Source organism: Sphaerisporangium rhizosphaerae (genome assembly GCF_042665155.1).
Taxonomy (GTDB): Bacteria; Actinomycetota; Actinomycetes; order Streptosporangiales; family Streptosporangiaceae; genus Sphaerisporangium; species Sphaerisporangium rhizosphaerae.
In genome coordinates this window covers 456,292-570,528 of record NZ_JBHTCG010000001.1, presented here as the reverse complement: position 1 = coordinate 570,528, position 114,237 = coordinate 456,292, and the positions used below count along the sequence as shown (strand labels likewise).

General features: G+C 72.4%; 101 protein-coding genes (2 of these 101 cut by a window edge). 57 read left to right on the top strand and 44 right to left on the bottom strand.

From position 1 onward, the window contains the following. A protein-coding gene (locus tag ACFQSB_RS02490; RefSeq protein ID WP_380824007.1) for an NUDIX hydrolase family protein crosses the window boundary here: on the top strand, positions 1-53 show its final stretch. Its footprint begins 484 nt before the window's first position; only the last 53 of its 537 coding nucleotides appear in the window; the start codon falls outside the window, past its left edge; its stop codon occupies positions 51-53. On the opposite strand, the gene ACFQSB_RS02485 is transcribed toward ACFQSB_RS02490, so the two are convergent. Then, the gene (locus tag ACFQSB_RS02485; RefSeq protein WP_380824006.1) at positions 16-735 is read right to left on the bottom strand and encodes a hypothetical protein; all 720 of its coding nucleotides are present in this window, start codon (positions 733-735) and stop codon (positions 16-18) included. The genes ACFQSB_RS02490 and ACFQSB_RS02485 overlap by 38 nt on opposite strands. A gap of 268 nt (positions 736-1,003) precedes the next feature. Next, positions 1,004-1,756, bottom strand: a complete 753-nt coding sequence (locus tag ACFQSB_RS02480; protein WP_380824005.1) for a CHAP domain-containing protein — start codon at positions 1,754-1,756, stop codon at positions 1,004-1,006. 396 nt (positions 1,757-2,152) lie between these two features. Here ACFQSB_RS02480 and ACFQSB_RS02475 point away from each other — a divergent pair, with 396 nt between their 5' ends. Continuing rightward, positions 2,153-2,794 (top strand): PaaI family thioesterase, encoded by a 642-nt coding sequence (locus tag ACFQSB_RS02475; RefSeq protein WP_380824004.1) that lies wholly within the window; start codon positions 2,153-2,155, stop codon positions 2,792-2,794. A 9-nt stretch (positions 2,795-2,803) separates the two neighbouring features. Here ACFQSB_RS02475 and ACFQSB_RS02470 read toward each other — a convergent pair whose 3' ends face one another. After that, complete coding sequence (locus tag ACFQSB_RS02470; protein WP_354915699.1) at positions 2,804-3,982, bottom strand: alpha/beta hydrolase; 1,179 nt, start codon at positions 3,980-3,982, stop codon at positions 2,804-2,806. A gap of 176 nt (positions 3,983-4,158) precedes the next feature. Here ACFQSB_RS02470 and ACFQSB_RS02465 point away from each other — a divergent pair, with 176 nt between their 5' ends. Both ACFQSB_RS02465 and mptB read left to right on the top strand, forming a co-directional pair. Beyond that, positions 4,159-5,940: a phosphatidylglycerol lysyltransferase domain-containing protein gene (locus ACFQSB_RS02465; protein WP_380824053.1), complete on the top strand. Its 1,782-nt coding sequence runs from the start codon at positions 4,159-4,161 to the stop codon at positions 5,938-5,940. Between the two features lie 644 nt (positions 5,941-6,584). Beyond that, positions 6,585-8,075 (top strand): polyprenol phosphomannose-dependent alpha 1,6 mannosyltransferase MptB, encoded by a 1,491-nt coding sequence (mptB, locus tag ACFQSB_RS02460; RefSeq protein WP_380824003.1) that lies wholly within the window; start codon positions 6,585-6,587, stop codon positions 8,073-8,075. Here mptB and ACFQSB_RS02455 read toward each other — a convergent pair. Beyond that, positions 8,065-9,660: a hypothetical protein gene (locus ACFQSB_RS02455; protein WP_380824002.1), complete on the bottom strand. Its 1,596-nt coding sequence runs from the start codon at positions 9,658-9,660 to the stop codon at positions 8,065-8,067. The genes mptB and ACFQSB_RS02455 overlap by 11 nt on opposite strands. A gap of 296 nt (positions 9,661-9,956) precedes the next feature. On the opposite strand from ACFQSB_RS02455, the gene ACFQSB_RS02450 reads away from it, so the two are divergent. After that, positions 9,957-10,379 (top strand): ATP-binding protein, encoded by a 423-nt coding sequence (locus ACFQSB_RS02450; protein WP_380824001.1) that lies wholly within the window; start codon positions 9,957-9,959, stop codon positions 10,377-10,379. Here ACFQSB_RS02450 and ACFQSB_RS02445 read toward each other — a convergent pair. From ACFQSB_RS02445 to ACFQSB_RS02435, 3 genes are all read right to left on the bottom strand, one after another. Next, positions 10,364-10,717: a VOC family protein gene (locus ACFQSB_RS02445; protein ID WP_380824000.1), complete on the bottom strand. Its 354-nt coding sequence runs from the start codon at positions 10,715-10,717 to the stop codon at positions 10,364-10,366. The two genes, ACFQSB_RS02450 and ACFQSB_RS02445, sit on opposite strands and share 16 nt — an antisense overlap. 193 nt (positions 10,718-10,910) lie before the next feature. After that, complete coding sequence (locus ACFQSB_RS02440; RefSeq protein ID WP_380823999.1) at positions 10,911-13,427, bottom strand: serine/threonine-protein kinase; 2,517 nt, start codon at positions 13,425-13,427, stop codon at positions 10,911-10,913. 234 nt (positions 13,428-13,661) lie between these two features. Further along, entirely contained in the window at positions 13,662-14,879 is a 1,218-nt protein-coding gene (locus ACFQSB_RS02435; protein WP_380823998.1) for a serine hydrolase domain-containing protein, read from the bottom strand. Positions 14,880-15,094: 215 nt separating this feature from the next. On the opposite strand from ACFQSB_RS02435, the gene ACFQSB_RS02430 reads away from it, so the two are divergent. Continuing rightward, positions 15,095-15,748, top strand: a complete 654-nt coding sequence (locus ACFQSB_RS02430) for a ThuA domain-containing protein (protein WP_380823997.1) — start codon at positions 15,095-15,097, stop codon at positions 15,746-15,748. Positions 15,749-15,772: 24 nt separating this feature from the next. On the opposite strand, the gene ACFQSB_RS02425 is transcribed toward ACFQSB_RS02430, so the two are convergent. The 4 genes from ACFQSB_RS02425 to ACFQSB_RS02410 all read right to left on the bottom strand — a co-directional run bounded on the left by ACFQSB_RS02425 (position 15,773) and on the right by ACFQSB_RS02410 (position 18,873). Continuing rightward, positions 15,773-16,453 carry a MerR family transcriptional regulator gene (locus ACFQSB_RS02425; RefSeq protein ID WP_380823996.1) on the bottom strand — a complete coding sequence of 227 codons (681 nt, stop codon included), beginning with the start codon at positions 16,451-16,453 and terminating at the stop codon, positions 15,773-15,775. 31 nt (positions 16,454-16,484) lie between these two features. Next, entirely contained in the window at positions 16,485-17,306 is an 822-nt protein-coding gene (locus ACFQSB_RS02420) for an SAM-dependent methyltransferase (protein ID WP_380823995.1), read from the bottom strand. A 155-nt stretch (positions 17,307-17,461) separates the two neighbouring features. Then, the gene (locus ACFQSB_RS02415) at positions 17,462-18,145 is read right to left on the bottom strand and encodes a DNA alkylation repair protein (protein ID WP_380823994.1); all 684 of its coding nucleotides are present in this window, start codon (positions 18,143-18,145) and stop codon (positions 17,462-17,464) included. Next, on the bottom strand, positions 18,142-18,873 hold the full coding sequence (locus tag ACFQSB_RS02410; protein ID WP_380823993.1) for a TetR/AcrR family transcriptional regulator: 732 nt from the start codon (positions 18,871-18,873) through the stop codon (positions 18,142-18,144). The genes ACFQSB_RS02415 and ACFQSB_RS02410 overlap by 4 nt, the downstream gene beginning before the upstream one ends. A gap of 287 nt (positions 18,874-19,160) precedes the next feature. Here ACFQSB_RS02410 and ACFQSB_RS02405 point away from each other — a divergent pair, with 287 nt between their 5' ends. Next, the gene (locus ACFQSB_RS02405) at positions 19,161-20,075 is read left to right on the top strand and encodes an SDR family oxidoreductase (protein WP_380823992.1); all 915 of its coding nucleotides are present in this window, start codon (positions 19,161-19,163) and stop codon (positions 20,073-20,075) included. 193 nt (positions 20,076-20,268) lie between these two features. Here the strand turns inward: ACFQSB_RS02405 and ACFQSB_RS02400 are convergent, their stop codons facing one another. After that, the gene (locus ACFQSB_RS02400; protein ID WP_354835313.1) at positions 20,269-20,628 is read right to left on the bottom strand and encodes a hypothetical protein; all 360 of its coding nucleotides are present in this window, start codon (positions 20,626-20,628) and stop codon (positions 20,269-20,271) included. A gap of 126 nt (positions 20,629-20,754) precedes the next feature. Then, a complete protein-coding gene (locus tag ACFQSB_RS02395; protein WP_380823991.1) occupies positions 20,755-22,110 on the bottom strand; it encodes a xylan 1,4-beta-xylosidase in 1,356 nt (451 codons plus the stop codon). Between the two features lie 333 nt (positions 22,111-22,443). Here ACFQSB_RS02395 and ACFQSB_RS02390 point away from each other — a divergent pair, with 333 nt between their 5' ends. Beyond that, a complete protein-coding gene (locus ACFQSB_RS02390; protein WP_380823990.1) occupies positions 22,444-23,178 on the top strand; it encodes a hypothetical protein in 735 nt (244 codons plus the stop codon). A gap of 6 nt (positions 23,179-23,184) precedes the next feature. On the opposite strand, the gene ACFQSB_RS02385 is transcribed toward ACFQSB_RS02390, so the two are convergent. The 3 genes from ACFQSB_RS02385 to ACFQSB_RS02375 are packed head-to-tail and all read right to left on the bottom strand — an operon-like array spanning position 23,185 to position 27,124. After that, positions 23,185-23,670: a (2Fe-2S)-binding protein gene (locus ACFQSB_RS02385; protein WP_380823989.1), complete on the bottom strand. Its 486-nt coding sequence runs from the start codon at positions 23,668-23,670 to the stop codon at positions 23,185-23,187. Further along, positions 23,667-24,677: an FAD binding domain-containing protein gene (locus tag ACFQSB_RS02380; RefSeq protein WP_380823988.1), complete on the bottom strand. Its 1,011-nt coding sequence runs from the start codon at positions 24,675-24,677 to the stop codon at positions 23,667-23,669. The genes ACFQSB_RS02385 and ACFQSB_RS02380 overlap by 4 nt, the downstream gene beginning before the upstream one ends. Continuing rightward, positions 24,674-27,124: a xanthine dehydrogenase family protein molybdopterin-binding subunit gene (locus tag ACFQSB_RS02375; protein WP_380823987.1), complete on the bottom strand. Its 2,451-nt coding sequence runs from the start codon at positions 27,122-27,124 to the stop codon at positions 24,674-24,676. Before ACFQSB_RS02375 ends, ACFQSB_RS02380 begins: the two co-directional genes overlap by 4 nt. A gap of 119 nt (positions 27,125-27,243) precedes the next feature. On the opposite strand from ACFQSB_RS02375, the gene ACFQSB_RS02370 reads away from it, so the two are divergent. Further along, the gene (locus ACFQSB_RS02370) at positions 27,244-28,056 is read left to right on the top strand and encodes an ATP-grasp domain-containing protein (RefSeq protein WP_380823986.1); all 813 of its coding nucleotides are present in this window, start codon (positions 27,244-27,246) and stop codon (positions 28,054-28,056) included. A 146-nt stretch (positions 28,057-28,202) separates the two neighbouring features. On the opposite strand, the gene ACFQSB_RS02365 is transcribed toward ACFQSB_RS02370, so the two are convergent. Both ACFQSB_RS02365 and ACFQSB_RS02360 read right to left on the bottom strand, forming a co-directional pair. Further along, positions 28,203-28,394, bottom strand: coding sequence for a DUF397 domain-containing protein (locus ACFQSB_RS02365; protein ID WP_380823985.1), 192 nt, complete (start codon positions 28,392-28,394; stop codon positions 28,203-28,205). Continuing rightward, positions 28,385-29,206, bottom strand: coding sequence for a helix-turn-helix domain-containing protein (locus ACFQSB_RS02360; RefSeq protein ID WP_380823984.1), 822 nt, complete (start codon positions 29,204-29,206; stop codon positions 28,385-28,387). The genes ACFQSB_RS02365 and ACFQSB_RS02360 overlap by 10 nt, the downstream gene beginning before the upstream one ends. A 259-nt stretch (positions 29,207-29,465) precedes the next feature. Between ACFQSB_RS02360 and ACFQSB_RS02355 the strand changes: the two genes are divergently transcribed. Next, the gene (locus ACFQSB_RS02355; RefSeq protein WP_380823983.1) at positions 29,466-29,864 is read left to right on the top strand and encodes an ATP-binding protein; all 399 of its coding nucleotides are present in this window, start codon (positions 29,466-29,468) and stop codon (positions 29,862-29,864) included. Between the two features lie 92 nt (positions 29,865-29,956). On the opposite strand, the gene ACFQSB_RS02350 is transcribed toward ACFQSB_RS02355, so the two are convergent. Both ACFQSB_RS02350 and ACFQSB_RS02345 read right to left on the bottom strand, forming a co-directional pair. Then, positions 29,957-32,626 (bottom strand): M14 family zinc carboxypeptidase, encoded by a 2,670-nt coding sequence (locus tag ACFQSB_RS02350; protein WP_380823982.1) that lies wholly within the window; start codon positions 32,624-32,626, stop codon positions 29,957-29,959. Positions 32,627-32,748: 122 nt separating this feature from the next. Beyond that, entirely contained in the window at positions 32,749-33,654 is a 906-nt protein-coding gene (locus ACFQSB_RS02345) for an alpha/beta fold hydrolase (RefSeq protein ID WP_380823981.1), read from the bottom strand. A gap of 156 nt (positions 33,655-33,810) precedes the next feature. On the opposite strand from ACFQSB_RS02345, the gene ACFQSB_RS02340 reads away from it, so the two are divergent. Further along, complete coding sequence (locus ACFQSB_RS02340; RefSeq protein WP_380823980.1) at positions 33,811-34,980, top strand: sensor histidine kinase; 1,170 nt, start codon at positions 33,811-33,813, stop codon at positions 34,978-34,980. Beyond that, positions 34,977-35,645, top strand: a complete 669-nt coding sequence (locus tag ACFQSB_RS02335; RefSeq protein ID WP_380823979.1) for a response regulator — start codon at positions 34,977-34,979, stop codon at positions 35,643-35,645. The genes ACFQSB_RS02340 and ACFQSB_RS02335 overlap by 4 nt, the downstream gene beginning before the upstream one ends. A 68-nt stretch (positions 35,646-35,713) precedes the next feature. Here the strand turns inward: ACFQSB_RS02335 and ACFQSB_RS02330 are convergent, their stop codons facing one another. From ACFQSB_RS02330 to ACFQSB_RS02320, 3 genes are all read right to left on the bottom strand, one after another. Next, complete coding sequence (locus ACFQSB_RS02330; RefSeq protein ID WP_354835285.1) at positions 35,714-36,472, bottom strand: SDR family oxidoreductase; 759 nt, start codon at positions 36,470-36,472, stop codon at positions 35,714-35,716. Positions 36,473-36,576: 104 nt separating this feature from the next. Further along, complete coding sequence (locus ACFQSB_RS02325; protein WP_354835283.1) at positions 36,577-37,029, bottom strand: flavin reductase family protein; 453 nt, start codon at positions 37,027-37,029, stop codon at positions 36,577-36,579. Between the two features lie 698 nt (positions 37,030-37,727). Further along, positions 37,728-38,072 (bottom strand): hypothetical protein, encoded by a 345-nt coding sequence (locus ACFQSB_RS02320; RefSeq protein WP_380823978.1) that lies wholly within the window; start codon positions 38,070-38,072, stop codon positions 37,728-37,730. A gap of 148 nt (positions 38,073-38,220) precedes the next feature. Here ACFQSB_RS02320 and ACFQSB_RS02315 point away from each other — a divergent pair, with 148 nt between their 5' ends. From ACFQSB_RS02315 to ACFQSB_RS02300, 4 genes are all read left to right on the top strand, one after another. Continuing rightward, entirely contained in the window at positions 38,221-38,970 is a 750-nt protein-coding gene (locus ACFQSB_RS02315) for a GntR family transcriptional regulator (protein ID WP_354835279.1), read from the top strand. Positions 38,971-39,169: 199 nt separating this feature from the next. Then, positions 39,170-39,781, top strand: coding sequence for a GNAT family N-acetyltransferase (locus ACFQSB_RS02310; RefSeq protein ID WP_354915628.1), 612 nt, complete (start codon positions 39,170-39,172; stop codon positions 39,779-39,781). A 152-nt stretch (positions 39,782-39,933) separates the two neighbouring features. Further along, complete coding sequence (locus tag ACFQSB_RS02305) at positions 39,934-40,614, top strand: copper homeostasis protein CutC (RefSeq protein ID WP_354835275.1); 681 nt, start codon at positions 39,934-39,936, stop codon at positions 40,612-40,614. 1 nt (position 40,615) lies between these two features. Beyond that, complete coding sequence (locus tag ACFQSB_RS02300) at positions 40,616-41,866, top strand: DUF6986 family protein (RefSeq protein WP_380823977.1); 1,251 nt, start codon at positions 40,616-40,618, stop codon at positions 41,864-41,866. On the opposite strand, the gene ACFQSB_RS02295 is transcribed toward ACFQSB_RS02300, so the two are convergent. After that, positions 41,810-43,132 carry an FAD-dependent oxidoreductase gene (locus ACFQSB_RS02295; protein ID WP_380823976.1) on the bottom strand — a complete coding sequence of 441 codons (1,323 nt, stop codon included), beginning with the start codon at positions 43,130-43,132 and terminating at the stop codon, positions 41,810-41,812. The genes ACFQSB_RS02300 and ACFQSB_RS02295 overlap by 57 nt on opposite strands. 236 nt (positions 43,133-43,368) lie before the next feature. On the opposite strand from ACFQSB_RS02295, the gene ACFQSB_RS02290 reads away from it, so the two are divergent. Beyond that, a complete protein-coding gene (locus ACFQSB_RS02290; RefSeq protein ID WP_380824052.1) occupies positions 43,369-45,123 on the top strand; it encodes a proline--tRNA ligase in 1,755 nt (584 codons plus the stop codon). A 198-nt stretch (positions 45,124-45,321) separates the two neighbouring features. Here the strand turns inward: ACFQSB_RS02290 and ACFQSB_RS02285 are convergent, their stop codons facing one another. The 3 genes from ACFQSB_RS02285 to ACFQSB_RS02275 form a co-directional block, all read right to left on the bottom strand. Continuing rightward, positions 45,322-45,513, bottom strand: coding sequence for a DUF4236 domain-containing protein (locus ACFQSB_RS02285; protein ID WP_354835267.1), 192 nt, complete (start codon positions 45,511-45,513; stop codon positions 45,322-45,324). A 79-nt stretch (positions 45,514-45,592) separates the two neighbouring features. Further along, positions 45,593-46,069: a ferritin-like domain-containing protein gene (locus ACFQSB_RS02280; RefSeq protein WP_380823975.1), complete on the bottom strand. Its 477-nt coding sequence runs from the start codon at positions 46,067-46,069 to the stop codon at positions 45,593-45,595. Continuing rightward, a complete protein-coding gene (locus ACFQSB_RS02275) occupies positions 46,066-46,581 on the bottom strand; it encodes a hypothetical protein (RefSeq protein ID WP_380823974.1) in 516 nt (171 codons plus the stop codon). The genes ACFQSB_RS02280 and ACFQSB_RS02275 overlap by 4 nt, the downstream gene beginning before the upstream one ends. A 186-nt stretch (positions 46,582-46,767) precedes the next feature. On the opposite strand from ACFQSB_RS02275, the gene rimP reads away from it, so the two are divergent. From rimP to dapB, 14 genes are all read left to right on the top strand, one after another. After that, positions 46,768-47,283: a ribosome maturation factor RimP gene (gene rimP / locus ACFQSB_RS02270; protein ID WP_354835261.1), complete on the top strand. Its 516-nt coding sequence runs from the start codon at positions 46,768-46,770 to the stop codon at positions 47,281-47,283. A 23-nt stretch (positions 47,284-47,306) separates the two neighbouring features. Continuing rightward, positions 47,307-48,308 carry a transcription termination factor NusA gene (gene nusA, locus ACFQSB_RS02265; protein ID WP_380823973.1) on the top strand — a complete coding sequence of 334 codons (1,002 nt, stop codon included), beginning with the start codon at positions 47,307-47,309 and terminating at the stop codon, positions 48,306-48,308. Further along, positions 48,274-48,585 (top strand): YlxR family protein, encoded by a 312-nt coding sequence (locus tag ACFQSB_RS02260; protein ID WP_380823972.1) that lies wholly within the window; start codon positions 48,274-48,276, stop codon positions 48,583-48,585. The genes nusA and ACFQSB_RS02260 overlap by 35 nt, the downstream gene beginning before the upstream one ends. Before the next feature lie 151 nt (positions 48,586-48,736). Beyond that, a complete protein-coding gene (gene infB, locus ACFQSB_RS02255) occupies positions 48,737-51,973 on the top strand; it encodes a translation initiation factor IF-2 (RefSeq protein ID WP_380823971.1) in 3,237 nt (1,078 codons plus the stop codon). Between the two features lie 90 nt (positions 51,974-52,063). Next, positions 52,064-52,363, top strand: a complete 300-nt coding sequence (locus tag ACFQSB_RS02250) for a DUF503 domain-containing protein (RefSeq protein ID WP_354835253.1) — start codon at positions 52,064-52,066, stop codon at positions 52,361-52,363. A gap of 68 nt (positions 52,364-52,431) precedes the next feature. Next, positions 52,432-52,932, top strand: a complete 501-nt coding sequence (rbfA, locus tag ACFQSB_RS02245; protein WP_354835449.1) for a 30S ribosome-binding factor RbfA — start codon at positions 52,432-52,434, stop codon at positions 52,930-52,932. Further along, positions 52,932-53,954 (top strand): DHH family phosphoesterase, encoded by a 1,023-nt coding sequence (locus ACFQSB_RS02240; protein WP_380823970.1) that lies wholly within the window; start codon positions 52,932-52,934, stop codon positions 53,952-53,954. Before rbfA ends, ACFQSB_RS02240 begins: the two co-directional genes overlap by 1 nt. A gap of 54 nt (positions 53,955-54,008) precedes the next feature. Next, positions 54,009-54,992 (top strand): tRNA pseudouridine(55) synthase TruB, encoded by a 984-nt coding sequence (gene truB, locus ACFQSB_RS02235; RefSeq protein WP_380823969.1) that lies wholly within the window; start codon positions 54,009-54,011, stop codon positions 54,990-54,992. A gap of 8 nt (positions 54,993-55,000) precedes the next feature. Continuing rightward, positions 55,001-56,110, top strand: coding sequence for a pyridoxal-phosphate dependent enzyme (locus ACFQSB_RS02230; protein WP_380823968.1), 1,110 nt, complete (start codon positions 55,001-55,003; stop codon positions 56,108-56,110). Positions 56,111-56,335: 225 nt separating this feature from the next. Next, complete coding sequence (locus tag ACFQSB_RS02225; protein WP_354835245.1) at positions 56,336-57,289, top strand: bifunctional riboflavin kinase/FAD synthetase; 954 nt, start codon at positions 56,336-56,338, stop codon at positions 57,287-57,289. A gap of 239 nt (positions 57,290-57,528) precedes the next feature. Then, positions 57,529-57,798, top strand: coding sequence for a 30S ribosomal protein S15 (gene rpsO, locus ACFQSB_RS02220; RefSeq protein WP_354835243.1), 270 nt, complete (start codon positions 57,529-57,531; stop codon positions 57,796-57,798). A gap of 404 nt (positions 57,799-58,202) precedes the next feature. After that, entirely contained in the window at positions 58,203-60,539 is a 2,337-nt protein-coding gene (locus tag ACFQSB_RS02215; protein ID WP_380823967.1) for a polyribonucleotide nucleotidyltransferase, read from the top strand. Continuing rightward, positions 60,536-61,846, top strand: coding sequence for a M16 family metallopeptidase (locus tag ACFQSB_RS02210; RefSeq protein ID WP_380823966.1), 1,311 nt, complete (start codon positions 60,536-60,538; stop codon positions 61,844-61,846). Before ACFQSB_RS02215 ends, ACFQSB_RS02210 begins: the two co-directional genes overlap by 4 nt. 121 nt (positions 61,847-61,967) lie before the next feature. Further along, a complete protein-coding gene (gene dapB, locus ACFQSB_RS02205; protein WP_380823965.1) occupies positions 61,968-62,705 on the top strand; it encodes a 4-hydroxy-tetrahydrodipicolinate reductase in 738 nt (245 codons plus the stop codon). Positions 62,706-62,850: 145 nt separating this feature from the next. On the opposite strand, the gene ACFQSB_RS02200 is transcribed toward dapB, so the two are convergent. From ACFQSB_RS02200 to ACFQSB_RS02185, 4 genes are all read right to left on the bottom strand, one after another. After that, the gene (locus tag ACFQSB_RS02200) at positions 62,851-63,720 is read right to left on the bottom strand and encodes a 1,4-dihydroxy-2-naphthoate polyprenyltransferase (protein WP_354835235.1); all 870 of its coding nucleotides are present in this window, start codon (positions 63,718-63,720) and stop codon (positions 62,851-62,853) included. A 245-nt stretch (positions 63,721-63,965) separates the two neighbouring features. Continuing rightward, a complete protein-coding gene (locus ACFQSB_RS02195) occupies positions 63,966-64,550 on the bottom strand; it encodes a GNAT family N-acetyltransferase (RefSeq protein ID WP_354915580.1) in 585 nt (194 codons plus the stop codon). A 153-nt stretch (positions 64,551-64,703) separates the two neighbouring features. Further along, a complete protein-coding gene (locus tag ACFQSB_RS02190) occupies positions 64,704-65,630 on the bottom strand; it encodes a CGNR zinc finger domain-containing protein (protein ID WP_380823964.1) in 927 nt (308 codons plus the stop codon). Between the two features lie 46 nt (positions 65,631-65,676). Further along, positions 65,677-67,095, bottom strand: a complete 1,419-nt coding sequence (locus ACFQSB_RS02185; protein ID WP_380823963.1) for an aminotransferase-like domain-containing protein — start codon at positions 67,093-67,095, stop codon at positions 65,677-65,679. 166 nt (positions 67,096-67,261) lie between these two features. Between ACFQSB_RS02185 and ACFQSB_RS02180 the strand changes: the two genes are divergently transcribed. Continuing rightward, positions 67,262-68,257 (top strand): DMT family transporter, encoded by a 996-nt coding sequence (locus ACFQSB_RS02180; protein WP_380823962.1) that lies wholly within the window; start codon positions 67,262-67,264, stop codon positions 68,255-68,257. A gap of 389 nt (positions 68,258-68,646) precedes the next feature. Here ACFQSB_RS02180 and ACFQSB_RS02175 read toward each other — a convergent pair whose 3' ends face one another. Beyond that, entirely contained in the window at positions 68,647-69,387 is a 741-nt protein-coding gene (locus ACFQSB_RS02175; protein ID WP_380823961.1) for a GntR family transcriptional regulator, read from the bottom strand. A gap of 479 nt (positions 69,388-69,866) precedes the next feature. Between ACFQSB_RS02175 and dapA the strand changes: the two genes are divergently transcribed. Further along, positions 69,867-70,781: a 4-hydroxy-tetrahydrodipicolinate synthase gene (gene dapA / locus ACFQSB_RS02170; protein ID WP_380823960.1), complete on the top strand. Its 915-nt coding sequence runs from the start codon at positions 69,867-69,869 to the stop codon at positions 70,779-70,781. Positions 70,782-71,028: 247 nt separating this feature from the next. After that, entirely contained in the window at positions 71,029-72,714 is a 1,686-nt protein-coding gene (locus tag ACFQSB_RS02165) for a ribonuclease J (RefSeq protein WP_380823959.1), read from the top strand. A gap of 150 nt (positions 72,715-72,864) precedes the next feature. Here the strand turns inward: ACFQSB_RS02165 and ACFQSB_RS02160 are convergent, their stop codons facing one another. Next, positions 72,865-74,184: a pectate lyase family protein gene (locus ACFQSB_RS02160; protein WP_380823958.1), complete on the bottom strand. Its 1,320-nt coding sequence runs from the start codon at positions 74,182-74,184 to the stop codon at positions 72,865-72,867. Between the two features lie 124 nt (positions 74,185-74,308). Beyond that, complete coding sequence (locus ACFQSB_RS02155; RefSeq protein WP_354835217.1) at positions 74,309-75,229, bottom strand: 5-dehydro-4-deoxyglucarate dehydratase; 921 nt, start codon at positions 75,227-75,229, stop codon at positions 74,309-74,311. A gap of 250 nt (positions 75,230-75,479) precedes the next feature. On the opposite strand from ACFQSB_RS02155, the gene ACFQSB_RS02150 reads away from it, so the two are divergent. The 9 genes from ACFQSB_RS02150 to ACFQSB_RS02110 all read left to right on the top strand — a co-directional run bounded on the left by ACFQSB_RS02150 (position 75,480) and on the right by ACFQSB_RS02110 (position 84,083). After that, positions 75,480-76,382 carry a carbohydrate ABC transporter permease gene (locus ACFQSB_RS02150; protein WP_380823957.1) on the top strand — a complete coding sequence of 301 codons (903 nt, stop codon included), beginning with the start codon at positions 75,480-75,482 and terminating at the stop codon, positions 76,380-76,382. A gap of 11 nt (positions 76,383-76,393) precedes the next feature. Further along, on the top strand, positions 76,394-77,275 hold the full coding sequence (locus ACFQSB_RS02145) for a carbohydrate ABC transporter permease (RefSeq protein WP_380823956.1): 882 nt from the start codon (positions 76,394-76,396) through the stop codon (positions 77,273-77,275). Between the two features lie 27 nt (positions 77,276-77,302). Further along, on the top strand, positions 77,303-78,619 hold the full coding sequence (locus tag ACFQSB_RS02140; RefSeq protein ID WP_380823955.1) for an ABC transporter substrate-binding protein: 1,317 nt from the start codon (positions 77,303-77,305) through the stop codon (positions 78,617-78,619). A 105-nt stretch (positions 78,620-78,724) separates the two neighbouring features. Next, positions 78,725-79,876, top strand: a complete 1,152-nt coding sequence (locus tag ACFQSB_RS02135; RefSeq protein ID WP_354835209.1) for an enolase C-terminal domain-like protein — start codon at positions 78,725-78,727, stop codon at positions 79,874-79,876. A 74-nt stretch (positions 79,877-79,950) separates the two neighbouring features. Continuing rightward, on the top strand, positions 79,951-80,700 hold the full coding sequence (locus tag ACFQSB_RS02130) for an NAD-dependent epimerase/dehydratase family protein (protein ID WP_380823954.1): 750 nt from the start codon (positions 79,951-79,953) through the stop codon (positions 80,698-80,700). 41 nt (positions 80,701-80,741) lie between these two features. Continuing rightward, complete coding sequence (locus ACFQSB_RS02125) at positions 80,742-81,545, top strand: IclR family transcriptional regulator (protein ID WP_354835205.1); 804 nt, start codon at positions 80,742-80,744, stop codon at positions 81,543-81,545. A gap of 111 nt (positions 81,546-81,656) precedes the next feature. Next, the gene (kduI, locus tag ACFQSB_RS02120; protein ID WP_380823953.1) at positions 81,657-82,469 is read left to right on the top strand and encodes a 5-dehydro-4-deoxy-D-glucuronate isomerase; all 813 of its coding nucleotides are present in this window, start codon (positions 81,657-81,659) and stop codon (positions 82,467-82,469) included. After that, positions 82,469-83,215 carry an SDR family oxidoreductase gene (locus ACFQSB_RS02115; RefSeq protein ID WP_380823952.1) on the top strand — a complete coding sequence of 249 codons (747 nt, stop codon included), beginning with the start codon at positions 82,469-82,471 and terminating at the stop codon, positions 83,213-83,215. The genes kduI and ACFQSB_RS02115 overlap by 1 nt, the downstream gene beginning before the upstream one ends. Before the next feature lie 103 nt (positions 83,216-83,318). Then, complete coding sequence (locus ACFQSB_RS02110; protein WP_380823951.1) at positions 83,319-84,083, top strand: IclR family transcriptional regulator; 765 nt, start codon at positions 83,319-83,321, stop codon at positions 84,081-84,083. A gap of 103 nt (positions 84,084-84,186) precedes the next feature. Here the strand turns inward: ACFQSB_RS02110 and ACFQSB_RS02105 are convergent, their stop codons facing one another. Continuing rightward, on the bottom strand, positions 84,187-85,155 hold the full coding sequence (locus ACFQSB_RS02105) for a sugar kinase (protein WP_380823950.1): 969 nt from the start codon (positions 85,153-85,155) through the stop codon (positions 84,187-84,189). 76 nt (positions 85,156-85,231) lie between these two features. On the opposite strand from ACFQSB_RS02105, the gene ACFQSB_RS02100 reads away from it, so the two are divergent. After that, positions 85,232-85,417, top strand: coding sequence for a tautomerase family protein (locus tag ACFQSB_RS02100; RefSeq protein WP_354915542.1), 186 nt, complete (start codon positions 85,232-85,234; stop codon positions 85,415-85,417). A gap of 68 nt (positions 85,418-85,485) precedes the next feature. On the opposite strand, the gene ACFQSB_RS02095 is transcribed toward ACFQSB_RS02100, so the two are convergent. Further along, positions 85,486-86,994, bottom strand: coding sequence for a sodium:solute symporter family protein (locus ACFQSB_RS02095; RefSeq protein ID WP_380823949.1), 1,509 nt, complete (start codon positions 86,992-86,994; stop codon positions 85,486-85,488). Between the two features lie 164 nt (positions 86,995-87,158). On the opposite strand from ACFQSB_RS02095, the gene ACFQSB_RS02090 reads away from it, so the two are divergent. From ACFQSB_RS02090 to ACFQSB_RS02065, 6 genes are all read left to right on the top strand, one after another. Further along, on the top strand, positions 87,159-89,714 hold the full coding sequence (locus ACFQSB_RS02090) for an FtsK/SpoIIIE family DNA translocase (protein WP_380823948.1): 2,556 nt from the start codon (positions 87,159-87,161) through the stop codon (positions 89,712-89,714). Between the two features lie 99 nt (positions 89,715-89,813). Further along, positions 89,814-90,557 carry a helix-turn-helix domain-containing protein gene (locus ACFQSB_RS02085; protein WP_380823947.1) on the top strand — a complete coding sequence of 248 codons (744 nt, stop codon included), beginning with the start codon at positions 89,814-89,816 and terminating at the stop codon, positions 90,555-90,557. A 126-nt stretch (positions 90,558-90,683) separates the two neighbouring features. After that, complete coding sequence (gene rimO, locus ACFQSB_RS02080; protein WP_354835186.1) at positions 90,684-92,096, top strand: 30S ribosomal protein S12 methylthiotransferase RimO; 1,413 nt, start codon at positions 90,684-90,686, stop codon at positions 92,094-92,096. After that, complete coding sequence (pgsA, locus tag ACFQSB_RS02075) at positions 92,093-92,698, top strand: CDP-diacylglycerol--glycerol-3-phosphate 3-phosphatidyltransferase (protein ID WP_354915529.1); 606 nt, start codon at positions 92,093-92,095, stop codon at positions 92,696-92,698. Before rimO ends, pgsA begins: the two co-directional genes overlap by 4 nt. After that, the gene (locus tag ACFQSB_RS02070; RefSeq protein ID WP_380823946.1) at positions 92,695-93,192 is read left to right on the top strand and encodes a CinA family protein; all 498 of its coding nucleotides are present in this window, start codon (positions 92,695-92,697) and stop codon (positions 93,190-93,192) included. Before pgsA ends, ACFQSB_RS02070 begins: the two co-directional genes overlap by 4 nt. Positions 93,193-93,445: 253 nt before the next feature. Beyond that, positions 93,446-93,811, top strand: a complete 366-nt coding sequence (locus ACFQSB_RS02065; protein WP_354835180.1) for a helix-turn-helix domain-containing protein — start codon at positions 93,446-93,448, stop codon at positions 93,809-93,811. Positions 93,812-93,902: 91 nt separating this feature from the next. On the opposite strand, the gene ACFQSB_RS02060 is transcribed toward ACFQSB_RS02065, so the two are convergent. The 3 genes from ACFQSB_RS02060 to ACFQSB_RS02050 are packed head-to-tail and all read right to left on the bottom strand — an operon-like array spanning position 93,903 to position 97,051. Further along, positions 93,903-94,694, bottom strand: a complete 792-nt coding sequence (locus ACFQSB_RS02060; RefSeq protein WP_380823945.1) for a DNA-formamidopyrimidine glycosylase family protein — start codon at positions 94,692-94,694, stop codon at positions 93,903-93,905. A gap of 3 nt (positions 94,695-94,697) precedes the next feature. After that, positions 94,698-95,147 (bottom strand): RrF2 family transcriptional regulator, encoded by a 450-nt coding sequence (locus ACFQSB_RS02055; RefSeq protein ID WP_354835176.1) that lies wholly within the window; start codon positions 95,145-95,147, stop codon positions 94,698-94,700. Between the two features lie 20 nt (positions 95,148-95,167). Beyond that, the gene (locus tag ACFQSB_RS02050; RefSeq protein WP_380823944.1) at positions 95,168-97,051 is read right to left on the bottom strand and encodes an endonuclease/exonuclease/phosphatase family protein; all 1,884 of its coding nucleotides are present in this window, start codon (positions 97,049-97,051) and stop codon (positions 95,168-95,170) included. Between the two features lie 246 nt (positions 97,052-97,297). Between ACFQSB_RS02050 and ACFQSB_RS02045 the strand changes: the two genes are divergently transcribed. Continuing rightward, positions 97,298-98,476, top strand: a complete 1,179-nt coding sequence (locus tag ACFQSB_RS02045; RefSeq protein ID WP_380823943.1) for an ROK family transcriptional regulator — start codon at positions 97,298-97,300, stop codon at positions 98,474-98,476. A gap of 117 nt (positions 98,477-98,593) precedes the next feature. Beyond that, positions 98,594-100,279, top strand: coding sequence for a PstS family phosphate ABC transporter substrate-binding protein (locus ACFQSB_RS02040; RefSeq protein WP_380823942.1), 1,686 nt, complete (start codon positions 98,594-98,596; stop codon positions 100,277-100,279). A 130-nt stretch (positions 100,280-100,409) separates the two neighbouring features. Here ACFQSB_RS02040 and ACFQSB_RS02035 read toward each other — a convergent pair whose 3' ends face one another. From ACFQSB_RS02035 to ACFQSB_RS02020, 4 genes are read right to left on the bottom strand one after another with little or no spacing between them, the layout of a single operon-like run. Next, positions 100,410-101,891, bottom strand: coding sequence for a glycoside hydrolase family 3 protein (locus tag ACFQSB_RS02035; protein ID WP_380823941.1), 1,482 nt, complete (start codon positions 101,889-101,891; stop codon positions 100,410-100,412). 47 nt (positions 101,892-101,938) lie between these two features. Then, a complete protein-coding gene (locus tag ACFQSB_RS02030; protein WP_354835166.1) occupies positions 101,939-102,790 on the bottom strand; it encodes a carbohydrate ABC transporter permease in 852 nt (283 codons plus the stop codon). After that, positions 102,787-103,803, bottom strand: coding sequence for a carbohydrate ABC transporter permease (locus ACFQSB_RS02025; RefSeq protein WP_380823940.1), 1,017 nt, complete (start codon positions 103,801-103,803; stop codon positions 102,787-102,789). Before ACFQSB_RS02025 ends, ACFQSB_RS02030 begins: the two co-directional genes overlap by 4 nt. A gap of 2 nt (positions 103,804-103,805) precedes the next feature. Then, positions 103,806-105,146: an extracellular solute-binding protein gene (locus ACFQSB_RS02020; RefSeq protein WP_380823939.1), complete on the bottom strand. Its 1,341-nt coding sequence runs from the start codon at positions 105,144-105,146 to the stop codon at positions 103,806-103,808. Positions 105,147-105,367: 221 nt separating this feature from the next. Here ACFQSB_RS02020 and ACFQSB_RS02015 point away from each other — a divergent pair, with 221 nt between their 5' ends. Further along, positions 105,368-106,564 carry an ROK family transcriptional regulator gene (locus ACFQSB_RS02015; protein ID WP_380823938.1) on the top strand — a complete coding sequence of 399 codons (1,197 nt, stop codon included), beginning with the start codon at positions 105,368-105,370 and terminating at the stop codon, positions 106,562-106,564. A 236-nt stretch (positions 106,565-106,800) separates the two neighbouring features. Continuing rightward, complete coding sequence (locus tag ACFQSB_RS02010) at positions 106,801-107,466, top strand: M15 family metallopeptidase (RefSeq protein WP_380823937.1); 666 nt, start codon at positions 106,801-106,803, stop codon at positions 107,464-107,466. Between the two features lie 11 nt (positions 107,467-107,477). Here the strand turns inward: ACFQSB_RS02010 and ACFQSB_RS02005 are convergent, their stop codons facing one another. After that, positions 107,478-112,223 carry an ATP-dependent helicase gene (locus ACFQSB_RS02005; RefSeq protein WP_380824051.1) on the bottom strand — a complete coding sequence of 1,582 codons (4,746 nt, stop codon included), beginning with the start codon at positions 112,221-112,223 and terminating at the stop codon, positions 107,478-107,480. A gap of 186 nt (positions 112,224-112,409) precedes the next feature. On the opposite strand from ACFQSB_RS02005, the gene ACFQSB_RS02000 reads away from it, so the two are divergent. The 3 genes from ACFQSB_RS02000 to recA form a co-directional block, all read left to right on the top strand. Next, positions 112,410-112,898, top strand: coding sequence for a VOC family protein (locus ACFQSB_RS02000; RefSeq protein WP_380823936.1), 489 nt, complete (start codon positions 112,410-112,412; stop codon positions 112,896-112,898). A 213-nt stretch (positions 112,899-113,111) separates the two neighbouring features. Beyond that, entirely contained in the window at positions 113,112-113,306 is a 195-nt protein-coding gene (locus tag ACFQSB_RS01995) for a DUF3046 domain-containing protein (RefSeq protein ID WP_354835151.1), read from the top strand. A gap of 379 nt (positions 113,307-113,685) precedes the next feature. Next, positions 113,686-114,237 carry the 5' portion of a recombinase RecA gene (gene recA, locus ACFQSB_RS01990; RefSeq protein WP_380823935.1) on the top strand. The gene runs 540 nt beyond the window's last position, so only the first 552 of its 1,092 coding nucleotides appear in the window; the start codon lies at positions 113,686-113,688; its stop codon lies off the right edge, out of view.

Sequence of the window (114,237 nt, the reverse complement as noted above, 5' to 3'; positions counted from 1 at the left end):
GCCAGGGTGTGCTGCTCAAACAGGCCCTCGCCCACGTCGGCCGGATCTCCTGACACCCCGGCTCCACGCCGGCGGGTGAGGGCGGCGTTGCCAGAGCAGGAGGGCGACGCCGAGGGCCGCCAGTGCCGCGAAGGCGACGGCGGCGACGAGCAACGCCGGGACGCGTGAGTTCGTCTCGGCCATGACGGGCGCGGCGGTGCCGCCCGGCAGGGGGAAGGTGACGGTGGCCCGGGCCGTCCGCTCGGTCGGGCCGCTCCGCAAGGTGACGCGGGCCACCCAGGGGCCGTCGGGCACCCGTCTGTTCAGCGTCACCGTGATGGCGCCGGAATCCCCGGGCGCCAGGATGGTGCCGCCCTTGACCGGGAACGGGCCGGCGGTCATGGCGTTCGCCACGCTGGTGAGCTTGAGCGTGCCGCTGAGGTCCAGCGCCCGGCCGCCGGTGTTGTGCACCTGGGCGTACAGGGCGGGCTCGCCGGTGATCGACCGCTGCGCGGTGATGGTGTCGATGGTGAAGTCCGAGGGCGGCGGGTCACCCTGCCCGACCGGCCGGTGGGCGGCGGGCGGCCCGTCCTCCCGGCGGATCCGTACGCGCCCGGGGCCCGGGCGGGCGGGGTCGCGGCGGATGGCGGCGGGGGACGGCAGGGGGGCGGCCGACCAGGCCGTGGACGGCGGCAGGGCGGTCAGGGCGAGCACCCCGACCACCAGTGGTCCCAGGATGAGGAGACGGCGCGGCACGGTTCGGGTGGTCCGCCGTCAGGCCGCCGACCGGCCGACGGCGCCGGTGCGGGCGCCGGCCCCGGTGGTCGGGCCGGTGCCGGGCGCGAGGACGAACGGTGTTCTGCGCAACGAGATCTCCCAACGCGAAACCGGGGCGGTGGCCGGGAGGAGTGGCGAGCCCGTCGCTTCACGATCAAGGCTCACGCGCACGGTAACACGGGTACGCGCGATCGATCGCGGAGCGTGGTCAACCGGCGCTAAAGACCGTCAAAGAGGATGGCACCCGCTACTCCCGGGGGTCGGCGGCGGAGGGGGAGGGGGAGGCCGACCGGCGCGCGGAGGCGGCGAGGCGGACGGCCGCCCGCCGTGTCTTCAGGCACACGATCAGGGCCAGGACGGCGATGAGCACGGGGAGCACCAGGGCGCCGGCGCCGGCGGCGGGCTGCCCGGCGGCGCCGCCCGCCGCGCCGGGCACGCCCACCATGGCGGCCGGCATCGGGAACTCCGCCGCGGTGTTCTTCAGGGCGGGGGTGGCGACCGGGGAGGGCTTGCCGGCCGGCACCCGCGCGTCCTGCTGGGCCTTGACCTTGTCGGGGTAGCCGTAGCCGGCGACGTAGGTCTGGTCCCTGACCTTGGCCTTGGCGTACTGCCCGTCGATGTTGCCCTCGATGGTGTGGATGGTGTCGCCGTCCACCGAGGTGACGATGCCGACGTGGTCGATGTTGTCGATGACGTGCGAGCCGCCCCAGTCGAAGAACACGACCGCGCCGGGCTTGGGTGTGGTGCCCCACGCCCCCTGGTCGGCGAACCATTCGGCGTGGGCGGGGGTGTAGGCGAACTGGCCGAACCACTTCTCGTAGCCGAGCCGGTGCGCCGCCCACGACAGGAACATGTCGCACCAGGGCTGCGCGGAGTAGTCGGAGTCGAACTCGACGTTCTTGCCGTACCAGTCTCCGTACTTGGTGTATCCGCCCGCTTGTTCGCTGTAGCCGAGCTGGGTCTGGAGCAGGTCGATGAGCTTCTGCAGTTCAGGCGACATAGGAAGTGGGAGCCCTTCCGCTTTGGTGCGACCGGCGCTGGGGACGCCGGTGTCGAACAGGTGGTGGACCGGCGCTGGGGACGCCGGTTTCGGTCGAGTGCGGGGCCGGCGCTGGGGACGCCGGTTTCGGTCGGGTGCGGGGCCGGCGCGGGGGGCGCCGGTCATGTCCGTGTGGCAGGACGTTAGCCAGGAAAAGCGCAGGTCAAAAGGGGGTCAACAGCGCCCGGGGTGGCGGCGCGCGAGGCGGTCGGCGCACCGGAAACCCCGTGCCCGCCGGGCTTCGCGACCGCGGCCGGGTTCGCGGCGGATCATTCCTCGAACGGGATTTCTTTCCCCAAACTTGACTAAAACGGTCAGAACCGAACGCCGTTTTGGTCCCCGGCTTACAATCGGCGCATGATGCCCGAGCTCGCCACGTCCCAGGAGTCCGACGGCGAGGCCCGCCTCGCGGCTCTCGCCGTGCTCGCCCAGCAGGTCCGCGACCTCGCCGACGCCGTCACGCTGACCGAGGTGCCGCAGGCCGAGCTGACCGCCGTGACCGCCGAGCTGGTGGCGCTGACCGAACGGCTCGGCACGGCGCGGCGCGAGACCCCGCTGCCGCCCGAGTTCGGGCCCGGCGGCCGGTACCGCCACCTCGGCAACGCCGTCGTCGGCGACTGCAACCCGCACGCGCTCCCGCTGGTCGTCGAGCCGGACGCGGGCGGGGGCGTCCGGGCCGGCCTCGCCTTCCGCCCCTCCCACGAGGGCCCGCCCGGCTTCGTGCACGGCGGCGTGAGCGCCATGGTGCTGGACCACCTGCTCGGATCGGCCGTCGCCGCCGCCGGCAAGGCGGCCATGACCGGCACCCTCAGCCTGAGGTACCGCCGCCCGGTGCCCTACGGCGCGCCGCTGGTGGCCACCGCGGCCGTCTCGCGCGGCGAGGGCCGCAAGACCTGGGCCGAGGGCCTGATCGCCCTGCCGGACGGCACGGCGCTGGTGGAGGCCACCGGCCTGTTCATCACGCCCTCCCAGTGGGTGGGCGTCGAGACCCGCTCCTGAGCGGCCCGCTCAGGAGCGGGGTGTCGGGGTGGCGCCGCCGTGGCCTTCGGCCGGATGGTGCAGCTGCTGGGCCAGCCAGGGGAGCGCCTGCGGCAGTTCGCGGTTCCAGGTGTTGAAGTTGTGCCCGCCGCTCGGCAGGATCAGCGAGGAGGCCCGCATCGGCGGGCGGACGGCCGCGAGGAAGTCCAGCGTCGGCCGGTAGTTCGACTCGCCCAGCTCGCTGGTGGTCACCAGCGCGGTGATCGGCGGAGGCGGCAGGTTGGCCAGGCGCCACATCAGGTCGTTCTCGTTCTGCAGCCTGCGGTCGCCGCCGAACAGGTCGCCCGTCGTGGCGTCGGTCGGCGCCCGGAAATAGCCCGACAGGGACGCCACGGCGGAGTACGCCTCGGGATGGCGCATGCTGATCTTCAGCGCGCAGAATCCGCCGGTGGAGGTGCCCATGATGCCCCAGCTCGCGGCGTCGGTGCCCACGCGGAACGCGCCGGCCATGGACTCGCGCACGTCCTGGGCGAAGTACGTCTCGACCTTCGGCCCGCCGGGCACGTCCATGCACTCGGTGTCGCGGGGCGGCGCGACCGTCGGCCGCATGAGCACCAGCACGGTGGGCGCCATCTCGTGCCGCTCGATGGCCATGGCCGCGACGGCGGGCATGTTCATGCGGGTGAGCAGGTTGCGCGCGTCCCCCGGGTAGCCGGTCAGGGCCACGATCACCGGGAAGCGGGTGTGGACGTGCTTCTTCTCGAAGTACTGCGGCGGAAGGTAGACGTACGCGGGGGCGCTCAGGCCGGAGGCGCCGCCGGAGATCACGACCTGCTCCAGGCGCCCGCCGGGGTGGCCCTTGTGCCCCTCGATGGGCGGCACCCGCGCGGTGCGCACGACCTGCACGCCGCCGATCTGGCGCCCGGCCTGCCCGGGATCGCCCGCGTCGCTGACGATGGGCGCGGCGACGCCGTCGTCCGCGCCGAGCAGGTCGCTCCAACTGCCGTAGAAGCCGAAGTAGTTGTTCAGGGCGAGCGCGAGGGCGACGAGGATGAGGACCTGGTTCCCCAGGAGCACCGCGACGCGCCCGATGACGGCCGGCCAGGTGCGGACGCTCAGGCGCGGCCATACCCACCAGGCCGACGTGACCAGACCCGCGACGGCGAGCAGGCACATCAGAAGCTCCAGCTTCAGCGCTGTGAGTCCCAATCTTTATCTCCCCTGGTCCTGGTCCCGCCACCCACGTCTTTCATGGTGGTGCCCACGTGAAAGTTACCCAACCGAAATAAGGCCAAGGTAAGCATGTATCACCTCTCAGACACTCGAAGCACGGACCCCACCCTCTAGTGTGTCGTGATGTGAACGAACGGACACGCCTTTCGCGAATGCTCTTCTCGCGGTCGTGGGTTCCGGCCGCGGCGGGATATGCCGCACTTTTCATCGGAATACTCGATATCGTCCGCGGCGTCATCCCCCATTTCCGCCGCAGTCGCGTGATCCTCATCGCCGACGTGTTCCCCGGAACGGCCACCACTCTGGCGGCGGCGGCCTCGCTCCTGGTGGGCGTGCTGCTGGTCATGCTCGCCCACGCGCTGCGCCGCCGGAAGGTGCGGGCCTGGCGCGCGGTGGTCCTGCTCCTCCCTCTCGGCGCCGTGGTCGAGGCGCTGCGCTGGCGGCACTCCACCACCGCCGCCATCAGCCTCGGGCTGTTCGTCGTGCTCCTGCTCAATCGCGGTGAGTTCCATGCCCTGCCCGATCCGCGCTCACGCTGGCGGGCTTTGTGGAACTTCCTGGCCCTCGGCGTCCTCGACCTCGGCATCGGCTGGGTGGTCGTGAGCGTTCACCCGGCCACCATCGTCGGCGACCCCTCCGCCGGCGAACGCGTCCAGCACGTCCTGCTCGGCCTGGTGGGCATGCAGGGGCCGGTCGAGTACTCCCTCGACGGTACCGCCGACCTGGTGTACTACTCACTGGCCGGCCTCGGCGCGCTCACCGCGATCACCACCCTCTACCTCGCCCTGCGTCCCGAACGGCCGGCGGCGGCGCTGAGCGGCGAGGACGAGCGGCGGGTCCGCGCGCTGCTCGACCGGCACGGCCGCCACGACTCCCTCGGCTACTTCGCGCTGCGGCGCGACAAGAGCGTGGTGTTCTCGCCGTCCGGCAAGGCGGTGATCGCCTACCGCGTGGTCTCCGGGGTCATGCTGGCCAGCGGCGACCCCATCGGCGACCCCGAGGCGTGGCCCGGGGCGATCCGGCGGTTCATGGAGGAGGTCCGGCGGCACGCCTGGGTCCCCGCCGTCGTCGGGTGCAGCGAGACGGGCGGCGAGATCTGGACCAGGGTGGCCGGGCTGTGCGCCCTGGAGATCGGTGACGAGGCGATCGTGGACGTGGCCGGGTTCAGCCTGGAAGGGCGCGCGATGCGCAACGTCCGCCAGATGGTCAACCGCACCGAGCGGGCCGGGTACACCTGCATGGTCAGGCGGGTGGGCGACCTCAGCGAGCAGGAACGGGAGCAGATCCGCGCCGCGGCCGGGTCCTGGCGGGGCACCGAGAGCGAGCGCGGGTTCTCCATGGCCCTCGGCCGGTTCGGCGACCCGGCCGACGACGCGTGCGTCGTGGTCACCGCGCACAAGCCCGGCGAGGACGGCAAGGTCTCGCCCGGCGGCGACATCCGCGCCGTGCTGCACTTCGTCCCGTGGGGCCGGGCCGGCATCTCCCTGGACCTGATGCGACGCGACCGCGACGCCGACCCCGGCCTCAACGAGCTGCTGATCGTCAAGACCCTGCAGGCCGCGCCGTCCCTCGGCGTGACCCGGGTCTCGCTCAACTTCGCCATGTTCCGCTCGGCGCTGGCAAGGGGCGAGCGGCTCGGCGCGGGGCCGGTGATGCGGGCCTGGCGCGGAGTCCTGGTCTTCCTGTCGCGCTGGTTCCAGATCGAGTCGCTGTACAGGTTCAACGCCAAGTTCCGGCCCTTCTGGGAGCCGCGGTTCCTGGTGTACCCGACGGCGCGCGACCTGCCCCGCATCGGCCTGTCCGCGCTGCAGGCCGAGGCGTTCCTGACCGTGGGCCGCCTGTCCCTCCCCTTCCGCGGCCGTCGCCGCCCGGGCCCCGGCTCCTCCCCATCGGGCTCCACCCCCTCGGAAGGGCCGTTGCCGGTCTCCCCGTAGTAAGTCCACCATTTCGGAGGATTTCGGTGGTCGCGGGGAAACCGCGCCGGCGTGTCATGCCGAAACCATCCGGTGCGCGTCAGATGTCGTCGGCCGGACGCGTTGATCGGGGCGCGCTGGTGTCGTTCTCCTGACCTCGCGATGGCGCGCGTGAATCGCGCGAGGGGTGATTCCCGGGGCCTTTACCCGGGCTCGACGGTCATTTCCCCTTATATCGGATCGACCGCCGTTGGCCGTCGCGGAAGCGTGATGGTGTACGTTCACGGATAAGCGGCGCCGAACCGATTTATCCGGCCATCTGCGCCCTATCGGAAAGCATGTTTGGTAGGGGATATGTGATGCCATGTCCCCTTAGGGATGGCCGCCGGGGCGGGGGATGGGGCGTCCTGGCGCCGCGCGGCGTTGGGTGGGGCGATCTACCCTTAAGGTAGGCATCTTGCGAAATAGCGCGCCAAGCCGCCGGTGATCCGGCCGCTTCCGTGACGCCGGCGATGCCGGAGTGTCGCGGGGGGAGCGATCATGGGGCAGGAGAGGCGCCGGCGCCGGTACGCGGCCCGGACGCCGCGGCGGCGCGACCACCGTGGTAGCTACCCTGGGAGGGCCGGCCGGTGCCGACGACGGTTCCCGCTGTTGCGCGACCATCGATGACGGGCCGGGAGCCCGGCGCCGCGCCCCCACGGCGCGCCCGCCTGGCCGGAGGCGCAGGGCTCGTCCTCCTCGGCCTCGCCATCGCCGCCATGGCGGCCATCGCCCTGCTCGGCCCGTCCGCGGCGGTGCCCGACGTCGGCGGCGACGGCCCGCCGTGGTCCCTGCGGGCCGCCCCCTCCGACGCCCTGGTGCTCTGGCTGTGCTGGACGGCCCTCATCGCGGGCGGCCTGGGCCTGGCCGTCGCGCTCGGGGCCCTGCGCCGTGGATGGCGCCCCCCGCGCGGAGTGCTGCCCCTCGGCACGGTCACGGCCGTCGCCGTCCTGGCCGTCCTGCCGCCCGCCGGCTCCACCGACGTGCTGAACTACGCGGTCTACGGGCGCATCGCCGAACTCGGCCACGACCCCTACGTGACGACGCCCGCGTGGCTGTACGAGATCGCCGACCCGGTCGGCCGGTACGCCCCGCTCGCCTGGCGGCACGCCCCCTCGGTGTACGGGCCGCTGGCCACCTGGGCGCAGACGGCCGCGTCCGTCGCCGGCGGCGGCACGATGGCGGGCACGGTGCTGGCGCTCAAGGTGGGCACCGCCCTGGCGTTCCTGCTGTCGGCGCTCGCGCTGGACCGGCTGGCCGGGCGCGACCGCGAGCGGCGGATCCGCGTCCACCTGCTGTGGAGCCTCAACCCGCTGATGCTCTGGCATGTCGTGCTCGGCGGGCACGTGGACGGCCTCGGCGTGGTGTTCCTGCTGGGGGCCCTGCTGGCCGTGCGGCGGGCCGGGGCGGCCGCCGGCCTGGTGGCGGGCGCGCTGCTCGGCGCCGCCGCCGCCGTCAAGGCCCCGTTCGTCCTGGCCGGCGCCGGCCTCGCCTGGGCGTCCCGCAGGTCGCTCGCCACCCTCGGGTGCCTGGCGATGGGCGCCGGAGCGGCCCTGGTCGCCGCCTACGCGACCCAGGGACCCGAGGCGCTGGGCAACCTGATGGGCAAGATCGGGGCGCACTCGCTGGCCGACCCGTGGCGGGTGGTCACCGACGCGCTGGGCCTGGGCATGCAGGCGTCCCTGCTGGAGGGGCAGCTCGCCCTCGGCGCCGCGCTCCTCATCGGGGTGGTGCTGTGCTGGGGGCTTCCCGACGGACCGCCCGGGCTGGACGCCGCGCGCCCCGCGCTGGCGTGGTGCCTGTGCTGGCTGCTCACCTCGCCGGTGCAGCATCCGTGGTACGACGCGCTGCTGTTCCCGCTGCTCGCCCTGATGCCGGCCGGCCGCCTGGACGGCCTGCTGGTGACCCGAAGCGTCCTGACCAGCCTGATCTACCTGCCCGGCGCCGCGAGGATCATGACCCCCACGCCGTTCACCCAGTGGGTCGCCGAGACCTACCGGCCGTGGGTCGCCCCGCTGGCCGCGGACCTGATCATCATCTGCGTCCTCGCGCTGGCCCTGGCGGGCCGGACGCGCCCCGGGGTGTGGGCCGGGGCCGGCGGACCGGTCAGGCGATGAGCCGGACGGCGTGCAGCCGCTCGTCCAGAGCGGCCACGCTGCGGGTGCGGTGCCACGGGCTGAGCTTCTCGCGCGTCTCGACGACCGAGCGCACCAGGCGGGGAGAGGTGTTGCGCCCCGCCAGACGGGCCGCCTCGGCCAGGTGCTCGCACGCCACGTCGATGTCCCGCAGGTCCATGTGGGCCTGCGCGGTCTTCAACCGAAGGTAGGCGGCGTTGCGGACGAACGCCGGGTCGATGCCGGAGGCGGCGGTGGCGGCCACCTGGAGCGCCTGCGACGGGTCGCCGGTGTCGAGCAGGCAGCCCGCCTTGGTGGACAGGTACTGGCCCTGGCCGAAGAAGGGGACCAGCCGCGCGCCCGGGTCGTCGGCCGCGGCGCCGTGCAGCTCGCGCTGAGCCTGGTCCAGCGACCGCAGGCAGCGCGTGTGGTCCTTGCGCCGCTCGCCCCGGGCCGAGCGGCGCACCACGGCGGCGTGGGCGCGGGCGCCGACGTCGCAGGCATAGGCGGTCAGCAGCCGGCTGCCCGCCCGCTGCCCCCACGCGAAGGCCCCGAGCGCGTGTTCGACGCCCAGGCGCGGGTCGCCGCGCCAGGTGGCGAGCTGGCTCCAGTTGGCCAGCACCATGCTGCACATGGCGTCGTCGTCGGCCTGGTGGGCGGCGTCGCGGGCCCGCGCGTAGTGGCGGTCGGCCCCGCGGAAGTCGTTGAGGTTGAACAGCATCCACGCGGTGCAGCGGCGGATGTCGGCGAGCAGGGACAGCGTCTTGGCGCGCATGTGCTCCGGCACCCCCGCCGACAGCAGCGAGACGACCAGTTGCTGCTGGGCGAGCACCGTGGCCAGCGCGGCGTGCGGGCCGAGCGTGTCCTCCTGGCGCATGGAATGGCGCAGCACCGCCTGGATGTGGCCGAGCGTCACCTCGTCCACGCGGCTCGGGTCGGCTCCCGCCATGGCGAGGCGCCGGGACTCGTCCTCGTCCGGCCGTTCGAGGTGCGGCGAGGCGTACGCCGAGGTCGCGGCCGCGCCGATCAGCGCGAGAGCGTCACGTCGGTTCATCTGTGTTGCCCAATCGGTGAAGGCGTGGACGAGACGCTCATACTCCCGTTCACGCAGGTCTTCTTGAGACGCCGGACCGCGCGGAGACAGAGGCGCGAGCAGGCCCTGGATGTCGGCGAAGGCCAGGCCGGCCGGGCTCGGCGGAGACGGGAAGTGCCGCACGCGGGCGACCTGCGCGTTCTGGTCGGACGCCGTGTGGTCCTCCCCGTCGATCAGGTCGCACGCCCGGCACCCGTAGACCCGCGCCAGCCGGTTCAGCCCCGCCACCGGGGGCTCGTTGCCGCTGGCGCTCGGCCACGCCTCCCACGAGCCGAGCTTGCGCACGCTGAACGGCTCCGACGGCCACAGCGCCTTCCACTCCTCGACCACGCGCTCCTGCGTGTAGCGGTGCGCCTCGCGGAACGCCTGGCGGGAGTTGAGCCGGTAGCGGCGCTGGAACTCCCGCGCGATCTCGGTCCAGGTGGACCCCCGCTCGCGAAGCTCGGCGCTGAGGCGGTCCATCTCCTCTTTGAGGCTGCGTGGCTTACGTGGCATCGCGTACCCTCCGACCCCCGTGGATGCGTATCGCCGACACCGACAGTAGCCAAAGCCGTCTGGTGACTACGCACGGTCGCCGGTAATCGGCGACCAGGCCGCCGGTTTCTGCGACGACCGGCCGCACGCGCGCCGGACCAGGGGCTCCCGCCTACAGACACACCCCGCCACGACGCCTGTTGGCGGCCATGCCGTCCACCGGAAGGTAAAGGTCCGCCCCGTTACCCGGATCGGGGGATCCGTGCGGGGGCCGTCACGCGGCCGATGCACCCCGAGCGAAAGGCCAGGGATCAGAGATGATCGGCATTCCGTCCTGTCCCCGCGAAATCCGCTGGGAGCTGCGCGCCGAGCCGGGTGTCACGGCCGAGTGCCGTGCGGTCGTCCGCGAGAGGCTCGCCGAGTGGGACCTGCACGACCTGATCGACGATGTGGCGATCGTCGTCACCGAACTGGTCGCCAACGCCCTCGTGCACGGCGCCGCTCCCGTGCGGCTCGCGCTGGGAACGGCCCCGGACACCGTGACGGGCTCGGTCGCCGACGGAGGGGCCGGATGGCCGCGCCTGCGCCAGGCCGGCGCCGAGTCCGAACACGGCCGGGGGCTGCGCATCGTCGCCGCGCTCACCGACGCGTGGGGCGTGGTACCGCTGCCGGCCGGTCCCGGCAAGACCATCTGGTTCACCCGCACCCGCGTCCCCGCGGAGGGTCACAGAGGGGAATAGAGCACCAGGACGTTGCCGGACGGGTCGCGCAGCACGGCCCTGCTCTCGTGCGGACCGGCCTCCGGGCCGCTGACCAGCTCGGCGCCCGCGGCCGTCAGCTCGGCCACCGTTCCGGCGAGATCGCCGACCTTGTAGGACGGCGCGGTGACGGCGCCGGCCACCTGCTCGGCCGGGGCGGCCAGCGCGATGGTGACGCCCCCCGCGTCCAGCGCGGCGAAACGGTCCCCGTCCCTGAATTTGACCGTCAGCCCGAGCACCTCGCCGTAGAAGGTCAGAGCCTTGTCCAGGTCGTCCACCGGGATCAGGACGTTGCCGAGCTTCTGCACGCGCGCGCTCACAGTGCCTCCACCGGGTAGGTCGTCTCGGACGAGAGTCTGCCCGACGGGCGGCCCGCCGCGCACCCGGCGACGTGCGCACTCCGCCACGTGCGCACGCGACGTGCGCACATGGCCTGCGGACCTGGTCGTGAGCGGACCCGGTCATGCGCGCCTGCTCAGGTGCGCTCGTGGCGGGCGGCCCGCGGGAGGTCGCTCAGGTCAGGACGGGACCGTCGCCGGAGTCGCCGGACGGCTCGTCCCGCGGTTCGGGCGAGGGCGGCGGGTCCTTCGGCGGGTCCTTGTCCGGCGGCTCCTCGGTCGGCGGGTCGGACTTGGTGGGCTCCGGCGTGGGCTCGGCGCACGGCCTGCCCCTGCGCGTGCGCGCGGCCGAGTCGCTCGCCGTCCCGAGCGCGGAGGCGACGGTCACGGTGACCTTCCTGACGTCCACGTAGCCGCACCTGGGGTCGGCGAACCGCACCGTGAACACCCGGTCGTACACCGAGTCGCCCGACAGGGTCGCCCGGCGGGCGGCGGTACGGGTGACCGTGCGCTCTCCGGCCGTGACGGTCTGCTGGAAGCTCGCCGACAGCCGCACCGGGTCGGGGGACGAGCTCCTCACCCGCACCCTGAGCGTGCCGCCGTCCCAGGAGGTGATCGAGACCGTCGGCGGCGCGCACTTGGGCCCCTCGACGCCCACCTCCTTGAACTGGGCGCCGTTCGCCGCGGCGGGCGTGGTGGTGACCCGGACGCCGAAGTACGCCGTCTCGCCGCAGGCCACCTCGCCCAGGTCGCCGGGGAGCGAGAGCGCGTAGGAGGTGTCGCCGGACAGGGTGCGGCTCGCCTGGTCGACGACCTTGGCCGCGCCTTCGCCCTGCCTGCGGGTGAACGCGGCGGCCAGGCGCACCTCGCCCGTCCCTCCCGTGCGCACGCCCACGCGGGCCGTCTTGCCGTTCCAGCGGACCGAGACGTCGTCGACCGTGGGCGGTGGGCACGGGTCGCCCTTGACCGTGACCGTGCGGCTGCGCGAGCCGCCCGCGGCGCCCGGCGTGGTGGAGACGGTGACCTGTCGGTAGACCGTCTTGCCGCAGGCCGGCGCGGCGAACCCGGCCGTGGCCTGGCGGGTGTAGGACGTGGAGCCGGTGAGCGTGAACGTCTGCGTGACCGGGGCGGCCGGGGCGGCCAGGGCGCCGCCGGAGGAGCGTTCGGTGAAGCGGACGCTCAGCGTGACGGTCTGCGCCGTGGAGGTGCGCACCCGCACGGTCGCGGTGCGCCCGTCGAACGCCGCCACCGCCAGCTCCCGCACCGACAACCGCATGGGAGTGGGCGTGGGGGTCGGCGTGGGGGTGGGGCTCGGTGTCGGGGTGGGCGTGGGTGTGGGGGTGGGTGTTGGGGTCGGCGTGGGGGACGGGGTCGGGGTCGGCGTCCGGGTGGGAGTGCGGGTGGGCGTCGGAGTCGGCCTGTGGGTCGGCCTGTGGGTCGTCCCGGGGGTGCCCTGTGGCGTGGCCGGCGGGTCGACCTGGGCCGGAGCCGGAGAGGTGTGGGTCGCGTGCGACGGGGACGGCGAGGACTCCGGAGGGTCGGTCCCTTCGTCCGGGCTCGAGGTGACCGGCGCCTTCGCCAGCGCCTTCGACGGCTCGCCCGCCGGGACCTGCGCGACGGCGCGCGCGGTCGGGGAGGTGGTCAGCGCCACGTCCCGCACCGGCGTGCCACCGCGGCCGGCGGCCAGCACCGCGATCACGACGCCCACCGCCACGACGCCGGCGCCGACCAGCACACGCCCCGGATGACGAACCCGGCTCAGGGGGCGCAGCGGCCCGCGCAGCACGGTGCGGGCCAGGCTGGTGCTCGCCTGCGGCCCGGGCTCGGACAACGGGAAGCCGAAGGCCAGCAGGGCGACGAGCTCGGCCAGGTGGCGGCGCCCGCGCTCCTCCCACTCGGGGCCGTAGGCCGCGACCGCCGCCGACTCCAGCTCGCCGACGAACGCCCGCGCGGTCGAGGGACGGTCGGCGGGGTTCTTGGCCAGACCTCGGGTCACCAGCCCGCGCACCGAGCCGGGCACCGCCTCGGCGGGGATCGCGGCCGACTGGTGCTGGCGCATCAGAGCGGCAGGGTGGTCGGCGCGGTACGGCCTCTGGCCGGTCAGGCACTCGAAGAACACGCAGGTGGCGGCGTAGACGTCGGTCGCGGGGCCGGCGGGGGAGCCGTTCCACTGCTCGGGGGCCATGTAGGGCGGGGTGCCGGAGGGCAGGCCCGGCCGCCCGGCCGGGGTCGCGATGCCGAAGTCGGCGAGCTTGCTGAACCCGTCGGCCTGGACCAGGACGTTCTCTGGCTTGTAGTCGCGGTGCACGATGCCCGCGGCGTGGGCCGCCGACAGGCCGAGGAGCGAGCCCTTCAGGACGACCAGCGCGGCCTCCGGGCTGGTGGTCCCATGCTCGTGGAGGATCTTGCGCAGCGGGACGCCGTTCACCAGCTCCATGACGATGGCGGCGCCCAGCGGGCTCTCGACGTACTCGTAGAACCGCACGATGTTCGGGTCGCCGATCTCGACCATCGTGCGCGCCTCTTCGCGGAACGCGGCCAGGAAGCGCGGGTCGGATCTCAGCTCGTCACTGAGGTACTTGATCGCCACGTAGGCGCCGGTGCCGTTGTAGACGGCCAGGACCACCCGGCCGCTGCCACCGGAGCCGAGCACGCGTTCTTCGCGGTATCCCGGAACGGACCAGGCGTCCATCTTGTCCCCTCGGAGTGGTGATGCTCCTGACTCCCCAGACGAAGGTCTCATCCGATACGCCGGTTGTCACGGATTTGGTAGATCACCACGGTGACGATTCAATTACGGAAGGTATGCTCGTTAAGCATATGTCAAGCTCAGCGCCCCTTTTCCAGGAAACCCACCTATTGCTTGCTCGACCGGGCAAAGCCCTCCGAGGGCACGGCGCAGGACTCAGGGCTCAGGGCTCGGGGGTCAGGGAAGGGAGTCGTACACGGCCTCGAGCAGGCGGTAGCCGCGCATGCTCCCCGCCACCGCGTTCGCCATCCGGTTCATCGTGTACGCCACGGCCAGCCCGTACCGGTGGTCCCCGAGGCCGACGAAGCCGCCGAGGCCCGGGTGGCCGAACGCCGTCGCGGCGCCCTTGCCCGGGGTGAAGAACATCGTCGCGGGGCGCATGAAGCCCAGGCCGAACGCGCTGTCCAGGAACATCACCCGGTCGGGGCCGCCGACCCTCGGCCGCAGTGCGTCCTGGAGGGTCTTCGGCCGGACGATCTCGCCCGCGAGCAGGTCGCGGTAGAACCCGGCGAGGCCGCGCGCCGTGGTGACCAGGCCCATGGCCGGCCACCCGGCCCGCATGATCGCCGGGTTGTTGGCCCCGCCCTTCACCTTGCCGGGGCTGGGGTTGCCCATCGCCCGGTTCATCACGCTGCCCTTGTCCAGCGCGGCCCGCGCCATCTCCCACATGGGGTCACCGGGCCCCCGTCCCGGCAGCTCGGCCGCGGCGCGCACCGCCTCGGGCCCGTCGGAGCCCGTCGCGCCGCCGGGGGTCCTGCGCTCGCCGGCCGAGAGGCGGGCGGCGCGGGCGATCACGTCGGGGGGAGCGCCCAGCCACAGGTCCAGCCCGCGCGGGCCGGCGATCTCCGCGGCGACGAACTCGCCCACGCTCTTGCCGGTGACCCGGCGGACCACCTCGCCGACCAGGAACCCGTAGGTGAGGGCGTGGTAGCCGTGGGCGGTGCCCGGCTCCCACATCGGCCGCTGCGCGGCGAGCCGCGCGGCGATCGCCGGCTGGTCCCCGAACTCCTCGGCCGGGACGTCCTCCTCGATCACCGGGAGCCCGGACTGGTGGGTGAGCAGGTGCTCGACCGTCACCCGTTCCTTGCCGCCGGCCGCGAACTCCGGCCACACCTCCGCGACCGGGGCGCTCAGGTCCACCTCGCCCCGCTCGGCGAGCATCAGCGCCACGGCGGCGGTGACGGCCTTGGTGCACGAGTAGGTGAGGGCAGGGGTGTCCCGCTCCCAGGGACGCCCGGTGTGCCGGTCGGCCACGCCGTCCCACAGGTCCACCACCGGCTCGCCGTCGAGGTGGACGGCGAACGCGGCGCCGAGTTCCTCGCCCTTCGCGAAGTGGTTCTCGAAGACCTTCCGGACACGGGCGAACCGTGGATCGCAGTGGCCCTGGGCACCCATCACAGACCTCCGGTGGCGGTGGCTCGCTCGGTCGCCGCGCCCGGCGACGTCTCACCCAGAACGACGCTCGGTCGGCATCCCCCCAACTTACTGGCGCTCGATCCCCTCCGTACCCGCCGTCCCCGCGCCGCGCGCTCTCCTGCCCGTGCCCCTGACCCGTTCGATCCCGATCGGGCCGGTGGCGTGGGGGTGGCGTCCGTGATGGGGTTGGGTCCGTGGCGACGAACGTGATCCTCTCCGGCGGGCCGGCGCACGACTTCCCGGCGACGTCCGCGGCGCTGGCGGAGGTCCTGGCCGAGGCCGGGGTGCGGTCGCTGGTCACCGACGACATCGCCGGGACGCTCGCGGCGGGCCCCCGCCCCGACCTGGTCACCGTGAACGCGCTGCGCCGCCTTGCGGACGACGGCTGGTCGCGGAGCCTCGGGGTCGCTCCGTTCCGGCTGCCCCGCGCCGCCCGCGCGGCGGTGCTCGCGCATCTCGACCGGGGCGGGGGAGTGCTCGCCGTGCACGCGGCCTCGATCTGCTTCGACGACTGGCCGGCCTGGCGCGGGCTCGTCGGGGCGGCCTGGGTCTGGGGCGCCTCACATCACCCGCCCCTCGGTCCCGCGGAGGTGAAGGTCCACGGCGGCCACCCGATCGTCGAGGGGCTTGCGGACTTCGAGCTGGTCGACGAGATCTACAGCGACCTTGAGGTGTCGCCCGGCGTCCGGCCGCTGGCCTCCTCGCTCGGGCAGCCGCTGGTGTGGGCCCGTGAGGTGCGCGGGGGGCGGCTGGTGTACGACGCGCTCGGCCATGACGTGAGGTCATACGAGAGCCCGTCCCACCGCGCCCTCCTCCTGCGCGCCGCCCGCTGGCTGCTCGGCGACTGACGCCGCGCGGGGGCCCTGTCCGTCCTATCCCGCTCGTTCCGGCCTGGACGTGCGCCGGACGGGCGGCGCGGGCCGGCCTTCGAGGAGGCGGGCGGACTCCGACTCGTGGGCCAGCCTCCTGAGCACGTCGAAGACCTTGCCGTACAGCACGGTGCCGATCACCAGGGACTCGACGGCCGTCTCGCGGGGACCGTCCATGGGGACCTTGCCGATCTCGCGCTCGGCGACCAGGCGCATGATCACATCGGCGTAGTGGCGCAGGTCGTCCTCGCCGGCGGGCCTGCCGAGCTGGGCGAGCCGCACGAGCACCTGCGCCAGCTCGTCCCGGGTGGGCGCGTCGGGGGTGATCCGCCAGCCGAGGTCGTCGATCAGCCGGTCGACCCGCTCGCGGGCGGCGAGTTGCTCCTGGTCGCCTGGGTCGGACACGGCCGGGGAGGCCAGGGCGTAGTGCGCCGTGCCGAGCATGCGGTGGACCGGGGTGCTCTCGTCCTCCACCGCCGCCACGATCTTGGCGATCGAGGCGACCGGCAGCCGGCCGACCTCCAGCAGGGCGCGGATCAGCCGCAGCCTGCGCAGATGGGCCTGTCCGTATTCGGCCCTGGTCGCGCCGGTCTGCTCGCCCTGCGGGAGCAGGCCCTCGCGCAGGTAGTACTTGATCGTGGGGATAGGCACCCCCGAGGCGGCGCTGAGCTGGGAGATCCGCATGCGGGCATCGTACCCATGCTGGATAGCCCGACTATCTGAAGGCGTGGCGGCGAGGGACCAGCCCCACGCCGCCGAGGCCGCCCGCCGCGGACTCGTCCTCCAGCAGGTCGTGCTCGGGACGCCATGACCCCACGTGCACCAGACCGGGCTCCACCAGGTCCAGCCCGGAGAAGTACTGCTCGATCGTCTCGCGGTCGCGGATCTTCAGCGGCCGCGAGGTCCGCGCGTAGACCGCCTCGGCCCTGGCGATGTTCGGGCCGGCCTGGTGGCCGCGGAACCCGTGCGAGAGCACCAGCGCGCCGCCGGGCGGCAGCGTGCTCCGCAGGTGCGCCACGATGCTCGCGGCCTCCTCGTCGTCCTCGACGAAGTGCATGATCGCGCAGAGGATCACGGCGAAGGGCCGGTCGAAGTCGATGGCGGCCAGGACGGCGGGGTGCTCGGTGATCGCCTTCGGGTCGCGCAGGTCGCCCTCGACGACGGTGGTCTGCGGGTTGTCGGCGAGCAGCGCGCGGGCGTGGACCAGCACGATGGGGTCGTTGTCGACGTACACGACGCGCGAGCGCGGGGCCCGGGCCTGGGCCACCTGGTGGACGTTCTCACGGGTGGGCAGGCCGGCGCCGATGTCGATGAACTGGTCGATGCCGAGGCCGGCGAGGTGGCGCACGGCCCTGCCGAGGAAGGCGCGGTTCTCGCGGGCGACGTGCCGGGCGTTCGGCAGCAGCTTGATGATCTGCTCGGCCGCCGCGCGGTCGGCGGCGAAGTTGTCCTTGCCGCCGAGGTAGTAGTCGTACATCCGCGCCACGCTGGGTGTCGTGGGATCGATCCCGGCCGGAGCCTTCTCGTGCTCGCTCACCCACGCCCCCTCGCCTCGCCCGTTCCGGTGACAGGTCACCATGAACATCGCCCTCGGCTCGAATATAGACGAAGCCGCCGACGATACTGATCATGTAACCATTTTTCGCCTGAATTGCGGACGTGTCGTCACAAGATCGTGAGTGACCTGCGAGGTCAGGTGGCCGGGAGGTTCTTCAGCGCCTCGCGGCGGCTGAGGCCGGTGAGACCCTTGTGGCGGACATAGCGGACGACCTCCTCGGGGTCGGTCTTGGCGTACTCGCGCAGGGCCCAGCCGATCGCCTTCCGGGCGAAGAAGTCGGTGTCGGCCAGGCTCGGCTCGATGCAGGCGTACAGCAGGCCTGCGTCGGTGCGGTCCTTGAAGCCGTTCTGGCACAGGATGGCCGTGCGGCGCCGCCACAGGTCGCCGTCGCGGGCCCATTCGAGCATGAGCGGGCGCATCGTGTCGGGGAAGGCTCGCAGAAGCGCGCCCACCCGGTGGATCGCCAGGTCGTCGACGTAGTCCCACCAGGCTCCCGTGACGATCATCTCCTCGTACATCGGCACGGTGTAGAGCGTCTGGAAGGGCTTGTAGTAGCGGAAGGCGCACAGCTCGATGGCGGCGTACCGCTCTTCGCGGTACTCGGCGTCGCGCCACATGGCCAGCACGGTCTTGCGCCACTCGGGCGCGGCGTCGATGCGGTGCTCGGCCAGCACCCTGCGCAGCGCCGCCCGCCGCGGCGCGGCCTGGACGCCGAGGAAGGGCATGGCCGACTTCATGTACGCCTGCATGGCGGGAGCCTTGGCCGGGTCGGCGACGTCGGTCAGCGCCGTGCGCACGGCCTTGTGCAGAGGCGTCATGCTTCCTGGCTCGTGCGCTCGCCCGTGGCCAGACCGTCGAACAGGACGGTGATGTAGTGCTCGGCGAGGTGGGTGGTGTTGAGCCGTCCGCCCGGGCGGAACCAGCGCACGGCCACCCAGATGCTGTCGCGGATCATCCGGTAGGTGATCTTGGGATCGACGTCGGACCGCAGCTGGCCCGCAGACTGGCCGCGCTTGATCTGCCCGATCCACATGCGCTCGACCTCGTCCTCGGCCCTGATGAGGTAGTCGAAGCGGTCGCCGGGCAGCGAGCGCAGGTAGTTCCAGTCGTTCTGCATCACGGTGATGGCGGCCCGGTGCGGCTCGAGGGTGCCGAAGCCGATGCGCACCATCTCCGACAGCATGGTGCGGGGGTCGCCGTCCCCGGCGAGGATCTCGCGGTAGCGCCCGATAAGGTCCGAAAGGAACGTCGACAGGACCTCGTCGACGATCGACTCCTTGGAGTCGAAGTGGTGGTAGAGGCTGCCGGAGAGGATGCCCGCCTCGTCGGCGATCTGCCGCACGGTGGTCGCCTGGAATCCCTTGCGGGCGAAGAGCTCGGCGGCGAGCTTGACGAGGTGCTCGCGGCGCTCGGAGGCGGAGCCGGAGGTGGCCGCGCGCCGGGGGGAGCCCTGGCGCCTGGGCGCCGTGGCGTCGCCGCGCGGAGCGATTTCGCTGGTCGCACCCGTCGCCGCCGGCGCGCCGCCGGAGTTCTTGCGCGTGTTCACGTCCTCCATTATGGGCCTCCATGCAATCGCTTGTTCACCTGACGACCGGCACGAGTCACCTGCTCACCTTACGTTCCCGAACTGACCAAGCGCTTGCTATACATCCGGTTGGACGATCTTCACCGCCGTCGCGGAACCGGCCTCGCCGCACGGCCGGAGGCGCCTTCCACCTGGGGTGGCCCACCCCGACGATCAGAGGAGGCCCACTGTGACGATCGCCTCAAATACACATAAATCCGAAGAGATGGGGAAAACAGCGGTGGTCTAACAGAAAAGGGAACGGTGAAGTGAGCGGTCTCTGCGAGGGACGGGTCGTCGTGGTGACAGGTGCCGGCCGGGGCATCGGTCGCGCCCATGCCATGGAGTTCGCGCGCCAGGGCGCCAAGGTCGTGGTCAACGACCTCGGCACCGGCCCGCAGGGGGCGGGGCGCTCGGGAGACCCGGCGCGTGCCGTCGTGGAGGAGATCGCCGGACTCGGCGGTGAGGCCGTCGCCAACTACGACGACATCGCCGACTGGGACGGTGCGGGCAGGCTGGTCAAGACGGCCGTGAGCGCCTTCGGCGGGCTCGACGTTCTGGTCAACAACGCGGGCTTCCTGCGCGACCGGATGATCGTGTCCATGACCGAGCAGGAGTGGGACGACGTCGTCCGCGTCCACCTCAAGGGCCACTTCCTGCCGCTGCGGCACGCGGCCGCGTACTGGAGGGAGCGGGCCAAGGCCGGCCGGCCCGTGGACGCCCGCGTCATCAACACCTCATCGGGGGCCGGGCTGCTCGGCAGCGTCGGCCAGGCCAACTACGCCGCCGCCAAGGCCGGCATCGTGGCCCTCACCCACACCGCCGCCGCCGAGCTCGCGCGCTACGGCGTCACGGTCAACGCCGTCGCGCCGTCCGCGCGCACCCGCATGACCGAGCAGGTCTTCTCCGCGATGATGGCGCCGCCGGAGATCGGGTTCGACATCATGGACCCCGCCAACGTGGCTCCCCTGGTGGTGTGGCTGGGCTCGGCGGAGGCGTCGGGGGTCACCGGGCGGGTGTTCGAGATCGAGGGCGGCATGATCTCCATCGCCACCGGCTGGCACCACGGGCCCGGCGTCGACAAGGGCGAGCGGTGGAATGTGGGGGAGATCGGCGACGCCGTCGCCAAGCTGCTGGCAGACGCCCCCATCCCCGACCCGGTGTACGGCATCTCCCCCCATTGACGACCGGAGCCCGGCGCCGCCGGCGTGCGGGTGTTCGGGCGTTCGGACATCGGCCGTGAGCCGCGGCATCCGGGGCATGCCGGCCGGACGCCGCAGACGCCCGGGGGCTCCGGCCGGGCGCCGCCGCCGTGACGGCGCCCGATGACGGCGCCCGATGACGGCGCCCGATGACGGCGCCCGATGACGGGCCCCGTCACAAGAAGGCGTAGCACTCCACCTCGGCCCGGCGGTAGGTGAGGCCCTTGCTCACCGAGTCCTGTACGCACCGCTGTTCGCGCGGGCCGAGCTTGAGCGTGCCGCACACGGTGACGCCCGAGTAGGTGCGGCAGTCGAGGCCGGTGGCCCGCTCGCCGACGCGGTACTTGCGCCGGACCTCCGCACGGCAGTCGCTCTGGGCCTGCGCCGTGTTGGCGTACCGGCATTGACGGGTCAGAATCCGATATTGGTCCGCACTTACCGACTGCCTGCCATCCTGGTCAGGCGGCCCCCCGGCCGCGACGGTGCCGAACATCGTCGTCGTGGCGAGCACGACGGCCGTGGTGATTCGTCTCATGACTCCCCCCAGTCATGAGTTACTTACCCGCAGTGCCCCCTTCCGAAGAACCCTCCGGCCGATCGGCCTGCGCGAACCCGGGCTGGGGCGTTCCCGCCGGGCGAAGCGGGGGAGGTCCCGGGCGGGCTAGCGGTCGCTCCACTTGATCTCGTAGGGCCGCAGGTCGACCCGCTCGCCGTCCACGGTCGCGCTCAGCCGCCGGTCGGTGGTGTTGACCATCACCAGCCGCCGCGGCTGCGCCAGCACACGCACCCGGGGGTCGGAGGAGGTCACCCGCTCCAGCTCGGCCCCGGCGGGGAAGGAAGCGGCGAAGTCGCCGATCAGCCTGCCGGTCGGCTCCAGGGCGCCCGTGCCGGGGGCCCACATGCAGCCCCGGCAGGCCCCCGACTTGGCCTGCGGGTTCCAGTACAGCGCGGTGGCGGCCCCGCTCTCGGCGAACTCCATCATCGACACGGCCTGCACGGCGAGCCGCATCGGCTCGGCCCACGTGGTGCCGTCCTCGGGGACGAAGTACCACTCCGACCACCAGACGGGCAGGTCGCCGGTCCTGTCGCGCAGCCAGGCGGTCACCGCGCCGAACTTGTCCAGCGCCCCGAACGCGTCGGGCAGCAGCTCGTGGGCGTCGGTCAGCGAGGCCCCGTCGACCACGACGAAGTCGGCGCCCTTCTTGTGCTCGAACCAGTAGTCGAAGGCGTCCAGCACGTTCTGGTTGACGACGCCCCACGAGCCCCGCAGCGCGGACTTCCCTGTCCTGTTGCTGTCGAAGCCGATGTACGGGCCGCCGACCTGGGCGTCGGGACGCACCGCCTTCACCGCGTCGTAGACCTTGTTGTAGAGCTCGGTGTAGCCCTTGATGTCGGCCGGCTTGGAGTGGTCCGGCCAGAAGCCCTTGAGCTCGTTCCACACCATGAAGTACTTGACGTCGGTGTACCTCTTGGCGACGGCCGCCGACAGCTTGGCGAAGTCGTCGAAGTGCTCGGGGTAGGGGGCGTCCTCCAGGTGCTCGGCCCAGGCCGACTCCTCGGTCGGGCCCTCAGGGCCGCCCTTCATCCAGTCGGGGGCGCAGCACAGCGTGATGATGGGCGCGCCGCCGGAGCGCAGCATGAAGTCGGTCCGGCTGTCGAGGTCCTCCCAGAAGAACTCCTCAGGCCGCGGCTCGGGGTTGAGCGCCCCGAACCCCATGATGTGCTGGTTCTGCGCCATCGGCGTCCGCGCGAGCGCGCCGCTGACGTTCCGCTCGAACCGCTCGGTGACGTTGTTGGCGCTCACCCCCGTGTGGGTGAACCCCCAGCGGGGCCAGGCGGGGTCCACCGGTGGCGGCTTGCGGATCGACGCCCCGCCCGCCTCGGACGACGGGGCCGCCGACCCCGGCGACCCGACCGCGGACTGACGCTCCACGGGGGCCGCCCGGCCGGCGTCCGCACCGGAGGAGCACCCCGCCATGACCAGCGCCGCCACGACCCCCGCGGCCGCGACGATCACCCGGCCGGATCTCCGCCCTGTCGATCCTCCGCCACCCGCTGACACCTGACCACCCGATCCTCACCGTTCCGTCTCCTCCAGAGCGTTCCACGACCACCCCAAAAGCGACGAATCACACCTCCCGATTCACAGAGAAGCGTTATGGCCCACCCGCCGGGACACGCCCCCCGCCCGCCGGCCGTGTGCTCTCCGCGTCGACCGCCGCCCTGGCGGGCGGAGGTCATCCCTGGGGTGGGGGTGAATACGGTCCGTGGGCTGATGCCGTGGGGGTGGAGATGGGGAAGGCTGGGCGGCGTGGTGGTGGACGGCGGGGTTCGGCGGTGGAGGGGTGCGGTGCGTCGGCGGCGGAGATGGGCTCTGGGCGGGGCGGCCGCGCTGGTCGTCGCTGCTGTTCTGGGGGTGGCGGTGGCGTTCCCCTCGGTGGCGGCGGTCGCCTGCCCGGGCTGCTACGGGCTGGAGGACCTCGGGGACGGCGTGTACGCCGAGCCGGAGACGCCCGCGGTCCGCGGGGAGCGACTGCTCGGAGTCGTCCGGGAGGCCGAGCGGAGGGTCGCGGACTTCTACGGGGGCCGCAGGAGCAGTCCCCGCGTGCTGGCGTGCGTCACCGACGGGTGCTACCGCCGCATCGGCGGGGGAGGGGAGCGCGGGGTCGCGGTGCTGAACCGGGCGGTCATGCTCTCTCCTCGCGGCCTGGACGTGGTCATCGCCTCCCACGAGCTGTCGCACGTCGAGCTGCGCGCCCGGCTGGACGGAGGCGACGTGCCGCAGTGGTTCAACGAGGGGCTCGCCGTCCTGATCTCCGGGGACGCCCGCTACCTGGCGCCGGCCGGGTCGCCCGACCGCTGCCTGGTGGCCTCGGACAAGGCCCTCCCCGCGGAGCTGGGGCGCTGGCGGGAGGCGGCCGGCGGTGACGGGAACCTGTACGCCGAGGCGGCGTGCCGCGTGAGCCGGTGGGTCACAGCGAACGGCGGCTCCCGCGCCGTCCTGTCCCTGATCGACCGCCTCAACGCGGGCGAGGAGTTCGACACCGTCTTCGGCCCTGACGGTCATGTCGTCCACCGGCCTTGACGGGGGTCAGGCCGGTGGTTCGGCGGGCGGCCGGCCGCCCGCCCGCAGGACGGCGCGGTAGATAGGGGTGTAGCCGGTGCACCGGCAGAGGTTGGAGCCGAGCAGGGCCGCCAGCCGCTCCGGATCGTCGGCGAGGGCAGGGTCGGACTCCAGCGCCCCGGCGGCCAGCATCAGCCACCCGGGCGTGCAGAAACCGCACTGAAGGGCGTGCTCGGCGGAGAACGCCTCCTGGAGCGGGTGCGGACGGCCGTCCGGAGACGCGAGCCCTTCGACGGTGCGGATCGGCCGTCCGTCGCACTGCACGGCCAGCAGCAGGCATGACCGGACGGCCTCGCCGTCCAGCAGCACCGTGCACGCCCCGCAGACACCCAGCTCACAGCCCAGATGTGTCCCGGTCAGGTGGCAGTCCTCCCGCAGGACGTCGGCGAGGACGCGCCGGGGTTCGACGTCCAGCGGGTGGTCCCGCCCGTTCACCACCAGCGTGATCCTCATCGCGGGTCACCTACGGGGAGGTCGTCGGCGGCGTGCGCCCGCCCGTCCGCCGACGCCTCGTACAGGGCGCGGGCCACCAGGACGGCGATGGCGTGCCGGCGGTACTCGACATCGGCGTACGGCTCGGGGACGGGGTCGGCGTCGTCCTGGGCCGCGATGCGGGCCGCCCGCGCGAACGGACCGTACGCGGGCGGCGGCAGGTCCGGCACCGCCTCGGTCCGCGTGGATGGCGGCAGGTCCGGGAGGGCCTCGGTCCGCGTGGGCGGCGGCCGGCCGTGGCCGGGCGGAAGGGCCTCGGCGCCGATCAGGGAGCGTTCGGCGGCGTACGCGCGCAGCGGCCGGTCCGCGCAGTTGGCCAGGGCGATCCTCGCCTCGGCGATCACGCCGTCCCGCACGGTGAGCGCCACCGCCACCGCGACCTGGGCGAAGCAGAACTGCGTGCGCCGATGCTCGGCGAAGGCGACCCCCGTGCCGCCGGGGAGCAGCGGGAGCCGCACGGAGGTGATCAGCTCCTGCGGGGCGCGGGCGGTCGCGTGCGGCCCGCGGAAGTAGTCACGGGCCGCGACCACCCGCGTCCCGGCCGGGCCGCGCAGCTCGATGCCGGCGTCCAGCGCGAGGGCGACCGCGCACCACTCGGAGGCCGGATGCGCCCAGGCCAGGCTCCCGGCCATGGTGCCGCGGGCGCGGATGGGCGGGTGGGCGACGTTGACGACGGCGCGCGAGAGCAGGCGTCCGAGCGGGCCGGGCGCGACCAGCGGGGACTCGAAGTCGCGGTGCCGGGCCAGCGCCCCGGCCAGCAGCGCGCCCCGCTCCACCCGCACGTCGGCGAGCTCGTCGATGCCGTTGATGTCGATCACCACGTCAGGGCTGGTCCGGCGCAGGCGCATGTCCAGGATCAGGCTCTGACCGCCCGCCAGCACCTCGGCGCGCCTGCCGGGGACGGCGAGCGCGTTCACGGCCTCGGCGACCGTGCCGGGCGCCAGGTAGTCGAAGGAGGGAGGTTTCATCGCCTCCGCCCCGTCCGGTCCGCGCCCTGCCTCGACCGGTCCGCGCCGCCGCTCGCGCCGTGTGCGCCGTGGCCTGATCCCTGTGCGCCGTAGTCGGCCCGGCCGGGTTCCCGGGCCGCCGCCGGGCGCCGGGCGTTCTCCGAGGCGCGGGCGGCGCGCCAGACGACGTCGGGCGTGAGCGGCATCTGGAGCAGGCCGGGGTCGGCGAGGCGCAGGGCGTCGGCGACGGCGTTGACGATCGCGGGCGGCGTCCCGATGCACCCTGACTCGCCCGCCCCCTTGGCGCCGAGCGGCGTGACCGGGGTCGGGGTGGTGGTGGCCGCGATGTCGACGGGGGGCACCTCGGCGAAGGTCGGCAACAGGTAGTCCAGCAGCCCGTTCGGCAGGACGGGCACGCCGGCGTCGTCGAAGGGCACCCCCTCGTACAGGGCCTGTCCGATGCCCTGCACGGCCGATCCGAGCGCCTGCCCGTGGACCGCGACCGGGTTGATCGCCACCCCGCAGTCGTCCACCGCGACGAGCCGCAGCACGCGCACGGTGCCCAGGTCCACGTCGACCTCGACCACCGCCGCGTGGGCGCCGAACGGGAAGGCCATGGCCCCTTCGAACCGGTCGTCCACGCGGAGCGGCCCGGTCTCCTTCACCAGCTCGCCCAGGTCGGCGGCGGCCGGCGGATCGCTCTCGGCCCGCAGGGTGCCCCGGGACCAGCTCACCTTGTGCACCGGCAGCTCCCACAGGGCCGCCGCCCGCTGCCTGGCCTGGTCGATGAGGGTCCTGGCGGCCCGCTGGAGCGCCGCGCCGGCGAACTGGGCCGACCGGCTGGCGAACGAGCCGACGCCCTCGGGCACCTCGCCGGTGTCCCCCTCGATGAGCCGGACGCGCGCCGGGTCGAGGCCCAGGGTGTCGGCGACCAGGGAGCTGAAGGTGGTCTCGTGGCTCTGCCCGCCGGCGGCGCTGCCGCACCGGGCGACCACCGTGCCGTCCGGGCAGGCCTCGACGCCGCCGAACTCGTGCAGGCCGCCGGGTTCGCCGCCGGAGCGCTCGACGTAGCAGGCGAGCCCGATGCCCAGCGGGAGGGCGGCCGGGTCGGCACGGCGCCGGTCACGCTCCCGCCGCCACCGCTCGTAGCCGAGGGTCTCCAGCGCCAGGTCCAGGGCGGCGGCGTAGTTCCCGCTGTCGTAGCGCCGGCCGGTCGGGGTGTCGTGCGGGAAGCGCTCGGGCGGGATGAAGTTGCGCCGCCGCAGCTCGGCGGGGTCCAGGCCGAGGCGGCGGGCCAGCTCGTCCATGGTCCGCTCCAGCGCGGAGGCCGCCTCCGGGCGCCCGGCGCCGCGGTAGGGGTAGGTCATCATCGTGTTGGTGAGCACCGAGCGGACGGTGGCGTGCACCCGGGGCGTCAGGTAGGGGCCCGTCGCCATCCGTGCCGTCTGCGTCGGCAGCGCCGCGCCCAGGTGCGGGTAGGCCCCGACGTCGGCGTCGATCGCCAGCTCGTAGGCCAGCAGGCGCCCGTCGGCGCCGGCGGCCAGCCGCACCCGCTGGTCCTGCCCGCGGCCCCGGGTGGCGGCCAGCAGCGACTCCATGCGGTCCTCGATCCAGCGGACGGGCCGGCCGAGCGTCACGGCCAGCGTGGCGGTCACGACGTACTCGGGGAAGATGGCGCTCTTGGAGCCGAACGCGCCGCCGCTGTCGGGGACGATGACGCGGATGCGGCCAGGGGGCCACCCGAGGACCTCCGCCAGCTCCCGGCGCAGCCGGTGCGGCATCTGGTGCGAGCACCACACGGTCAGCCCGTCCCCTCGGGGCACGGCGAGGAAGGCCCTGCACTCCATCGGCGAGGGCAGCAGCACCTGCTGGCGGTAGCGGGCCTCGACGACCACGGCCGCGCTCCGCCACACCTCCTCGTCGATGGGATGGCCGGCCTCGAACTCGAAGGCGACGTTGCTCATGCCTTCGAACAGGGTGACCGTCCCGTCCAGCGCGGCGGCCGTGGTGACGGCGGCCGGGAGCGAGTCGATCACGACGCCGACCGCCGCGGCGCCGTCCTCGGCCTGGTAGCGGTCCTCGGCGACGACCACGGCGATCGCCTCGCCGGGGTAGCGCACCCGGTCGGTGGCCAGCGTCGGCCATTCGCGTCCGGCGACGGCCTCACGGGTGGACAGGCTGGCCAGCAGCACGGGCGGGATGGGCGGCAGGTCCGGCAGGTCGGCGGCGGTCTGCGCGCACGGGGGCAGGCCGGTGAGGTGGACCGCCGACCAGGCGCCGATGACGCCCGGCACCGACGCGGCCGGGGAGCAGTCCACCGAGCGCAGCCTGCCGTGCGCGACGGGGCTCCTGACGAAGGCCGCCGAAAGGCAGCCGGGCACGTCGATGTCGGCGACGAAGCGGCCCTGTCCGGTGAGCAGCCGCTCGTCCTCCCGCCTGGTGTACGCGAACGACACACGAGCCTCCACGAACATCCTCGTCGGCCGTTGACAAAGCCCGGCTCACCGCACACCTCCTCGGTCGCAAATAGTCGGCATGTCCGTACGATGCTCAAGCCCGGGATTCGTGAAGTATGAGATGGAGTGTCGTGAGATTCGCTTATGTCACGTATGACGGGCCGGATGACGACCGGGAGGTCCTGCTGGCCGCCTGGCGGCGGGCCGGCGCGGAGGGGGCCGCGGTCCGATGGGACGACCCTGCCGCCGACTGGGACTCCTTCGACGCCGTCGTCGTGCGCTCCCCCTGGGACTACATCCTGCGCCGGGACCAGTTCGTCGAATGGGCCCACAAAGTGGAGAGCGGCACCCGGCTGTTCAACCCGGCCTCGGTGATCGAGCGGAACACCGACAAGACCTACCTGCGTGATCTCGGCGTCCCCACCGTGCCGACGCACTGGATCCACCCGGGCGAGCAGGTGGCGCTGCCCCACCAGGCCGAGTACGTCGTCAAGCCGGCCATCTCGGCCGGCGCCCGCGACACCCTCCGCACCGCCGACCGCGCCACGGCCGAGGCCCACGCACGGGACCTCGTCGCGGCCGGTCGCGTCGCGATGGTCCAGCCGTACCTGGACATGGTGGAGACCGAGGGCGAGACCTCCATGATCTACATCGGCGGCCGGTTCAGCCACGCCCGGCGCCGTAACGCGATGCTCGCGGACGTCGTGCCCGCCGACCACCGGGCCGTTCCCGCCCGCGACCCCGGCCCGGACCAGTTCGCCTTGGCCGAACAGGTCCTCGCCGAAGTGGGCGAGGACCTGCTGTACGCGCGCGTCGATCTGGTCCGCCTCCCCGGCGGCGCCCCGGCGCTGATCGAACTCGAGCTCACCGAGCCCTACCTGTTCCTCAGCACCACCCCCGGCGCCGCCGACCGCCTCACCACGGCCCTCCTGACCCGCCTCTGACTGCTATGCCATGAAACGGGCCTCGCCTTCGGCTCGGGCTGTTCTCCCAGAGGGCTGCCGCCCCCCTCGCCCCCCGACCGGGAGGCGGGTTCCTCAGACGGCCCCTGTGCCGGCCGAGGCGGGGATGGGCAGGTAGAGGAGGGGGATCAGGGGGCCGTCTTCAGGGACGTGATGAAGGCGTGCCATTCCGTGTCGGTGCACGCGAGGGTGGCGCCACCGGAGTCCTTGGAGTCGCGAACCGCGACGACCCCGGGGAGATTGGTGGCCACCTCGACACACTGGCCCCCGTCAGATCCAGATCGCGTTGACTTGCGCCACTGTGCGGCACTTAGGTCCATTGCTGCACCACTTCCCTGATGAGCTGGAGCGAAATGTGTTGTGAATGTGCTTCTGCTCGGATGGCGTCGTAGCGAGAGGTCATTCTTAGCAGAGTAGTGCGATCTTCGATCACCTGGCCGCGAGCTGAGGACTCCAGGTACACAATATGTGGCGAGCCCACCATTTCCGCAATGGTGAAGGGGCTGAGGAGGCCGCAGGTGCAGTTCGCGCTGTATGGGACTACCTGAAGTGTCACGTCTGGATGTTGCGCAATCTCCAGGAGGTACTCCAGTTGTCTCCGCAATATGTTCGTATCCCCGATGGGACGGCGGAGTGCTCCCTCGTCGATCAAGGTGAGGACCTGCGGTGGCTTGTCCTTCGACAGGATGGACTTCCGTCGTAGGCGGCTGGCGACATGTTGTTCTACCTGTTCGGGAGTGATGCCGGGCTCGTCTTGTATAACTATCCGGGCATACTCCTCGGTCTGGAACAGTCCGGGAATCAGCATGGGATCCCAGCTCCGCAGAGCCGTAGCATCGTGTTCCACGTCCATCCAATCCCGGAAGTGCTCGGGGACGGTTTCCCATCTGGCTATGGCGCAGAGGCGGGTGAGGACGCCGTCGAGACCGAGGGTCTCGTCGCAGAGATTGGCGAGACGCTTTCCCGGTGGACGCCGGGCGGTTTCAACCATGCCGACGACGCTCGTCGTATAGCCGATCCTGTGCGCCAGTTCCGCTTGTGTCAGCCCTGCCTCTAGGCGGTATCGCCGTAGTTCGTAGGCGAACAGCGCCCGGGGGGACTCTTCTGGGTTGACCTCGACGGGTTTCGTCACCTTTTACCCCCTCCGTTGCGTGCATGGCCCGCCTCCGCACCTCGCTTTCGCCACTCCGCAAGTGAGGCGTCATTGAGAGGTGAATCCGCTGTCGCGGGCACTCCATCGTCGGCCACTGTATGAAGCCGTCTCTTTACTATCCGTAGGAACGATGAGGTGGGAAGGCATGTCGACCTCGCAACAACCTCGCAAATCGATGAGTGGTCCCGACCAGGTCGCGTCTTCGCGGGCGGACGGCGCGGCGAGGACCCTCAGGGGGGTGATCGACCTGATTGGCGTTCCGGAGTCGGCCGGCCAGGCTCGGGCCTTCGTCAGGGAGGCGCTCGGGCGCGCTCATCCGGTCCTGGACGAGGTCGTCCTGCTCGTCTCCGAGCTGGTCACCAACAGCGTCACGCATTCGGACTCGCGCGGTGGCGGACCGGTGACGCTCGCGATCAGCGAGTGTGACGGCGCCGTCCATGTCGAGGTGGTGGACGCGGGATCGGAGCGAGAGCCACAGGTCCGGGGCGACCTTTACGAGGAAGGGGGGCGAGGGCTCTTTCTGGTGGACGCCATCTCGGATCGGTGGGGGATGTACCGGGACGGCGGGGGGCGGGTCGTCTGGTTCGCGGTGAGGTTCCGGGGCGCCGGGGCGTCAGAGGCGGGCGCTGAGGGGTGACGGGGGCTTCGCGGTGCCCGGCATGGGTGCGGCTCGCGCCTTGTGCTGTTTCGCAGGAGGCGCGAGCCGCGGTTGTCAGGCGGTGGGCAGGGTCAGGGGAGGACCACCGCGAGGGGGGTCACTCCGGCGATGCGGAGGGCGGCCGGGAGCTTGGCGGCCCAGGGGTGCTCGTCGAGGCCGAGGCCTTCGGGGTTGGGCACGACGAAGCGGAGTGAGCCGCCGGGGCCGGGGCGCTCGGTCCAGGTGGCGCCGAAGCCGGTCAGGGCGGCGGCGACCTTGGCCTTGTCGGCGGCGTTCACGGTGACGCGAATGGCCGACTCGCGGTCCGGAGCGGCCGCGGCCGTCACCGTCGGGTCTCCGGCGGCGGCAGAGGTCGGATTCTGCGCGGCGGCGGTCCCGTCCTGCGGGGCGACGGTCCCGTCCTGCGGGGTGGCGGTCCTGTCTTGCGGGGCAGTGGTGCGGTTCTGCGGGGTGGTGGGCGGGTTCTCGGGAGTGGCGGGCCTGTTGTCCAGGCCGGAGGCGCGGGGCCGGGGGAGGTCGGCGGTCAGGGCGTTGGTGATGAGGTGCGCGGTGCCGTCGGTGAAGGCGCGGAAGTTGGGCTCGGCGGCGAACAGGATCGCGTGGCCGCGGCCGACGGGCTCGTCCAGCGCGGCGGCGGTCCCGCCGAGTTCCTCGGCGCCGAGCTGGAAGCCGGACACGAACCAGTCCGCCGAGTCCGCCGCCGGGTAGGAGGCCACTACCTGAGCCGGGTCCGAGGCCCGCATCAGCGGGTCGTAGGAGTAGAACTGCCAGGCCGTGGAGCCGACGCCGGCGGCCAGCGGGCCCTTGGCGACCTGGACGCGGAACAGCGAGCCGGGGACGTCGGAGGTCGGTTCGGTGAAGGTCGCCGTGCTCACTCCCGCGAGGGACGCGAGCTGCGCGCCGCCGCTCCAGCCGATGTACCGGCCGCCGCCGCTCACCCACGTCTTGAGCGCCGCACGCCCGGGCTCGCCGAGGGCGGTGTTCGCGGTGGCCGCGGGGCCGGCCGGGACGAGCAGCACGTCGAGGCCGGCCAGCTTGCCGGACGCGACGTCCGCCGGGGTCAGCTTGGTGTAGGGGAGCTTCCACTCGCGGTCCAGCCGGTGGCGCAGCCAGCCGAGGGACTCCACCGTGGTGCCCGAGGTGGCGGACAGCTCCAGCACGCCGACCTTGGGCCGCTTGACGGGAGCCGGGGGCGAGACCACGTCGGGGACGCGCTCGGCCGGAGAGGCGGGCGGCGCCAGGACGCTGCCGGAGGAGCCGCCGGAGACGTTCGCCAGCAGCGGCAGGCTCCAGGCGGTCACGTCGTAGAAGTAGGGGAACGGGGTGTAGCCGTCCTCGCCGAGCATGGCCTGGATCCAGTGCTTCTGGCCCTGGGCCATGGGGATCCAGTACGTGCCCTTGGGCAGGGTGGCACGGGCCGGCGGGCGGCCGTACTCCTTGTAGTCGGAGACGGTGGTCTGCTTGGCGAGCTTGTAGACCTTGACGTCCATGCGCTGCAGCCGGCGCACGACCGACTCGACCGCGGCCTTCTTGGCGGGGTCGCCGGCGCGCAGGAAGTAGTGGCGGACCGGCCGGTCGGGCACCTGGGAGATCACCTCGTTGCCGGGGTTGTACACCTGGTTGGGCTCCAGCCTTCCGGCCAGGCCCTCCTTGAGCGCGTCGGTGTACATGCCGTGCCAGGTGGTGAGGATGCTCTCCTTGTGCGAGGCCGCGGCCGACAGCGACACCCACTGGGTGAGGTACTGCTCGAAGGTGCGGGCGGAGATGGGGGAGTCTCCCCCCTTCTCGTACGTCATGCCGGCCGCGTTGAAGCCGGTGGTCGGGACGGTGTCGCCGTAGCCCATGTAGAGCAGGTCGTACACGTCACGGTTGGTGAAGGGCAGGCCGCGCCGGGTGAACTCGTCGATCATCGCCTGGCCGTACAGGTTGCTGATCCAGTCGTAGGCCGGCTCGGCGATTTCGTGGTAGATCGGGTCGGCGTTGGGCGGGAAGAAGTACGCCGTGCCGCCCTGCTCGTGGGCGTCGATGTACAGCTGCGGCGGGTACTTGCGCAGCAGTTCGAGCTTGCCGTCGGTCTCCGGCTGGGTGCGCGCGAACCAGTCCCGGTTCATGTCGAAGCCGTAGGCGTTGCGCCGGTTGTCCGCCTCGCGCCCGTCGGGGTTCTGGATGGGCAGGATGACGACGGTGGCGTTGTCCAGGATGTGCCTGGCCGCGCAGTCGTCGCGGTCGGACAGGTCGTACAGCGTCTTCAGCGCCGCGTCGGCGCCGCTCTCCTCGTTGCCGTGGACGTTGCCGGTGACCCACAGGACGGCGGTGGTGCGCTTGGCGAGCAGCTTGGCCAGGGCAGAAGGCGTGAGCGGATCGCGCAGCGTCTTGATCGCCAGTTCGGTCGCGGTGAGCCCGGCCTTGGTGACGTTCGCGGGCTTGCCGACGATCGCGTACTTCAGCGGCCGGCCCTGGGCGGTTGTGGCCAGGGTGCCGGAGACGACGCGGTCGCTGGCCCGCGCGATCGACTCAAGGAGCGTGTCGGACTCGGCGGAGGTGACCTCGCGCTCGCCGAGGTCGAAGCCGAGCACGCTCTTGGGGGTGGGGACCTTGTTCAAGTAGAGGGGTGCGGTCTGGGTGGGATCGCACGTGCTGGACGCCTGCGTAGGGGTGGGATCCGCGAGCGCGGCCCCGGCGGGGAGGGCGAGCGCGACGGTCACTGCGACCGGCGCGACCACCTTGAGACGCGTGAGCATGTGATCACCGTGTCATCGACATATATCCATGACAAGAGTGATTTTTTAGGTTTACGTTACGTCTGAGCCGATTGCCGATTACCGTCCGGATCTGTCGCAGGGCTCTCCGCCGGCGGGCGTGCTCAGGTCAGGACCGCGTGAAGTTTCCCGGCGAACTCCCGGGGGCGCCAGATGTAGCCGGTGTGGTCGCCGGGGAACGGCGTCGCCTCGGCGCCGAGTCGATCGGCGAGGGCCAGGACGATCCGGGTCGCGATCTTGGCCTGGTACCGGCCCACTCCCAGCACCAGGCCGGGGAGCTTCAGGCGGAGGGCGGCGAGGCCGGGCCGGTACCGGATGAACGGGAGCATCTCGTGGGCCAGCAGGAACTCCTGGTTGCCCTGGATCCGGGCGCCGAAATCCGGGTCGGCGGGATAGTCGCCGTCCGCCGCCGGATCCTCCTTTCCTGGATCTATGGCGATGAACTGGCGAAATGCTTCTTGTGCTCCCCTTGAGCGGTACGTCTGGTAGACGGCCTCGTACTTGGCCTGCTGTGCCGCGGCGTCCGCGAGCACGGCCGGCACCGGCGGCTCGTGCGCGACCACCGTGCCAAGGCGGTCTCCGTAGCGGGTGGCGAGTTCGAGCGCGACGATGGCGCCTCCGCTGCTGCCGAACACGTGCGGCGGCGTGTCGATCAGCGTCTTGAGCAGCAGGGCGGCGTCGTCGGCCTGCTGGTCGAGTCGCAGGTCGGCCGGCGGCCCGTCCAGGTGGCTCCTTGAGTTCCCGCGCCGGTCATAGGTGATGACCGTGTAGTGCTCGGCCAGTTCGGGCGCCATGGCGGCGAAGGAGCCGGCGTCGGTGCCGCCGCCATGGATCATCAGCAGGGGTGGCCCGGAGCCTCGCGTCTCGTAGTACAGCCGTGCTCCCGGCACCTTCAGGTACCCCGTACCGGCCTTCGGCCGAGGTCTCGTCGTGCTTCGCCCGCACGCGCTGAGCAATATCGCTCCCGTGGCCGCGGCGGATCCCAGCAGCAGTGTTCGTCTGTCGAGCATGAGCCGATTCCAGCCCAGTGCGGACCGCCGGCGACAGCGCGTGAAGAAGGGATTCGCGACCGCTGAACCGTCCCGAAGGGGGTGCTGTATGCGACTTTAGTAGGGTTTTCGCTCGGCCTCGGTCGTCAGTTGAACGGCGTTGGCTAGGGTCTCGCCATGGGACGCGAGCGGGTTGCGGACATCGTCGTGGTGGTCGTGGCCGGCGTCGTCTCCCTGTCGGGAACGGTGACCCAGGTCCCGGTTCTCCGCGAGCCGTACGACCTGTGCGTCTTCTGCCTGCTGGTGGCGAGCGCGCTGTCGCTCTGGTTCCGCCGCCGGGCACCGGTGGCGGTCGCCTGGCTCATGGCGCTGCTCGCGGTCATCCTGGTGGCGGCGGTGCGGGTGTGGCCGGGGCTCGCGCCGGGAACCAGCATGGAACCGGAGATCACGCTGCTTCCGGGGGCCGTCCCCTTCGCCGCGTACGCCGCGGCGGTCTTCGCCCGCAACCCTCGCCTGGCCTGGCCGCCGCTGGTCCTGGTGGCCGCCATCGCGTTTCTGGGCGCGCCGCCCTCGTCCCGCGCGGTCGCCGTCGCCGGCATGGTCCTGATCCTGGTCGGCGCGCCCGTCGTGCTGGGCAGGTACGTCGTGGCGCGAGCCGAACGCGCCAGGCGCGGCCACCACCTGCGTGCCGAGCAGGCCCGCAGGCAGGAGCGGCTGCGGCTGGCGGCGGAGATCCACGACGTGGTCAGTCATCGGGTGAGTGTCATGGTGCTGCAGGCCGGAGCGTTGCAACTGACCGCGGCCGACGAGGCGTCCAGGCAGGCGGCGGGACAACTTCGGACGACCGGGTGCCAGACCCTCGGCGAACTGCGTGACCTGGTCGGCCTGCTCAACGCCGCCGGCCTCGCGGACGCGGCGAGCACGGGGCCGCTCGAACCGATGCCCGACCTGTCCGGGCTGGTCGAGTCGGCGCGGTCGGTCGGGACGGTCGTCGAGGTGGACGGCGCGGAAGGCCCGTGCCTGCTGCCGCCCGTGGTGGGCCGTACCGCGTATCGAGTCGTTCAGGAGGCCCTGACGAACGTGCACAAGCACGCACCGGGAGCGCGGGTGCGGCTCCAGGTCCGGCATCTCCCCGCCGGCATCCGGGTGAGCGTCCGCAACACCGCACCGACCAGAGCGGGCGACGCGGTGCTGGCGTCGGCCGGTGCCGGTGCCGGGCTGCTCGGCCTGCGACGGCGCATCGAACTGATCAACGGTACGCTGCGCGCCGAAGCGTGCGCCGACGGCGGCTATCGGGTCGAGGCGGACCTGCCCTCGGTCCTTCCGGCGGCGGGGGAGGGCCCGTGATCCGCGTCCTGCTGGTCGACGACGACCCGCTGGTCTGCGCGCACCTGCGGACGATCCTCGGCACCTCCGGCGACGTGGACATCGTCGGCGAGGCGTACGACGGCGCCGAGGCGCTGGACGCCGTCACCAGGTACCGTCCCGATGTCGTCCTCATGGACCTGCGGATGCCGGGCGTCGACGGCATCACCGCCATCCGTCACATCGCCGCGCTGCGTGAGCCGCCGATCGTGGTAGCGCTCACCACCTTCGACACCGACCACCACGTTATTCGAGCTTTGCAGGCGGGGGCGGCCGGCTTCCTGCTCAAGTCCACCCCGCCTCAGGACCTGATCGGGCTGGTCCGGGTGGCGGCCGGCGGCCACACCGTGCTGTCCGACGCCACGACGCGGCGGCTGCTGAACGCCGTGGCCGGCCGCCAGGCGAGCCAGGACGGCAGGCTCACACTGATCGGGGCCCTGACCAGGAGGGAGCGGGAGGTCCTCGAGTGCCTCGGCGAGGGTCTGTCCAATGCCGAGATCGCCCGCAGGCTGCACCTGTCCGAGGCCACGGTCAAGGGGCACGTGTCGCGCATCCTGGTCAAGCTGGACTGCCCCAACAGGACCCGGGCCGGACTGCTCGCGCAGCATGCCATGCTCGGCCGTGCCACGGCGCCGGCAGCGCCTTGAGCCCGCGGACGATGCCCGACGCCGACTCGAGATGGCCGAGGCCCGGGTGGGAGGCCACCACGCGCGGGTCAGACGGTGGAGATGCCGCCGTCCACGGGGATCACGGCGCCGGTCAGGTAGGCGCCCGCGCGGGAGGCCAGGAAGATCGCCGCTCCGGCCATGTCGTCCGGGCGTCCGATGCGCCCGAGCGGCACCTGGGACTCGACGGCCGCGCGCATCCCCGGATCGTCCAGCGCGAAGGCCATCATCTTGGACTCGAACGGCCCGGGTGCGATGGCGTTGACGGTGATCGACTCGCCGGCGAGCCGGTGCGCCAGGTGGCGGGTCAGCATATGGACGCCCGCCTTGGCCGCCGAGTAGGCGTAGTTCTCGACGCCCGGCGCGCGAAGGCCGTCCACGGACCCGATGTTGATCACGCGGGCCGGGTCGCCGGCGGTCGCGGAGGCGCGCAGCAGCGGCAGGAAGCGCTGGGTCAGGTAGAACACGCCCTTGACGTTGATGCCCCAGAGCTTGTCGAAGGCGTGCTCGGGATACTCCTCCAGCGGAGCGCCCCAGGTGGCGCCGGCGTTGTTCACCAGCACGTCCAGCCGGCTCTCGCGCTCGGACACGGCAGAGACGAGCGTCTCGATGCCCTGCGGCGTCGACAGGTCGGCGGGGACGGCGGCGCAGCCGAGTTCGGCGGCCGTCTCGTGCAGCTCGGCGGCCTTGCGCGAGGAGAGGTAGACGGTGGCGCCGGCCGCCGCGAAGCCGGCGGCGATCATCTTGCCGATGCCCCGCGAGCCGCCCGTGACCACGACGGTCTTGCCGTCCACCGAGAACAGAGTCATGCCCCCCGATGATGCCGTACCCGTCCCCGGCCCGTCCATACCGACTGGTCGGTCTGGCAGTGGGACCAGCAAGCGGCGTCGGTCGGTGCGCCCGAGCGGCGGGGTCAGGCGTCGAAGCGGCCGTAGTCGCCGCGGAAGAACAGCAGGGGGCCATGGTCGGCGTGCGCGTCCAGCGCCAGCACGCGGGCCACGACGATGATGTGGTCGCCCGCCGGGTGCTCGGACTCGATCGCGCAGTCGAGCCAGGCCAGCGCGCCCTCGAACAGCGGGCCGCCTCCGGGCGACGGCCTCCACGACAGGCCGGTGAACTTGTCGGAGACCCTGGCGGCGAGCCGCCTGCTCACGTGCTCCTGCCGCTCGGACAGGACGTTCACGCAGAGGGTGGGCGCGGCCTTCATGCGCGGCCAGGTCGTGCTGGCGGTCGAGACGCAGAAGGACACGAGCGGCGGATCCAGCGACACCGAGGTGAAGGAGTTCACCGCCAGGCCGCGGGGTGCGCCGTCGGCCGGGTCGATCGCCGTCACCGCGACCACGCCGGTGGCGAACCTGCCGAGCACGTTCCTGAAGTGCCGGGGATCGGACGCGTCGCCTCCCGCGGACGACGTGCCGGACGGCGGCGCGTGCCCGTTGTCGGGGGACGGTCGGTGTCCGTTATCGGGGGGCGAACCGTGTCCGTTATCGGGGGTCTGAGAGCGTCGGTCGCCCGCCCCCGGGGCGTGGCCGTCGGCCCCGGCGGAGTGGCGCCCGGCGGCCGGGGCGGGCGGCCCGCTCCGGCCGGAGACGTCCGGCCCGGGTGAGCCGACGGCCCGCACGTAGGGGAGAGGGGGAAGGGGAGGCGGAGCGCTCTGCCTGTCGATCAACGCCCGGTCCCTCCTGGAAGGCTGCCCCGCGCGGCCGGGCGGGTCGGTCCGCCCGGCGAGGTGCCGCGATTCAGCATGCAACCTCAACCGTGGTTCAGGTCAAGGCCGCGACATGTGACGCAGGCCACGTCCGCGCCCGCGGTCCCGGCGCGGCCGGGCGCGGGGACGGGGAGCGTCACGAGGAACCGGGGAGGGCCGGGCGCGGGACGGGGAGCCGCCGTGAGGGGGGCGGGGAGCGCCGTGAAGGGGCGGGGAACGGCCTTGACGGGGGGAGGGCCGTGGACGACGGTGATGGCGGAAGGCGTGTCCTGGCGGGCGTGGGGGACCCGCCAGGACACGTTCCGCCCCGGCGCGACTTCCAGGACCCCGGCGAGGGTTGGGGTCCTGGCCGTCGTTTACCGCACGGAGTCTGTGGGCGGCCGGTCGCCGGAGTCGTGGGCCCGGGAATCCTCGGGCTCCTCCTCGACCGGCCGGCGGAGATGGCGCTTGACGAGCTGCGCGGCGCCGACGGGGTCATCGGACGGATGGGTGACCGTGAGGCCGTCCTCGTCCCACACGAACGACCCGCTGCGGCACCACACGGTCAGCCCGGTGGTCACCGACAGCACCGACATCCCGTTCGCGCTGCTCTGGTAGGTGTGGGTGAACCCCTCCCGGTGCAGCGCGTAGCGCAGTAGACGCGTCGCCTCGCGGGGATCGTGCCAGGGCAGATATGGCGTTCCCGCCCGGACTGCCAGCACAGGCCCTCACCCCTCGCCGCCTCTTTGATGGATTTGTACCAACGTTTGGATAATGCGGTGTGGAGACGCTTGGGTCAAGGGGTTGTTTGCCGTCAGATCGAGATCGTCTAAATTCGTAGGTACAAAAGGACGCAACCGTAGGTGAGATTTGGCACGGTCGACGCTGTACCAGCAGGTGGCCGGCGAGCTACGCAGGGCGATTTACTCCGGCGAGCTCGGGCCGGGCGCCCAGCTGCCGACGGAGATGGACCTCATGGACAGCCATGAGGTCAGTCGCAACACGGTACGGCTCGCCCTGGCCGAGCTGGAGAACGAGGGTCTGATCACCCGGATGCGCCGGCGCGGCAGCTTCGTTCGCGACCGCCGCGCGCTTCTCATGCGTCCCCAGGCCGAGCTCAACACCCCGCCGGGCGTGCTGCGCCGGGAGGCGTTCGCCGAGGCGGTCACCAAGGAGGGCCGCAAGCCCGGCCAGGAGATCGAGGTCTCGATCGTGGAGCCGCCCGAGGAGATCGCCGCGAGGCTGGAGCTGGAGGAGCACGCGCTCGCGGTGGTGCGGCGGCGGCTGCGCTATGTCGACGACCAGCCCTACAACACCAACGACTCCTACTTCCCGCACACGCTGGTGCGCGATTCCGAGATCGCCCGTCCGGCGGACATCACGCGTGGGGCCAACCGCGTGCTGGAGGAACTGGGTCACCGCCAGGTCCGCGTCGTGGACGACATCTCGGCTCGTATGCCGACTCCTGAGGAATCCGCCCGCCTGCAACTCGAACCTGGTACCCCTGTTGTCGTATATGTCCGAGTTGGCTACGACCGTGAGGGCACCCCGGTCCGGGTCGCCTTGTCGGTACTGCCCGCCGACAAGCATCTGATCAGGTACGAGCTCGCACTGAGCTGACCTCGCGCGCGCCGTCTCGCTTCGCGACACGGCCGCGCCGTCCTGCCGCCGGCGCGGGCCGGGGCCGCCATCGCGGCCCTTGACGCCCACAGGCCCGGCGGCTGACGCCGTTCACTCCGGCCTTGACTGATAGGGCCGCGCCCCCGGTCGAGCACGTTCGGTGTTCGAGGCGCTACACACGGCGACGAAAGGACGAGTCATGTACTCCCACACCCTCCAGCAGGCCGGTTCCCTCACGCTGCGTAATGCCACCCCCGACGACCTGCCCGGCGTTCTGGCGCTACTGGCGGAGACGGCGGGCTGGCTGCACACCCGGGGCATCCGCCAGTGGCCGGCCGACGGCTTCCCGGCCGCGCGCATCGAGCCGCTGATCGCCGAGGGGACCATGTACGTGCTGGACGACGAGGACGCCCGCCAGGAGGGAGAGATCCGCGTCCCCGCAGCCACCATGGCCCTGGACGACCACGCCGACCCGGAGTTCTGGCGGCGCGCCGACCACCCCGAATCGGGCCTGTACGTCCACAAGCTGGCCGTCAAGCGGGCCTTCGCCGGGTCCGGCCTCGGAGGGACGCTGCTCGACTGGGCGGCTCTGCGCGTGGCGGCCACCGGCCGGCGGTGGCTGCGGCTCGACTGCTCCAAGAACAACCCGGGCCTTCAGGGGTACTACCGCAAGCTCGGGTTCCGGCACGTCCGCACGGTGGACCTCCCGCACCGCGCCTCGGGTGCGCTGTTCCAGCGGGCCGCCGACCTGGCGTCCCCGGCGCTGCCGCACGCGCGGCGCCGCAGGTCCGCGCATGTGGCGACCCACTGAACCGCCTGCCCGGCGGCACTTTCCGGCGGTGGATCGGATCATGGCGCCCCCGGAACAGATCATGATGTAGCCGGCCTACCCCGGACCATTGGCCGGCTTGCGGGTGGTAGCGGTCCATCTATGGACAAGAGGGTCCGATAACCTCAGGACCCATGACCGGATCGCTGCTCGAGGTGATCGCGCTGAACGTGCGCGACGCCGTGGCCGCAGAGGACGGCGGCGCGGACCGCCTGGAGATCGTGGCCGACATGTCCGTCGGCGGGCTCACCCCCGCCCCGGAGACCGTGGCGGCGATCGCCAAGAAGTCCGCGCTGCCGCAGATGGTGATGCTCCGCTCCAACGCCGGCTACGGCGTCACTCCCGAGGAACTGGAGGGCCTGGAGCGCGACGCGCGCGTCCTGGCCGACGCCGGAGCGGCGGGGTTCGTCTTCGGCTTCCTCGACGAGGAGGGGAAGGTGGACCTGGCGGCCACCGAGGCGCTGATCCAGGCCGTCACGCCGCTGCCCTGGACCTTCCACCGGGCCGTGGACAACGCGGCCGACGTGCAGGCGGGCTGGCGCGCCGTGCGGCTGCTGCCCAACCTCGCCACCGTGCTCACCTCCGGCGACCCCTCGGGCATCGCCGCGGGGCTGCCGGTGCTGCGGTCGCGCGCCGAGGCGGGCGACGCGCCGATCATCCTGGCCGGCGGCGGGCTCCGGCCCCACCTGGTCCCCCCGCTTCTCGACTACGGCGTGCGCGCCTTCCACATCGGCAGCGCCGCGCGCTCGTCCTGGTCCGACCCGGTCGACGCCGAGCGCGTCCGGCGCTGGCGCGACCTGGTGGACACGATCTGAGGTGCGCCTGACCCTGGGCGGCCACGACGTGCCGGGCGTGGACGCCGCCCTGGCCGAGCAGGCGCGGCGCTACCCCGCGACCGGCGGCGCCTGGCAGCCGGTGCACACCGTGTACGTGCCCGCCGACCGCTTCGGCGCGGAGACCGTGCAGGCGTGGGGCGAGGAGGCCCTGAGCCTGCTGGAGCGCCACCTGCCCGGCGGCGCGGCCCTGCCGGCGCTCTTCGGGCCCGCCGCGGCGCAGACGGCCGATGACGTCCGCGGCCGGGTGGCCCGCAAGCTCGCCCGCGAGCCCGTCGAGGACCTGCGGATCGACTTCGAGGACGGGTACGGGACGCGCCCGGCGGCCGAGGAGGACGAGCACGCCGTCCGGGCCGGCGAGGCGGTCGCCGCCATGCACGCCGCCGGTACGCTGCCGCGCCGCTGGGGACTGCGGGTCAAGTCGTTCGCCGACGGGGACCCGGCCCGCAGCCTGCGCACCCTCGACGGCTTCCTCACCGAGGTCGCCGCCCGGGCCGGCGGGCTGCCGCCCGGTTTCACGGTCACCTTCCCCAAGGTCCTCATGGAGACCTACCTCGGGCGGTTCGCCGGGTGCCTGGCCTCTCTGGAGGAGGGACTGGAGCTGGCGTCCGGCACGCTGCGCTTCGAGATGCAGGTGGAGGCGCCGCAGACCGTGCTCTTCCTCGCCCGCTCGCCCGACCTGGTGCCGTCTTTGGGCGGGCGCCTGGCCGCGGCGCACTTCGGGGTGTTCGACTACACCGCCGCCTGCGGGCTCCCGCCCGCCGAGCAGCGCCTTGACCACCCGGTCTGCGACCACGCCCGCGAGGTGATGCGCGTCGCGCTCGCCGGCACCGGGGTCGAGCTGTCGGACGGCTCGCTGGCCGCCTCACCCGCCTCCGGCTCGACGCGGGACGTGCACGCGCTGTGGCGGGCGCACGCCGGCATGGTGCGCCACTCGCTGCGCCACGGGTTCTACCAGGGCTGGGACATGCACCCCTCGCACCTGGTCAGCCGGTACGCCACCGTGTACGCCTTCCACCTGGCGACCCGCGACGCCTACGCCGAGCGCGTCCGCGCCTGGGAGGAGCGGCGCGACGCCGGCGGCGGCGTGATGGACGAACCCGCGACCGTCAAGACCCTGGCCGCCGCCCTCCGCCGCGCCGGCCACGCCCTCGGGGCCCCCGTCGCGGAAGGCGGATCAGGGTTCGGGGGTGGCGGGGGTGAAGGCGGCGAGCATGGCGGGGCGGCCTACTAGCTTGACGTGTTCGCCGCGGCCCAGGGACAGGGCCAGGGCCGCCTCGGCGGCCTCGATGGCCAGCCAGTTCGTGTAGGTCACCGGACGCACCCCGCGCGCGGCCAGCACGTCCTCCAGCCGGGCGCCCGGCTCGGGCCGCTCAGGACGCGCGGCGAGGTCGGCCAGCAAGGTGCGCACGGTCTCGGCGGCGTCGGACTTGTTGGTGCCGATGACGCCGGTCGGCCCGCGCTTGAGCCAGCCCGCGACGTACTGCCCCTCGCCGACCCGCCCGGCCGTGTTGGGCACGGTCATCGTCGCGGTGTCGAACGGCACCCCCGGCAGCGGGACGCTCTGGTAGCCCACCGAGCGCAGCACCATGCCGGCCGGGATCGTCTCGTACTCGCCGGTGCCCACGACCCGGCCCTCAGAAAGGCGCGTGCGCTCCAGCCGCAGCGCCTCGACCCTGCCCGCGCCGAGGATCTCCACCGGGCGCAGCCAGAACCGCACGTCCAGCCGGCGGGGGCGGCCGGACGGGGTCCGCGACGACCAGGACCTCAGGACCTCCACGTTGCCCCGGATCTGCCGCGACAGCTCGCCCAGCTCGCCCGACCCGGCCTCGTCCGGACGGACGAGCACGTCGCAGTTGGTCAGCTCGCCGAGCTCGCGAAGCTCCTTGAGCGTGAACTTGGCGTGCTCGGGACCCCGTCTGCCGATCATGTGGATGGTCGTCACCTGGCTCTTGGCCAGCCGGTCGAGGACCTCCTGCGGCACGTCGGTGGAGCGCAGTTCGTCGGCCGTCTTGGCCAGGATGCGCACCACGTCGACCGCCACGTTGCCGACCCCGATCACCGCCACCTCGGCGCTGTCGAGGGAGAAGGCGTCGGGCGGCACGTCGGGGTGACCGCAGTACCAGTTGACGAAGTCGGTGGCGGCCACGCTGCCGGGGAGGTCCTCGCCGGCGATGCCGAGATGCCGGTCGACCATCGCGCCCGTGCAGTAGACCACCGCGTCATAGCAGGCGGCGAGATCGTCGACCGTGACGTCGGAGCCCAGCTCCACACCGCCGAGGAAGCGCACCGACGGCAGCTCCAGCACTTTGCGCAGGTAGCCGGCGATCGACTTGATCGAGGTGTGGTCGGGGGCGACGCCGTACCTCACCAGCCCGTACGGGGTGGGCAGGCGGTCCAGGACGTCGATCTCGACGGGCTCGCCCGCCTGCTTGGTCAGGGCCTCGGCCGTGTAGATACCGGCGGGACCTGATCCGACGATCGCCACGCGCAGCGACATGCGGCCTCCTTAGCGGGACCTGCCGGCCCCGCGACGTCTTGCGCCGATTCTCGCCCAGGCGGGTCCTCCCGACCAGACTCGCACGCCGAGGGGGGTCGCAATAATCCGGTCGGGCCACCCGGCGACGGCGACGGGGCCACCGGGCGAGCGGCGTAAATCGGCCGGCGGTCCCGCGGGACTCGATAGCCTGTATACCTGTCAACCACCGCGACCGAGGAGTAGCCGTGCCGCTGCGTATGTCCACCCTGTTCCTGCGCACCCTGCGTGAGGATCCGGCGGACGCGGAAGTGCCGAGCCACAAGCTGCTCGTCCGCGCCGGCTACGTCCGCCGCGTCGCCCCGGGCATCTACTCGTGGCTGCCCCTCGGCAAGATCGTCATGGAGAACGTCGCCCGCGTCGTGCGCGAGGAGATGAACGCCATCGGCGGCCAGGAGGTCCTGTTCCCCGCGCTGCTGCCCCGTGAGTACTACGAGGCGACCGGCCGCTGGACCGAGTACGGCGACACGCTGTTCCGGCTGAAGGACCGCAAGGGCGCCGACTACCTGCTCGGCCCCACCCACGAAGAGATGTTCACCGACATGGTCAAGGGGGAGTACTCCTCCTATAAGGACTATCCGGTCATCCTCTATCAAGTCCAGACGAAGTACCGCGACGAGGCCCGGCCCCGGGCCGGCATCCTGCGCGGGCGCGAGTTCGTCATGAAGGACTCCTACTCCTTCGACCTCGCCGACGACGGCCTCAAGCGCTCCTACGAGCTGCACCGCGAGGCCTACATCAAGATGTTCGACCGGCTCGGCATCCACTACAAGATCTGCTTCGCGATGTCCGGCGCGATGGGCGGCTCGGCCTCCGAGGAGTTCCTCGCGCCCACCCCCACCGGCGAGGACACCTTCGTGGCCTGCCACAACTGCGGGTACGCCGCCAACGCCGAGGCTTTCACCACCCCCGCGCCCCCGGCCGTGACCGCCGAGCACCCCGCCATGGAGGTGCTGGACACCCCCGACACCCCGACCATCGACTCGCTGGTCTCCTTCGTCAACGAGCGCTACGGCCTCGGCGTCGGCGCCGCCGACACTCTGAAGAACGTCGTGGTCAAGGTGCGCACCCCCGGGTCCGGCGAGGCCGAGACCCTGGTCATCGGCGTGCCCGGCGACCGCGAGGTCGACTTCAAGCGGCTGGAGGCCTCGCTGTCGCCCGGCGTCCCCGAGATCTTCGAGGCCGCCGACTTCGCCAAGCACCCCGGCCTCGTGCGCGGCTACATCGGCCCGCAGGTCCTCAAGGGGCTCGGCATCCGCTACCTGGTGGACCCCCGGGTCGTGGCGGGCTCGTCCTGGGTCACCGGCGCAAACGAGCAGGGCCGGCACGCCGCCCACGTCGTCGCGGGCCGCGACTTCGAGCCCGACGGCACCATCGAGGCCGCCGAGGTGCGCGCCGGCGACTCCTGCCCCCGCTGCGCCCACCCGCTGTCCATCGACCGCGGCATCGAGATCGGCCACATCTTCCAGCTCGGCCGCAAGTACGCCGACGCCGCCGGCCTGGACGCCCTCGGCCCCGACGGCAAGCCCATCCGCATCACCATGGGCTCCTACGGGGTGGGCGTCTCGCGCGCCGTCGCGGTGCTCGCCGAGCAGAGGCACGACGAGCTCGGCCTGGTCTGGCCGCGCGAGATCGCGCCCGCCGACGTCCACATCGTCGGCACCGGCAAGGACAACCAGGTCGAGGTGGCGCTCGCGCTCGCCGAGGAGCTGGAGGGCAAGGGGCTGCGCGTCCTGGTCGACGACCGCCCCTCGGTCTCCCCGGGCGTGAAGTTCAAGGACGCCGAGCTGCTGGGCGTCCCCACCATCTTGATCATCGGCCGCGGGCTGGCCCAGGGGGTCGTGGAGCTGCGCGACCGCGCCTCGGGGACCAAGCAGGAGATCCCCCTGCCCGAGGCCGTCGGCCGCGTGGTGGCCGCCGCCACAGCCGAGCCGGAGCCCGCCCAGGACGCCTGATCCGCGGCCCGGGCCGCCCGCGCCGCCTCGCGCGGCGCCCGCGCGCTCCGGGCGGCCGGCATGGAAACCGGCCGGCATGCATGGAAAAGGGCCCGCCGCCTCTCGGCCCGAGGCGGCGAGCCCCAACACGCACCGCGTCAGAGTCGAACTGCACGGCGCGCGGCTCGTGGACGCCGGGCCACCGGCCCGGCGACCGGTCTAACTACGGCTGCCGCCGAGCGTCTTGCGCCAGTGAAAGCCGCCCGGCAGGTTGACGGTGATGGTGCGCCGCCCGTCGGCGGTCTTGGTGACACGGAAGCCTCGTCCGCCATAGCTGTGTCCGACACCGCTGCGCGACAGGTTGAGCCTGAACGGCCCCATCTTGATCGACTTACGGTAACTCCAGCCCATGTGTCCCTCCGTGCGTTGCGATGGATCAGCAACTACCCCGCGCACCGATCGCAAACGTGGAGGTATGGGAGAAAGTGCCTTACTGGTCGAGGGAGACGGGTGGAGAGCCGGTCGCCCGTCCCGCCGGAGAAGGGGCCGGCGCGGGCGCCGGGTGCCCCGGCAACGCGGCGATCACCGGCTGCCAGCCGTAGCCCCGCACGGCGCACTCCTGCATGGCCTGCGCGGCCAGCCGCCGCAGCGACAGATCGCCGACCGCGACCAGCTCGAGATAGGCCGCCGTCACGCGGTCTTCCACCAGCGCGGCCAGCCGGGCGGCCTCGCGCGGGGCGGTCACCGGGAACGGCAGCTCGTAGGCGGGGCCGGCCTCCGAGGGGGTGCCGCCCCTGGCCGCGATCAGGCCGCGGATCTGGTCGCGCCTGGCCCGGTGGGCGTTGAAGCCCGCCGTCGCCGTGGCGCGCTGGTCGCCGGAGGAGCGCGCGCCGACGACGCCGTAGGCGTAGACGGCCGCGTGCTCGGCGGCCAGCACCTTGTTCAGCTCGCTGAGGGCGTCGGTCACCTCGGCCTCGCCAGGGCCGCCGCGTGCGCGGCCTCGCACGCGCCGATGGAGGCGAGCAACTGGGCCAGCGGGGCGGAGACCGTGCGGACCTGCCGGACCCGGGCGGCCGCCGCCTTGCCCTCCATCTGCCTCAGCGTGCCGATGGAGACCGCCGCCGCCGAAGGAGAGCCGCCCGCCGAGGCCCACGGCGTGGGCGTGCCCGCCGGAGGCGGCACCGGGGCGGGCAGGCGGCGCCGCAGCTCGGCCAGGTGGGCCTCATGGCGCTGCTGGAACGGCTGGAGCCTCGCGGCGGTCTTGGCGTTCGCGCGGGCCGCCTGCCGGTAGAGGGCGACCATCTGCTCCTTGTCGGCGATGACGCCGGTGAGCAGCACCGTCTCGGCATCGGGCGGCCGCGGCGTGGGCGCGGCGCCCGGCGCCGGCCCCGCGCCGGAGCATCCGGCCACGGAGGCGGCGACCGCCGCGGCCGCGGTGCCGCGCAGCACCACGCGCCGGGTCAGGGCACGCTGACGCACGGTGCGGCCTCCTTGTGAATGACGGCTTTTCCTGGCTTGGCACATAGCATCGTACGGCGCGTCGCCCGGTGGGTAACCGAGTGACGCTCTTTCCGTGCCCCGGTGTCGATAGGCTGGTGAACCGTTGGGCGAGGTACGCATTCGGCCGTCCCTTGAGACGGCCGTTGAAACAACTGGGAGGTCAGCATGGGCGCAGACGCTCGACGTGACCGCCTGATCAAGCTTCTTGAACCCGTCGCGGCCTCCGAGGGCCTCGATCTTGAAGATGTCATCGTCACCCCGGCGGGCAAGCGGCGCCTCCTGCGCGTCATCGTGGACGGCGACGACGGCGTCAGCCTCGACAAGGTCGCCGACATCAGCCAGATGGTGTCGCAGGCACTCGACGACAGCGACGTGATGGGCGGCAGCCCGTACGTGCTGGAGGTCTCCTCGCCCGGGGTCGACCGCCCGCTCACCGAGCCGCGCCACTGGCGCCGCGCCAAGGGCAGGCTGGTGAAGGCCGACCTGCGTGACGGCACCTCGCTGGAGGGCCGTGTCCTGGCCGTCGGCGACACCGGCGTCGAGCTGTCGGTGGGGGAGGCCTCACGCCCGCTGGCGTGGGAAGAGCTGGCCAAGGGGCGGGTGCAGGTTGAGTTCCGCCGGCTCGATGACGAGACGGATGATGAAGACGACGCCGGCGACGACGACGGCGATGAGGGCTAGGGGGGAGCCTTGTGGACATTGACATGAGCGTCCTGCGCAGCCTGGAGCGGGAGAAGGACATTTCCTTCGACCTGGTCGTCAAGGCCATCGAGGACGCGCTTCTGATCGCGTACTTCCGCACCGAGGGAGCGGCGCCCAAGGCTCGCGCCGAGCTCGACCGCACCTCCGGGCACGTGACCATCCTGGCGGCCGAGCTCGACGACGAGGGCCAGATCGCCAGGGAGTACGACGACACCCCCGGCAACTTCAGCCGCATCGCCGCGACCACGGCCAAGCAGGTCATCCTGCAGCAGCTCAGGGACGCCGAGGACGAGATCAACTTCGGCGAGTTCGCCAGCCGCGAGGGCGAGCTGGTCGCCGGGGTCATCCAGCAGGGCAAGGACCCCCGGGTGGTGCTGGTCGACCTGGGCAAGATCGAGGCGATCCTGCCGCACAACGAGCAGGTCCCCGGCGAGGACTACGTGCACGGCGAGCGCCTGCGCTGCTATGTGGTGCAGGTGAAGAAGGGCCACAAGGGCCCCTCGGTCACGCTGTCGCGCACGCACCCGAACCTGGTGAAGAAGCTCTTCGCGCTGGAGGTGCCCGAGATCGCCGACGGCACCGTGGAGATCGCCGCCATCGCCCGCGAGGCCGGCCACCGCACCAAGATCGCGGTCCGCTCGCGCCGGGGCGGGGTGAACGCCAAGGGCGCCTGCATCGGCCCGATGGGGTCACGGGTGCGCAACGTCATGACCGAGCTGCACGGCGAGAAGATCGACATCATCGACTGGTCGGACGATCCTGCCGACTTCGTCGGGAATGCCCTGTCGCCGGCGCGGGTTTCACATGTCGAGGTGATCGATCTCGATGGTCGCGTCGCCCGGGTGACCGTGCCCGACTACCAGCTCTCGCTCGCGATCGGCAAAGAGGGGCAGAACGCCCGGCTGGCCGCTCGCCTCACCGGGTGGCGCATCGACATCCGGCCCGATACCCAGGCGCCCGCCGCAGGGGATGCCGTCGGCCCCGCCGATGCCTCCACAAGGTAAGCTTGAGTACGGTGGCCGGGCGGCCCCGCTGAGAACGTGTGTGGGCTGCCGGGTTCGCACGGTAAAGTCCGAGCTGCTCCGCCTGGTGGTGGTCGGGAGTGAGATCATTCCCGACCAGCGAGGACGGCTTCAGAGCCGAGGTGCATATCTGCACCGGGCGCTGAGCTGCCTGGAGCTCGCCGAACGTCGCCGGGCGTTTCCGCGTTCGTTCCGAGTCGCGGAGTCGCTTGACGCGGCGTGTGTGCGCGCTCACCTGGTAGGGCTTGACGCCGAGTAGGACCGGGTGAATGGTTACCAACTGTCATGTAGGACGCCGAGTCGATGGGCGGGTCAGATAGCGATGAGCGCCTGATGAGCATGCGGCGATGAGTACGTCTAGGTAGCGACGGTCCGGCGGCACAGCCTCCCGGGCCGAGTTAGGGAGTGCAGTGGCGAAGGTCCGAGTCTACGAGCTCGCCAAGGAGTTCGGAGTAGAGAGCAAGGTCGTGATGGCCAAGCTCCAAGAAATGGGCGAGTTCGTGCGATCGGCGTCTTCAACGATAGAAGCGCCGGTGGTCCGCAAGCTTACGGAGGCCCTGAAGGGGTCCTCCGATTCCAGGGGCGGCGACAGGTCGTCCAGGGCGCCGAAGGCGTCCCCCCGGCCGGCTCCGAGCCAGGCCGGCAACGGCGCGCCCGCGCCGGGTCAGGGTGTTCCGCGGCCGGGCCCCGGCCCGCGTCCCGGTCCTGCTCCGCGTCCGGGTCCGGCGAACGTCGCGCCGCGCCCGCCAGTTCCGATGCCCCACGTGAACCAGCCTCCGCAGGAGGCACCCCGCCCGGCCGCCCCGCGTCCCGAGGCCGCGCGCACCGAGGCTCCGCGCCCGGCCGCGCCGCGTCCTGAGGCCGCTCGCGCCGAGGCCCCCCGCACCGAGGCCCCGCGGTTCGAGGCCCCGCGTTCCGACGCCCGCCCGGCCTCGCCCGGCGCGCGTCCGGGTCCCGGCCCGAAGCCCGGCCCCCGTCCGGGTCCGGCCGCTCCGCGTTCCGGCGCCCCGGCGGCGTCCGGTGGCGGCGCCCCGAGCGCTCCTGGCGCTCCGGCGGGTCCGCGTTCCGGCGCCCCGGGCTCCGGCGCTCCGCGTCCGGGCGGCCCGAAGCCGGGCCCGCGCGGCCCGCGTCCGGGCAACAACCCGTTCTCCTCGACCGCGAGCGGCATGGGCCAGCGCCCGCCGCGTCCAGGTCGTGAGGGCGGTGGCCCTCCCGGCCGCGACGGCGGTCCCCGTGAGGGCGGTCCCCGCGAGCCGCGCCGTGACGGCGCCGGTCCGCGCGAGCCGCGCCGCGAGGGTCCCCGCGACGGCGCGATGCCGCGTCCGCCGGGCGCGCGTTCCGGTCCGCCCGGTGCGGCCGGTCCGCGTCCGGGTCCCGGCCCCGGTGGTCCGCGTCCCGGTCCCGGTGCGGGTGGTCCCCGTCCCGGTGGTCCGCGTCCGAACCCGATGATGATGCCTTCCCGCCCGTCCGGCCCCGGCCAGGGCGGTGGCGGCGGTGGCGGCGGCGGTCGTCCTGGTGGCGGCGGCGGTCGTCCCGGTGGCGGCGGCGGTCGTCCCGGCGGTGGCGGCGGCGCCGGTCGTCCTGGTGGCGGCGGCTTCAGCGGTCCCCGCACGGGCACCGGCGGTCGTCCCGGTGGCGGCGGTGGCGCCGGCGCGGGTGCCGGTGGCGGCGGCGGTTTCGCCGGTCGTCCCGGTGGTGGCGGCGGTCGCGGCCGCGGCGGCACGGCGGGAGCCTTCGGGCGTCCCGGCGGCCGTCCGACGCGCGGACGCAAGTCCAAGCGCCAGAGGCGTCAAGAGTTCGACAACATGCAGGCCCCGTCGATCGGCGGCGTGCAGGTCCCCCGCGGCACCGGCCAGACCCTGCGCCTGCCGCGCGGAGCCTCGCTGTCCGACTTCGCCGACAAGATCGGTGCGAACCCCGCCTCGCTGGTGCAGATCATGCTGCACCTCGGCGAGATGGTGACCGCCACCCAGTCGGTGAACGAGGAGACCCTGCAGCTTCTCGGCGCCGAGCTCAACTACGCCATCCAGGTCGTCAGCCCGGAGGAGGAGGACCGCGAGCTTCTCGAGGCCTTCGACATCGAGTTCGGCGAGGATGAGGGCGACGAGAGCGACCTCGCGGCACGCCCGCCGGTCGTGACCGTCATGGGTCACGTCGACCACGGTAAGACCAAGCTGCTGGACGCCATCCGCAACACCAATGTGGTGGCCCGTGAGGCCGGTGGCATCACCCAGCACATCGGCGCCTACCAGGTCGCGACCGAGCACGAAGGCCAGGAGCGCAAGATCACCTTCATCGACACCCCGGGTCACGAGGCGTTCACCGCCATGCGTGCCCGTGGTGCGCAGGCGACCGACATCGCCGTGCTGGTGGTCGCCGCCGACGACGGTGTGAAGCCGCAGACCATCGAGGCCCTCAACCACGCCCACGCGGCGGAGGTGCCGATCGTGGTCGCGGTCAACAAGATCGACAAGGAGGGCGCCGACCCGACGAAGGTGCGCGCCCAGCTCACCGAGTACGGTCTGGTGGCCGAGGAGTACGGCGGCTCGACGATGTTCGTCGACATCAGCGCCAAGCAGGGCCTCGGCATCGACGACCTGCTCGAGGCGATCCTGCTGACCGCCGACGCCGAGCTCGACCTTCGGGCCAACCCGACGATGGACGCCCAGGGCATCGCGATCGAGGCCCACCTGGACAAGGGCCGCGGCCCCGTGGCGACCGTGCTCGTGCAGCGCGGCACCCTGCGGGTCGGCGACTCCATCGTCTGTGGCGAGGCCTTCGGCCGCGTCCGGGCGATGCTGGACGACAGCGGCGAGCAGGTCACCGAGGCCGACCCGTCGCGTCCGGTCCTGGTGCTGGGCCTGACGGCCGTGCCGAGCGCCGGTGACAACTTCATCGTCGTCACCGACGACCGCATGGCCCGCCAGATCGCCCAGCAGCGGGCGGCCCGGCAGCGCATCGCCGACATGGCGAGGTCCAGCCGTCGTCGCACCCTCGAAGAGCTGTTCAGCGACCTGGAGAAGGGCAAGGTCGACGAGCTCAAGCTCATCATCAAGGGTGACGTCTCCGGTTCCGTGGAGGCCCTGGAGGACGCGCTGCTCAAGATCGATGTCGGCGACGAGGTGCGCCTGCGGGTGCTCCACCGTGCGGTCGGCGCGATCACCGAGTACGACGTCAACCTGGCGATCGCGGACGACAACGCCGTCATCATCGGCTTCAACGTGCGACCCGAGGTCCGGGCGCGCGACCTGGCCGAGCGCGAGGGCGTCGACATCCGCTACTACTCGGTCATCTACCAGGCGATCGAGGAGATCGAGGCGGCCCTGAAGGGCATGCTCAAGCCGGAGTTCGAGGAGGCCCAGACGGGCACCGCCGAAGTCCGCGAGGTCTTCAAGGTCCCGAAGATCGGCAACGTGGCGGGCTGTCTGGTCCGCTCGGGCACGATCACCCGCAACAGCAAGGCGCGCATCATCCGCGACGGCGTCGTCGTGGCCGACAACCTCACCGTCTCGTCGCTCCGCCGCTTCAAGGACGACTCGACCGAGGTCCGCGAGGGCTTCGAGTGTGGTATCGGTCTCGGCTACAACGACATCAAGATCGACGACGTCATCGAGACGTTCGAGATGCGGGAGAAGCCGCGCGCCTGACGGCGGTGACGGACACGACGGAGGGTGTCCGTGGGTCTCGGCCCACGGACACCCCCGGCGTTCCATCTCCCCGCACCCGCGGCGACAGCCATGTACATAGGTGCTCTGACCCTGGACATCCTGCTCGGCGACGTGCACTCGCTGAAGCAGAAGCGCTCAGTGGTGCGTCCTTTGATCGCCGAGGTGCGCCGCCGGTTCCCGGCGGTCGCGGTGGCCGAGACCGGCCATCTCGACCTGCACCGGCGCACCGAGATCGGCGTCGCCGTGGTGTCGGCGACGGCCGGCAACTGCGGTGAGGTGCTCGACGCGTGCGAGCGGCTGGTGGCGTTTCATCCGGAGATCGAGCTGCTGTCCGCCAAGCGGCGGCTGTTCAACGAGGACGAAGATTAGGGGCCCGCGGGAAGTCTCCATTCCCGCGGGCCGTTAAGCGATTAAAGCGAGTAAAGAGGGGGAGCGCGATCGTGGACGCAGCACGCGCCCGCAAACTTGCGGACCGCATTCAGCAGGTCGTCGCCGAGATGCTGGAGCGGCGGATCAAGGATCCCCGCCTCGGCTTCGTGACGGTGACCGACACCCGCATCACCGCCGACCTCCGTGACGCGACGGTGTTCTACACCGTGTTCGGCTCCGAGGCCGAGCGCGCCGACACCGCCGCGGCCCTGGAAAGCGCGAAGGGGATCATCCGTGCGGAGGTCGGCCGCCAGACCGGCGTGCGGTTCACCCCGACCCTGACCTTCAGCCACGACCCTCTGCCCGACAGCGCCCGCCACCTCGACGAGCTGCTCGCCGAGGCCAGGGCCCGGGACGAGGAGATCGCCAAGCGCGCGCAGGGCGCCGTGCACGCCGGCGAGCCCGACCCCTACCGCAAGCCGGGCGACGAAGAGAGCCCGGACGGCCAGGAGCCGCCAGTGGGGGTGGAGGCAGAGTCGCACGACCGGGCGGGGCGTTCGGCCCAGTGATGCCCAGCACGCACACCGGCGATCCCGTGCCCGCGGTGCGGGAGGAGGACTGGCGTCGGGCCGTCGCCCTCATCTCAGGCGCGCGCGAGGTGGCGCTGATCTGCCACGTGAGCCCTGACGGCGACGCCCTGGGCTCCATGCTCGGCTTCGGCATGGCGCTGCGGCGGGCGGGCAAGCGGGTGGTGGCCTCCTTCGGCGACCGCCGGTTCGCCGTGCCGCGCCTGCTGCGCTTCCTCCCCGGCCAGGACCTTCTGGTGGAGCCGGCGGCCTACCCCGCCGAGCCCGACCTGATGATCAGCTTCGACGTCCCCACCATCGACCGGCTCGGCCTGCTCGCCCCCCACGCGGGCAAGGCCGCCGAACTGATCGTCATCGACCACCACCCCTCCAACACCGGGTTCGGCAGCGTCCCCATCGTCGACCCCCGTGCCGCCTCGACGTCCATGCTGGTCGAGGAGCTGATGGCCCGGCTCGGCTACGAGCTCGACCGCGACGTCGCCACCTGCCTCTACACCGGCCTGGTCACCGACACCGGCTCCTTCAAGCACTCCTCCACCACGCCGGCCGCGCACGAGATGGCGGCGCGGCTGGTGGCGACGGGCCTGCGCACCGACGAGATCGCCCGCGAGCTGTGGGACCGTTCCCCGTTCTGCTACCTCAAGCTCCTCGGCACGGTCCTCGGCCGCGTCCGGCTCGACCAGGACGCCGCCGCGGGCGCCGGCATGGTGTGGACCTACGTGTCCCGCGTCGACCGGGCCGCCTACTGCCTGCCCTACGAGGAGGTCGAGGGCATCATCGACGTCATCCGCCGCACCGACGAGCCCGACGTCGCCGTCGTGCTCAAGGAGGACGACGACGGGGCCTGGCAGGTCTCCACCCGGTCCAAGGGAGGGGTGGACGTCGGCCGTGCCTGCACGGCCCTGGGAGGCGGCGGCCACGTCCGGGCGGCGGGCTTCACCTCCCACGACACCCCCGAGGAGACCATCGCCAAGCTGTGCGCGCTCCTCGGCCCGAAGAGCTGAGCGGCGCCCCGCCCGTTCCCTTCCACCCGCAGACGAGACATCGAGGATGTGCCGATGAGTACGGCCGGCAGCGAGCCGAGCCCCCTGGCGGGCGGCGAGCCCAGCACCCTGACGGCCGGTGAGCCGGGTGCCCCGCCCGCCAGAGGGGCGCGCGAGAAGCGTCCGGCGCCGCCCAGCGGGCTGGTCATCGTGGACAAGCCGGCCGGCTGGACCTCCCACGACGTCGTGGGCCGGATGCGGCGCCTGGCCGGCACCCGCCGCGTCGGCCACGCGGGCACCCTGGACCCGATGGCCACCGGGGTGCTGGTGGTGGGCGTCGAGAAGGCCACCCGGCTGCTCGGCCACCTCGCGCTCACCGAGAAGGGCTATGACGCCACGATCCGGCTCGGGGTCACCACCAACACCGACGACGCCGAGGGCGAGGTCCTGGCCGAGGTCGCGGCGGGCCAGGTGACCGACGAGGCGATCCACGCCGTCGTCGCCGCGCTCACCGGGCCGATAGAGCAGGTCCCGCCGCAGGTCAGCGCGATCAAGGTGAACGGCGAGCGCGCCTACAAGCGCGCCAGGGCCGGTGAGGAGGTCGAGCTGCGGGCCCGCCCGGTGACCGTCCACGCCTTCGAGATCACCGCCGTGCGGCGCGAGGGCGACGCGGTCGAGGTGGACGCCTCGGTGCGGTGCACCAGCGGCACCTACATCCGTTCGCTGGCCCGCGACCTCGGCGCCGGGCTCGGCGTCGGCGGTCACCTGACCCGCCTGCGCCGCACCCGCGTCGGCCCCTACGACCTGTCGGTGGCGCGCACCCTGGACGAGCTCGCGCATGACTGCGTGATCCTGCCGATGGCCGAGGCGGTCGCGGCGGCGTTCCCGCGCATGGACGTCTCGGCCGAGGACGCCCGGCTCATCGGCCACGGCGGCCGGCTCGCCTCGGCGGGTCTGGGAAGCGGCCCGATCGGCGTTTTCGGCCCGGACGGCGCCCTTCTCGCCCTGGTCGAGGAGCGCGGCCGCTCGGTCAAGCCTCTCGCCGTCTTCGTCCCCTGAGGTGCCCCTTGACGCGTGATCTGCCGGACTACGTGTGCGCCTGCGGGCGTTCCAGCGTTCCCTCGGCCGGCCGGTGGCGGTGCGACTGCGGAGGAACGCTGGACCTCGCGCCCGTCCCGCTCGCCTGGAACCCCCGCGCCGGCGACCACTCCCTGTGGCGTTACCGGGACGCCATCGCCGTGCCCGGCCGGGAGCTGAGCCTGGGCGAGGGCATGACGCCGCTGGTCGACGCCGCCCTCGACGGCGAGCCCGGCGTGCGGCTGAAGCTCGAGTACGCCTCGCCGACCGGTTCGTTCAAGGACCGCGGGGCGGTCATGCTGGTGGCGCTCGCCCGCCTGCTCGGCGCCGACCGGCTGGTCGCCGACAGCAGCGGCAACGCGGGCACGGCCGTGGCGGCGTACGCGGCCCGCGCGGGCGTCCCGGCCGAGATCTTCGTGCCGGCCGGCACCAGCGAGAAGAAGCTCCACCAGATCAGAGGGCACGGCGCCCGGGTGACCGTGGTGGAGGGGACCCGCGAGGACACCGCCCGCGCCGCCGCCGGCCACGTGGAACGCACCGGAGCCTTCTACGCCAGCCACGTGTACAACCCCTACTTCTACGAGGGCACCAAGACCTACGCCTTCGAGCTGTTCGAGCAGCTCGGCGGGAGGGTCCCCGACACGGTGGTCCTTCCGGCGGGCAACGGCACGCTGGTGATCGGCGCCCACCTCGGGTTCGCCGCCCTGCGCGAGGCGGGCCTCTCCGGCCGGGTGCCGCGCATCGTCGCCGTGCAGGCCGAGCGGTGCGCGCCGGTCGCCGCGGCGTTCGCCGCCGGGCGCGCCGAGGTGGCGCCGGTGGCCGCCGGGCCGACGGTGGCCGAGGGCATCGCCATCGCGGCGCCCGCCCGCGGCGCGCGCATCCTCGCGGCCGTCCGCGACACCGGCGGCGCCGTGGTCACCGTGTCCGAGCAGGAGGTCGCCGGCTCGCACGCCGCCCTGGCCGCCCGGGGGCTGTGGGTGGAGCCCACGGCGGCGGTGGCGTACGCGGCGGTGCGCCGGTTGCGCGCCGAGGGCTCGCCCTACGCCGAAGGGGAGGTCGTGGCGCCGTTGTGCGGCTCGGGGCTCAAGGCGTCCCTCTGAGCCCGTCCGGCGCGCACGATGCCCGGCCGCGCGGTGCCGCAGACCCTGGACCGGCGCCCGCACCCGGCCGTCGGGGTGCCCGCACCCGGTCGTCGCGGCGTCCGCGAGCCGGGGCCGTCGCCCGGCGGGCCCGCCGCTGGGCTACCCTCGTCCCCGTGCGGGGAAATGCCCTCCGCGCATGGCAGGCTTGGATGAGCGCGACCATCACCAAGGAACGAGGTCGAGGTGCAGGGCTGGCACGGACTCGACGACGTGCCCGGAGACTGGGGCAGGTCCGTCATCACGATCGGGGTGTTCGACGGTGTGCACCAAGGTCATCAGCGCATGGTCGAACGTGCCGTCGCCATGGCGGCCGACCTGGGGGCCGCCTCCGTGGCGATCACGTTCGACCCCCATCCGGACGAGGTGGTCAGGCCGGGCACCCACCCGCCCCGGCTGAGCACGGCGCGGCACCGCATCGAACTGCTGGGCGCGCTCGGCGTGGACGCCGTGTGCGTGCTGCCGTTCACGCTGGAGTTCTCGCAGATGAGCCCGGACGAATTCGTCCAGGCGGTGCTCGTCGACCGCCTGCACGCCGCCGGGGTCGTCGTGGGGGAGAACTTCCGCTTCGGCCACAAGGCCGCGGGCGACATCGAGACGCTCCGCCAGCTCGGTGAGAAGTACGACTTCGTGGCCGAAGGGGTTCCGCTGGTGAGCAACGGCGAGGCGATCTCCTCCAGCATGATCCGTGAGCTGCTCGCCTCGGGCGACGTCGAGGGCGCCGCGGTGGCGCTCGGCCGGCCGCACCGCGTCGAGGGCGTCGTCGTGCGCGGCCACCAGCGCGGCAGGGCGCTGCTCGGCTTCCCGACGGCCAACGTCGAGTCGCCCTCGTTCACCGCCATCCCGGCCGACGGCGTCTACGCGGGGTGGCTCGAGTGCACCCAGTCGCCCTCCCCGTACGAGGGCGAACGGTGGCCGGCGGCGATCTCCATCGGCACCAACCCGACCTTCGAGGGCGTCGAGCGCACCGTCGAGGCCTACGCCCTCGACCGCGACGACCTCGACCTGTACGGGGCGCACGTGGTGGTCGACTTCACGGCCCGGCTGCGCGACACGCTGAAGTTCGACTCCATCGACGCGCTGATCGACCAGATGCGCCACGACGTCGACCAGGCGCGCCGGCTGCTCACCGGCCCCTGACCCGCGCGCCGCGCCGCGCCGCGACCCGGGCGCGGCCCGGCGCCGCGGCCGGCCGTCCGCGCCCTGTTCGCGGGCCTGTTCGCGCATTGAACGCGCCGGTCTCGCGGCGATGGTAGCCTGACGTGTCGGCTCGGTCGCGGCTTCGCGCTGCCCGCCGACCTGTTACGGCGACTGTAGGCACACACGGTCGTGCGTAGTTCCGAATCTGAGGTGTGCCCGTAGACAGTTGAAGGAGAGCCGTGTCGCTCGACACCGCCGCCAAGAAGACGATCATCGACGAGTACGGGACCGGAGACGGTGACACCGGGTCCCCCGAGGTGCAGATCGCGCTGCTCAGCAAGCGCATCAGCGAGCTCACCGAGCACCTCAAGACCCACAAGCACGACCACCACAGCCGCCGGGGGCTCCTGCTGCTGGTCGGCCGGCGCCGGCGCCTGCTCAAGTACCTCATGAGCAAGGACATCACGCGCTACCGCACCCTGATCGAGCGGCTCGGCCTGCGCCGATAGTCTGGGAGGGAGCGGCTCCGCGCCGCTCCCTCTCTCATATCAGGGCAAAGGCCGCCTGATATGGAGAAACGGGTCGGCGCGTCCCGTGCGACGGGCGCCGTTTCCGAGCACACTGGCCTGACGAGACAACTGAACAGCCGAGAAAGTGCCCCGCGTCCGCACAGCACAGCAACGCGCGTCCCGTGACGCCTGCGGGCCGGTCCTCGGTAGTGGCTTCCGGATGCCGACGGCGAATGCGCCGCGCAGTCCGGGTGCTTCGATCGAAGACCGGCGCTGCACATGACGGGGAGCCGGCATAACGGAGCCAGGCACGAGCCCGCCGACCGCGACGAGAAACCGGTCGGCCCGGCGAGTGCCTGAGTGCGCGACAACACGGACGCGGGCGACCGAAGAGGAGGTCCCCCGTGGAGGGTGTCCACAGCACGGAAGCCGTGATCGACAACGGCTCGTTCGGCACGCGTACCATCCGGTTCGAGACCGGGCGGCTCGCGCGCCAGGCGGCGGGAAGCGCCGTCGTCTTCCTTGACGACGACACGATGGTCCTGTCCGCCACCACCGCGTCCAAGCATCCGAAGGAGAGCCTGGACTTCTTCCCGCTCACCGTCGACGTCGAGGAGCGGATGTACGCCGCGGGCCGCATCCCCGGCTCGTTCTTCCGCCGTGAGGGGCGGCCGTCCGAGGACGCCATCCTCACCTGCCGCCTGATCGACCGCCCGCTGCGCCCGTCCTTCGTCAAGGGCCTGCGCAACGAGGTTCAGGTCGTGGCGACGATCATGGCCCTCAACCCCGACCACCTGTACGACGTGGTGGCGATCAACGCGGCCAGCCTGTCCACCCAGCTCGCCGGGCTGCCGTTCTCCGGCCCGATCGGCGGCGTGCGCGTCGCGCTGATCAGCGGCCAGTGGGTGGCCTTCCCGACCCACTCCGAGCTGGAGGGCGCGACCTTCGACATGGTCGTCGCCGGCCGGGTGCTCGAGGACGGCGACGTCGCGATCATGATGGTCGAGGCCGAGTCCACCCGCGACACCCTCAAGCTGGTCGCCGACGGCGCGGTCGCCCCGAACGAGGAGACCGTCGCCGCGGGCCTGGAGGCCGCCAAGCCCTTCATCAAGGTGCTCTGCGAGGCGCAGGCGAAGATCGCCCAGGTCGCCGCCAAGGAGACCGCGCAGTTCCCGATCTTCCTGGACTACCAGGAGGACGCCTACGAGGCCGTCGCCGGGGCCGTCAAGAGCGAGCTGGCCTCCGCGCTGACCATCGCGGGCAAGAAGGAGCGCGAGACCGAGCTCGACCGGGTCAAGACCCTTGCCCTGGAGAAGGTCGGCTCCGACTTCGAGGGCCGCGAGAAGGAGATCTCCGCCGCCTTCCGCTCGCTGACCAAGAAGCTCATGCGCGAGCGGGTCATCAGCGAGGGCGTCCGCATCGACGGCCGCGGCACCAAGGACATCCGCCAGCTCAGCGCCGAGGTCCACGTGGTCCCGCGGGTCCACGGCTCGGCCCTGTTCGAGCGCGGCGAGACCCAGATCATGGGCATCACCACGCTGAACATGCTGCGCATGGAGCAGATGATCGACACGCTCAACCCCGAGCGCACCAAGCGGTACATGCACAACTACAACTTCCCGCCGTACTCCACCGGTGAGACCGGCCGCGTGGGTTCGCCCAAGCGCCGCGAGATCGGCCACGGCGCGCTCGCCGAGCGGGCGCTGCTGCCGGTGCTGCCCACGCGCGAGGAGTTCCCGTACGCCATCCGCCAGGTGTCGGAGGCGCTCGGCTCCAACGGCTCGACCAGCATGGGCTCGGTCTGCGCCTCGACCATGGCCCTGCTGGACGCGGGCGTCCCGCTGAAGGAGATGGTCGCGGGCATCGCCATGGGCCTCATCGGCGAGGGCGACCAGTACGTCACCCTGACCGACATCCTCGGTGCCGAGGACGCCATGGGCGACATGGACTTCAAGGTCGCCGGCACCCGTGAGCTCATCACGGCCCTGCAGCTCGACACCAAGCTCGACGGCATCCCGGCCTCGGTGCTGGCCGGCGCGCTCAAGCAGGCCAGGGCGGCGCGGCTGGCGATCCTCGACGTGATGCAGGAGGCGATCGACTCCCCGGCGGAGATGAACCCGACCGCGCCGCGCATCATCACCATCAAGGTCCCGGTCGACAAGATCGGCGAGGTCATCGGCCCCAAGGGCAAGATGATCAACCAGATCCAGGACGACACCGGCGCCGAGATCACCATCGAGGACGACGGCACGATCTACATCGGGGCGACCGACGGCCCGTCGGCCGAGGCCGCGCGGACGACGATCAACTCGATCGCCAACCCGCACATGCCCGAGATCGGCGAGCGCTACCTGGGCACGGTCGTCAAGATCGCCGCCTTCGGCGCGTTCATCAGCCTGATGCCCGGCAAGGACGGCCTGCTGCACGTCTCGCAGATCCGCAAGCTGCACGGCGGCAAGCGCATCGAGAACGTCGAGGACGTCATGAACGTCGGCGACAAGGTCCAGGTGGAGATCGCCGAGATCGACTCGCGCGGCAAGCTGTCCCTGGTGCCGGTGGAGGTCATCGAGAAGGAGGCCGCGGCCAAGGCCGAGAGCGGCGGGGACGCCGATGACGCCCCGCACGCCGACGCCGAGCCGCGCGAGGACCGTCCGGAGCGCGGTGAGCGTTCCGAGCGCTCCGGCGGCGACCGGCCGCGCCGTTCCCGCACCCGAGGCGGACGGGACGACCGCAACTCGTGACGACCACCACTCTGCACCCCGGCAAGGACGGCGCCGGAGTCGTCCGGCGCACCGTCCTCCCAGGTGGGCTCCGGGTGGTGACCGAGACCATGCCGACCGTGCGATCCGTCGCGGTCGGCATGTGGGTCGGCATCGGCTCGCGTGACGAGGCCCCCGAGCACACGGGGGCCACCCACTTCCTCGAGCACCTGCTGTTCAAGGGCACTCCCACCCGCGACGCGCTGGAGATCTCCGCGGCGATCGAGGGCATCGGCGGCGAGATCAACGCCTTCACCGCCAAGGAGTACACCTGCTACTACGCGCGGGTGCTCGACGAGGATCTCCCGCTGGCCATCGACGTGCTCGCCGACGTGGTGACCTCCTCCCTGGTCACCGCCGAGGACGTCGAGTCCGAGCGCGGGGTGATCCTGGAGGAGATCGCCATGCACGACGACGACCCCTCGGACGTCGTGCACGAGCAGTTCTCCGCCGAGCTGTACGGCGACACCCCCATCGGGCGGCCCATCCTCGGCTCGGTCGAGTCGATCAACGAGCTGTCGCGCGACCGCATCGCCGAGTACTACCAGAGCTACTACCGGCCCCCGCACACCGTCGTGTCGGTGTGCGGCAACATCACCCACGAGCGCGTGGTCGAGCTGGTGGCCGCGGCCTACCAGCGGGCGGGCGCCCTTGGCGGCTCGGCCGAGCCGGCCGCCCCGCGCCTGTCCGGCCCGGGAGCCGCGCCCCGCGCGGGCGTCCGGGTCGTCGACCGGCCGACCGAGCAGGCCAACCTGGTCCTGGGCACCACCGCCTACGCGCGCACCGACGACCGCCGCTTCGCCCTGGGCGTCCTGAACGCCGCCCTGGGCGGGGGCATGTCGTCGCGGCTGTTCCAGGAGATCCGCGAGAAGCGCGGGCTGGCCTACTCGGCCTACAGCTACACCGCGCAGTACGCCGACACCGGCCAGTTCGGCATCTACGTCGGCTGCCTGCCCGGCAAGGCCGACGACGTGCTGAAGATCTGCCGCGAGGAGATCGCCCGCGTCGTCGCCGAGAGCTTCACCGAGGAGGAGCTCCAGCGGGGCAAGGGCCAGATGCGCGGCGGCCTCGTCCTCGGCCTGGAGGACACCGGATCGCGCATGTCCCGCATCGGCAAGAGCGAGCTGGTGTACGACACGCTGATGCCGGTGGACGAGGTGCTCGCCCGCATCGAGGCGGTCACCCCCGACCAGGTCGACGCGGTGGCCAAGGAGATTTTGACCCAGCCCCTCACCCTGGCCGTCATCGGCCCCTACGGCGACAAGGACTTCAGCTCCTTCATCGCCTGACCCGCCGCCACACCCCGAGGATGCCCCGCCCGCGAAAGCCGGCGGGGCATCCTCGCCGTCTTCGCCGCCCTCCAGTGGTCTCCGGAATGGCGCGGTGGTGGTGGCGGTACGCTTGGGGCTCGTGATCAGGGTTGGGGTTCTGGGCGCCCGTGGGCGCGTCGGCGTGGAAGTCTGCAAGGCCGTGCACGCGGCCGACGACATGGAGCTGGTGGCGGCGGTCGACGCCGGCGACGACATCGAGGTGCTGTCCGCCGCCGAGGTGGTCGTCGACTTCACCCATCCCGACGTGGTCATGGACAACCTCAGATGGTGCGTCGAGCACGGCGTCCACCCCGTGGTCGGCACCACCGGCTTCGACGCCGAACGGTTGGCGACCGTCCGGGGCTGGCTGGAGGCCAACCCCGGGGTCAACGCGCTGATCGCCCCCAACTTCGGCATCGCCGCCGTGCTGATGATGCACTTCGCCCAGCAGGCCGCGCGCTACTTCGACTCCGTCGAGATCGTCGAACTGCACCACCCGAACAAGGCCGACGCCCCCTCCGGCACGGCCCGTCGCACGGCCGAGCTGGTGGCCGCCGCCCGCCGCGAAGCCGGTCTCGGCGCCATGCCCGACGCCACCACCGCCGAGCTCCCCGGGGCGCGCGGCGCCGACGTCGAGGGAGTGCGCGTGCACGGGATCCGCCTGGCCGGTCTGATCGCCCACCAGGAGGTCCTGCTCGGTGGCGATGGCGAGATCCTGACGATCCGCCACGACACCATGAACCGCTCGTCGTTCACCCCGGGCGTCCTGCTCGGCGTCCGCCGCGTCCGTGACCTGCCCGGCCTCACCGTCGGCCTGGAGCACCTGCTCGACCTGTGACCGTCCGGCGTGCCGGGCCCCCGGCAAGCAGCTCTTGGCGGCGGCCGTGAGACCGGCCTGGCGGCGTCCCCAGGCACCACAGAGCGGCATTCAGCCCTCGGGGCGGGATTGCTACCTATAACGGGTCATACGCCGTCCTAGCCGCTTACAGCGCGAGCCCGATCGTGAACAGAAGGCCGAAGGCGAGCTGCAGGCGCCCGGTCTGCTGCAGCGTGGCGATCAGGGCCGGCCCCGTCGCACCGTCCCGCACCGCCCGCACCGGCATCAGCGCCAGGGGCAGCGCGAGCACGGTGAGCGCCGTGAAGGGGCGTGCGAATGCCAGGGCCAGCGCGACGGCGAAGGGCAGCAGCAGGCAGCCGGCGTACAGCGTGCGGGTGCGCGCGTCGCCGAGCACGACGGCGAGCGTGCGCTTGCCGGCCGGGCCGTCGGTGGCGATGTCGCGCAGGTTGTTGACCACCAGAAGCGCGCAGGCCAGCAGCCCCACCGGCACGGCCGCCACGACCGCGAGCCAGGGCAGGGACTCAAGCTGGACGTAGGTCGTGCCGGCGACCGCCACCAGGCCGAAGAAGACGAAGACCGAGATCTCGCCGAAGGCCCGGTAGCCGTACGGGCGCGAGCCTCCGGTGTAGAACCACGCGGCGGCGATCGCCAGCGCCCCGACGGCGAGCAGCCACCAGGCGCCGGTCGCGACGACCAGCGCGAGCCCGGCCACGGCGGCGGCCAGGAAGCATCCCAGCGCGGCGAGCAGCACCGAGCGAGGGGCGGCGACGCGGGAGCCGACCAGCCGCAGCGGCCCGACGCGCTGCTCGTCGGTGCCGCGCACGCCGTCGCTGTAGTCGTTGGCGTAGTTGACGCCTACCTGCAGGACCAGCGCGACGAACAGGGCGAGCAGCGCCCGCCACCAGACCGCTCCGCCGTAGGAGATGGCCACCCCCGTGCCGACGGCGACGGGGACCACCGCGGCGGGGAGGGTGCGGGGCCGTGCCCCCGCGAGCCACTGAGCGGGTGTCGCCAACGTCGCCTCTTCCACGAGTCCGGTCCTGCGCGGCCTGGCCTCCACGGTGGTACGCGCGCCGGAGCCGCCCAGGAAAGTGCCTATGCAGGGTAAATCATGATGACTCCATGACCAGCGCCGGGGTGCCGACCACACCACATCCCACCGCGCCGCCGAACCACCGGCCCGCTGCCGCACGCTTCGGCGGGGTGCGCGGGGAGGAGTGGATGCCGGTCGGAACGGAGGCGCCGGCTGGGGCGGATCGGTCAGCCGATGTCGGTGGTCATGCGGATCATGCGCACCGCGCGATCCATCTCCAGGATGCGCTCGGCTTCGTCGGGGCCCCAGCCGGCCGAGGACAGGAAGTCGAGCATCGCCTTGTCCTCGGCGAAGACCCAGGTGACGACCGTGGTGAAGCCGTCCTCGCGGAGGTGGTCCACGGTGGCGTTCAGCAGCCTGCTGCCGTGCCCGCGGCGGGTGTGGTCGGGGTCGACGAGCAGCGTGAGCAGCTCGGCGGTGGTCGCCGGATCGAGGTCGGGATCCTCGGCGGGCCCGTGGGAGGCCAGCCCGACCACGCGCTGCCCGCCGGGCTCGGCGTGCCCCTCGGCGAGGGAGGTCAGCGGGTCGTCGGTCTCGACGGCGACCAGCACGCGGTGGCGCGGAGAGGGAGGCGAGACCACGGCCTCCTCCCATTGGCGGTTCCAGATCTCCTGGGACGCCGGGCCGGTCATCTGCTCCAGCGGCCCCTCGGGCAGGACGTCGCGGTAGGCCGCCTTCCACGCCCGGATCTGGGTGCCAGTCACCGCCGGGACGTCCTCGCGCCGCGCCGCGCGCACCCCAACGTCAGCCATCGGGCCGCCCCCTTCTCCTCCGGTTTCCAACACCGTATCGGGACCCGCACCCGCCGGTGACCCGTGGGCCTCGGCGAACGCGGCGGGATGGCTTCGCCTGGGACCCCTGCCTGCGGGTGACCCGTGGGTTTCGGCGGACCGCGGCGGGAAGGCTCAGGAGGGGAGAGGGTCGTGCCGGCGGCGTCTGGCGCGGTAGGCGCGGGTCTTGGTGCGGTTGCCGCAGACCCGCATGGAGCACCACGAACGCGAGCGGTTCTTGGAGGCGTCGATGAACGCCCACTGGCAGGAATCCTCGGCGCAGACCTTCAGGCGCGGCCAGCCGCCCTCGGCATGCGCCCGCAGGATGGCCGCGGCGAGCATCCCGACGCCTCGGGCCGCGCCGGCGCCCAGCGGCTCGGCGACGGGAACCCGCCCCGCGCCGATCCTGACCCGCAGAGGAAGCGCCGCCAGCGCCCCCTCCAATTGGCCACGCATCGCGTCAGGCCCGACTGGCGTTTCGCTCAGGTGGGCCGCTGCGCCGAGGTCATCCGCCGCGTCGGGGTCGTCTGCCGCGTCGGGGTCGGCGGTTGGGCCAGGGGTGGCGGTCGCGCCGGGGGCCACGGTTGCGCCGAGGTCTTCCGTCGGGCCGAGATCTCCGGTCATGCCAGGATCTCCGGTCGGACCGGGGGCGGCGGTCGGACCGGGGTCGGGGGTTGCGCCGTAGTTTGTGGTCGGGCTGAGGGCGCCCGTCGCGTCCGGTTCGGCGGGCGGGTGGAGGTCGCTCCACGCCGGGTCCGGTTCGGCGGGCGGGTGGAGGTCGTTCCGTGCCGGTGCCGGTTCGGCGGGTGCAGGGTTCTGCGCGGTGTCCTGCCGGGCGGGGCGCGGATGTCCGGAGGGGCGCTGGCGCAGGGCCGTGCGCAGCCCTTCGCGCAGGGCGATCGCGAGCGCCCAGTCATCGTCCACCGCGCGGTCGGTCGCGGAGATGAGGCCGCGCTCGCGCAGCCAGACGGCCAGCTCGGCGGGGGAGGCCAGTTCGTCTGTGTCCGCTTCGGCGTCGTAGGTGTTCATGAAGTCGCGGAGCAGCTCGACGGGCCCGTCCATGCGACCACTGTAGGGCAGCCTCCGGTACGGTCCGCCTGCGCCGGGCTCAGCCGGACCCCGGCGCGAGCTGGGCGTCCAGCGTCGCGCCGAGGCGACGGACGCCCTCGGCCAGCTCGGCGACATGGGCGGCGGCGATGTGGGTGACCCGGATATGCGGGCAGGGCGGTTCGGCGGAGTGGTAGATCGCTCCCGGGCTGACCAGGACCCCGGCGCGCTGGGCGGACTCGACCAGCGCCGTCTCGTCGACGTCCCGGGGGAGCCGCACCCACAGGTGGAGCCCGCCCGGGGGCATGTAGGGCACGCGCGCGGAGGGCAGGTGGCGGGTCAGGGCGGAGGCCAGCGCGTCACGCCGCACCGCCAGCTCCGCCGTCACCGCCGCCCGGTGACGCCGCCAGGCGGGGGAGCCGAGCAGCTCCAGCGCGGTCTCCTGCAGGGGGCGGGCGACGAAGAACGACTCCACGAGCTGGGCGGCTCGCAGCCGCCGCGCCGCCGGGCCCCGCGCGATCACCGCGGCCACCCGCAGGCTCGGCGAGGTGACCTTGCTGAGCGAGTTGACGTGCACGACGGTGCCGTGGGCGTCCATGGTGACCAACGGGGGCGGGACGGGGCTCGTGGCCAGGTAGCGCGCGTAGTCGTCCTCGATCACGAACGCCCCGGCGGCCCTGGCCACGGCGAGGACCTGGCCGCGGCGTTCGGCCGACAGCACCACGCCGGTGGGGTTGTGCAGGGTCGGCTGGCAGTAGAACACCCGCGCGCCGGTGACGGCGAACGCCTCGGCCAGCAGGTCGGGACGCACTCCGTCGGCGTCCATCGGCACGGCCACCGCGCGCAGCCCGGCGGCGCGGGCGGCGGCCAGCGCTCCGGGGTAGGTGGGCGTCTCGACCAGCATCGCGGCGCCGGGCGCGGACAGGGCGCGGAAGGCATGGGTCAGCGCGGCCTGCCCGCCGCTGACGATCAGTACGTCGGCGTGGGTGACGCCGCCGCCCACCTCGGCGGCGAACCAGCGCCGCAGCTCGGCCAGTCCGTTCAACGGCGGGATCGCCCAGGCGTCCGCGCGGCGCACGGCGCGGACGGCGGCGTTCGCCAGGGCCTTGGACGGGCGCAGCCCCGGGTGGAGGTAGCCGCCTGCGAGTGGGATGACGCCCTCGGGAGGCGGGGTGAGCAGTCCGGCGACCGCCGCGTCGTCGACGGACCGGTCTCCGAGCGAGACCGTCTGCCATGACAGGTCGGTGGCCTCTCCGGACGTCGCGGCGACGGAAGGCGCGACGAAGGCGCCGCTCCCCGGACGGGTGACGACCCTGCCCTCGGCCGCGAGCGCCGCCAGCGCCCGGGACACGGTGACGGGGCTGACCTTGTGGCGTCGCACCAGCTCGCGGCTGGATGGCAACCGGTCGCCCGGCCGTAGCCGCGCCGCCTCCTCGCGCAGCGATGCGGCGATCCGGACGATACTGCTATCGTCATTCATGAAAGATAAGAGTAGCGCTACTGCCCGCACGGCAGTAGCGATCCCCCTCGGCCTACTCCGCTCCCGGCGCGGGCCCACCGGCGACCAGAGCGACGTCCCCCGAGCGGCGACGGCGGGAGAACGAGCCGGAGAGGCGGAGGATGCCGCGCCAGGATCAGGGCCCGGGATGGCGGACGGCGCGGTCCCGCGAGTGCCGGCCGGAGTGGCGCAGAGCGCCGAGCCGGCAGTGCAGGACGGCACAGGGGACGGCGCGGTGCCGGGGAAGCCGTCCGTGCCCGGTGCCCGGATGGTCGCCGGTGCGAGCCGGTGGGCGGGGACGTCGCTCGCGGGCCTGGGGGTCGTGGCGTTCTCGGGGACGTTGACGGCGACCGCCTTCGCCCTGCGGGGCTTCGACCCGTACTTCGTGGCGGTCGGCCGGGCCGCCGTGGCCGCGGCGGCGGCGGTGGTCTGCCTGCTGGCCGCCGGCGCCGCGCCGCTGCCTCCTCGGGCCCAGTTCCGGTCCTACGCCGCGATCGCGTTCGGCGTCGTCTTCGGGTTTCCCTTGTTCAGCGGCCTGGCCCTGGCCGCCGGGGCGAGCGTCTCGCACGCGGCCGTCGTCGTCGGCCTGCTCCCGGCCGCTACCGCCGTGTTCGCCGTTCTTCGGGCCGGGGAACGGCCGCGCCCGCTGTTCTGGGTTGCGAGCGCGGCGGGCGCGGCCTCGGTCACGGTCTTCACGCTCACCAGGGGAGGCGGCCGGCTCGCCGCCGCGGACCTGCTCATGGTCGCCGCACTGGTCTGCGCCGCGGTGGGGTACACCGAGGGCGGACGCCTGGCGCGGCACACGGCCGGCTGGCGGGTGATCTCCCACGCCCTGGTGCTGGCGGCCCCGGTGACCGTGCCGGTCGCGGTGATCCTGTGGTTCACCACCGCTCACCGTCTGTCGACGGACGTGATGGCCGGGTTCGCCTACGTGTCACTGGTGTCGATGTTCCTGGGCTTCATCCCCTGGTACGCGGGCCTCGCGCGAGGCGGCATCGCCCGCGCCGGTCAGACCCAGCTCCTCCAGCCGCTCCTGACGCTGCTGCTGGCATGGTGGCTGCTGGGGGAGAGCCTGGACCCCGCCACCCTGACCGCCGCCGTGGCCGTGCTGGTGTGCGTAGCCCTGACCCAGCGCGCCCGCTGACCGACGTCCGGGGAACGGCCGCGCGCCGCACATGGCGCCGAATTCGCCGTCCTCCCTTCCCGCCGACGCGGCGCCGGAGGAAGGCCCGGTCGAGGCGGGGAGAGGATCGTGCCGGGGGAGGTGGGTGGTCGGGCGTTCGGCCGCTACCTCTTCCTGCCGCGCGGCGGCGGGTGGCGGCGGCCCACGGAGGGCAGGTGGGGGTGATGCGCTCTTGTGAAGTCGGGCGCTGGGTGGAGGCCCGGTTGGGCGGGGAGAGGATCGTGCCGGGGGAGGTGGGTGGTCGGGCGTTCGGCCGCTACCTCTTCCTGCCGCGCGGCGGCGGGTAGCGGCAGCCCACGGAGGGCAGGTGGGGTGGTGGGCGCTTGTGGCGTCGGGTGCCGGGGAAGGGGTCAGGCGCCTAGGGGGACGGAGTAGACCAGGCGGAAGCGGTCGCCGGGGACGACGATGTCGCTGGTCTCCACGGGGCGGTCGCCGGACCAGTGGGTGCGCTCGATGTGCAGGACGTGCACGCCGGTGGGCAGGTCGAGCAGGTCGCTCTCGGTCGGCTGCGGGACGCGGGTGTGCACGCTCTCGCGAATGTCGGTGATCTTGACTCCGGCGGCGGACATGCGGGCCAGCAGGCTCTTGCGCCCGTTGGTGCCCTCTTCGGGGCAGGAGTGGGGGCGGCCGAACTCGACCGGCTCATAGGAGGTGGCGAGCTGCATCGGCTTGCCGTCGGTGCGGAAGACGTAGCGGGTGCGGGTGACCGGCTCGGCGGCGTCGAGCCGGAGGCGGCGGGCGATCTCGGGCCCGGCCTTGACGGGCTCGCTGCGCCAGTCCCACGTGGCGCGGTGGCCGCCGGCCTGCATGTCGGCGGCGAACGGGGCGTCGTGGTCGATGTTGCGGCACCGTTGCAGGGGGTAGAGCACGGACTTCTCGCGGACGTAGTGCCCGGAGCCGACCTTGCCGATGATGAGGCCTTCGGCGGCCAGGACGCGCAGGGCGTGACGGGCGGCGGTCTCGCCGACGCGGAAGCGCTGGGTGAGTTGCGCGCGGGACGGGATGGGCGCGCCCGGCGGCAGGGTGCCATCGACTATCTGCGCCCGCAGCTCTTCGACCACACGGAGGTACACCGGATCGTTGCCAGTCATCCGTCCATCCCTAAGGGTGTTCGAGATCGTTTTCCTATCTTGCCGTAATCGAAGGACAACTAGGAGTAATGGCGAACACTTGGAGTCCCAACTTTACGAAACGTGATTCTGTGGCGACATTGCGTTCCGCCTGGACGGAAAAGGTGAGGAGCGGTACGGGGGACACCGCCCGCCACCAGGACGGGCGTGCGGCCGGGCGGGACGGGGGCGCGTCCGGCGGGCGGGCCGTAGCCCCCGCCGGCGTGGCCCGTGCGGACGATCGGAAAATTCTTCTCAGATGTGTGTAACGCCGCCGTAAGCGGGGCCGATTGCACGGATAGAGGTCGTCGATGTGTGTACCCCCGAGCACATATCGACGGCCTCTGTCCATGTCACACCATCTCCCCAGGAACCGGTGCACACCCGGATCGACCGACGTGCCGTCACGAACCGGGGTGGCGGGGTCCACCGTCTTCGCGGATCCAGGTACCGTTCCGTCTATGGCATCGCCAACCGGAACCTCCGACGCGCCCTTCGGGCGCATGCTGACCGCGATGGTCACGCCGTTCACCGCCGACGGCGCCGTGGACATCGACGGTGTCCAGCGCCTGGCCACCTACCTCGTTGACGACCAGCGCAACGACGGTGTCGTCGTCAGCGGCACCACGGGGGAGTCCCCCACCACGAGCGATGCCGAGAAAGAGCTCATACTGAAGGCCGTGCTGGAGGCGGTCGGCGACCGGGCGACCGTCGTGGCCGGCGCGGGCACCAACGACACGCGCCACTCGATCGAGCTGGCCAGGGCCGCCGAGCGCGCCGGCGCCCACGGCCTGCTGGTGGTGACGCCGTACTACAACAGGCCGCCCCAGGAGGGGCTGTACCGCCACTTCACGACCATCGCGGACGCCACCGGCCTGCCGGTCATGCTGTACGACATCCCGGGCCGCACCGGCACCCCGATCGACACCGAGACGCTGCTGCGCCTTGGAGCCCACCCGCGCATCGCCGCGGTGAAGGACGCCAAGGGCGACCTGTTCGGCGCCTCGCAGGTGATGGCCGCCACCGACCTGGCGTACTACTCCGGGGACGACGCGGTCAACCTGCCCTGGCTGTCGATCGGGGCGGCCGGGTTCGTCAGCGTGGTCGGCCACGTGGTGGGCGCCGAGCTGGCCTCCATGATCGGCCTGTTCCAGTCGGGCCACGTGGAGGGCGCCCGTTCGGTGCACCAGCGCCTGCTGCCGGTGGTCACGGGCATCATGACCCGCAGCCAGGGCGCGATCATGGCGAAGGCCGCGCTGGGCCTCATGGGAAGGCCGGTGGGCCCGGTGCGCGCGCCGCTCGTCGACGCCACCGGGGAGCTCGTCGCGACTTTGCGCGAAGACCTGGTCGCGGGCGGGGTGAAGTTGTCCGACTGAAATGCCGCCTACTCTGGGTGCGGCCGACGAAACCGCGCGCCCGGCCGGGCGCGCGCCGGGCCGAGGCCGCCGCGGGTACGTCGTGAGCGGCGGAGCACCCACCTGAACGAGTCGCCGCGCGCTGTTCGCGGCGGGGAGGAACTGAGAGTTTGAGAGAGAGACACGACGATCTCGGCCCGCGACGCGCCGGACGGCTCGGCGAGGGAGCCGTACACGCGCGGCGGGCCGATGTACATGGGGGGAGAGCATGAGTCATCCGCATCCCGAGCTGGGGCCGCCTCCGGCCCTGCCGGAGCACGGCCTGCGCATCGTCGCGCTCGGCGGGCTCGGTGAGATCGGCCGCAACATGGCGGTCTTCGAGTTCGACGGCCGGCTGCTGGTGGTCGACTGCGGCGTGCTGTTCCCGGAGCCCGACCAGCCGGGCGTCGATCTGATCCTGCCCGACTTCGACTACATCCGGGACCGCCTGGACCAGATCGAGGCGGTCGTGCTGACCCACGCCCACGAGGACCACATCGGCGCCGTCCCGTACCTGCTGCGCGAGCGCCGCGACATCCCCCTGGTCGGCTCCCGCCTGACCCTGGGCATGATCGAGAGCAAGCTCACCGAGCACCGCATCCAGCCGGTCAAGGTCGAGGTGGCCGAGGGGCAGCGGCAGCGGTTCGGCCCGTTCGAGTGCGAGTTCTTCGCGGTCAACCACTCGATCCCCGATGCCCTCGCCGTGGCGATCAGGACGCCCGCGGGCATCGTCCTGCACACCGGCGACTTCAAGATGGACCAGCTTCCGCTCGACGGCCGGCTGACCGACCTCGGCGGGTTCGCCAGGCTCGGCGCCGAGGGCGTCGACATGCTGATGTCGGACTCCACCAACTCCGAGGTGCCCGGCTTCGTGCCGAGCGAGACCACCATCAGCCCGGTGATCGACGAGGTCTTCCGCAGCGCGACCAAGCGCATCATCGTGGCCTGCTTCGCCTCGCACGTGCACCGCGTGCAGCAGGTGTTCGACGCCGCCGAGCAGAACGGCCGCAAGGTCGCGCTCATCGGCCGCTCGATGGTCAGGAACATGGGCGTGGCCCGCGAACTGGGGTACCTGCGGGTGCCGGCCGGCCTGCTGGTGGACGCCCGCGAGATCGAGGAGTGGCCGCCGGAGGACGTCGTGCTGATCTGCACGGGGTCGCAGGGCGAGCCGATGGCGGCGCTGTCGCGCATGGCCAACCGCGACCACCCCATCCGGGTCGCCGAGGGCGACACGGTCGTGCTGGCGTCGTCGCTGGTGCCGGGCAACGAGACGGCCGTCAACAAGGTCATCAACGGGCTCACCCGCTGGGGCGCGCGCGTGGTCCACAAGGGCAACGCGCTGGTGCACGTCTCCGGTCACGCCGCCGCGGGCGAACTGCTGTACGTGCTGAACGCCACTAAGCCGTCGAACTTCATGCCCGTGCACGGCGAGTGGCGCCACCTGCGGGCGCACGCGAAGCTGGCCGCGCTCACCGGCGTGCCGGACGACCACATCGTCATCGCCGAGGACGGCGTGGTCGTCGACCTGGTCGACGGCCGGGCGCGCATCGTCGGCGCGGTCCCGTGCGGCTATGTCTACGTGGACGGCTCGTCGGTCGGCGGCATCACCGACGTCGCGCTGAAGGACCGCCGCATCCTCGGGGACGAGGGCTTCATCTCGGTGGTCGTGGTGGTCGACTCCACGACGGGGAAGGTCAGCGGCGGCCCCGAGATGTACGCGCGGGGGTCGGGCATCGAGATCGACGCCTTCGAGGCGGTCATCCCGCTGATCGAGAAGGCGCTGCAGGACGCCGCCGCCGACGGCGTGGCCGACATCCAGCAGATGCGCCGCGTCACCCGCCGCATCGTCGGGCGGTGGGTCAACGACACCTACCGCCGCCGGCCGATGATCGTCCCGGTCATCGTCGAGGTGTGAGCACGGGGACCGTCACGCCGCGGTTCGACGGCGTGACGGTCCGGGGGGTGCCTGGCCGCCGGGGAAGGGGCCCGTCAGGTCAGGCCTGACAGGGCGCTCGGCTCAGGGGTCCGGGGCGGGGCGTGGCGGCACGTCGCCGCCCGCGCCGGGTCAGCGCAGGCGGCCGGGGCCCGCCAGCAGCGGCACGGTCAGCGGCACGACGGCCGCGGGGTCGACGCGGGTGTGCAGGGCCGGGGTCCATCCGACGTCGCCGGACAGGTCGGGGTCGTGGGTGGCGTTGTGCGCGGCCAGGATGTCCACCTGGCGCACCTTGCCGCCCGAGGCCACCAGCGTGCCGGTGGCGTGCAGGGCGGTGCCGCCCCAGTTGTAGATGATCGTGCCCGGGTCCACCCCGGCGCCGAGCCGGAAGAAGTTGTCCTCGGCGTAGATCTTCGACTCCACCCCGGCGCCGAAGCTGTAGACGTACTCGTCGCCCGCCGGGATGTCGTAGTAGTTGTCGTACACGTGCACCTGGCCGAACCGCACGCGCGGCGCCCGCTGCAGGATGGTGTCGAACACGTTGTGGTGCACGGTCACGTTCAGCTTGCCGCGGTCGGCGGCGGGGTTGTTGGTCGAGCCGATCAGCATGGTCTTGTCGTGGTCGGCGAACCGGTTCCACGAGACGGTGGCGAGGTCGGAGCCGCTGGTGATGTCGAGTTCGCCGTCGTGCACCTGGTAGGGTCGGCCGAAGTACAGCGGCTGGGCCGAGTCAGGGTAGCCGCCGTCGTCGAAGCCGTTGTGGTCCACCCAGACGTGGGTGGAGCCGGTGACCGAGATGTTGTCGTACAGCGAGTTCCAGTTGCCCTCGGCGCCGTCGGTCGGGTCCCACTGGGGGAAGCAGTCGTAGGCGTCCTGGAACCTGATGTTCCTGATGATGATGTTGTCGGCCTTGTCGACGTGCAGGTTCAGGCCCTTGATCACGGCGTTGCCGAGGCCGGCGATGGTGGTGTTGGAGCCGACCTTCGGCTTGATCTGGGCGGTCTGGCGGGCGGCGGAGGCGGCGCGCGCGTCCTCCAGGGGCCCGGACGGCTCGGCGTCGCGGCCCCACACCGCCGGGTCGTAGGCGGCGAGGTAGGCGGGCTGAGTGTAGCCGTCGGTCGCGTAGTCGTCGCAGGTCAGCCGGGCGCCGGTGTCGTCGGTGTTGCCGTCGATGACACCCTTCACGTAGATGATCTTGGGGGTGGCGTCGCCCTTGTTCAGGGCGGTGACCAGTTCCTTGCGGGTGCGGACGGTGAACACGTGGGCGTCGTCGGCCGCGGCGCCGCCGGTGGTGCCGGTGGTCGCGGCGGCCCATCCGTCGCCGGCGGGCAGCGTGCGCCGTCCGAGCGGGACGTCGTGGCCGGTGGCGGCCGAGGCCGCGGGGACGGCGGTCAGCGTGGCGGCGCACAGGGCCGCGGCCAGGACGGCCGCGGTCGTGGTGGGTGCTGGCAAGGGGATACCTCCTGGGTCAGGGAGGCCCCCGCTCCGGCGGAGGGCGGCCTCCAGGGGGTCCGGGCCCGGGCGGGCGTGCCCGCGGGGCCCGGGCGGGCGCCTCCCCGACGCGGCGCCGTGCGGGTCAGGGGCTCTCGGTGATCGACAGTGCGCGCTCGATCAGCTCGCCGAGCCGCTTGACGTGCTCGGGCGCCGGCTCGCACAGCGGGGCGCGCACGGGGCCGGCGTCCAGGCCGCGCAGGCGCACGCCGGCCTTGATCAGCGACACCGCGTATCCGGCGCCCTGGCGGCGCAGCTCGACCAGCGGCCGGTAGAACTCGTCGATCAGCCGGTCGGTCACGGCGTCGTCCCCGGCGAGCAGGGCCTTGTGGAAGGCCAGGGCCACGCCGGGGACGAAGCAGAACACCGCGGAGGAGTACCGGGTGATGCCGAGCCCGCGGTAGGCGAGCGCGGACATCTCGGCGGTGGGCAGGCCGTTGAAGAACAGCAGGTCCGCCGAGGCGGTGCGCGCGGCGCTGATGACGCGCTGGAGCAGGTCCAGGTCGCCGTGGCCGTCCTTGAACCCGATGATGCCGGGATGGCGGGCCAGTTCGACGACGGTCCGCGGCTCGAAGATCGCGTTGTCGCGCTGGTAGAGGATCACCGGCAGCCGGGTGCCGTCGGCGAGGGCCTGGTAGTGGCGCCGCAGGCCCTCCTGGTCGGGCTGCACGAGGTAGGGCGGCAGGGCGAGCAGCCCGTCGGCGCCGGCCTGTTCGGCGGCCGCGGAGAAGCCGGCGGCGAGCGCGGTGGCGTATCCGGTGCCGGCGATGACGGGCACCCGCCCGGCGGTCTCCTCGACGGCGGCCGCGACGCACGCCGCGTAGTCGGCGAGGCTCAGCGAGGGGAACTCGCCCGTGCCGCAGCAGGCGAACACCGCGCCGCATCCGGCGGCCACGCCGTCGCGGACGTGCTCGCGGAAGGCGTCGAGGTTGAGCCGCTCCCGGTCGTCGCAGGGGGTGACGGGAAAGAAGAGCGGCCCGTCGAGCCGATCCACCAGCGAAGTCATACGGTCCTCTCTCGCGTACACATGCCAGGACTGTATTCACGTATATGAACACAGGGAACGTATGGCGGCCATGCCCCGCCAGTCAAGGGAGCGGGGGAAACCTGCGCGCCCGGCATCCGAAATGCTTTGGTTACCTGGCGAAGGGTTGACATCGCGCGTGCCGCCTTCCTACGTTGACGGCGCGTCCACAAGTGTGAACCTTGTTCAAGAATGTGTCACTCATTCGACGGCCGACCGAACGGAGCGCCAGGTGGCATTCGCCAGGACAGCGGCGGCGAGGGAGCGTCCCCGGGCCCTGCGCTGGGCCCCGTACCTGTTGATCTCCCCGACCGTCCTGCTGATCACGGTGTTCCTCGTCTACCCGATCGGCAGCGTCCTGTACTACAGCCTCCAGCACTACAACCTGACCAAGCCGTGGTCCAACGGCTTCGCCGGGCTGGCGAACTTCCGGGAGATGCTTTTCGAGGACCCGCTGTTCTGGACGAGCCTCGGTTTCACCGCCAAATGGGTGGTCGTCGAGATCGCGCTGCAACTCGTGCTCGGCCTCGCGCTGGCGCTCATCGTCAATGAAAGTTTCATCGGCCGGGGGCTCGCCCGTTCGATGGTCTTCTCCCCGTGGGCGGTCTCCGGAGTGCTCACCACCGGCATCTGGATCCTGCTCTACAACCCCACCACCGGCATCGTCCGCTACCTCGGCGCGCCGGAGGCCGCGGTGCTCGGCAATCCCGACACCGTGTTCGGCGCCGTCGTGGTCACCGAGCTGTGGCGCGGCGTGCCCTTCTTCGCGATCCTGCTGCTCGCGGGGCTCCAGGGCATCCCCGGCGAGCTGTACGAGGCGGCGGCCGTCGACGGGGCGGGGCGCGCCCGCCGCTTCCTGCACGTCACCCTGCCCCACCTGCGCGACGCCATCGTGCTGGCCACACTGCTGCGCTCGGTGTGGGAGTTCAACAACGTCGACCTGATCTACACGCTCACCGGCGGCGGCCCGGCCCAGGTCACCACCACGCTGCCGCTGTACGTGGCCCAGCGCGCCATCGACTCCAAGGACTTCGGGTACGGCTCGGCGCTCACGACGGCGGGCTTCCTGATCCTGCTGTTCTGCTCGCTGCTGTACCTCCGGCTGAGCCGGTTCGGCGCGGACCACAAGGCATGAGGGGCGCTTCCATGGCAACCGAGACCATCGTGCGGCGCCCCGGGAAGGTGGGCGTCCGGACGGCCCCCGGGCCGCGGCCCCGCAAGGACCCGGGCAGGGTGCTGCGGCTGTACGTCCCGCTGGGCCTCTACCTGGTCTTCACGCTGGTGCCGTTCTACTGGATGATCGTCTTCGCGCTGCGGCCGACCGGCTCCACCGCGCCGGTGCCCTGGCCGATCACCTTCGAGCACTTCGAGACCGTGTGGAACGACATCGGCTACGCGGTCTTCTTCAGGAACAGCGTGGTCGTGGGCGTGCTGTCGCTGCTGTTCACGACGGTGGTCGCGCTCATGGGCGGGTACGCGCTGGCGCGCTTCCGCTTCCGCGGCCGGACGGTGTTCATGGTGGCCCTGCTGTGCACGCAGTTCATCCCGGGCGCCATGATGCTGATCCCGCTGTTCACGATCTTCCGCGGCCTCGGGCTGATCAACTCCCTGTGGAGCCTGGTGATCGCGGACACGGTGTTCAACCTCCCGCTCTCGATCATCCTGATGAGCGGGTTCGTCGCCGCGGTGCCCTTCCAGGTGGAGGAGGCGGCGATGGTGGACGGCTGCACGCGCGTCCGTGCCTTCTTCGCGGTCGTGCTCCCGCAGCTGCGTCCCGGCCTCATCGCGGTCGGGTCGTTCGCCTTCATCCACACCTGGAACAACTTCCTGTTCGCGCTGATGTTCATCAGCAAGCAGGCCAACTTCACCATCCCCGTCGGCCTGAGCTACACGATCGGGGAGTACAGCGCCGACTTCGGGGCCCTGGCGGCGGGCGGCGTGGTGGCGGCCGTCCCTGTCGTCTGCGTGTTCGCAGTGATCCAGCGCTATCTCGTGCACGGCATCAGCGCCGGTGCCGTGAAGGGATAGCCACCCCCGCCTGGAGGACACCACACCATGAGAACCATCACCAAGGTCTGCACGGCGGCCGTCGCCGTCCTCGCCCTTTCGGTCACCGCGTCGGCCTGCGGGTCGGACTCCGGAGGCGGCGGGCAGGCGTCGGGCGGCAAGACGACGATCACCTTCTGGGACAACAACGGCGGCGTCCGCACGCCGCTCTACCAGGAGCTGATCAAACGGTTCGAGCAGGCCAACCCGACCATCCACGTCGAGTACGTGGGCATCCCGATCGCCTCGGTCCAGCAGAAGTACGACACCGCGATCGCCGGAGGCGAGACGCCCGACGTGGGCGGCGTGACCACCAGCTACCTGGCCGGCCTGACCGGGCAGCAGGCGCTGGAGCCGGCCGATGACTGGCTGGCCAAGAGCCCGGCGAACGGCAAGCTGCTGGACAGCATGCTCGCCTCGGTCAAGCGGACCGACCCCGGCGGCAAGCTCTACATGGTGCCGGCGACCTCCAACCTCGACGTCGTCTGGTACCAGAAGGACAAGCTGTCGGCCGCCGGGATCCAGGCGCCCAAGACCTGGGACGAGTTCTTCGCGGCGGCGGACAAGCTGACCAAGGCCCCCGACCAGTACGGCTGGACCATCCGCGGCGGCGCCGGTTCGATCTTCCAGCTCCTGGCCGAGGCCTACGCCTACTCCGGGGTCACCGAGTTCTTCGACGCCTCCGGCAAGAGCACCGTCAACGACCCCGGGAACGTCGAGCTGGTGTCCAAGATCGCCGCGCTGTACAAGAAGGACACGCCGGAGGCGGACGTCACCAACGACTTCCCGAAGATGGTGGCCCAGTTCACCAGCGGCAAGGTCGCGATGATGCACCACAACCTGGGGTCCTACAACGACCACGTGAAGGCGTTCGGCGCCGACAAGATCGACGCCTTCCCGATGCCGGTCGGGGCCTCGGGCAAGCGCACCATCGTGGCCAACCCGGTCGACGGGTTCGCGGTGTTCAAGAACAGCGAGCACAAGGACGCGGCCTGGAAGTTCGTCGACTTCCTGGTCTCCAAGGACAGCAACAGCTACTGGAACCAGCAGACCGGCCAGATCCCGGCCAACAAGGACGCCCAGGCCGACTCCTGGCTCGACGAGCGGCCCTACCTGAAGAACGCCGTGCAGGTCCTGGGCGACCCCTCGACCGTGGTGGTCTCGCCGCCGTACTACCTGCCGCAGTTCTCCTCCATCACCAAGGCCGACACCGAGCCGCTGTTCCAGAAGGTCCTGCTCGGCCGGATGAAGCCGCAGGAGTTCCTCGACACCCTGGCGCGGAAGCTCACCGAGGCGCAGGCCGAGTGGAAGCAGTCGCACTCCTAGCCCGGCCCGGCACGACCCCGGGACCGGCACCCGTCACCTGACCGCGGGCGCCGGTCCCGGTTCCACCCCGGCGAGGCCGGGGGCGATCGAGCGGAAGGAGAGGTCATGGCCGTCATCGAGCGCGTCGGCGTCACGGTGTTCACGACCGTCGCCAGATCGGTGGTGGACGGGCACGGTCACCGGCATCCGGGCCCGCCGCGGGAGGTCAAGGAGGCGCTGCTGGAGATCACCGACAGCGACGGCGCCAAGGGGTACTGCCTCGGACAGCCCGAGACGCTGCGCGAGAGCATGATCCAGGCGCACGTGCGCCCCGTGCTGACCGGCCAGGACGGTCTCGAGCGCGAGCGGCTGTGGCACGCGCTCGCGCGGCGCCAGCGCGGCGCCCACGGCCACCTCACCGACCGTCTGCTGAGCACCGTGGACCAGGCCCTGTGGGACCTGGCGGGCCGCAGGCTCGGCCTGCCCGTCTGGAAACTCCTCGGCGGCGCCCGCTCGGTCGTCCCCGCCTACGCCAGCACGATGTGCGGCGACGACATCCCCGGCGGCCTGGCCACGCTGTCGGACTACGCGAGCTTCGCCAAGGATCTGGTGGCGCGGGGATACCGGGGCATCAAGCTGCACACCTGGATGCCGCCGATGCGTCATGGCGTCGAGCTGGACATCAAGGCGTGCGCGGCCGTGCGGGACGCGGTCGGCCCCGACGTCGCCCTGATGCTGGACAGCAACCACTGGTACAGCCGCACCGAGGCCCTGCGGCTCGGCCGGGCGCTGGACGAGCTGAACTTCGCCTGGTACGAGGAGCCGATGGAGGAGGCGTCGGTGCAGTCCTACCGCTGGCTGGCCGACCAGCTCGCCACCCCGATCCTCGGCCCGGAGACCTCCTGGGGCAAGCACATGGCGCGGGCCGAGTGGATCGCGGCGGGGGCGTGCGACATCCTGCGCGTGGGCGTCGTCGGCTCCGGAGGGATCATCCCGGCGCTGAAGGCCGTGCACACCGCCGAGTCCTTCGGGATGGGCTGTGAGATCCACGGCAACGGGTCGGGCGCGCTCGCCGTGATCGGGGCGACGCTGTGCGGCGAGTGGTACGAGCGCGGCCTGCTGCACCCGCACTCGGACTACGATGCCCCGCCGCCGCATCTCCGCTCGATCATCGATCCTTTGGACGATTCAGGAAATGTCACACTCCCGTGTCGTCCAGGACTGGGTGACGATCTTGACGTGGACCACATCGCCGCCCATACGGTGGCCACATGGTGAACACGGCGAGCACAGCGACCACGGCGAATCCAGCGAACACGGCGACCCCAGTGAACCCGGCGAACAACGTTCTTGTGACCGGTGCCGCCGGACGTATCGGCGCCTGCCTGACCTCCGGTCTGCCCGAGTACGGCCACACGCTGCGGCTGCTCGACCGCACCCCGATGGAGCACGAGCGCTTCGAGGTGATCTGCGGGGACATCGCCGACCCGGCGGTGCTCGACCGGGCGATGAAGGGGGTGTCCGCGGTCGTGCACCTGGCCGGCGTCCCCTCCACCGGCGCCACCTTCGAGGAGGCGCTCACGGCCAACATCGAGGGCACCTACCACGTGATGGAGGCCGCGCGGCAGGCCGGGGTCGAGCGGTTCGTGTACGCCAGCAGCAACCACGCGGCGGGGTTCACGCCCCGGCGGGAGTCGGTGCCCGCCGACACCCCGGTGGCGCCCGACTCGCACTACGGCGTGTCCAAGGCCTACGGCGAGGCCCTCGGCCGCTACTACTCCGACCGGTACGGCATGCAGGTCGCGTGCCTGCGCATCGGTACGTTCGAGCAGCGCCCGCCGAGCCCGCGCGCGCTGTCCACCTGGCTCAGCCCGGGGGACATGGTGCGCCTGGCCCACGCGTGCCTGACCTCGCCGGATCTGACCTACGCGGTGGTCTGGGGCGTGTCGGCCAACACCCGCAACTGGTGGGACCTGTCGGCGGGACGGGCGCTCGGCTACGAGCCGGTGGACGACGCCGAGGCCTACGCGGCCGAGCTGGCGGAGCTGGATGCGTCCGATCCCGAGTACGCCTGGCTCGGCGGTCGCGTCGTGGAGTCGTGACCGGGCGACAATGGAGGTAACGTGCGGCAGGGAGGGCGCAAATGACGGAGCAGGGAACCGCGGTGCCGCAAGAGGGGACCGCGGTGCCGCACGTCAAGTCCGCCGTGCGGACCGTCGAGCTGCTCGACTTCTTCGCCCAGTATCCCGGCCTGCACAGCCTGTCCGACCTCCAGGGCAAGCTCGGCTATCCCAAGAGCAGCCTGCACGCCCTGCTGCGCACGCTGGTCGGCCTCGGGTGGATCGAGACCGACGTCACGGGCACCCTCTACCGCATCGGCATGCGGGCGCTGCTGGTGGGCGCCACCTACATCGACGGCGACCCGGTCGTGCAGATCGCGCGCGACGCGCTCGACTGGCTCGCCGAGGTCACGGGCGAGACGGTCCACCTGGCGCGGCTCGACCACTTCGACGTGGTGTACCTCGCCACGCGGGCCTCGCGCCACTACCTGCGGCCCTTCACCAGGGTCGGCCGGCGGCTGCCGGCCAGCACCACCTCGCTCGGCAAGGCCATCCTCGCCACCCGCGACGACGCCGAGGTGGCGCGCCTGCTGCCGGCCGAGCTGCCCCGCCTCACCAAGAGCACCATCGTCGACCAGGCGCAGCTCATGGCCGATCTGCGGCGCATCCGCAAGCGGGGGTACTCCATCGACCGCGAGGAGAACACCGAGGGCCTGCGCTGTTTCGGGGTGGCGCTGGACATCGCCTATCCGCCGCGTGACGCGGTGAGCGTGTCGGTCCCGGTGCCCCGGCTGACGGCGGGCCGCGACCGCGAGATCGCCGCCTGCCTGCTCGAGGCGCGCGACCGCATCGAGGTGGCCGCCCGCGGCGTCCGCCGCACGTACTAGACGCCCTCCGGGCGGGTCCCGCCACGCCGTCCTCCCGGCGGCTTGACCTGGCACGCCCAGCGCTGTTCTATATAGCGATATGGCATTTTATGTAACGGAATAGGAGGCGTGGTGGAGGTACGGTACGCGACGGCACCGGACCAGGTGCCGGGCATGACGACCGACCGGCTCAGGAGCCGCTTCCTCGCCGAGGACCTCTTCGTCCCCGGCGAGATCCGCCTGGTGTACTCCCACGAGGACCGCATCATCGTCGGGGGCGCGGCGCCCGGCGACGCGCCGTTGGACCTTCCCTGCCCCGATGGGCTCCGCGCGGAGTACTTCCTGGAGCGCCGCGAGCTCGGCGTCGTCAACCTCGGCGAGCCCGGCGTCGTCACCGTCGACGGCGAGGAGCACCCGCTCGGGACCAAGGAGTGCCTGTACGTGGGCATGGGCTCGCGCGCGGTGTCCTTCAGCGGCGGGGCGTTCTACCTGGTGTCCACCCCCGCGCACGCCGGGCACCCGACCGTCAGGGCGGGGCTGCCGGACGCCGAGCCGGTGCGGCTGGGCTCGCAGGAGGGCTCCAACGACCGCACCATCTACAAGTACATCCACGCCAAAGGCATCCAGAGCTGCCAGCTCGTCCTCGGCGTCACGGTGCTGGAGCCGGGCTCCATGTGGAACACCATGCCCTGCCACACCCACGAGCGGCGCACCGAGGTCTACCTGTACTTCGACGTCCCGCCGGACGCCCGCGTCGTCCACCTCATGGGCAGGCCGGACGAGACGCGCAACCTGATCGTCGCCGACCGGCAGGCCGTCATCTCGCCGCCGTGGTCGGTGCACTGCGGGTTCGGCACCCGCAACTACGCCTTCGTCTGGGCGATGGGCGGCGAGAACCAGGCCTACGACGACATGGAGCAGGTCGCGATCGGCGAGATGCGGTGATGTTCTCCCTGGAAGGCAGGACGGCGCTGGTCACCGGCTCGCGCACCGGCATCGGCCGGGCGATCGCGGCCGGCCTGGCCAGGGCGGGGGCCGACGTCGTCCTGCACGGCCACCGCGACGACCTGGACGAGGTGGAGGCCGAGGTCCGCAAGGCCGGCAGGGAGGCCTGGCGGTGGGTCCTGGACCTGTCCGACGTCGCCCGGCTGCCCGAGGCCGCCGAGGAGCTGGCCGCCCGGCACCGGGTCGACATCCTGGTGAACAACGCCGGGATCATCCGCAGGGCGCCGGCCGTCGAGCACGACTACGCCGACTGGCGGGCCGTGCTCGACGTCAACCTCGACGCGGTCTTCCTGCTCAGCCGGGCCCTCGGCGGCCCCATGCTCGACCGCGGGCAGGGGAAGATCATCATGATCGCGTCGATGCTGTCGTTCCAGGGCGGCATCAACGCGGCCGGGTACGCCGCCGCCAAGCACGGCGTCGCCGGCCTCACCCGCTCGCTGGCCTGCGAGTGGGCGCCGCGGGGGGTGCAGGTCAACGCGATCGCCCCCGGGTACATCGTCACCGGCAACACCCACGCGCTCCGCGCCGACCCCGACCGCGAGCCCGCCATCAGGGCCCGCATCCCGGCCGGCCGCTGGGGCGCCCCCGAGGACCTCGCCGGCGCGGCCGTCTTCCTCGCCTCCGCGGCCTCCGACTACGTCAACGGCCACATTCTGGCGGTGGACGGCGGCTGGCTCGCCCGGTGACCTCGCCCGCCGGCCGCGCGACCCCGCCCTGTCACGGCCCTGTCACGGCCCTCGCACGGTCGTGCGGAGCGTGCCGGGCGGTGGCTGTTAGTAGGCTCAGGACGTGGTCAGGGAAGGCAGCTCCATCGACAAGGCGCTGGCGGTGCTCGAGGCGATCGCCGAGCACCACCGCGTGACCGACATCGCCGCGGCGACCGGCGTCTCCAAGTCGACCGTTCACCGCATCCTGCAGTCGCTCGTCGAGTGGGGGTTCGCCCGCGCCGACGGCGCGGGGGGCTATGAGCCGGGGCCGCGCATCCTCACCCTCGCCGGCCGGGTCATGACCAGGTTCGACCCGTCCCGGCAGGCCTCGGCGGCGCTGCGCGCCCTGCACGAACGCACCGGCTACACCACCCACTTCGGCATCCGCAGCGGCGACGAGGCGGTCTACGTGGACAAGCTGGAGGGCCGCAGGCCCTACCAGATGCCCTCCCGGGTCGGCATGAGCCTGCGCCTGCACACGACGGCCATCGGCAAGGCCATCCTCGCCGGGCTGGACGACGACGAGGTGCGCGCCATCGCCGGGCGCACCGGCCTCCCGCGGCTCACCCCGGGCACGCTGACCGGGGTGGAGGAGCTGCTCGCCCACCTCGAGAAGATCCGCGCCCTCGGCTACGCCGTGGACGACGAGGAGAACGAGCCGGGCATCCGCTGCGTCGGCGCGGCCGTCTTCGACCACACCGGCCAGGTGCTGGGCGGCATCTCCATCTCCACCCTCGCCATGGACATGGACCGCGCCGCCTTGGAGGAGCTCGCCCCGATCGTCACCGCCGCCGCCCGCGACGTCTCCCAAGCCCTGGGCGCCCCCACCACCACCCCCACCCGCTGACCCCCGCCCACCCACCACCGCGACGCCATCCGGGCCGAGCGGTCCCTGGTGTCCCTGTTCACTGAGGTACGGCGAAGCCGGCGCCCATGTACGGCGGGCCGGGTCAGGGGTCCTGGGGGCGGGTGAGGAGGCGGTCGATCTCCTCGGGGGTGGCGACGCGGCCGGTGCCGCCCTGGCCTTGCAGGCTGATGGCGGCGGCCGCCGTTCCCGCCCGTACGGCGTCGCGCAGCGCCGTGCCCGTGGCCAGTCGCGCCGCCACCGTGCCGATGAAGGCGTCACCGGCCCCTGTCTGGTCCACCACGGCCCGAGCGGCGACCGCCGGGATCTCCACCAGCGGGCCCGCGCTCCCGTCCGGCCACCCGTCCCTCCCGCCGGGCAGGCCGAGCAGGACGCCCTCGGGGCCGCGGGTGACGGCGACCGCGCGGGCGCCGAGCTTCAGGCAGGCACGCACCACTTCGGCCGGGTCGGCGGTGCCGAGCAGGGGGAGGCTGTCGCCCGGGCAGGACGGGGCGACGAGGGCGGCCATCGGCGCGATGTCGGCGAGCACGCCGGCGGCCTGCTCGGGCGTGGTGAGCCGGGAGCGGAAGTTCGGGTCGTACACGACCTTGCCGCCGGACGCGTGCACGATCTCGGCGGCGTGGCGCACCGCGTGGGCGCACGAGGCCGACAGTGCGGCGGTGACGCCGCTGACCAGCAGCACGGCGGTCTCGGCCAGCGGCGCGTCGGCCACGTCCGAGGGGCCGAGCCTGGAGGCGGCGCTGCACGCCCGCATGTAGGCGAAGGCCCGCTCGCCGCCGGGGTCGGCGCCAACGGCGTAGGCCCCCGTGGACCCGGCGCCCGGCAGCATCCACCGGGTGTCGACGCCGTGCGCGGCCGCGAACCGGATCAGCCGTTCCCCGAACTCGTCCTCGCCCACCCGCGTCACCAGCGCGACGTGCGCGCCCGCGGCCGCCGCCGCCACGGCGGCGTTCAGCGCGTCCCCGGAGAACGACAGGCGGAAGGTGTCCGCCTCGGTGAGGGGGACGGACGCCGAGAACTCGACCAGCGGCTCGCCGATCACTATCACGTCCACGCCGGCTGCCTCCTTCTTGGTTCATGTAGTGGAATCTGATTTCATGTGATGCAACACATGGAATCCGGAGGGCATCATGCCGAACATCACTGTGGAACTGCTGTCGGGGCGGACGATGGACCAGCGCCGCGAGTTCGTGGCGGCGGTGACCGACGCCGCCGTGGGCATCCTCAAGGCCCGGCCCGAGGCCGTGCGCATCGTGTTCACCGAGATCGAGAAGTCCGACGTCGCCAACGGCGGCATCCTGGAGTCGGACAAATAGTCCTGCACGTCACGGTACAAGCCGGTGGGCGGGGTGAGAGATCCTCTCACCCCGCCCACCGGCGCGCGTCACGCGAGGGTGGCGGTCGGCCGATCGGGAGACGCCGAAGGAAGATCGGTGTTCAGTGAGTCGACCAGTTCGTCGCGGGACGGGGTGTTCTCCGGGCGCAGGAGCCCGATGACGACGTACAGGATCAGGGACGTCACCAGCGGGGCGGCGACGACCAGCGTCTGGTTCGTCGAGGCGATCACCCACTTGATCACGGCCCACACCGCGAGGCCCGCCGCCCACGAGGTGATGGCCGCGGTGGGCCCGCTGCGCTTGAACCAGGGGAGCAGGCCGAGCATCAGCGGGATCGAGATCGGTCCCATCGTGGCGGCGACCACGTCCACGACGATCTTCAGCACCACGCCCTGCCCCTGGGTGGTGATCGCGATGGTCATGCTGACGACCACGAAGATGAAGGTGGTCACCCGGGCCAGCCGCAGCGCGCCCGCGGCCGGCAGCTCGCGCAGCCGGCGGACGAAGACCGGCAGGATGTCGCGGGTGATCACCGCCGAGATCACGTTGGCGTCGGAGGAGACCATGGCCATGGTGTGGGAGAAGAACCCGGCCAGCACCAGGCCGATGAGGCCGGTCGGCAGCAGTTCCTGCGCGAGCCGCACATAGGACTGGTCGGAGTTGGTCAGGCCCGGGACGATGAGCGGCGCGGCGAACATCGGGATGAACAGCACCAACGGCCAGAGCAGCCACAGGGCGCTGGACAGCAGCGCCGCCCGCTTGGCCTGCGAGCCCGACGGGGCGCCCATGTAGCGCTGGGCGAGGTTCCACATCCCGCCGTTGTACTCGAAGGTCTTGATCAGCAGGAAGGCGAAGAAGTACGTCGTGGTGTAGGGCCCGCTCAGCGGATCGCCGTGCCCCTCGGGCAGGTCGCCCCACATGGTCCACAGCGCCGAGATCCCGCCGAGGTGCCCGAGGACGGCCGCGAACATGACGACGCCGGCGACGGCCTGGATGACGAACTGGCCGAAGTCGGTGAGCACGTCGGCCCACAGCCCGCCGACCGTCACGTAGACCACGGTGACCGCGCCGGTGATGGCGATGCCGTACTGGATGGGGATGCCGGCGAAGCCCTTGAGCAGCACCGAGATGGCCACCCATTTGGCGGCGATGTCCACGACCTTCAGAAGCGCGCCACTGTAGGCCATGACCTGCTGGGTGGGCAGGTTGTAGCGCCGGGTGAGGTACTCCAGCGGCGAGACCACGCCGTGCCTGGATCTGAGCCGGTTCCACCGCGCGGCGAACAGGAAGGCGCCGATGCCCACGCCGATGCCGATGGTCATCGCCCACCAGACGTAGACGGTGAGCCCGTAGTCGTAGGCGACGGCGGCGAACGCGACGAACATGACCGCGCTGTAACCCGACATGTGGTGGGAGATCCCCGACAGCCACCAGGGGATCTTCCCTCCGGCCGTGAAGTAGTCGATGACGGTCCTGATGCGGTTCTTCGACCACACGCCGATGACGATCATCACGGCGAAGTATGCGCCCAGCACGGTCCAGTCGAGTGCGGACATCACTTCTCCTTCCAACGTCCTGTTGGATGGAGGTTCCATTACATGGAACATGATGTCAATACATAAAACGCAACTCCTGGCCAGATCCGGACTTTCCCCGACGATCACGACAGCCCCGGCGCGCCTCCCCGCAGCGCCGTCGTCCCATGCGTACCCTCGGTACCATGGCCACCCGTACGTCGAAAAGCACCCCGAAGGGGTCGGCGAAGCGGTCCACGTCATCGCGCCCGTCCTCCGCCAAGCGGCCCGCCGCCGCGCGGTCCGCGAGCGCGCGCGGAGGCGGGCGCCCGCCCGCCCGGCGTCCCGCCGCCCAGCAGCCCGACCCGATCGGCTGGGTCTTCCTGGCCATCGGCAAGCTGTTCGTCGGCGTGTGGCTGCTGTTCGCCAACGGCATCGGCACCGCCGCGCGGGCCTTCGGGCAGCAGGCGCGCGAACTGGACCCCGCCCACCGTCGCGACGGCCTCGGCCTGGCCGTGCTCGGCGGCGCCATCGTCCTGGCCGCCATGACGTGGCGCACCACCAAGGGCGCCGCGGCCACCGTGGTCGACGCCGTGCTGCGCGGCGCGGTCGGCTCGCTGGCCTGGTCGGTGCCCGTCCTGCTGGCGCTGGTCGCCTGGCGCCTGCTGCGTCACCCCGACCAGAACGCCGACACCGGCCGCATGATCATCGGCTGGACCGCCCTGCTGGCCGGCCTGCTCGGCATCATCCACGTCGCGCACGCCACGCCCTACCCCTCGGGCCCGGCCGCCACCGACGGCATGGACAAGGTGTCGGCCGCCGGAGGCATGGTCGGCTTCATCGTCTCGGCGCCTCCCGCGAGCATCCTGCCGGCCTTCATCACCATCCCCCTGCTCCTGCTGCTGTCCGGCTTCGGGGTCCTGGTGGTCACGGCGACGCCGGTGCACCGCGTGCCCGAGCGCCTGGCCGAGATCCAGCACATGCTGTTCCAGAAGGGCTCCGCCGGCCCCGAGGCCGCGCCGGGCGAGCGCCCCGCCCGGGCGCCCCGCGCCCCGCGCAAGAGCCGCACGCGGGGCTCCGGCAAGGACGGCGAGGCCGACGTCGAGGTCGGCGAGCACGTCAAGCCCTACGACACCCCGGTCATCGCGGACGGGGCCGGCAAGATGGCCGACCACTCGCCCGAGATCGTCCCCGGCCTGGTGGACGAGGAGCCCCCCGAGTCGCCCCGCCTGCCCGAGCCGCCCGAGCCCACCCCCGCCCCGCGCAAGGTGGAGCAGCTCGTCCTGTCGCCGCAGGCCGGCCCGTACGCCCTGCCCGACCTTCAGGTGCTGCGTTCCGGCACCCCGCCCAAGCCGCAGACCAAGGCCAACACCACCGTGGTCAACGCCCTCACCAGCGTGATGGAGCAGTTCGCCATCGACGCCCAGGTGATCGGCTTCACCCGCGGCCCGACGGTCACCCGGTACGAGATCGAGCTCGGCCCGGCGGTCAAGGTCGAGAAGGTCACCGCCCTCACCAAGAACATCGCCTACGCCGTGAAGTCGGCGGACGTGCGCATCCTGTCGCCGATCCCCGGCAAGTCGGCGATCGGCGTCGAGATCCCCAACACCGACAAGGACCTGGTCAGCCTCGGTGACGTGCTGCGCTCCCAGGTCGCCCAGGCCGACCACCACCCGATGATCGTCGGGCTGGGCAAGGACGTCGAGGGGCGCACCATAGTGGCCAACCTGGCCAAGATGCCCCACCTGCTCATCGCCGGCGCCACCGGCGCGGGCAAGTCGGTCTGCGTCAACGGGCTGATCTCCTCGGTGCTGATGCGCGCGACGCCCGACGAGGTGCGCATGGTGCTCGTCGACCCCAAGCGCGTCGAGCTCAACACCTACGAGGGCATCCCCCACCTGATCACCCCGATCATCACCAACCCGAAGAAGGCCGCCGAGGCCCTCGAATGGGTCGTGGGCGAGATGGACCGCCGCTACGACGACCTGGCCGCGAGCGGGTTCCGGCACGTCGACGAGTTCAACAAGGCCGTGCGCGCCGGCAAGCTCGTGCCGCCGCCCGGCAGCGAGCGCGTGTACCAGCCCTACCCCTACCTCCTGGTGATCATCGACGAGCTCGCCGACCTGATGATGGTCGCCCCGCGCGACGTGGAGGACTCCATCGTCCGCATCACCCAGCTCGCCCGCGCCGCCGGCATCCACCTGGTCATCGCCACCCAGCGCCCGTCGGTCGACGTGGTCACCGGCCTGATCAAGGCCAACGTGCCGTCCCGGCTGGCCTTCGCCACCTCCTCCCTGGCCGACTCCCGGGTCATCCTCGACCAGCCCGGCGCCGAGAAACTCGTCGGCCAGGGCGACGCGCTGTTCCTGCCGATGGGCGCCAGCAAGCCCATGCGCCTGCAGAACGCGTTCCTCTCCGAGAAGGAGATCAACGAGATCGTCGCCCACTGCAAGGCGCAGATGCAGGTGGAGTACCGCGACGACGTCGCCGCCGTGGCCAGCGCCAAGCGCGAGATCGACGAGGAGATCGGCGACGACCTCGACCTGCTCGTCCAGGCGGCCGAGCTGATCGTCTCCACCCAGTTCGGCTCCACCTCGATGCTCCAGCGCAAACTGCGGGTGGGCTTCGCCAAGGCCGGCCGCCTGATGGACCTGCTCGAGAGCCGGAACGTCGTCGGGCCGAGCGAAGGGTCCAAGGCCCGCGAAGTGATGGTGAAACCCGACGAACTGCCCGGCCTGCTCGCCGACTTGCGGGGAGAGTGACCCCTCCGCGACCGACCCCCTCGGTTACTGGTTGAATGTGAATGACTACGCATCGTCGGATTACGGGCGCGTAGCGCAGGTGCACGGCGAGGGGGACGTATGAGCATTGGAGTGACGCTGGCCGCGGCACGGAACGCGGCGGGGATGACGGTCGCTCAGCTGAGCGGCCGCACGCGGATAAGGGAGACGGTCATCTACGCCATCGAGCGGGACGACTTCTCGCTCTGTGGGGGCGACTTCTACGCCAGGGGTCACGTCCGCAACATCGCCAAGACGGTGGGGCTCGACCCCGACGCCGTGGTGCACCAATTCGACGAGGAACACGGCGGCGTCCCCCTCCCCGTGCGGGCCGCGGCCGTCTTCCAGGCCGAGAGCCAGATCAAGCTGCGTGAGCGCCGCAGCCCCAACTGGTCCACCGCGATGGCGATCGCGCTGGCCATCGTCGCGGTCTTCGGGGTCACCCGCGTCATGAGCCGGCCGGGCGAGAACCTCGCCACCGGCGCCGAGCTCAAGAACCCGCCCGCGCCCAAGCCCTCCGCCACGCTCAGGGCCTCCACCCACCCCAACGCGGCCCGACCGGCGAGCGACCTGGTGACGCTGCGGGTGAAGGCCAACAAGCCGTCCTGGGTGGAGGTCAGCGACGACAAGGGCAAGGCGATGTTCCGCGGCACCATGCGCGCGGGCGACTCCTCGACGTGGAAGACCCGCAAGCACATGAAGGTCACCATCGGCAACGCCGGCGGCGTCGACCTGGAGGTCAACGGCAAGCACCTCGGCGTGCCCGGCAAGCCCGGCGAGCTCGTGCGCAAGTCCTTCGGCCCCGAGGAACCGGGGTCGCGGTGACCGGCGCCGCCCGCCACGGACGCGCCCCGGGGTGAGGCCCCGGGGCGCCGCGCGCGACGGTCCGGCGGGGAAGTACGGGGGGAGTGCGTCACGCGGTGGCCAACTCCCGATACCGTAGAGCCCATCATGTCTTCCCGCCGAACCGCATCGCTGATCACACTGGGTTGCGCGCGCAACGAGGTCGACTCCGAGGAGCTCGCCGCGCGCATGGAGGCTGCCGGGTGGCGGCTCGACGACGGCGACCCCGACGTCGTCATCGTCAACACCTGCGGCTTCATCGACTCGGCGAAGAAGGACTCCATCGACACGCTGCTCGCGGCCGCCGACTCCGGCGCCAAGGTCGTCGCCGCGGGCTGCATGGCCGAGCGTTATGGCAAAGAGCTGGCCGAGGCGCTGCCCGAGGCCTCCGCCGTCATCTCCTTCGACGACTACACCGACATCGGGGCCCGGCTGGACGACGTGCTGTCCGGCCGACCGCTGGTGCCGCACAGCCCGCGCGACCGGCGCACGCTGCTGCCGATCTCGCCGGTGGAGCGGTCCGCGGGCGGGGCGCACGCCCACATCCCCGGCCACGGCGAGCTGCCCGAGGGCCTGGCCCCGGCCAGCGGCCCCCGGACGCTGCGCAAGCGGCTGTCCGGCGGCCCGGTGGCCTCGCTGAAGCTCGCCTCCGGCTGTGACCGCAGGTGCACGTTCTGCGCCATCCCGGCCTTCCGCGGCGCCTACGTCTCGCGCGGGCCCGAGGAGATCCTCGCCGAGGCGGCCTGGCTCGCCGGCGAGGGGGTGCGCGAGCTGGTGCTCGTCAGCGAGAACTCCACCTCCTACGGCAAGGATCTCGGCGACCTGCGCGCCCTGGAGAAGCTGCTGCCGCGGCTCGCGGCCACCGACGGCATCGAGCGGGTCCGGGTGAGCTATCTCCAGCCCGCCGAGCTGCGTCCCGGTCTCATCGAGGTGATCGCCGGCACGCCGGGCGTCGCCCCGTACTTCGACCTCTCCTTCCAGCACGCCAGCGGCCCGGTGCTGCGCCGCATGCGCCGCTTCGGCGACCCGCGGCGCTTCCTGGACCTGCTCCAGACCATTCGTGAGCTCGCCCCGGAGGCCGGTGTGCGCTCCAACTTCATCGTCGGCTTCCCCGGCGAGACCGAGGCCGAGTTCGGCGAGCTGGCCGGTTTCCTGGAGGAGGCCCGCCTGGACGTCATCGGCGTCTTCGGGTACTCCGACGAGGACGGCACCGAGGCCGCCAAGATGGGCGGCAAGCTCGACCAGGACACCGTGGACGAGCGGGTGGCGGCGCTCACCGAGCTGGCCGAGGAGCTCACCGCCCAGCGCGCCGAGGAGCGCATCGGCGCCGACATCGAGGTGCTGGTCGAGGACGACCTCGGCGATGGCGGGTACGAGGGCCGGGCCGCCCACCAGGGTCCCGAGGTGGACGGCTCGGTGACCGTCCAGGGCATCGGCCTCGCGCCCGGGCAGATCGTGCGGGCGACCGTCGTCGACGCCGAGGGGGTCGACCTGATCGCCCGCATCAAGGCCGGACCATGACGAACACGCCGGAGACCGGGACCGAGCCGGTGACCACGCCCGTGGTCCGGCGGGTCAGCCCGTGGAACATCGCCAACGTGCTCACCGTCCTCCGGCTGGTGGTCGTCCCCTTCTTCGTCGCCTGCATGCTCGTCGACGGGACGGGCTGGCGGTACGCGGCCCTGGTGGTGTTCCTGCTCGCCTCGCTGACCGACCAGCTCGACGGCTGGCTCGCCCGGCGGTACGGGCTGATCACCGACTTCGGCAAGATCGCCGACCCGATCGCCGACAAGGCGCTCATCGGGGCGGCGCTGGTCACGCTGTCGGCGGCGGGGGAGCTGCCCTGGTGGGTGACCTGCACCATCCTCGGCAGGGAGGTCGGCGTCACGGCGCTGCGGGTGGCGGTGATCCGCCACGGCGTCATCCCGGCCAGCTACGGCGGCAAGGTCAAGACGGTCCTGCAGATCGCGGCGATCGCGCTCTACATCCTGCCGGGGGTGCCGCAGTCGCTGAGGTGGGGGCTGATCGGCCTCGCCCTCGCGGTGACCGTGGTGACCGGGCTCGACTACGTCATCCGCGCCATGCGGCTGCGCAAGGTCGCGGAGAAGGCCCGCGGCGGGTGAGCGCCGGGCTCGCCGCCGAGGTGCTGGCCCTCCTGGTGCGCGGGCGGGCCACGGTGGCCGTGGCCGAGTCGCTGACCGCCGGGCTGATCGGCGCCACGCTCACCGTCCCGGGCGGAGCCTCCGCCGCGTTCCGCGGCGGCGTGATCGTCTACGCGACCGATCTGAAGGCGCGCCTGCTCGGCGTCCCCGAAGATCTCCTCGATCGGGAGGGTGCCGTCCATCCGGACGTCGCCGCGGCCATGGCGGCCGGCGTGCGGCGGGTGACCGGCTCGTCGTACGGGCTCGCGGTGACCGGAGTGGCCGGTCCGGACGAGCAGGACGGCCGGCCCGTGGGCACGGTCCATCTCGCCGTCGCCGGTCCGGATGGCGACATATGGCACCGAGACATACTTTTACCTGGTTCACGGGAAGACATCCGCAAAAGCACCGTTACGGAGGGTTTGGATCTCCTGAGAGGTGTGCTGGAGGCGTATGTGGGGGAACAATCAGGATGATTACCGCGTTACGTCACCAGCGAACATGCTCCCCATGGTCTGCCGCCCCGTTGGCCTATGCAGGTACGGTGGAGCTGTGAGTGAGGTTCGTGACCCATCGGTGAGGAGCAGGTCCGGCGTACGCCCGGCAAAGGGGCCGAGCGAACCAATGATGACGGCGAGGAGTATGTACGAAGGGCACCCGAAGAACGGGCGATACGAACCGACCGCGCGGAGCGCCGTGAAAGCTCCCGCGCCTGGGAGGGAGCGACAGATGGTCCTGCTGCGTCAGCTGCTCGGTGACGTACTGCGGCGGCTGCGGGTGCGGCAGGCGCGCACCTTGCGTGAGGTCTCCACGCTGGCACGTGTCTCCCTTGGCTACCTGTCCGAGGTTGAGCGTGGCCAGAAGGAGGCGTCGTCGGAGCTGCTCGCCTCGATTTGCGGCGCCCTGGGCGTTCCGCTGTCGCAGGTGCTCCGGGAGGTCTCCGACCAGTTCGCGCTGGCCGAGCTTCAACACGCACCCGTGCTGGCCGATGCGCCCGAGCACGAGCGTCTGCCCATGGCCGAGACCGTGTCCACCACGATCTCCGGTCCCGAGTTCGACGGCTTCCCCGAAGTCAAGGACATGGTCGCCGCGTAGGTCACGCCCGCAGCGTTCCCGTCCTGAAGTTCGGACCGTCACGCACTCCGCGTGATGGTCTGTGTCATCGCGCTGCCTGTGACCGGGCCCGCTAGCGGGGCTGGCACACCGGGCAGTAGAAGATCGCTCTTTCGTATGGCTGTGCCCCGAGCTCGTCGCCGATCACCTTGTTGCCGCAGCGAAGACAGGGCCGCCCGGCCCGGCCGTACGCCCACAGGCGCCGTCCTGGGCGTCTGTCGCCGGTGGTGACCGGACCGCCGGACTGGTTCTTTCCCGCGTCCATCAGCCGGTGGGCCAGCTCCATCATCCCCGCGAGGTCGTCCACCTCCCCGGCCGGCCGGTACGGCGAGACGCCTGACAGGAACAGCGTCTCGGCCCGCCAGATCGTGCCGATGCCCGCGACGTTGCGCTGATCGAGCAGCGCCTCCCCGATGGTCGTCCCCGGCCGCGCCGCGATGTTGCGCGCCGCCCGCGCCGCCTGCTCCTGGTCCCACTCCGGGTCGAGCAGATCGGGCCCCAGATGCCCGACCACCCGGTCTTCCTGGTCGGTGCGCAGCAGATCGACCATGCCGAGCCGGACCCCGACCGCCTGCCATCGCTCGTTGGCGAGGACCAGCCGGATCAGATGCCCGGCCCGCAGCGGCGCCCCCGCCCGCTCCACGCGCCAGCTTCCGTCCATGCGCAGGTGGGTGTGGACGGTGAGCCCGCCCTCGACCCTGGTCAGCAGGTGCTTGCCGCGGGAGGCGGTCGTGAGCACGGCGCGGCCGGTCAGGTCGGCGGTGGCGTGCCGGGGGACGCGGAAGTCCGAGCGGGTCAGCACCCGTCCGTCGAGGGCGGCCCGCAGCCTGGCCGCGGCCCGGTAGACGGCGTCGCCCTCGGGCATGGGTCAGTCCCAGGCGGCGGGGTCGGCCGCCAGTTCCATCACGCGTTCGGGCAGGGCGTCGGAGGCGATCTGGTCCAGCGTGACCTCCTCCAGGATGGCGCGCTCGCTTGCCCGCAGGGCGATCCACACCTGCTGGAGCGAACGGGCCGCGCCGCGGTAGCCGACGTGCTCGGGCCGCTCGCCCCGGACGTTGGCCAGGGGCCCGTCCACGGCGCGGATGACGTCGGCCAGGGTGATCTCGGAGGCGGGCCGGGCGAGGACGTAGCCGCCCTCGGGGCCGCGCTGGCCGCGGACCAGCCCGGCCCGGCGCATCTGGAGCAGGATGTTCTCCAGGTACTTCGGAGGCATTTCCTGTTCCTTGGCCAGCTCGCCCACCGTGGTGGGGCCGCTGCCGGAGGCGGCCAGCTCGGCGGCGGCGCGAAGGGCGTAGTCGACACGGGCGGAGAGACGCATGTTGTCGATTATCCCGCCTGCTAAACCCCGGTTACACGCAACCTGACCACGAGTGGCCGATGATCTGAGAATTCCACCCCCGGCGCCCGTGCCGCCGTGACCGCCAGCCCCGGTCCTACGAGCACGTGGTCGATGCGCTCGACAGGCGCGTCGGCGGGGGAGGTGAGCGGGTCGCCCAGGCCCGTGAGCGGGTCGGACAGGCCCGCAGCCGACAGCACGCGCATCGCAGGGTCGCCTGGCCTGGTGTTGAGGTCACCGGCCAGCAGGACCGGCCGGCCGCCTCCCAGGTCGCGGACGACGGCGGCCACCTCGGGCGCCTGGCCGGGCGGCGCCTGCAAATGGGTGCCCACGATTCCCACCTGCCTTCCCGCCACCTCGACGACGGCCGCCTGCGCCTGGGCGCCGGTCGGGTGGTCGTGCCGGCCCAGCGGATGCGAGACGACCTGCCGGACCGGCAGGTCGGTGATGATCGCGTCGCCCCACAGCGGGTCGGCGGCGGGGGCGAAGTGGTACCGCATGCCGAGCCCCCGCGCGATGCGCGCCAGGTCGTCGTGGCCGCCGTTGAGCAGCCATCCGCGGTCCACCTCGCTGAGCAGGACCACGTCGGGACGCTCGGCCCGGGCCCAGGCCGCGATGCGGTCCAGGTCCAGGGTGCCCTTCAACCCGAACCCCATCCGGATGTTGTAGGCGATCAGCGTGAACTCGCTCCGCGGAATGGGCCGTGTCTCCGGCAGGGGACGCCAGGTGAGCGCGGCGACGGCGGCCGCCGTGACCAGCGCCGCGACGACGACCGCCCGGGGCCGGGGGCGGGCGAGGTGCTGGACGGCCCGCCCGCGCGCCGCCGCGGCGGCGATCGCGGCCACCGTGCCGGCGAGCAGCACGGGGACCACGCCGTTGGGGAAGCCGAGGTCGGCGTCGTAGGCGGCGTAGTACAGGAAGACGGCGATCAGGAACACCAGCGCGCCGCCGAGCAGCGCGATCCCGCCGCGCCGGGCGGAGGCGGGCGAGGTGGCGGGCAGGGCCGCCATGCCCAGGCAGCCGCCGAGCGCGACCGCGGCGAACAGGGCGAACGGAAGCGCCGACGAGACGGCCAGCGCCGCGACCGCCGCCGGGAGCAGGACGACGACGACCCAGCGCCGGTAGGGCGGGCGCGCGGCGTAGGAGACCATGACGAACTGGGCGCAGACCAGCGCCGCCGCGACGACGGCGATGCGCCACGGGCCGCCCTGCTCGCCTCCGGGATGCTCGGCCAGCCCCAGCGTCGCCAGATACATGCCGTGCAGCGCCAGCGCGGGGCCGAAGGCGAACCACACCCCCGGTGGCGCGGGGTCGCCGGGCGCGGGCGCCGCCCACGCGAGCCGGAGGAAGGCGGCGCCGACGGCCAGGACGGGGAGCCAGGGCAGGACGCCGTCCCGCCAGACGAGGTCCACCTGGTCCAGCGCGAGGTGGGCGGTGGCCGAGGCGGCCATGCCGGCGGCCAGGCCGGCCGGGACGGTGCGGCGCGGCAGCCTCAGCGCGCATCCGTACAGGAAGACCAGGCCGAAGCCGACGCCGGCGCCGGCCAGGTAGAGCTGCGGCGCCCCGCCGTCGGCCGCCTGGAGCGCCAGCCGGTCGGCCACCAGCAGGGCCGCGCCGCCGAGCGCGACCGGCCGGGCTCCCCACCGCCGGGCGAGCGGCGCCGCGGCGAACGGCAGGAGGAACCACAGGGCCGCGAACAGGCCCATGCGCTCGGGGGGAGTGTCGCCCGCGCGGCCGAACAGCGTGATCAGCGACGGCAGCATCACCCGCAGCACGTCGGTGAGCAACACGACGCCGAGGGCGAGGACGACCATCGACCTGTGGTGCGCGGCGAGCGGGCGGAGCGGGATCCGGAAGGCGGGGGAGGTGTCGGTGGCGGCGCCCATGAATGCTCCTCAGAAAGACATGAGTGATCCTCGGGTCAATGCGGGGCCAAACGCAAGGCGTCCGGCGCGGCGAAGGCCGGGACGGCGGATGGCGGCGGGCGAACGGCGGAACGGGAGGTGCGGTGGCCTTTCGCGCGGGAACGCTGCCGCTAAACTGGCAGGAAGCTTTACTGAGTACTGGTTGTGTCACACCACGCGCGCGTTTTGTGATGAAACCAACGGGGACCGACGACAAGAAAGCCTGCGATGGAGCGACGTCCTGGCGTGCCCAGGTTGCTACGGGAGATCAACGACCGGGCCGCCCTGGAGCTGCTGCTCGCCTCCGGCCCGATGACCAGGGGCCAGATCGGGGAGATGACCGGCCTTTCCAAGGTCACCGCCTCCCAGACGCTGTCGCGGCTGGAAGATCGCGGCCTGGTCGAGGTGGTCGGGGAGCAGGCCGGTAACCGGGGGCCCAATGCCGCCCTTTACGGGGTGATTCCGTCGTCGGCCTATGTGGCCGGGCTCGATGTCGGCCCGGAAACGGTGACCACCGCCATCGCCGATATCAATGGCGAAATCGTGGCCGAGGCCGTCATTTCCCCCAATGGGCACGACGATCCGGTCGCGATGGTGCACAACGCGGTGGTGAAGGCCTGCCGCTCGGGCAAGGTCGCCCTTTCCCGCCTCAGGGCCATCGTGATCGGCACCCCCGGCGTGGTCGACCCGCGCTCGGGCGACGTCCGGTTCTCCTTCGACCTGCCGGGCTGGCACGAGGGCAGCCACCAGGCCCTGGCCCAGGACCTGCGGCGGCCGGTGTCCATTGAGAACGACGTGAACCTCGCGGCGATCGCCGAGCGCGCCGAGGGCGCCGCCAAGGGCGTGGACGACTTCGTGCTGCTGTGGGTCGAACGCGGCGTCGGCCTCGCCGTCGTCCTCGGTGGCCGGCTGCACCGGGGGCGTTCGGGCAGCGCGGGCGAGATCGGATACCTGCCGGTCCCCGGCGTGCCGCTGGCCGAGGACGTCAAGGCCGTCCCCGGCCGGATGCCCGCCCTGGCCGGCGGCCTGCACGCCCTGATCAGCGCCGAGGCCGTGGCCGAACTGGCCGGCCCGTACGGCTTCGCGGGCGGCTCGGCCGCCGACGCCGTCCACGCGGCCGTCGAGGGCGGGGACGCCGGGGCGCGGTTCCTGGACGAGCTGGCCCACCGGCTGGCCCTCGGAGTCGCCTCGGTGTGCGTGGTCCTGGACCCGGCCCTGGTCGTGCTCAACGGCGAGATCGGCCGGGCCGGCGGGGCCGCGCTGACCCACCGCGTGGAGGAGGCGGTGGCGCGCATCTGCCCGATCAGGCCCGAGGTGGTGGCGAGCGAGGTCAAGGGCCGCCCCGTGCTGCGCGGCGCCGTCCTGGCCGCCCTCGAACAGGCCCGCGAGGAGATCTTCGCCTCCTGATCCCGCGGCCGCCCCTTCATGTCCGCCGGCTGAATTCCCGATGAACTGATCCACCATGCGAGCCGCTGTCCCCGGCGGGCCGGGAGAATTGAACCGGTTTGGTGGGGAGGGAGTTCGGTGGCGGCCGTACTGGAGTGGCTGGCGCGCCTGGTCGGCTTCTTCGGCGGCGCCGGCCCGGTCATCTTCTCGATCGTCCTGCTGGTGGCCACCCCCTTCGTCGACCGGCTGCTCGTCCGGCGCAAGCGCGTGATCTTCCGGGTTCTGTACAACTCGAAGATCGGCGTGGGGCCCGAGACGCTGCACGACGGCGCCGACCCCGCCGCGCACGGGCCGCCCCAGCTGCGCCAGGTCGCCCGGCTGCTCGACCGGATGAGCATGGTCGTCATCCGCATCCGCAACGGCGGCACCTACGACATCGAACCCGAGGACTTCGAGCGCCCGCTGTCGTTCACCTTCGGCGGGCGCGTGGTGTGGAACGCCAGGATCTCCGAGGCGAGCACCCCGGAGCTGCGCGAGGAGCTCAGGAACGGCCTGCGCTTCTTCCCCGCCGAGGACAGCCGGCCGGCCCGGGACAACCTGCTCACCGTCCGGCAGCGGCTCGGCGAGCGCCTCACCCGCTGGGTGGTGCCCCAGAGCGGCCAGGACGTCGCCGAGCCCGGCTGGCACGGGGTGCGCATCGACGGGCTGTCGCTGAAGCGGGGGCAGAAGGCCAAGCTCGTCGTCGTCCTGCGGGAGCCCAACGGCCCGGAGGGCGAGATCACCAAGGTCGTCCGCACATCCGGCAAGATGCGCGACACCGGTCTGATCAAGGACGAGGGGGAGAGGCGGCGCGTCACTCTTCCACGGGTGAGCGGCGCGCTCGCCGGGGTGCTCACCGCCGTGCTGGTGCTCGGCCTGATGTCCCGGCCGGTCGACGGCACCGTGGCGTGCGCGGTCGGCGACCTGCGCGTCGAGGGGTCCAGCGTGTTCATGCCGGCGATGCGGGCGCTGGCGGAGGAGTACCGCAGCGCGTGCGGGGACGACGCGCGCGTCACCACCGAGGCCACCGGCTCGCTCGAAGGCGTCCGCGGCGTGATCGAGGCCGATCCGGCGCCGTCCCGGGGGCTGGTCGCGCTGTCGGACGGACGCAGCGACGAGACCGGCGGCGGGCTCCGGTCGTACAAGATCGCGATCGTCGTCTACCACGTGGTGGTGAACAGCGGCGTCGGGCTGTCCGCGGTGCGCGCCGCGGACCTGCGCAAGATCTACGACGGCACGTGGACCGACTGGAAGCAGGTGCCCGGCGCCGGCGGGAGGTCCCTGCCGATCCGCATCGTGGGGCGCGGGCAGAACTCCGGCACGCGGCAGTTGTTCGAGAGGCAGGTGCTCGGCCCGGGCACCGGCGAGGGCCTGCTGTCGTCCAACTCCTGCCTGGAGAAGGACCGCAACCCCGCCGCGCCGGTGATCCGCTGCGAGCGCGACGACAACGCCGAGATCATCCAGAAGATCAGCACGATCCCCGGGGCGATCGGCTACGCCGACGAGGTGTCGATCGCCGAGGCGCGCGGAGCGGGCAGCGTCACCGCGCTGACCCTGGACGGCCGGGCGTTCGCCTCCGCCACCGCGGCCAGACCGGGTGAGGGCTACCCCTTCTGGACCACCGAGTACCTGTACTTCCGCGGCCCGCTGGAGCCGGGATCGCTGAAGGCGTCCTTCGTCGAGTTCGTCCGCTCCCACGTCCGCGCGCAGGCCAGGCTCAGCGCCACGGGCTTCCAGCCCTGCACCGCCTCACCGGCCACCCGGGAACTGTGCGACCTGCGCTGACCCGCCGACCTGCGCTGTCCTCCCCTGACCCGCTGATCTGCCCTGACCCGCTGACCCGCTGACCCGCTGACCGCTGACCCGCTGACCTGCGCTGATCCGCTGACCTGCGCTGATCCGCGCCGCCCGGTCGTCAGGCGGTGAGGAGCTCGGCGGCGGCCTGGGCGTTGGCGCGGGCGGCCCCGTACGTCGCGAGGTAGGCGCCGGCCGTGGGACGCCAGATCGGCAGGCCCATCTCCACGACGATCGCGTCGGGACGCACGGCGAGCAGCTCCGAGACGATCTCCTGGCTGGCCCGGTGGCGGTGGGCGTCCTTGACCACGATCACCAGCGACCGGCCGCGGGCCCGTTCGAGCAGGCCGCTCGCGTCGGCCGCGTCCGGCTTGACCCGGGTGATCTCCGCCTCCGGCAGCCAGGGGGCGAAGCCCCAGGGCACGTCGCCGACGGCGATCGTGGGCGGGGTGTCCACCTCGACGACCAGCGGATCCACCAGCGGGGCGGCGGTGCCCGACAGCCGCACCGCCCGGCGGGCCGCGGTCAGGCCGATCACGTTGCCGTCCCTGGCCTCCTCGCGCGGCGCGCCGAACCAGCCGCGCAGCCGCGCGACGCGCTCGGCGGCCTCCTCCAGGCGGGCGAGCGGCAGGCGTCCGTCGCGCACGGCGGCCACGATCTCGTCCTTGATCGCCTCGATCTGCTCGCGCGTCGGCAGCGGCCCCAGGCACAGCAGGTCGGAGCCGGCGGCCAGCGACAGCACCGCGCCCCCGCCGAGCCCGACGCTCTCGGTGATCGCGTGCATGTCCAGGGCGTCGGAGATGACGACGCCGGTGTAACCGAGCTCACCCCTGAGCAGCTCGGTCAGCGCCGGGGCCGAGAGCGTGGCGGGCGCCGCGCCGGTGAGGAACGGGACCCGCACGTGCGCCGTCATGATCGACCGGGTGCCGGCCTCGATGGCGGCGCGGAACGGGACGAGTTCACGCTCCCACAACACCTCGCGCGAGACGTCCACCACGGGAACCTCCAGGTGGGAGTCCTGCCGGGTGGCGCCGTGGCCGGGGAAGTGCTTGACGCAGGCGGCCACGCCGGCGTCCTGCAGCCCGGCGACCGCCGCGACGGTGTGCCGCGCCACCAGAGCGGCGTCCGACCCGAACGACCGGGTGCCGATCACGGGATTGTCGTCGGCGGTGTTCACGTCCGCGTCGGGCGCCATGTCCAGGTTCACCCCGCAACGTGCGAGGTCGTCGCCGATCGACCGGTACACCCGGCGGGTCAGCTCGACGTCGTCCACGGCGCCCAGCGCCGCGTTGCCCGGGTACGGGCTTCCGACGTGGTAGGCGAGCCGCGTGACGTCGCCGCCCTCCTCGTCCAGGCTGATGACCGGGTCACCCGCCTCGCGCAGCCGCGCCGTGAGGCCCGCGAGCTGCTCGGCCCCCGCGACGTTGAAGCCGAACAGCGTCACCCCGCCGAGGCCGTCCTCCAGATCGCGCAGGATCCAGTCGGGGGCGGTGGTCCCGGGGAAGGCGGCCAGGAGCGTGCCGGCCGCCAGGCGGCGCAGCCCCCGGTCACCGCCGCCCACGGGAGACTCGCCCTGGGACGCGCCCGCGGAGAACTCAGACATGGCTGTACTCGACTCCTTCGTTGCGATAAATGGGCCGACTGTCGTCGTCAGCCTTTCACGGCGCCGGCGACCAGGCCCGAGACCATGCGCCGCTGCACCAGCAGGAAGAACGCGATGACCGGAATGGTCATCAGCGTCGAGGCGGCCATGATGCCGCCCCAGTCCGTCGAACGCTGGCTGGTGAAGAACCCCAGCGCCACGGGCATCGTGTAGGTGCCCTGATCGTTGATCAGCGTCAGCGCGAAGACGAACTCGTTCCACGCGGTGATGAACGAGAAGATGCTCGTCGCCACCAGGCCCGGCGCGACGAGCGGGAACAGCACCCTCCAGAAGGTGACGAAACGGCCCGCGCCGTCGATGGCGGCCGCCTCCTCCAGTTCCTTGGGCACCGCGGCCACGAACGTCCGCAGCATCCAGATCGCGAACGGCAGCGTGAAGCCCACGTTGACGACGATCAGGCCGAGAAGCTGGTCGTACAGGCCGAGCCGCTTGACCATCAGGAACAGCGGGATCAGCAGCGCCTCGCCCGGCACCATCTGCACGATCAGCAGCAGGATCAGGAAACTCGTGCGGAACCGGAACCGGAAACGCGCCACGGCGGTGGCGGCGAGCAGCGCGAACACCGATCCGACCAGCACGGTGCCGACCGCGACGACGGCGCTGTTCATCAGGTACCGCCACACCGAGTGCCCGGCGACGCCCCTGGTCAGCACCCGGGACACGTGCTCCATCGTCGGCGACAGCGGGAAGGGGATGAACCGCGTCGTGAAGATCTCGTCGTTGGGCTTGAACGCCGTCGCGACCATCCAGTACACGGGGAACACGGCGAACAGGAACACCGCGACGCCGGCCGCGTTCAGGGCGGCCGTCTTGAGGCGCCTGGCGGTGCGCGGGTTCATCGCACGTCCTCCGTTCTGACGATCTGGCGGACATAGATGGCGGTGATCAGCAGCATGATCACGGTGAGGATGACCGCGATGGCCGCGCCGAAGCCCATCTTGGGCGGCGCGCTGAACGCCTCGGTGTAGGCCCACAGCGACAGGTTGAAGGCGTCCCGGTTGGTCGTGCCGCCGGCCAGCACGTAGAGCTGGGTGAAGACCTTGAAGTCCCAGATGATCGACAGGACGAGCAGGACCGAGAACACCGGCCGCAGCAGCGGGAAGGTGATCTTCCAGAAGGTCGTCACCGGCGCCGATCCGTCCACCCGCGCCGCCTCGTACAGCTCCGAGGGGATGCTCTTGAGCCCCGCGAGCACCGACACGGCGATGAACGGGAACGACGCCCACACCACGGCGACGATCAGCACCAGGTAGATCGTCGAGGCGGAGTTGAGCCAGGGCTGGCCCGACCAGTCCGACCGCCCGAACACCAGGCTGGACAGCCCGTCGGGCAGCAGGTTCAGCGTCCAGTTCACCACGCCCGCGTCGGCGTCGAACAGCCACTTCCAGATGATCGCCGTGGCGGTGGGCGGGGTGGCCCAGGCCGCCATGATGCCCACGACGACGAAGGTGGACATCCTGCGGCCCAGCCGGTTCAGCAGCAGGCCGACCAGGGTGCCGAGCAGCAGCGTCAGCGCGACGGTGACCACGGCGAACACCACCGTGTTGCGCAGGGAGGTCCAGAACAGCTCCGACTGGAAGACCTGGGTGTAGTTGCCGGTCCCCACGAACTCGGCCGGCCGCGGGTTCGGGCGGATCTGCCGCAGTCCCACCTTGTGGAAGGACATCTCCACCATCTGGTACAGCGGGTAGAGCAGCAGGACCCCGATGACCAGCAGGCCGGGTAGCAGCAGCACGTAGGGGACCGCCCGGGCGGACAGCCGGCGCGGCCGGCGGGCGGGGCGGTGGGACGCGCGCCCCGCCGGGGCGGGAGGGGTGCCCCCGCCCCGGGCGATGGTCGAGGTCTGCGCCATCGTCACTGCTGCTGGTTGAGGATCGTCTCGAGTTCGGTGTTGGCGTCGCCGAGGGCCGTGTCGATGTTCTTCTTGCCCTCGATGACGGCCCGCGCCGCGTTCTGCAGCACGGCCTTGGTGTCGTTGGCCTGCGCCCAGTCGGGGTCGGCGGGGAAGCCCTTGGCCACCTTGAAGGTCTCGGCGAACGGCGCCTGCACCGGGTCACTGGCGTACTCGGCCAGGGCGTCGGGGTAGAGCGGGAGCAGGCCGCCCTCCTTGGCGTACCGGGTGCCGTACTCCTTGCCGGCGGCGAGCTTGAGGTACTCGGCGGCCAGCTCAGGGCTCTTGGCGTCCTTCCAGATGGCGATGTCGTTGCCGCCCTGGAACGCCGGCGCGGGGCCGCTGCCGTCCTTGTTCGGAAGCGAGAAGAAGGCCATCTGGTCGTCGCCGACCTTGCCCTTGCTCTGCTCCTTGATGGTGGCGATGTCCCAGCCGCCGGTGACGTACATGCCGACCTTGCCGGCGGCGAAGCGCTGGCTGATCTCCACGGAGTTCAGGTTGAGGCGGCCCTTGCCGGACACGCCGTCCTTGGCGACCAGGTCGGTGTAGAACTGGAAGCCCTCCTTGAAGCCGGGCTGGGTCAGCTTGCCGACCCACTTGCCGCCCTCGAAGGCCGCGAAGTCGCCGCCGGCCGACCAGACGAACGGCGAGAGCGACATGTTGGCGTCCGAGCCGCCGTTGAAGGCGAAGCCGTCGACGTCCTTGCCCTTCTTGGCGACGATCTTCTTGGCCGCCGCGACGAGGTCGTCCCAGGTCTTGGGCGTCTCGATGCCGAGGTCCTTGAACCAGTCCTTGCGGTAGAGGACGGCGCGGGTGCCGCCGCCCCAGGGAGCGGCGTAGACCTTGCCGTCGATGGTCTCGTAGCCCCACAGGTTCTGCGGGATCTGCTGGAAGTCGGGGCTGGACTTCACCACGTCGGAGATGTCGGCGAGGGCGTCCTCGGCGACCCAGGCGGCGACCTGGTCGTTGCCGAACTCGGTCACGTCCGGGCCCACGCCGCCGGCGAGCGCGGCGGTCCACTTCTTCTGCGCGTCGGGCCAGGGGATCCACTGGAGGTCGACGTCGGCGCCGGTCTGCTCCTTGAACTTCGCGTTCAGCTCCGACATGTACTTGTCCTGCACGTCGTTGGGGGCGCCGAGCCGCCAGACGGTCAGCTTCTGGCCGGCGAACGCCGGCCCTGAGGAGGCCGACGCCTGGGGCGCGGCGGCCTGGCCGGCGGGCTCGCCGCCGCCCCCGCAGGCGGCCACACCAATGGCGAGAGCGGCGGTGGTGGCCGTCGCGGTGGCGATCCTTGCGATGTTCACGTGTGGGTTCTCCCTTCCCGGCTTCGCGTCGGGCTCGCGCTCTTCGGAGCAGGGGCGCGCGGGGTGAACCGCACGCCACGGCGAAGGCGCCGTCCTCGCGCTCTGCGCTGCGACATCCCCAAGGCCCTGATCGCTTGCCCGCGGGGTGACTGCCGCTAAACTAACAAGAAACTTTCTTAAAAAAAACCCTGTTAGCGGATCGTGACGAGAGGGGCGGCCCCATGCCCAGACGACACCCCGGAACGCCGCGGCTGCTGCGCCGGCTCAACGACCGCGCGGCGCTGGAGCTCCTGCTCGCCCAGGGACCGCTCACCCGCGGCGAGCTGGGGGAGCACACCGGCCTGTCCAAGGTCACCTCCGGCCAGCTCCTGGCCCGGCTGGAGGAGCGCGGCCTGGTCGAGGTCTCCGGGCGGCGTCCCGGCGGCCGCGGGCCCAACGCCGCGCTGTACGCGGTCGTGCCCTCCAGCGCCTACGTCGCCGGGCTGGAGGTGCTGCCCGGCCAGGTCACCGCCGGCGTCGCCGACATCACCGGCGAGCTCATCGCCGAGGTCGCGGTGGACCCGCGCGAGACCGGCGAACCGGTCAAGACCGTGCACAGCGCCGTCGGCCGAGCCTGCGACGCGGCCGGCATCGCGCTCGGCAGGCTGCGGGCCCTGGTCATCGGGACGCGCGGCGTGGTCGACCCGCGCACCGGGGACGTGCGCTTCTCCTTCGACCTGCCCTCCTGGCACGCGGGCGTGCTCGCCGACCTGCGGGCGACCCTCGGGTCCTCGGTGACCATAGAGAACGACGTGAACCTGGTCGCGCTGGCCGAGCACGCGTACGGAGCAGCGCGCGGAGTCGAGGACTTCGTCCTGGTGTGGGCGGGTGTGGGGCAGGGGCTCGGCGTCATGCTCGGCGGGCGGCCGCACCGCGGGTCCACCGGCGGCGCGGGCGAGATCGGCTGGCTCCCCGTTCCCGGCGAACCGCTCCCCGTCAACGTCACAGAGCCGCAGTCCGGTTCCTTCCAGCGCCTGGTCGGCGCCGCCGCCATGGGCCGCCTGGCCGCCGCCCACGGCCTGCGTTCCGGGCCCGGCGCCGACAGGGTCCCCGCCGCCGACATGGTCCGCGCCGCCGTCGAGACCGGCAAGGACGGCTTCCTGGACGAGGTGGCCGAGCGGCTGGCCATCGGGGTCGCCGCCGTGACCGTCGTCCTGGACCCGGGACTGGTCGTGCTCAGCGGGGATGTGGGGAGGGCGGGCGGTCAGGCGCTCGCCGGGCGGGTCGAGAAGGCCGTCGCCCGCATCTGCCCGAGCCGGCCGAAGGTCGCGGTCACCGAGGTCGAGGGCAACCCGGTCCTGCGGGGCGCCCTGGCCGCCGCCCTGGACCAGGCCCGCGAGGAGGTCTTCTCCAGCACCGTCGACGGCATCCCGTACTGACGCCTCACCCCGGCCGCAGGGCCGTGCGGACGGTGTCGGCGGCATGTCCTGCTGACGCCTTGCGGCGGCCGCGGGCCCGGGCGAATCGAGGAGAACCCGGTGTCGGCGACATGCCGCACTGACGCCTTGGGGCGGCCGCGGGACCAGGTGGACCGAGGAGAAGCCGGTGCCGGCGGCATGCCGTAGAGACGTCTTCGCGGTGCGGGGTACCAGGTAAACAGGGTTAAAAGTCGGTTATGTCAGACTGGCTGGCCATGCGCAACATCGTGCTCATCTCTGACCCCCGCGTGACCTCCATCGCCGTCGAGGAGAACGGTGAGGCGCTGGCCGACGTGCGCGGCGTGCTCGGTGTCGACGGCAGGCTCGCCGACCCCGCCGGCGCCTACGCCCACCTGCGGGAGGGGCTGCTGCTGCGGCTTTCGGACGCCCAGCGGCAACTGCCCTACGGTTACCGGCTGCTCGTGGTCGAGGGATACCGGCCTCCGGTGCTGCAGCGGCGCTACTTCGAGCAGTACAAGGACGAACTGCGGGCGGCCTTCCCGGAGATGTCGCCGCAAGAGCTGCACGTGGCCGCCAGCCGGTACGTCTCGCCCATCGAGGTCGCCCCGCACACGGCGGGCGCGGCGGTCGACCTCACCCTCGCCACCGACGACGGCGCCGAGCTGGACATGGGCACCCCGGTCAACGCCAACCCCGAGCAGAGCGACGGCGCCTGCTACACCGACGCGCCCAACATCTCGGCCGCCGCGCGCGAGCACCGCAAGATCCTCGGCGCGGCCCTGGAGTCCGCCGGCCTGGTCAACTACCCCACCGAGTGGTGGCACTGGTCCTACGGCGACCGCTACTGGGCCATGACCACCAACACCCCCGCCGCCCTCTACGGCCCCCGCACCCTGACCTGAGCTCCTGCGCGTCAGGCGCGCAGACGGAGGCCGCGGGGGGTGGGGTGGAAGCCGGCGGTCTCCAGGGCGGCGGCGAGGGGGGAGTCGACGATCGCGGCGCCGTCGGCCTTCTCGACCGTGAGCTTGCCGAGCGCCCCGTCGCGGACGGCGAGCGCGAGGGCGTCCACCGCCGGCTGGAGGCGGTCGTCGTCGGCGAAGGACAGCAGGGTCCTGCCGCCGCGCTCGACGTAGACGATGAGGCGGCCGTCCACCAGCACCACCAGCGCCCCGGCCTTGCGACCGGGCTTGTGCGTGAGGTCTCCGGGATGCGCCGGCCACGGCAGCGCCGCCCCGTACGGGCAGGCCGGGTCGGTCGCCGCCAGCACCACCGCCCGCCGCCCGGCCGCCGAGGGCCCGGTCGCCGAGGGACCGAGGGTGAAGGGATCAGCGGCGGAGGGACCGGCGAGGGAAGACCCGGCGGCGGAGAAACCGGCGGCGAAGGGACCGGCGGCGGAGGCGCGCATGCGGTCGACGGCGCCGGGGAGGGCGAACTGGGCGCCGCCCAGACCCTCCACGAAGTAGCCGCGGCGGCAGCGGCCGGTCTCCTCGAAGGCGCGGAACACCGGGTAGACCCCGGCGAACCCACCGGTGAGGCGCTCGGCCGCCACCGCGCCCTTGGTCACCACGCCGTGCCGTTCGAGCAGCACCTCGGCCTGCGCGTGGGCGCGTTCGGTGGCGTCAGCAGAGGCCTCGGGCAGCAACCACCAGCGGCCGCTCACCGTCGGCGGCCCCGACCGGGTCGGCAGCACGGCCCTTCGCCTGCGCGCCGTCGTCGGCCGGTGCGCGGGCCGACCGGAGCCGAGCGCCGCGCGCAACGGCGCCAGCGTGTCGCCCGAGACGCGCCCGGACCACACCAGGTCCCACAGCGCGCCGGCGAGCGCGATGTCGTCGAGCGAGCCGGCCCGGGTGGACAGATCGCGGAAGAACAGCGCCCCACCGCCGCCCAGGGCGTCGAGGATCTTCTCGTGCAACGGGGTCATCGTGACCTCGGCCGGTGCGGGCAGCAGCAGCGGAGCGGTGTCGGCGAAGAACAGCGCCACCCAGCCGTCGCCGCCCGGAAGCGACCCCTGACCCGCCCACAGGACCTCCCCCGAGGCGGTCAGCTCGTCCAGCAGCGCCGGCTCGTAGCCCGGCACCCGGCTCGGCAGGACCAGCGTCTCCAGCGCGGACGCCGGCACCGCGGCGCCCTGCAGCCGCTCGATGGCGTGCACGAGGGCGTCCATGCCGCGCGCCGACCGGCCCTCGGTGATGCCGTGCCAGGCCGGGGAGAACGCGGCCAGCGCCTCGGGCGGGACGGGCTCGACCTCCTTGCGCAACCGGGCCAGCGACCTGCGCCGCAGCGACCGCAGCACACCCGCGTCGCACCACTCCTCACCCCAGCCGCCGGGCCGGAACTCGCCGGACACCACCCGGCCCGAGGACGCCAGCCGCCTGAGCGCGTCGGTCACGACGGCGACGCCCAGCCCGAAGCGGGTGGCGGCGGTGGCGGCGGCGAAGGGGCCGCGCGTGCGGGCGTGCCGGGCGAGCAGATCGCCGAGCGGGTCGGCCACGGGCTCCAGGAACACGTGGGGAAGGCCCATCGGCAGCGGCGCGCCGAGCGCGTCCCTGAGCCGGGCGGCGTCCTCGACGGCCGCCCACTGCTCGGCCCCGGCGACCCGGACGCGGATCGCCCGCCTGGCCGCCTCGAGGTCGGCCGCCCAGGCCGGGTCGCCGCCGCGCACGGCGATGTCCTCCGGGCGCAGCGGGCCGTGGGTGCGCAGCAGGTCGGCGAGGTCTTCGGCGTCGCGCAGCGGCCGGTCGAGCCGCGCCAGCTCGCGCTCGGTGTCTGCCACGACGTCGGGGTCGAGCAGCTCGCGCAGATCGGCCTCGCCGAGCAGTTCGGCGAGCAGGTGGGTGTCCAGGGCGAGCGCCTGCGCGCGCCGCTCGGCCAGCGGAGCGTCCCCTCCGTACATGAAGGCGCCGACGTAGGCGAACAGCAGCGAGGCCGCGAAGGGCGACGCCTGGGCGGTCTCGACCTCGACCACGCGCACCCGGCGGGCGGCGATGTCACGCATGAGCCGCACCAGCCCCGGCACGTCGAAGACGTCCTGCAGGCACTCGCGCATGGTCTCCAGCACCACCGGGAACGAGCCGTACCGGCTGGCGACCTTGAGCAGGTCGGCGGCCCGCTGGCGCTGCTGCCACAGGGGAGAGCGCCTGCCCGGGTTGCGCCGGGGCAGCAGCAGGGCGCGGCCGGCGCACTCGCGGAACCGGGAGGCGAACAGCGCCGAGCCGCCGAGCTCCTCGGTGACGATCTGCTCGATCTCGTCGGCGTCGAACACCGCGACGTCGGTGGGCGCGCCGTCGAGGGTGTCGGGGATGCGCAGGACGATGCCGTCGTCGGAGTGCAGGGCCTGCACGTCCACGTCGTAGCGCTCGCGCAGCCGCCTGCCGATGGCCAGCGCCCACGGCGCGTGGACCCGGGCGCCGAAGGGGCTGTGCACGACCACCCGCCAGTCGCCGAGCTCGTCGTGGAAGCGCTCGATCAGCAGGGTGCGGTCGTCGGGCACGTACCCGGTGGCCTCGCGCTGCTCGGCCAGGTAGGACAGCAGGTTGCCGGTGGCGAAGGCGTCCAGCCCGGCCTCCGCGAGCCGGTCGGCCTTGCCTTCGGACAGCTCGCGGGTGAAGGCGCCGAGGGCCCGGCCGAGCTCGGCGGGACGGCCCGGGGTGTCGCCGTGCCAGAACGGCAGCTTGCCCGGCTGGCCGGGCGCGGGGGACACCAGCACGCGATCGGCGGTGATGTCCTCGATGCGCCAGGACGTGGCGCCCAGCACGAAGACGTCGCCCACCCGGGACTCGTAGACCATCTCTTCGTCGAGCTCGCCGACCCGCCTGCCGCCCCGCCCGGTGTCGCCCCCGGCGAGGAAGACGCCGAACATGCCGCGGTCGGGGATGGTGCCGGCGTTGGTGACCGCCAGGCGCTGGGCTCCGGGGCGGCCGGTGACCCGGCCGGTCACGCGATCCCACACGATGCGCGGGCGCAGCTCGGCGAACTCTTCGCTGGGGTAGCGCCCGGCCAGCATGTCGAGGGTGGCCTCCAGCGCGGTCCTCGGCAGGGTGGCGTACGGGGCGGCCCGCCTGACCAGGCTCTCGAGCTCGTCGACGGTCCACTCGTCCAGCGCGCACATGGCCACGATGTGCTGGGCGAGCACGTCGAGGGGGTTGCGCGGGTAGCGCATCTCCTCGATCTCGCCGGACTTCATGCGCTCGGAGACGACGGCCGTCTGGAGCAGGTCGCCGCGGTACTTGGGGAAGATGACGCCCTTGGAGACGGCCCCCACCTGGTGACCGGCCCGGCCGATGCGCTGCAGGCCGCTGGCCACGCTCGGCGGCGCCTCCACGCACGCGACCAGGTCGACCGACCCCATGTCGATGCCCAGTTCGAGGCTGGAGGTGGCGACCACGGCCGGCAGGCGCCCGGACTTCAGGGCCTCCTCGATCTGGGCGCGCTCTTCTTTGGACACCGACCCGTGGTGGGCGCGGACGATCTCGGGCACCGCCCCGGAGGAGGCGCCGGCCTGAGCCATCATCGCCGCAGGCGTGGAGACCGACGCCGCAGGCGTGGAGACCGACGCCGCGGGCGTGGAGGTCGACGCCGCCGGCACCGGCGTGTCGGCGCCGCCCTCCGGTGGGGTGGTCCACAGGTCGTCAGGAGGGAAGGCCCCGGCCGGGCCCCCGTTCGACCGTTCGTAGGCGAGCTCGTTGAGCCGGGTGCACAGACGCTCGGCCAGGCGCCGGGAGTTGGCGAAGACGATGGTCGAGCGGTGCGCCCGGATGAGACCGAGCAGGTGCTCCTCGACGTGCGGCCAGATGGACCGCCGGGCCGCGGGCTCCAGCCAGGCCGTCTCGTCATCGGGGGGCGGGCCCTGCCGGGGGGCGGCGTCCAGCTCGGTCATGTCCTCCACGGGGACGACCACGTCGACCTCGATGACCTTCTCGGACGGCGGCTGGACGACCGTCGTCGGGCGCGAGCCCCCCAGGAACGTCGCCACCTCGCTCACGGGACGCACCGTGGCCGACAGGCCGATGCGCTGCGCCGGGCGGGCCAGCAGCGCGTCCAGCCGCTCGAGGGTCAGCGCGAGATGGACGCCCCGCTTGCCGGCCGCCACCGCGTGCACCTCGTCGACGATGACCGTCTCGACATCGCGCAGCGCCTCGCGGGCCTGGCTCGTCAGGATCAGATAGAGCGACTCGGGCGTGGTGATCAAAATGTCGGCCGGGGCGGCGGCGAAACGCCGGCGATCCTCGGCCGTGGTGTCGCCCGAGCGGATGGCCACCGAGATCTCGGGGGCGTGCAGCCCGAGGCGCCGCGCCGTCTGCTTGATGCCGGTGAGCGGGGCGCGCAGGTTGCGCTCGACGTCCACGGCCAGCGCCTTCAGCGGCGAGACGTACACCACCCGGCACCGCCGGGGAGCGCCTTTGTCGCGCGCGCGCCCGCGCGCGCCCTTCCCCCGGCCCGCGCCGCTCTGGCGGCCTTCACCGGCCGGGGCGCCCGTGCCGCTCTCGTGGCCCCCGCCGGCGTCATGATCGGAGCCGGCCGACATGCGGTCGGCGGCGAGGCGGTCGAGCGACCACAGGAACGCGGCGAGCGTCTTGCCCGACCCGGTGGGCGCGACGACCAGGGTGTTGTCGCCGCGCGCGATGGACCGCCACGCGCCCTCTTGGGCGGCCGTCGGCATGGCGAAGGCGTCGGTGAACCACTGCCGGGTCACCGGAGTGAAGTGGTCGAGCGCGGATCCGGTCACCGCTTCATCATGCAACTCGCCACCGACAGAACGCGCCACCCCGTCCGGCCGACGTGCTCACCGGGCCCGCCACGCCGTGCGGGCTTGACATGGCCCACGCCCGGCACGTCATGTGGACCTATGGGCATCGACTACGCGGCCATCGAGGCGACTCGAGAGCGGATCCGCGGGCACTACCTCCAGGCACGACGGCCAGAGAGCAGCGCACGTGGCCTGCACCACTTCGCACTGATCTGTTCAGACGTCGAGCGGACCATCCAGTTCTACCAGGACGTGCTGGAGTTCCCGCTGACGGAGATCTTCGAGAACCGTGACTACAAGGGTTCGAACCACTTCTTCTTCGACATCGGCAACGGCAACCTGCTCGCCTTCTTCGACCTCCCCGGGCTCGACCTCGGGCCGTATCAGGAGGTGCTCGGCGGCCTGCACCACATCGCGATCTCCGTCGAGCGCGGCAAGTGGGAGAGGCTGAGGGAGAAGCTGGACGCCGCCGGGGTGCCCTACCAGGTGGAGAGCGACGCGTCGATCTACTTCCGCGACCCTGACGGGGCGCGCCTGGAACTGCTGGCCGACCCCCTGGGAGAGATGTACGGCTCCCCCGTCCTCTGACCGGCGCGAACACTCCGACCCCCCCACCACGACCGGCGCAGCCAGGCGGAGCCGGCAGACCACAGACGGGCCGGCGGTCCGGGGGACCACGGGCGGGCCGGCGCCTGGAGGACTACGGGCGGGCCGGCGCCCGGCGGGCCACGGGCGGTCCGCCGGCCGGTCCGGAGGCTACGGGCGACGTGGGCACGGCGGGCCGGGGACCATACTGGGACCATGCGCTTGACGGACTTCTGGAGCCGGATGAACCGCCATTTCGGCGAGATGTACGCCGAGTCCTGGGCGCGTGACTACGTCATCGCCGAGTTGGGCGGCCGCACCGTGCTCCAGGCCCTCGCCGACGGCGAGTCCGCCAAGGACGTGTGGCGCGCGGTCTGCGGAGTCACCGACGTCGACTCCCGGCTGCGCTGACCCGACCCGGCTGGGCAGCTGACCGACTCGCGAGCTGCTCCCTCTGGGCTGAGCATGTCGACGACGACCGCGCCGCGCCCACTCCCTCGCGACCGTCGGCCCACCTGGCCGGGCCGAGCCGTCACCAGAGCATCGACTGGGCCCACCCCGCAAGCAGGTGTGCGGCCCAGCATGGCTGCCCACCTCCGTCGCCAGGCCCTGACACAGGTGCCAGTCGGATGAGGACCGTGCCGTTGAGCTGTGATCGAACAGTCGTTCGGCTATATTGGGCATGCCGGCGCCGCCGGCGCCCTGGGCCCGTTCCGGGAAATTGTCGGTGGCACCCCGTAGCTTGCCAGCGACGGAAACGACTTCGACTCACCCTCCAGGGGGGCACTCCATGGCAGCCAACGACCGCGAGAAGGCCCTTGAGACCGCGCTCGCCCAAATCGAGCGGCAGTTCGGCAAGGGCTCTGTCATGCGCCTCGGCGATGACGCCCGAGCTCCCATCGAGGTGATCCCCACCGGGGCCATCGCACTCGATGTCGCTCTCGGCATCGGCGGCTACCCCCGCGGGCGCATCGTCGAGATCTACGGTCCTGAGTCCAGCGGTAAGACCACCGTGGCGCTGCACGCCGTCGCCAACGCCCAGCGGGCCGGCGGCATCGCGGCGTTCATCGACGCCGAGCACGCCCTCGACCCCGAGTACGCCCGCAAGCTCGGCGTCGACACCGACGCCCTGCTGGTCTCCCAGCCCGACACCGGCGAGCAGGCCCTCGAGATCACCGACATGCTGATCCGCTCCGGCGCGATCGACCTCGTGGTCATCGACTCGGTGGCGGCCCTGGTGCCCAAGGCCGAGATCGAGGGCGAGATGGGCGACAGCCACGTCGGCCTGCAGGCCCGCCTCATGTCGCAGGCCCTGCGCAAGGTGGCCGGCGCCCTCAACAAC

Coding starts and splice junctions, on each gene's coding strand:
- mptB (WP_380824003.1), top strand. CDS start 6,585: ATGACGGGCCGGGAGCCCGGCGCCGCGCCCCCACGGCGCGCCCGCCTG.
- ACFQSB_RS02440 (WP_380823999.1), bottom strand. CDS start 13,427: ATGGACGCCTGGTCCGTTCCGGGATACCGCGAAGAACGCGTGCTCGGC.
- ACFQSB_RS02180 (WP_380823962.1), top strand. CDS start 67,262: ATGGCGGACGGCGCGGTCCCGCGAGTGCCGGCCGGAGTGGCGCAGAGC.
- ACFQSB_RS02480 (WP_380824005.1), bottom strand. CDS start 1,756: ATGTCGCCTGAACTGCAGAAGCTCATCGACCTGCTCCAGACCCAGCTC.
- ACFQSB_RS02290 (WP_380824052.1), top strand. CDS start 43,369: ATGTCCACCCTGTTCCTGCGCACCCTGCGTGAGGATCCGGCGGACGCG.
- ACFQSB_RS02435 (WP_380823998.1), bottom strand. CDS start 14,879: ATGGGTGCCCAGGGCCACTGCGATCCACGGTTCGCCCGTGTCCGGAAG.
- nusA (WP_380823973.1), top strand. CDS start 47,307: ATGAGCGTCCTGCGCAGCCTGGAGCGGGAGAAGGACATTTCCTTCGAC.
- ACFQSB_RS02425 (WP_380823996.1), bottom strand. CDS start 16,453: ATGCGGATCTCCCAGCTCAGCGCCGCCTCGGGGGTGCCTATCCCCACG.
- ACFQSB_RS01995 (WP_354835151.1), top strand. CDS start 113,112: ATGCGCTTGACGGACTTCTGGAGCCGGATGAACCGCCATTTCGGCGAG.
- ACFQSB_RS02450 (WP_380824001.1), top strand. CDS start 9,957: ATGATCGGCATTCCGTCCTGTCCCCGCGAAATCCGCTGGGAGCTGCGC.
- ACFQSB_RS02085 (WP_380823947.1), top strand. CDS start 89,814: ATGAGCATTGGAGTGACGCTGGCCGCGGCACGGAACGCGGCGGGGATG.
- ACFQSB_RS02475 (WP_380824004.1), top strand. CDS start 2,153: ATGATGCCCGAGCTCGCCACGTCCCAGGAGTCCGACGGCGAGGCCCGC.
- ACFQSB_RS02145 (WP_380823956.1), top strand. CDS start 76,394: ATGGCAACCGAGACCATCGTGCGGCGCCCCGGGAAGGTGGGCGTCCGG.
- ACFQSB_RS02065 (WP_354835180.1), top strand. CDS start 93,446: ATGGTCCTGCTGCGTCAGCTGCTCGGTGACGTACTGCGGCGGCTGCGG.
- ACFQSB_RS02015 (WP_380823938.1), top strand. CDS start 105,368: ATGCCCAGACGACACCCCGGAACGCCGCGGCTGCTGCGCCGGCTCAAC.
- ACFQSB_RS02415 (WP_380823994.1), bottom strand. CDS start 18,145: ATGACGCCTCTGCACAAGGCCGTGCGCACGGCGCTGACCGACGTCGCC.
- ACFQSB_RS02025 (WP_380823940.1), bottom strand. CDS start 103,803: ATGGCGCAGACCTCGACCATCGCCCGGGGCGGGGGCACCCCTCCCGCC.
- rimP (WP_354835261.1), top strand. CDS start 46,768: ATGGGCGCAGACGCTCGACGTGACCGCCTGATCAAGCTTCTTGAACCC.
- ACFQSB_RS02250 (WP_354835253.1), top strand. CDS start 52,064: ATGTACATAGGTGCTCTGACCCTGGACATCCTGCTCGGCGACGTGCAC.
- ACFQSB_RS02195 (WP_354915580.1), bottom strand. CDS start 64,550: ATGGCTGACGTTGGGGTGCGCGCGGCGCGGCGCGAGGACGTCCCGGCG.
- ACFQSB_RS02135 (WP_354835209.1), top strand. CDS start 78,725: ATGGCCGTCATCGAGCGCGTCGGCGTCACGGTGTTCACGACCGTCGCC.
- ACFQSB_RS02340 (WP_380823980.1), top strand. CDS start 33,811: ATGGGACGCGAGCGGGTTGCGGACATCGTCGTGGTGGTCGTGGCCGGC.
- ACFQSB_RS02400 (WP_354835313.1), bottom strand. CDS start 20,628: ATGAGACGAATCACCACGGCCGTCGTGCTCGCCACGACGACGATGTTC.
- ACFQSB_RS02155 (WP_354835217.1), bottom strand. CDS start 75,229: ATGACTTCGCTGGTGGATCGGCTCGACGGGCCGCTCTTCTTTCCCGTC.
- pgsA (WP_354915529.1), top strand. CDS start 92,093: ATGACGAACACGCCGGAGACCGGGACCGAGCCGGTGACCACGCCCGTG.
- ACFQSB_RS02030 (WP_354835166.1), bottom strand. CDS start 102,790: ATGAACCCGCGCACCGCCAGGCGCCTCAAGACGGCCGCCCTGAACGCG.
- ACFQSB_RS02060 (WP_380823945.1), bottom strand. CDS start 94,694: ATGCCCGAGGGCGACGCCGTCTACCGGGCCGCGGCCAGGCTGCGGGCC.
- ACFQSB_RS02465 (WP_380824053.1), top strand. CDS start 4,159: ATGCTCTTCTCGCGGTCGTGGGTTCCGGCCGCGGCGGGATATGCCGCA.
- truB (WP_380823969.1), top strand. CDS start 54,009: ATGAGTACGGCCGGCAGCGAGCCGAGCCCCCTGGCGGGCGGCGAGCCC.
- ACFQSB_RS02055 (WP_354835176.1), bottom strand. CDS start 95,147: ATGCGTCTCTCCGCCCGTGTCGACTACGCCCTTCGCGCCGCCGCCGAG.
- ACFQSB_RS02125 (WP_354835205.1), top strand. CDS start 80,742: ATGACGGAGCAGGGAACCGCGGTGCCGCAAGAGGGGACCGCGGTGCCG.
- ACFQSB_RS02100 (WP_354915542.1), top strand. CDS start 85,232: ATGCCGAACATCACTGTGGAACTGCTGTCGGGGCGGACGATGGACCAG.
- ACFQSB_RS02310 (WP_354915628.1), top strand. CDS start 39,170: ATGTACTCCCACACCCTCCAGCAGGCCGGTTCCCTCACGCTGCGTAAT.
- ACFQSB_RS02045 (WP_380823943.1), top strand. CDS start 97,298: ATGGAGCGACGTCCTGGCGTGCCCAGGTTGCTACGGGAGATCAACGAC.
- ACFQSB_RS02005 (WP_380824051.1), bottom strand. CDS start 112,223: ATGCCGACGGCCGCCCAAGAGGGCGCGTGGCGGTCCATCGCGCGCGGC.
- ACFQSB_RS02165 (WP_380823959.1), top strand. CDS start 71,029: ATGAGTCATCCGCATCCCGAGCTGGGGCCGCCTCCGGCCCTGCCGGAG.
- ACFQSB_RS02260 (WP_380823972.1), top strand. CDS start 48,274: ATGCCGTCGGCCCCGCCGATGCCTCCACAAGGTAAGCTTGAGTACGGT.
- ACFQSB_RS02095 (WP_380823949.1), bottom strand. CDS start 86,994: ATGTCCGCACTCGACTGGACCGTGCTGGGCGCATACTTCGCCGTGATG.
- dapA (WP_380823960.1), top strand. CDS start 69,867: ATGGCATCGCCAACCGGAACCTCCGACGCGCCCTTCGGGCGCATGCTG.
- ACFQSB_RS02295 (WP_380823976.1), bottom strand. CDS start 43,132: ATGTCGCTGCGCGTGGCGATCGTCGGATCAGGTCCCGCCGGTATCTAC.
- ACFQSB_RS02140 (WP_380823955.1), top strand. CDS start 77,303: ATGAGAACCATCACCAAGGTCTGCACGGCGGCCGTCGCCGTCCTCGCC.
- ACFQSB_RS02190 (WP_380823964.1), bottom strand. CDS start 65,630: ATGGACGGGCCCGTCGAGCTGCTCCGCGACTTCATGAACACCTACGAC.
- ACFQSB_RS02330 (WP_354835285.1), bottom strand. CDS start 36,472: ATGACTCTGTTCTCGGTGGACGGCAAGACCGTCGTGGTCACGGGCGGC.
- ACFQSB_RS02350 (WP_380823982.1), bottom strand. CDS start 32,626: ATGCTCACGCGTCTCAAGGTGGTCGCGCCGGTCGCAGTGACCGTCGCG.
- ACFQSB_RS02185 (WP_380823963.1), bottom strand. CDS start 67,095: ATGAATGACGATAGCAGTATCGTCCGGATCGCCGCATCGCTGCGCGAG.
- ACFQSB_RS02380 (WP_380823988.1), bottom strand. CDS start 24,677: ATGAAACCTCCCTCCTTCGACTACCTGGCGCCCGGCACGGTCGCCGAG.
- rimO (WP_354835186.1), top strand. CDS start 90,684: ATGTCTTCCCGCCGAACCGCATCGCTGATCACACTGGGTTGCGCGCGC.
- ACFQSB_RS02455 (WP_380824002.1), bottom strand. CDS start 9,660: ATGCCACGTAAGCCACGCAGCCTCAAAGAGGAGATGGACCGCCTCAGC.
- ACFQSB_RS02385 (WP_380823989.1), bottom strand. CDS start 23,670: ATGAGGATCACGCTGGTGGTGAACGGGCGGGACCACCCGCTGGACGTC.
- ACFQSB_RS02345 (WP_380823981.1), bottom strand. CDS start 33,654: ATGCTCGACAGACGAACACTGCTGCTGGGATCCGCCGCGGCCACGGGA.
- ACFQSB_RS02035 (WP_380823941.1), bottom strand. CDS start 101,891: ATGTCTGAGTTCTCCGCGGGCGCGTCCCAGGGCGAGTCTCCCGTGGGC.
- ACFQSB_RS02175 (WP_380823961.1), bottom strand. CDS start 69,387: ATGACTGGCAACGATCCGGTGTACCTCCGTGTGGTCGAAGAGCTGCGG.
- ACFQSB_RS02115 (WP_380823952.1), top strand. CDS start 82,469: ATGTTCTCCCTGGAAGGCAGGACGGCGCTGGTCACCGGCTCGCGCACC.
- ACFQSB_RS02050 (WP_380823944.1), bottom strand. CDS start 97,051: ATGGGCGCCGCCACCGACACCTCCCCCGCCTTCCGGATCCCGCTCCGC.
- ACFQSB_RS02365 (WP_380823985.1), bottom strand. CDS start 28,394: ATGGACCTAAGTGCCGCACAGTGGCGCAAGTCAACGCGATCTGGATCT.
- ACFQSB_RS02000 (WP_380823936.1), top strand. CDS start 112,410: ATGGGCATCGACTACGCGGCCATCGAGGCGACTCGAGAGCGGATCCGC.
- ACFQSB_RS02010 (WP_380823937.1), top strand. CDS start 106,801: ATGTCAGACTGGCTGGCCATGCGCAACATCGTGCTCATCTCTGACCCC.
- ACFQSB_RS02285 (WP_354835267.1), bottom strand. CDS start 45,513: ATGGGCTGGAGTTACCGTAAGTCGATCAAGATGGGGCCGTTCAGGCTC.
- ACFQSB_RS02090 (WP_380823948.1), top strand. CDS start 87,159: ATGGCCACCCGTACGTCGAAAAGCACCCCGAAGGGGTCGGCGAAGCGG.
- ACFQSB_RS02240 (WP_380823970.1), top strand. CDS start 52,932: ATGCCCAGCACGCACACCGGCGATCCCGTGCCCGCGGTGCGGGAGGAG.
- ACFQSB_RS02305 (WP_354835275.1), top strand. CDS start 39,934: ATGACCGGATCGCTGCTCGAGGTGATCGCGCTGAACGTGCGCGACGCC.